Source organism: Streptomyces sp. NBC_00988 (assembly GCF_045162645.1).
Lineage (GTDB): Bacteria > Actinomycetota > Actinomycetes > Streptomycetales > Streptomycetaceae > Streptomyces.
In genome coordinates, this window is sequence record NZ_CP108730.1 from 3500001 (window position 1) to 3613185 (window position 113185).

The following is a 113185-nucleotide window of genomic DNA, read 5'->3' on the forward strand; positions in this document are numbered from 1 at the left end:
TGCCACATGCCGTAGGTGAAGTAGACGTACACGTACCCGGGCGGACCGAACATCACGCCGTTGCGGGCGGTCGGACCTCTATATGCGTGGGACGCGGGGTCGTTGCCGCCGTCGTAGGCCTCGACCTCTGTGATGCGCAGGACGATCGGGCCGTCGGGGGTCGTACGGACGACGAGGCGGCCCAGGAGGTCGGGGGCGACGTCCAGTACAGGGCGGTCGAAGAACTCTCTGGGGAGTGGCATACGGTCCGGGGGCGCGATCATGGCGTCCGAGCGTAGTCCAGGTGCCTTGTGCCAAGGGGTGGTCAAGGTTCCGTCCGCTTGCCAGGGTGTGGCGCGGAACCGGGCGCGGTCGGTTCGCGTTTGTAGGGATCAAGGGTCCATACGTAAAGGGAGAGTCATGGCGTTCAAGAAGCTGCTCGCGAGCCTGGGGGCCGGCGGGGCTTCGGTGGAGACGGTGCTGACCGAGGTCAACGTCGTTCCGGGCGGGGTCGTCCAGGGCGAGGTGCGGATCCAGGGCGGTTCCGTCGCCCAGGAGATCCAGGGGCTTTCGGTCGGGCTGCAGGCCAAGGTCGAGGTCGAGAGCGGCGACCAGGAGTACAAGCAGGACATCGAGTTCACGAAGGTGCGGCTGGGCGGCGCCTTCGAGCTGCAGGCGGGGACCGCGCACAACGTGCCGTTCGGTCTGGAGATCCCCTGGGAGACGCCGGTCACGATGATCGACGGTCAGTCGCTGCGGGGGATGCACATCGGGGTGAGCACCGAGCTGGCGATCGCTCGTGCCGTGGACTCCAGTGACCTCGACCCGGTCAACGTGCACCCGCTGCCGGCGCAGAAGGCTCTCCTGGACGCCTTCATCCGGCTGGGCTTCCGGTTCAAGAACGCGGACATGGAGCGCGGTCACATCCGGGGGACGCGGCAGAAGCTGCCGTTCTACCAGGAGATCGAGTTCCAGCCGCCGTCGCAGTACCGCGGGCTGAACCAGGTCGAGTTGAGCTTCGTGGCCGACGAGAACGCGATGGACGTCATCCTGGAGATGGACAAGAAGCCGGGCCTGTTCAGCGAGGGCAGTGACACTTTCCGGTCCTTCCAGGTCGGTCTGCACGACTTCCAGGGGACTGACTGGGCGGCGTACCTCAACCAGTGGCTGTCCGAGGTCGGCAGCAAGCGCAACTGGTTCTAGGCTCGGTGTCCACTGAAGAAACCGATCAGGAGGTACCGAGGTGACCGAGCTCAAGCGGCGGCCGCTCCCCCATGACTTCCACCCGCCCGTGCCGTCGTTCACGGTGACGAGTGCGGACGTCGAGCCGGGGGCCACGCTCAAGGACGCTCAGGTCTACGCGGCCGGCAACACCTCGCCGCAGCTGCGGTGGGAGGGCTTCCCGCCCGAGACCAAGAGTTTCGCCGTGACCTGCTACGACCCGGACGCCCCTACGGGGAGCGGATTCTGGCACTGGACGGTGTTCGACATCCCGGCCTCGGTGACCGAGCTGCCGGAGGGTGCGGGCAGCGGCAAGTTCGAGGGGCTGCCGGAAGGCGCCGTACAGGTGCGGAACGACTACGGGTCGAAGGACTTCGGCGGTGCCGCGCCGCCGCCCGGGGACGGGTCGCACCGTTATGTGTTCACGGTGTACGCCGTGGACGCGGAGAAACTCGGTCCGGACTCGGACGTCTCTCCCGCGGTCGTCGGTTTCAACCTGCGGTTCCACACGCTGGCGCGTGCCCAGCTGATCGGTGAGTACGAGGTTCCCGCCGAAGACTGACGTTCATGGAACGTTTGCCCGCCTCTGGTCTTGGAATTGATCAGGGGCGGGCAGTTTTTATTGCGTTGTCCATCTCGGCGTGCCCGGCCAGAGTTGATCCAAGCCCGCCGTGCGGTGGGCCGGTTGCACATGGGAGGTGGGCTGGATGCGGGACACGCTGGTGCTGAACGCGAGCTTCGAGCCGCTGTCGACGGTGTCGTTGAATCGAGCCGTCGTTCTGGTGCTGCAGGACAAGGCTGTCGTCGAGCAGGCCCACCCCGAACTGCGTATGCGCGGAGCCGAGGTCGATATACCGGTCCCCCGGGTGATCCGGTTGTGCAGGTATGTGAGGGTGCCGTTCCGAAGACAAGCTCCGTGGTCGAGGCGCGGTGTGCTGGTCCGGGACCGGCACAGGTGCGCGTACTGCGGCAGGCGGGCGACTACGGTCGACCACGTTGTGCCGAGGGCGCAGGGCGGTCAGGACTCCTGGCTGAACACGGTGGCTTCGTGCGCGGAGGACAACCACCGCAAGGCGGCGCGGACTCCGGAGCAGGCCGGAATGCCGTTGCTGCGGCACCCGTTCGAGCCGACGCCCGCGGACGCGATGCTGTTGGCGCTGGGGACCGAGGACTTCGATGCCCTGCCGGAGTGGCTGGTTCAGCCGGCCGCGTAGGGCATGTGAACTGAACTGGGGCCCACCTCCTAGGAGGTGGGCCCCAGTGTCGTAGAACAGGCCGGTCAGTCGATGGACGGCTTCTCGCGGCGTTGGCGGTCCGAATTGCCGCCCGAGTTGCCGGAGTTGCCTCCGTCGTTGCCCGAACCTCCGCCGAACGGGCCCACGTTGCCCATGGCGCCGGAGAGGCCCTTGAGGGCGTCGCCGATTTCGCTGGGGACGATCCAGAGCTTGTTGGCGTCACCTGCAGCGATCTTGGGCAGCATCTGGAGGTACTGGTAGGAGAGGAGCTTCTGGTCGGCGTCGCCCGCGTGGATCGCCTCGAAGACCGTGCGGACGGCCTGGGCCTCACCCTCGGCGCGGAGGGCCGCGGCCTTGGCCTCACCTTCGGCGCGCAGGATCTGGGACTGCTTCTCACCTTCGGCGGTGAGGATGGCGGCCTGGCGCGTACCTTCCGCGGTGAGGATCGCGGCGCGCTTGTCACGGTCGGCGCGCATCTGCTTCTCCATCGAGTCCTGGATGGAGGTGGGGGGCTCAATTGCCTTGAGTTCGACGCGGTTTACGCGGATGCCCCACTTGCCCGTCGCCTCGTCGAGGACTCCGCGCAGGGCCGCGTTGATCTCCTCACGGGAGGTCAGGGTCCGCTCCAGGTCCATGCCGCCGATGATGTTGCGGAGCGTGGTGACCGTGAGCTGCTCGATCGCCTGGATGTAGCTGGCCACTTCGTAGGTCGCGGCCCGCGCGTCCGTCACCTGGTAGTAGATGACCGTGTCGATGTTGACGACCAGGTTGTCCTGGGTGATCACCGGCTGCGGCGGGAACGGTACGACCTGTTCGCGCAGGTCGATGCGGTTGCGGATCGTGTCGATGAACGGGACGACGATGTTGAGTCCCGCGTTGAGTGTCCGTGTGTAGCGACCGAATCGCTCCACGATCGCGGCACTTGCCTGCGGGATGACCTGGATCGTCTTGATCAAAGCGATGAAGACCAACACCACCAGGATGATCAAGACGATGATGACCGGTTCCATCGTGCTCCCCGTACCCTTCTCCGCCTCGGCGCTTTCGGAAGATCTTATGGTTGTTGAAGATCTTGCTGGTCGAGTGTGTCAGACCGTCACGCAACTCGTGTGCTGTTCGGTTCAGTTGAGACCTGCGAGGTCATCAGTCGTGTCCTGCGAGGTCAGATGACGATCGCGGTGGCTCCCTCGATCTCCACGACGTCCACCTCCTGGCCCGGTTCGTAGGCACGGTCGGCGTCGAGTGAGCGGGCCGACCAGATCTCTCCGGCCAGCTTGATCCGGCCGCCGCCGGAGCCATCGACACGCTCCAGGACCACGGCCTGTTTGCCCTTCAAGGCATCGATGCCCGTGGCGAGTTGGGGCAGTGTCGAACGGTGTCGGGTAGCGATGGGCCGTACGACCGCGATGAGGGCGACCGAGACGACGACGAAGACGAGGACCTGGACGACGAGGTCCCCGCCGATCCCGGCGGTCGCCGCGGCGGCGACGGCGCCCACGGCGAACATGCCGAACTCCGGCATCGCGGTCACCACGAGGGGAATCCCGAGTGCTGCCGCGCCGACGAGCCACCACACCCATGCGCCGATGTCGTTCACATGGTCAATGGTAGGGCTGCGGGTCCCGTCACGGACAGGGCGCATATGTCCCTACACCCGCTTCTTACAAGGCAGTTCAGGCCATGGGGAGACCGTGCGCGGTCCAGCGGTCGCCGACCTGCTCCACGATGAGCGGGAGACCGAAGCACAACGACAGGTTGCGGGCGGTGAGTTCGAGCTCCAGCGGGCCGGCGGCGAGGACCTTGCCCTGACGGATCATCAGGACGTGGGTGAAGCCGGGGGCGATCTCCTCGACGTGGTGCGTGACCATGATCATGGAGGGAGCGATCGGGTCGCGGGCGAGACGGCCGAGGCGGCGTACGAGGTCCTCGCGGCCGCCGAGGTCGAGGCCGGCGGCGGGCTCGTCGAGGAGGAGCAGCTCGGGGTCGGTCATCAGGGCGCGGGCGATGAGGGTGCGCTTGCGCTCGCCCTCGGAGAGCGTGCCGAACTTGCGGTCCAGGTAGTCGCTCATGCCGAGGCGGTCGAGGAAGGCGCGGGCGCGCTGCTCGTCGACGTCCTCGTAGTCCTCGTTCCACCCGGCGGTCATACCGTAGGCGGCGGTCAGCACGGTCTGCAGGACGGTCTGGCGCTTGGGGAGCTTCTCGGCCATGGCGATGCCGGCGACGCCGATGCGGGGGCGCAGTTCGAAGACGTCGACCTTGCCGAGGGTCTCGCCGAGGATGGTGGCGGTGCCGCTGCTGGGGAACAGGTAGCTGGACGCGACGTTCAGGAGCGTGGTCTTGCCGGCGCCGTTCGGGCCGAGGATGACCCAGCGCTCGCCCTCCTTGACCGACCAGGAGACCTGATCCACCAGAGCCCGGCCCTCCCGGACCACGGTTACGTCCTCCAGCTCCAGAACATCGCTCATGAGCGCGCTGTCTCCCATTGCATCGTCGGCCTGTCTCGGCTGTCGCGTGCGCCGGTAGGCGCAGCCCTCGAAGAAATCTACGCCACCGGCCGGGCGGTCCATTCCATCGGTCCTGTCCTTAGGGTGGACGCCATGCTTTCGGAACCACGCTCAGGGCGCCTCGCCGCCTGGGGAAATGCCCTGTTGGCCGGACTTGTCTCGCCGGACGACGCCGTGCTCGCCATCGTGGGCGAGGACGCCGTGCACCGGGTGGAGGGACTGCCGGGCGAGTCGGCACCCGTCGGACTCACCCTCGCCCTGGGGCGGCTGCGCACCCTCGGGGCGACCGGACTGCGGGTGGCCCTGCCCACCTCGGGACACCCACTGGGCCTGAGCGGCCCGCCCGCGTTCAACGCCCGCGCCCTGGAGGCCGAGGAGGCGGTGATCTGCTACGGCGTCGCGCTCGGCCTCGTTCCCGAGGTCTACGAGGCCGGGCCCGCCGGTGACGTCCATGTCGAGGTCGTGTGGCACTGCCTGCCGGTGCGGGAGGCGCCGCCCGCCGATGTGCCCTCGCTCGGGGAGGCCGAGCGGGAGCTGGCGGAGGCGCTGCGGGACGCTACGGCGGTGTTGTCCCGGCTCGACGTCGCCGGGTCGGGGCCGGTGGCCGAGGCGGCGGTCGACGCGTACCGCGCGCGGGCGGAGCGGGGCCGGGAGGTGTTGGCGCCGGGGTATCCGCCGCGGGCGGTGCGGGTGCTGGAGCTTGCGCAGCGGGTGGGGCTGCTGGTGTCCGTGGCTTACGAGAACGGGCCCGGGGGTGCGGTGAGCGCGTCCGAGATGGGGGCGCGGGCCGAGGCGTTGCGGCCGGTGGAGCGGACGGCTCGGCGGGCGCAGGTCGCGGCGTACAACTCCGTTGTGGAGGAGCGGGAGAAGGGGGTGCGCTGAATGTTCCGTCGCGTGGGTGCCCGGTGTTGGGGTGGGCGCCGCTGGGGGCTCCGCCCCCAGACCCCCGATCGGCCCTGAAGGGGCCTCGTCCTCAAACGCCGGACGGGCTGAACAATGCGAGCCTGTGCTCCAAAAGACCTGTGGTCCAAGAAAAGGGCCCCGCGAGTCGTCGTTGACTCGTGGGGCCCCTCTTCAGTGCTGTGGGTGTCAGCCGTTGACGCCCTTGTTGCCGAACGCCGGGTTCAGCAGGCCGATGACGTTGATGCTGTCGCCGACGACGTTGACCGGGACGTGGACCGGGACCTGGACGGTGTTGCCCGAACCGACACCCGGGGACTTCACGGCCGCGCCGTCGGCACCGGCGTCGGCGAAAGCGGCACCGGCGGAGGCGCCGGCGGCGATACCGGCGACGGTGAGGGCCACGGCGGCCTTCTTGGCGATGTTCATGGGAAGCGTTCCTCCTGCGATTGCGTGACCGACCCGGCCGCGGGTCGTGCGCTGATCAACGCGGGAAAGGGCGAAAACGGCACGGACATGCGCGTTTGACTGCCCGTTCGGATCATTGGCGCGACAAACCGACCAGACGACCAGGTGACGAGCGGACCGGCCTCCCAGGGAGCGCCCTGGGAGGCCGGAGGTCACTGTCGCGGGGCGACGTGCGTCACTGGTTGACGCCCAGGTTGCCGAAGGCGGGGTTCAGGACGCCGATGACGTTCACGCTGTTGCCGACCGCGTTGACCGGGATGTGCACCGGGACCTGGACGACGTTGCCCGAGCCGACGCCGGGCGAACCGACGGCCTGGCCGTTCGCCAGACCGTCGGCGGAGGCCAGCCCGGCACCGGCGGCCACCAGCCCGCCGGCCACCATCGTCACGGCCGCTGCCTTCTTCAGGTTCTTCACTTCTGAGTCCTCCTAGCGATCACCGCGGCAGGCGCCGCGGCACGCACTGGAGAACGGTGGAGATCCACGAAGGATGCGCCATTCGGGGGACATTCCCACGACGGTATGAATCTCAGCCCGGAACGAGACGCTCCGTGTTGCCGCCGCGCCCCGCTCACCTCGGGGGATCGTCACCGCGTCAGGCCGTGGCGTACGGCGAACAGGGCGGCCTGGGTGCGGTCCGCCAGGTCGAGTTTCATCAGGATGTTCGAGACGTGGGTCTTGACCGTCTTCTCGGAGAGCACGAGGGCGCGGGCTATCTCGCGGTTGGAGCGGCCGTCGGCGATCAGGCCGAGCACCTCGCGCTCCCGCTCGGTGAGTGAACCGCCTCTCCCCTGTCCCGAGTTGGACTCCTCCTGGGACAACAGGACGCCGGCGACCTCGGGTTGGAGCAGGATGTGGCCCGCGTGCACGGAACGGATGGCGCCGGCCAGGGCGTCCGGGTCCACGTCCTTGTAGACGTAACCGGCGGCGCCCGCGCGCAGGGCCGGGATCACCGTGCGCTGTTCGGTGAAGCTGGTGACGATCAACACGCGCGCGGGGAGGTCGAGTTCGCGGAGTCTGCGCAGCGCGTCGATGCCGTCCATGCCCGGCATCTTGACGTCCATGAGGACGACGTCGGGCTTCAGCTCCTCAGTGCGGGCGACACCTTCGGCGCCGTCGGCCGCCTCGCCGACGACCTCGATGTCGTCCTGCACCTCCAAGAAGGTGCGCAGGCCCCGGCGGACGACCTGGTGGTCGTCGACGATCAGTACCTTGATTGCGTCAGCCACCGGGGACCTCCATCTCGATCGTGGTGCCCTTTCCGGGCGCCGATTGCACGGTCAGGGTGCCGCCGACGCCGTTGGTCCGGTCCCGCATGGAGACCAGGCCGAGGTGGCGTCCGGCGCGGCGGATCGACTGGGGTTCGAAGCCGGTGCCGTCGTCGGTGATCCGCAGGACCGCTCCGCAGCCGCTTCGCTCCAGGGTCACGGCGACGTGGTCCGCGCCGGAGTGCCGCAGCGCGTTGTGCAGGGCCTCCTGGGCGACGCGGAGCAGGGCCTCCTCCTGGGCGGCGGGCACGGCGCGGAAGCCGCGGCCGGTGAAGGTCACGCGCGCGGTGTGGGCGCGGTCGAGGACCTGGATCTGGGTGCGCAGGGTGGCGATCAGTCCGTCCTCGTCGAGGGCTGCGGGGCGCAACTCGACCACTGCGGCGCGCAGTTCGTCCGCGGCCTCGGCGGCGAGCGCGGCCACCTGCTGGAGTTCGCCCTTGGCGCGGGAGGGGTCGCGGTCCACGAGGGTGGCGGCGGCCTGTGCGGTGAGGCGGAGCGAGAACAGCTTCTGGGCCACCGCGTCGTGCAGTTCGTGGGCCAGGCGGGAGCGTTCCTCGGCGATGGTCAACTCACGGCTGCGCTCGTACAGGCGGGCGTTGGTGAGGGCGATGGCCGCATGCTGGGCGAGGATCGAGAGGAGTTCCTCGTCCTCCTCGGTGAAGCCGCAACTGCCGTCCCGCTTAGGGCAGTTCTTGTTGGCGAGGAAGAGCGCGCCGATGACCTCGTCGTCGTCGCGGATGGGCAGGCCCAGGAAGTCGGACATGTCGGGGTGGGCCGAGGGCCAGCCCTCGAAGCGCGGGTCCTTGCGGACGTCGGCGAGACGCTCGGCCTTGGCCTCGTGCAGCATCGCGGCGAGGATGCCGTGCTGGCGCGGGAGCGGGCCGATGGCCTTCCACTGGGCGTCGCTGACGCCGTCGACCACGAACTGGGCGAAGCCGCCGTGGTCGTCGGGCACGCCGAGGGCGGCGTACTGCGCGTCGAGCAGTTCGCGGGCGGAGGCGACGATCGTCTTGAGGACGTCGCGCACCTCCAGATGCCTGCTCATGGCCAGCAGCGCGGAACTCACCGCCGCGAGGCCGGACCGTGGACCTTGACTCATGTCCTCACGGTACCGGCGGGGTGTGACAGTGCGGATCGGGCCGGTGGCGGCCGTCTTCTGGTCCGGTGGACCTAGGGCGAAGGGCCCCGGTGGATGCGGCCCGGGCCCGACGCGGCGGGGGCGGTCCCGTTCCTACGTTGGGGGCACGCCGACGGAGGCGTAGTGGACGAGGGGACGTGTGTGTCATGCCGGTAGCGATCATCACGGGGGCGTCCAAGGGGCTGGGGCGGGCACTCGCCGAGGCCCTGGCCGTGCGGGACTGGGACCTGGTGCTCGACGCCAGGACCGAGGGGGTGCTGACCGAGGCCGCAGTGTCCGTCGCCGCGTACGGCACGCGCGTGGAGGCCGTTCCCGGGGATGTCACGGACGCCGTTCACCGGGCCGAGCTGGTGGCCGCGGCGGGGAAGCTGGGCGGCGTCGACCTCCTGGTGAGCAACGCGAGCGCGCTGGGCGCCGAGCCGCTCGTACGCCTGGAGGAGCTGACCCTGGACGGGCTGCGGCGGGCGCTGGAGGTGAATGTGGTGGCCGCCCTGGGCCTGGTCCAGGAGGCGCTGCCGCTGCTGCGGGCCTCGCGGGCGGGTGCGGTGATCGCCGTCAGCTCGGACGCGGCGGCCGAGGCGTACGAGACGTGGGGCGGCTACGGGGCGTCCAAGGCGGCCCTCGACCATCTCGCGGCCGTGCTCGCCGCCGAGGAGCCCGGGCTGCGGGTGTGGGCGGTCGACCCCGGGGACATGGGCACGGACCTGTACGCGGCGGCCGTACCGGACGACGACGATCCGCGGCCGTCGCCCACCTCCGTGGTGCCGGCCTTTCTACGACTCCTGGACGAACGTCCGGCGAGCGGGCGCTACGGTGCGCCGGCCCTCCTGGAGGAGCGATGACCGTGGCGGTGCGGGTCCCGGAGGAGCTGTCCGCGCGCGTACCCGCCGAACAGCGCGGGCCCGGGCTCGACCGGGACGCCGTACGACTGCTCGTGTCGCGGGGTACCGAGGTGTCGCATCACGCGTTCGCGGAGCTGCCGCGGCTGTTGCGGGCCGGGGATCTGTTGGTCGTGAACACGTCGCCGACGCTCGCCGCGGCGGTGGACGGGTGGATCGGGCACGCACGCGTGGTGGTGCATTTCTCCACCCGGGGCGATGACGGGCGGTGGGCGGTCGAGCTGCGCGAGCCGGACGGGAAGGGCACCACACGCGCGCGTACGGGCGGCCCGGCCGGCGTGGAGGTGCGGCTGCCCGGGGACGCGCGGCTGACCCTGGAGGAGCCGCTGAGCGGGCGGGGTGAGCGGCTGTGGTGGGCGCGGGTGTCGGACCCGGGAGCACAGGATCCTGGGGCGCCGAGGACTGAAGCCCCAGCGCCGAGAGGCTCGGGGCGAGGAGCGCCCAGGCCAGCCGCGCCCGGGATGAGTACCGCCGAGCCCGAAGTGGTGGGCCCGGACGTGCCAGGGGCACGGGTACCCGGGGCGGAGTCGCCGGACATCGAGAGGCCCGGGCCTGGGGGACCGGTGTCGAGCGTGCTCACGCTGCTTCGGAAGCACGGGCGCCCCATTCGCTACTCCTATACGGAGCGCGATCAGCCGCTCTCCGTCTATCAAACGGTGTTCTCGCTGCCCACGGAGGACGGGACGGGCAGCGCGGAAATGCCCAGTGCGGCGCGGCCCTTCACCGCGCGGCTGGTGGCGGAGCTGGTGAGTCGGGGGGTGCAGTTCGCGCCGATCACCCTGCATACCGGGGTGGCGTCGGCCGAGGTGCATGAGGCGCCGTATCCGGAGCGGTTCGCGGTGTCTGAGGTGTCGGCCCGGTTGATCAATGCCGCTCGGGCCGGGGGCGGGCGGGTGATCGCGGTCGGGACCACCGCCGTGCGGGCCGTCGAGTCGGCCACCGGGGTCGATGGGGTCGTACGCGCGTGTGCGGGGTGGACGGATCTCGTCGTGACGCCGGAACGGGGCGTGCGGGTGGTGGACGGGCTGCTGACGGGGCTGCACGAGCCGGAGGCCTCGCATCTGCTGATGCTGGAGGCGGTCGCCGGGCGGGCCGCCGTAGGCCGGAGTTATGAGGAGGCGCTGCGTGGGCTCTACCTGTGGCACGAGTTCGGGGACGTGCATCTCATCCTCCCGGAGTAGGCCGGAGTTATGAGGAGGCGCTGCGTGGGCTCTACCTGTGGCACGAGTTCGGGGACGTGCATCTCATCCTCCCGGAGGAGGCCGGAGTTATGAGGAGGCGCTGCGTGGGCTCTACCTGTGGCACGAGTTCGGGGACGTGCATCTCATCCTCCCGGAGGAGGATCCTCACGCGGCGCGTTGCTCCCGCAACTGCGAGTGAGGTTCAGGTGCGGCCGATGTGAGCCCGCACATAGGGCGCAGATCACGTACTAGCGGACATAGGAGATATAGGCGCCTCGCCTGAGCGGGACAGACGTTCCTGTCTGTCCCGTTTTGCCCTGGACCGGTCAACTACCCGGGATCGTACGTCACACCTTTGCCAGGGGTTTTTGCGGCCGCTAAGAATTGCAGCCGTCGCTCAGCGCCGTGGATCCCGTCCGCGGCGTTTGTGCCGGAAGCACCCGCGTCCCCGCCGGACGGTGAGCGACCTCCGCGCAATTCGAAGAGGTCCATCCGCCATGCCCAAGAACACGAACACTCCTGGTCATAGTCGCCTGACCAAGCTGAACAAGCTGACGAAGCAGCACAAGATCGCGCTCGCCGGTGTCGCCACGCTCGGCGCCGCCGCCCTCGCCTTCTCCGCGGTGCCCAGCGACGCGGGGACGACCACGAGCGACGCCGCGACCTCGACGAAGATCGCGTACAGCACGGAGCCCATCAAGGGCGTCAAGGCCAGCGTCACCGACCAGCTCGCCGGTGCCGGCGTGAAGACCGAGGCGATCCAGGCCAAGGCCGACGCCAAGGCGAAGGCGGCGAAGGCCAAGGCGGACGCCGCCGCGAAGAAGAAGGCCGCCGCCGAAGCCGCCGCCAAGAAGAAGGCGGAGGCCGCGCACAAGGCCAAGAAGGCCGCGAGCCGCTCCACCGAGCGCGTCAAGATCCAGCCCGTTGCCGCGACGACCTACGCGAACAACCTCAACGGCTGGATCAACCACGCCCTGGCGATCATGAAGCAGAAGGACATCCCGGGCTCGTACAACGGCCTGTACAAGAACATCATGCGGGAGTCCTCGGGCAACCCGAGCGCCATCAACGGCTGGGACGTCAACGCGGTCAACGGCACCCCGTCGATCGGCCTGCTCCAGGTGATCCAGCCGACGTTCAACGCGTACCACGTCTCCGGTACCTCGTCGAACATCTACGACCCGGTCGCCAACATCACCGCCGCCGCCAACTACGCGGCCGACCGGTACGGCTCGATCGACAACGTCAACAGCGCGTACTGAGACGCGTACTGAGGCCTCCGGCGGACCTCTGGGTCTCGGTATCGACGCCGAAGGGCGGCACCCCCACCAGGGGCGCCGCCCTTCGGCGTCGTAGTGGAAGAACTACTTGCGCATGACCTCGGGCTCGTGGCGGCGCAGGAAGCGGGCCACGAAGAAGCCGCAGATCACGCCGAGGGCGATCAGGGCGGCCATGTCCATGCCCCAGGCGCCGACGGTGTGCTCCCAGAGCGGGTCCGCGCCGTCGCCGGGCTTGGGCGGGCTGATCTTGTTGAAGTCGAGCGTGGCACCCGCGGCGCCGACCGCCCAGCGCGACGGCATCAGGTACGAGAACTGGTTGACGCCGACCGCGCCGTTCAGGGTGAACAGGCAGCCGGTGAACACGACTTGGATGATCGCGAACATGACCAGCAGCGGCATGGTCTTCTCGGCCGTCTTCACCAGCGAGGAGATGATCAGGCCGAACATCATCGCGGTGAAGCCGAGGCCCATGATCGGGATGCAGAGCTCGAACATGGTCTGACTGCCGAGGACGAGGCCCTGCTTGGGGATCTCGCGGCTGGCGAAGCCGATGACGCCGACCATCAGGCCCTGCAGCGCGGTGATCACGCCGAGGACGAACACCTTGGACATCAGGTACGCGGAACGGGACAGACCGGTCGCGCGCTCCCGTTCGTAGATGACCCGTTCCTTGATCAGCTCACGGACCGAGTTGGCCGCGCCGGCGAAGCAGGCGCCGACCGCGAGGATGAGCAGGACCGTGGTGGTCGTTCCGTTGGGGATGATCTGGCCGTTCGCCCTGGGCGGGTTGGGCAGCAGGCTGTTGCCCGAGTCGATGAGCAGGCTCACCGCGCCGAGGACGCCCGGCAGGATCACCATCAAGGCCAGGAAGCCCTTGTCGGAGGCGATCACCGCGACATAGCGGCGCACCAGCGTGACGAACTGCGACGTCCAGCCCTGCGGCTTCGGCGGCTTCATCGCCTGCATCGGCGGCATCTGTACGGACTGCGGTGCGATCGCGTCGATGTCCGCGGCGTACATCTGGTAGTGCTGCGAGCCCTTCCAGCGTCCCGCCCAGTCGTAGTCGCGGTAGTTCTCGAAGGCGGAGAAGACGTCGGCCCAGGTGTCGTAGCCGAAGAAGTTCAGCGCCTCCTCCGGAGGGCCGAAGTAGGCGACCGAGCCGCCCGGCGCCATCACCAACAGCTTGTCGCAGATCGCCAGTTCGGCCACGGAGTGGGTGACGACGAGGACCGTGCGGCCGTCGTCGGCGAGGCCGCGCAGCAGCTGCATGACATCGCGGTCCATGCCCGGGTCGAGGCCCGAGGTGGGCTCGTCCAGGAAGATCAGCGAGGGCTTGGTGAGGAGTTCCAGGGCCACCGAGACGCGCTTGCGCTGGCCGCCGGACAGGGAGGTGATCTTCTTCTCTTTGTGGATGTCGAGCTTCAGCTCGCGCAGCACCTCGTCGATACGGGCCTCGCGCTCGGCGCCGGTGGTGTCGGCGGGGAAGCGCAGCTTGGCCGCGTACTTGAGGGCCTTCTTGACGGTCAGTTCCTTGTGCAGGATGTCGTCCTGCGGGACCAGACCGATGCGCTGGCGCAGCTCGGCGAACTGCTTGTAGAGGTTCCGGTTGTCGTAGAGGACGTCGCCCTGGTTGGCGGGCCGGTAGCCGGTGAGCGCCTTGAGCAGGGTCGACTTGCCGGAGCCGGACGGGCCGATGACCGCGATCAGCGACTTCTCCGGTACGCCGAAGGAGACGTCCTTGAGGATCTGCTTGCCGCCGTCGACCTCGACGGTCAAGTGCCGGGCGGAGAAGGAGATGTCACCGGTGTCGACGAACTCTTCGAGCCGGTCCCCGACCAGGCGGAACGTCGAATGGCCGACGCCGACGATGTCGTTCGGGCCGAGCAGCGCGGAGCCGCCCTTGGTGATCGGCTGGCCGTTGACGTACGTGCCGTTGTGCGAGCCCAGGTCACGGATCTCGAAGCGGCCGTCCGGCGTCGCGTGGAACTCGGCGTGGTGGCGCGAGACTTGGAGGTCCGAGACCACCAACTCGTTCTCCAGCGCACGGCCGATGCGCATCACGCGGCCCAGCGAGAACTGGTGGAACGTGGTCGGGCTGCGGTCGCCGTAGACCGACGGCGCCCCCGCGCCGACGCCGGATCCCTGCTGCGGCGGAATGTTCGCGGCGGCCGGCGGCGGCTGATAACGCTGCTGCTCAGGCGTCTGCTGCGGCGGTGCCTGCTGCGCCCAGCCGGGGCCCGCGCCCTGTGCGGCGTACGGCTGTTGCTGCGGCTGGGCCTGCGGCGTGGCCACGGAGGCCGCGGCGCCGGACAGGCTCAGGCACGGGCCATCGGTCGCGTTGCCCAGATACACGGACGAGCCCGGGCCGATCTCCATCTGATGGATGCGCTGGCCCTGCACGAACGTGCCGTTGGTGCTGCCGTGGTCGTCGATGACCCAACTCCGGCCGCCCCAGCTGATCGTGGCGTGCCGCCAGGAGACCCTGGCGTCGTCGACCACGACGTCCCCCTGCGGATCACGTCCGAGGGTGTAGGACCTGGACGCGTCGAGCGTCCAGGTCCGTCCATTCAATTCCAGTACGAGTTCCGGCACTCCATGCCCCACTGAGTAGTCCCCCGAGTTACCCCCATCACAGGGAGTCTAGGGATGGCGAACATCGTCGGGAACTATTTCAGGCTGCACCCCCTGACCGAAAGTCGGGCCTTGTGAAGACCACGTCCGTACGCTTCCGCCGGTTCCGTTGACGGGGTTGAAACCGACCCGGAGAGTGGTAATCCACGCGAGGGGGACATGCGTGGTGTCCGCACCGCGCCGCGGATCGGGGGGTCTGCCATGAGCTCAGCGACGAGTGTCAGGACGGCGAACTACGACACGAGGGTGCCCTGGGTCGACGTCCTGCTGTCCGCGATCGCGGCGGTGAGCTGGGCGCTGATAGGCATGGCGGGCACGGCCGCGCTCGGCCTGCACCTGCTGGGCGCCGACGCGACGGGCTCACTCGGCCCGATGACAGCGGCGGTGGTGGCCCTGGGAGCGGGCGGCTCGGTCACCCCGACCGGCGACGTCTCGGCCTTCGGCCTGACCGGCGCCCAGGCGACCACAGCCGTCACGATCACCCCGCTGGGCGTGAGCCTGGTGGGCGCGCTCCTGCTGTCGTACTTCTTCCTACGGTCCTTGCGGGCGGCCGGAGTTGTGATCGCCCCGGCCGAACTCCTCGCGCGCGCGGGCTCGGTGATCGCGCTCTTCGTGGCGATGCTGGGTGGACTGGCATGGGCAGGGCACGACGTCATCACGATCGACGGAAGCAAGCTGGGCCTGGACAAACTGACGGGCGGCGGGGGTAGCGGCGGCGGGGTGAACATCCCCGGCCTCGGCGACATCGGTGACATCGGCGGGCTGCTGCCGGGCAAGATCAGCGACCTGGTCAAGGCGAAGGCGGCGGTCGGTTTCACGGTCGACACGGCACCGACGTTGCTGGGCGGCCTGGGCTGGTCGGCCGGCATCCTGCTGATCGCCCTGCTGGCATCCCGCCGTACTCCCCTCCCCCGCGGTTGGGAGGCCGTACACCGCGTCGTACGCCCGGCCGCGTCCGCGCTCGTGGCGGTACTGCTGGTCGCGGTGGCGGCGGGGCTCGCGGCGGCGGCGTACGCGGCGATCGGCGACGACCACCCGAAACGCATCGCGGGCGCCGCGCTGTTGGGTGCCCCCAACGGGGTCTGGCTGGGCATCCCGATCGGCCTCTTCGTCCCCTGGGACGGCAGGGCGACGGGTGAACTGGCGAAGCTCCTCCCCCACCCCCTCGACGACCTCCTGAGCGTGAAGTCCAACCAGCCGGTGACGTTGGGGCGACTGGCCGAACTGGACAGCCGGGTATGGCTGTTGGGAGTTGCCGCGGCGCTGATGATGCTGCTGGCGGGGGTGCTGACGGCGGTACGGACGCCCTTGGGAGCGGGCGCGGGGAGTGGCTCGGATCGTGCTGGTGCGGGGCGTCGCGGAAGTGCTCTCGGTTTCGCCGGGCGGTGTGCTGTTCGTCTGGGGGTCGTCACCGCGCTGACGTTGCCGTTGCTGGCTTGGCTGACGGACGTGTCGGTGGATGCGTCGCTGTCGGTGCTGGGGTTCGACGCGTTCGGCGCGGGGATCGAGTTGCACGGGCATCTGGGCATGGCGTTGGTGCTGGGCGCGGTGTGGGGTGCGGGAGCGGGTGGTGTCGGCGGGCTCCTCGCGTACGCGACCGGGGCTGCGGGGCGGCAGGCTTCGCGGTTGGCACGGGGTGACTTGGGGGCGCCGGGTCCGGGGTCAGGGTCGGGGTCGGATGCCTGGGCACCGGGGCAGCCGGGGTATCCGGAGCATGCGCAGCCTGCGGGGAGTGCGGGACAGACAGGGCATCCGGAGAGCGCCGGCGACCCGGGACCCTACGTGCCGAGTTCGCCCTACCGCGCGCCGAACCCCGCGACCAACCCGTATCTGCAACTACCCGATGAACTACGGCAACCGGAGGACGGTCGGCCACCACCACCGCCTGGTGGACCTTGGCCTGGCGGGAAGTCGCCGGGGCAGGGGGGCGGGGAGGGTCCTCGGGGTTCGGGATCCGGCGGTTCGGCGACTGGCGGTGCGGGGCCGGGCGGTGGGGCTCGGTCCCGTGGGCCTGGTTGGCCGCCGGACGCGGGCTCGCCTCAGGAGGGTGTGTGGCCGCCCGGCGGAGGCGTGCCTCCCTCTGGTGCCGCGCAACCGCCGGAGGGCGCGGGTACGGGCAGCAAGTCACGGCCCCGCGGACCTGTCCGGCCACCGGACGCCGGAGCAGCTACGCAGGCCGTCTGGCCGCCAAGTGCGCGGTCGCCGCAGGAAGGTGGTCGGCCGCCGGGCGGAGGCTCACGGCCCGGCAGTCCCCCTCAACCTCCGGGAAACGCGGGGCAGTTCGGGGCCGGTCCGGCGCCCGGAGCCGTAGGGCCCGGTGGGGTCGGTCCGTACTCCGGAAGCTCGCAGGCGCCCGGAGCTGTTCCGCCGGACGACGGCACTCGCCCCTACGACGGCCCGCAGTCGCCCGGCGTCCCTTCGCCGCCTGCCGACATGTACGGCGCTCCGACCATGGCCCAGTCCTACGAGCCGCCGTCCCGGCTGCCTCGGCGGCGCCCAGGGGCACGTTCGCGGGACTGGCCGGAGGACGGCTCGGACGGTGGGCAGCAACCGCCTCCTCCACCCCCGCCACCCCCTCCGGGGAAGCCCAAGGGCCGGCGGTGAGCCACGTCTAGGTCGGGGGAGCCCTCTTCGGTGCCCGGCGAACCTCGCCCGGCACCGGATGAGCCGGGGGCGACGCCGGCCGGAGTGCGGGGGGCGGCGTCCTCATGGCCAACGGCCCCGTACCCGGCGTCCCACCCATCCGGACGTATCCCTCGTATCCGGCCCCGCAGCAGTTCCCGCTCGCCCGACGACCAGCCGACTCCCGATCGGCAGCACACTCACCACGATCACATCAGCACACTTTCCGACCGCCCCTCAATCCACTCCCGACCACCCCGAGCCCACTCCTGACCACCGCCCCGCCCCTCCGTGATCGCCTCGTAAGATTCGCGCCACCGACCCGACACCCACTGTTCCGTGTCCGCTAGGCGGACCTCTGCGGCATAAGGCACTCCGTGCCGGATACGGTGGGTGCATCATGAGCGCTTCGCAGACCTCTGACGTCCCCACTCTCCTCGTCAAGATCTTCGGCAAGGACAGGCCGGGCATCACGGCCGGACTCTTCGACACCCTCGCCGCCTACTCCGTCGACGTGGTCGACATCGAGCAGGTCGTCACACGTGGCCGGATGGTGCTGTGCGCACTCGTGACCCCGCCGCCCGCCGGGCTCGAAGGGGATCTGCGGGCCACCGTGCACAGCTGGGCCGAGTCGATGAAGATGCAGGCCGAGATCATCTCCGGCCTCGGCGACAACCGGCCGCGTGGACACGGCCGTTCGCTCGTGACCGTGCTCGGCCACCCCCTCACCGCGGAGTCCACCGCCGCGATCGCCGCCCGCATCACCAAGGCCGGCGGCAACATCGACCGTATCTTCCGGCTCGCCAAGTACCCCGTGACAGCAGTGGAGTTCGCGGTGTCCGGCGTGGAGACCGAGCCCCTGCGCACCGCCCTCGTCACCCACGCGGCGACGTTCGGCGTCGACATCGCCGTCGTGGCGGCGGGGCTGCACCGGCGGGCCCAGCGGCTCGTCGTCATGGACGTCGACTCCACGCTCATCCAGGACGAGGTCATCGAACTCTTCGCCGCGCACGCCGGCTGCGAGGACGAGGTGGCCGAGGTCACCGCCGCCGCGATGCGCGGGGAGCTGGACTTCGAGCAGTCGCTGCACGCGCGCGTGGCGCTGCTGGCAGGGCTGGACGCCTCGGTCGTCGACAAGGTACGCAGCGAGGTGCGCCTGACGCCGGGGGCCCGCACCCTCATCCGTACACTCAAGCGGCTCGGCTACCAAGTCGGCGTCGTGTCGGGCGGGTTCACCCAGGTCACCGACGATCTCAAGGACCGGCTCGGGCTCGACTTCGCCCAGGCCAACACCCTGGAGATCGTCGACGGCAAGCTGACCGGCAGGGTCACCGGCGAGATCGTCGACCGCGCGGGCAAGGCACGGCTCCTGCGCCGCTTCGCCGCCGAGGCGGGCGTACCGCTCGCGCAGACCGTGGCGATCGGCGACGGCGCCAACGACCTGGACATGCTCAACGCGGCCGGCCTCGGCGTCGCCTTCAACGCGAAGCCGGTCGTACGGGAGGCCGCGCACACCGCGGTGAACGTGCCGTTCCTCGACACCGTGCTGTATCTGCTGGGCGTCACCCGCGAAGAGGTCGAGGCCGCGGACACGCACGACGAGGACTGATCCCGGACGGCTTTCCATACCGACGACTTTCCATACCTTCGGGGCCCGGCACCGCGCGCTGCCGGGCCCCTTGTCGTGCCTGGTCGGTTCCGATGGGCGTGCGCGGTCGGTTCGACTACTTGGACACGTGGAACGTGGACTACTCCGACGGCGCCCAGTAGTCGTCCAGCGTGGCCACACCCGGCTCCAGCGCCTTCCAGGAACCGGTGAAGGACAGCACGGCGAAACCGGCGGCCGCGAAACCGCGTTGCTTCAGCCATTCGCGGGCCTCGCCACTGCCCGTACCGGTCTCGGCACCGGGCTCGGCATCGGTGTCCGCTCCGGGGAGGATCTCCGCCAGCCCCTGCACGCTCGGGTTGTGGCCGACGAGGATCACGTTCCGCGCGTCGTCCGGTGTCTCGTTCAGCACCGCGATCAGCTCGCCGGGCGAGGCCTCGTAGAGCCGCTCCTCGTAGACGGTTTTCGGCCGGTGCGCGAGTTCGTGGACGGCGAGCTTCCAGGTCTCCCGGGTCCGGGCCGCGGTGGAGCAGAGGGCCAGATCGAAGGGGATGCCGGTGTCGGCCAGCCTGCTTCCGGCGGTGGCCGCGTCCAGGCGGCCCCGCTCAGCGAGCGGCCGCTCGTGATCGGTCACCTGGGGCCAGTCGGCTTTCGCATGCCGGAAGAGGACGATCCTGCGGGGTTCTGCGACGCTCATGGGATCCAGCTTCGCATGAAACAGGCCATGGGGCGCAGGTAGTTGACGGGGCGGCCGCGCGAGTGCTCCGCGGGTGCTCAGCGGGCTATGAGCTGCTGCACGCGCTCGAACAGATGGGTGATCATCGGGTCCGAGGCCGCCGCTTGCGCGTCCGTCGGGTTGAGCATCATCACGAGCAGCACGACGAACGCGAGGGCCGGCAGGGCGAGGGCCCACCACGGCAGCCTGATGTCGACGCCGCCCGTGGTCGCCGGGTGGGGCGGGGTGTGCGTAGGGGCCGACATGGATGCCTCCGCTGGTCTCCGAGTGGTCCGCGATCCGCTTCTCGCGGTCACACCTCGAAGTTACGGAACGCGCGGCCCCCAACCCATCCGGAGATCCACCCACTTGACCCTGAGCCTCACCCCCTAGGGGATGGTGGGGACAACCCCACCATCGGCCCGCGGAGGCACGTTCAAGGGCGCACGGTCACGGCGACGCGATCGTCGCGATGATGGCGATGACGATGAAGATGGCGAAGAACGAGCCGAAGACGATGAGCATCTTCCGCTGGCCGTTCTGAGGGTTCGGGTCGAGCACTGGCATACGGCCAGTCTCGCACCCTTCGTCCGCACCGGATCCGCCGGGGTGAGGTCGTGCGGGGTGAGGTCGACCGGCGCGCGGGCGGGCTCAGCGGGCCGCCTCGTCCTCCACCGTGCGGTTGCGGCCCGCGAGGACGCCCACGGCCATCTGCGGGATCATCAGGCCGGCCATGAGGGCGATCGGCAGTCCCCAGCCGCCGCTGTGCTGGTAGAGCACACCGACCAGGAGCGGCCCCGGGATGGAGATCAGATACCCGGTGCTCTGCGCGAAGGCCGACAACTGGGCGACGCCCGCACCGGTCCTGGCGCGCATCCCGACCATCGTCAGGGCCAGCGGGAAGGAGCAGTTGGCGATGCCGAGCAGGACCGCCCAGGCCCAGGCGCCGCCGGCCGGCGCGAGGTACAGGCCCGCGTAACCGGCGAGGCCGCAGACACCGAGGGCGATCACGATCGGGCCCTGCCGGGGCAGCCGGGTGGCCACGCGCGGGATGACGAAGGCCAGCGGCACACCCATCACCATGGTGACGGCCAGCAGCAGCCCGGCGGTGCCCGCGGAGACCCCCGCGTCCCGGAAGATCTGCGCCATCCATCCCATCGTGATGTACGCGGCGGTGGCCTGGAGCCCGAAGAACACGGCGAGCGCCCACGCGGTACGGCTGCGGGTGATCCGCAGCACCGGCTGCGCGTGCTCGGCGTCCCGCGCGCGGGCTCGCGTCTCCGTCGAGGTCCCGGGCGCCGGTGTCCCATCGGCGGCCTCCCGCGCGCGGGAGCGACGTTCCCCGGCTGCCTCCGGTCCGGAGGGCGCCTCCCGGTGTCGTACGAGGGCGATCCACGGCAGTACGGCCGCGGCGGCCAGGGCTGCCCACACGGCGAGGCCGGAGCGCCAACTGCCGCCCAGGGCATCGGTGATGGGCACGGTGACCGCGGCGGCGGAAGCCGTGCCGAGGGCCAGGGCCATCGAATAGAGGCCGGTCATGGAGCCGACCCGGTCCGGGAACCAGCGCTTGACGATCACCGGCATCAGGACGTTGCTGACCGCGATGCCCATGAGCGCGAGCGCGCTGCCGACCAGGAAGCCGGCCGTGCCGCCTATGTAGGGCCGTACGAGCAGGCCCGTGGTGATGAGGACCATGCCCGCGCAGACCACCGCGGCCGGGCCGAAGCGGCGGGCGAGGCGCGGGGCCATGACGCCGAAGACGGCGAAGCACAGCGGGGGTACGGAGGTGAGCAGTCCGGCGACGCTGCCGCTCATGCCGAGGCCGTCGCGGACCTCTTCGAGGAGGGCGCCGAGGCTGGTGATGGCGGGGCGGAGGTTCAGCGCGGCGAGCACGATGCCGAGGACGAGCAGACGCGTCGTCCACGCGTGCGTGGACGCTTTCCCGGGCTGCTTCCCGGTCCGCTTTCCTGTCGGCGCCGGGGCCTCGCTCGCGGCCGAGCTGCCGACGTTGCCGCTGCCGTTCGTCGTGGACTTCAGTGTCCGGGTTTCCTCGCTTGCCATGCTGCCCATCATAGAATGATGGGATGATTGGTTGTCCATCCCCGGGTGGCCCGCTCCCGCCCCGCACATGCGAAGGTGTGCCATGCCCCTGAGCCATCCCCGTCGTTCGGCGCTGTCCGAGCAGGTCATCGCCTCACTGCGGAACCAGATCACCTCGGGCGAGTGGCCGGTCGGCTCCCGGATCCCGACCGAGCCGGAGCTGGTCGAGCAGCTCGGGGTCGCCCGCAACACGGTCCGCGAGGCCGTCCGCGCGCTCGCGCACAACGGCCTGCTGGACATCCGCCAGGGCTCCGGCACGTACGTCGTGGCGACGAGCGAGCTGGCCGGCGTGATGCACCGCCGCTTCGCGGACGCCGACCCCCGGCACATCGCCGAACTGCGCTCCACGCTGGAGTCGTCGGCGGCGCAGCTGGCGGCCGAGCGGCGCACCGAGAAGGACCTCAAGCAGCTGGACGCCCTCCTCGTACGACGTGAGGAGGCCTGGGCATCGGGCGACACGGAGGCCTTCGTGACGGCCGACGCGACCCTGCACATGGCCGTGGTGGCGGCCTCCCACAACGACGTCATGACGGCGATGTACGCCGACCTGGGCGAGGTGCTGCGGGAGTGGCTGCGTGCGGACGTCGGCGAGGAGCTGACTCCGGAGACGTACATGGACCACACGCGGCTGGTGGACGCGATCCGCGCGGGTGACGCGCAGGCGGCCGCGGTGGAGGCGGCCGGCTATCCGTTCGTGTGCCGCCCGGGGAGGCTCAACTCGCCCGCTTCTGGTGGCTGACCCACACCGCGCGGACGTCCTCCCAGCAGCGGCCGGTGAGCCGTACGGTCTGCGCCGGGCCGGCGTCGGTCGCGATGCCGTCGCTGTCGATGTCCCACCAGCGGTCGCACTCGATGTGCAGGCTGACGCGGTCGGTCCGGGGGTACGGGTTGTGGCAGTACGCGATCACGTGCGAGCCGTGGACGGCGGTGCGGCAGTCGGCGCCGAACAGCTGGGGTGCGGCCGGTTTTCGGGCCTCCACGCGTGCGTGGGGCATCGCCTCGTACGCCAGGGAGATGACGAGCGCGACGGCGACGGTCACTGAGGCCAGGCTGCGGGACAGGCGCACAAGGGAAACCTCCTCGGCAGTGCTGGGGAGGGCATCGCGTGGTGAACGCGTAATCCAGAGTGCGCAGTTGTGCCCTGCCCCCGCCCGGCCACAGGGGCCGAACGGGTGACGCCCCGCTCCCCGCGCGGTGCGGGAAACGGGGCGTCGACGCCGTAGGAGAGGCCGGGCCGGGAGGTCAGGCTCCGATGGCGTGCAGGCCGCCGTCCACGTGGACGATCTCGCCGGTGGTCTTCGGGAACCAGTCGCTCAGGAGGGCGACGATGGCCTTGCCGGCCGGCTCCGGGTCGTTGAGGTCCCACTCCAGGGGGGAGCGGTTGTCCCACACGGAGGCCAGCTCGCTGAAGCCCGGGATGGACTTGGCGGCCATCGAGCCGAGCGGGCCCGCGGAGACGAGGTTGCAGCGGATGTTCTGCTTGCCCAGGTCGCGGGCGAGGTAGCGGCTGGTGGCCTCCAGGGCGGCCTTGGCCGGGCCCATCCAGTCGTACTGCGGCCACGCGAAGGACGCGTCGAAGGTGAGGCCGACGACCGAGCCGCCGTTCTGCATCAGCGGCAGGCAGGCCATGGTCAGCGACTTCAGGGAGAACGCCGAGACGTGCATCGCCGTGGCGACCGACTCGAACGGCGTGTTCAGGAAGTTGCCGCCGAGCGCGTCCGGCGGCGCGAACCCGATGGAGTGCACGACTCCGTCGAGGCCGCCCAGCTCCTCGCCCACGATGTCGGCGAGGCGCGCCAGGTGCTCGCCGTTGGTGACGTCGAGCTCGATGACCTTGGTGGGCTTGGGGAGCTTCTTGGCGATGCGCTCGGTCAGCGTGGGCCGCGGGAACGCGGTCAGGATGATCTCGGCGCCCTGCTCCTGGGCCTGCTTGGCGGCGTGGAAGGCGATGGAGGACTCCAGCAGCACACCGGAGATCAGGACGCGCTTGCCCTCAAGAATTCCGCTCATGGTGATCAGTGACCCATTCCCAGTCCGCCGTCTACGGGGATGACGGCTCCAGTGATGTACGAGGCGTCGTCCGAGGCGAGGAACCGCACCGTCGCGGCGACCTCCTCGGGCTGCGCGTAACGGCCGAGCGGCACCTGCTTGACGATGCCCTCACGCTGCTCGTCGGTGAGCACCTTGGTCATGTCGGTGTCGACGAAGCCGGGCGCGACGACGTTGAAGGTGATGTTCCGCGAGCCCAGCTCGCGGGCGAGGGAGCGTGCGAAGCCGACCAGGGCGGCCTTGGAGGCGGCGTAGTTCGACTGGCCGGGGCCGCCCATCAGGCCGACGACCGACGAGATCAGGATGACGCGGCCCTTCTTCGCGCGCAGCATGGCGCGGTTGGCGCGCTTGACGACGCGGAAGGTGCCGGTGAGGTTCGTGTCGATGACCGAGGTGAAGTCCTCCTCGGACATGCGCATCAGGAGCTGGTCCTTGGTGACGCCGGCGTTGGCGATCAGGACCTCGACCGGGCCGTGCTCGGCCTCGATCTCCTTGTAGGCCTGCTCCACCTGCTCGGTGTCGGTGATGTCGCACTTCACCGCCAGGAAGCCGGCCGGCGGCTCCCCCGAGCGGTAGGTGATGGCGACCTTGTCGCCGGCGTCGGCGAACGCACGGGCGATGGCGAGGCCGATGCCCCGGTTGCCTCCGGTGACGAGAACCGAGCGGCTCAACGGATCACCCTTTCGATAGCGGTCCTGCACGCCTGCCCGGTACACCTGGTCGACAGGCGGCTTTATCGAAAACCTATCGGTCCGCCCCGTCCGGCGGACAATCGGGCACCGACAGTGGCTTACGGGACTCGCTGTCGGGTCCCTACAGAAAGTGCCGACGCAGCGCGGAAACGTGTGGTCCCCGCACCCGCTCGCGCGACATGATCGGACCCGACAGGCCACGACAGCAGGGAGACCTCCGTGCCTCATTCCATCGACGAAGCCTTCACGGCACTTCCGCTACGCGCCCTGGCCGACGCCGCGCTGGCACGCGCGCGTGCGCTCGGCGCCGCGCACGCGGACTTCCGGTTCGAGCGGGTGCGCAGCGCGTCCTGGCGGCTGCGGGACGCCCGGCCCGCCGGTACGTCGGACACCACCGACCTCGGGTACGCGGTGCGGGTCGTGCACGGCGGCACCTGGGGGTTCGCGTCGGGCGTGGACCTGAGCCTGGACGCCGCCGCCAAGGTCGCCTCGCAGGCGGTGGCGATGGCGAAGCTCTCCGCCCAGGTGATCAAGGCGGCCGGTTCGGACGAGCGGGTCGAGCTGGCCGCCGAGCCCGTGCACGAGGAGCGGACGTGGATCTCGTCGTACGAGATCGATCCCTTCTCGGTGCCCGACGAGGAGAAGGCGGGGCTGCTGGCGGACTGGAGCGCCCGGCTGCTCGCGGCGGACGGCGTCAACCACGTGGACGCGTCGCTGCTCACGGTGCACGAGAACAAGTTCTACGCCGACACCGCCGGGACGGTGACCACCCAGCAGCGCGTCCGGCTGCACCCGCAGCTGAACGCGGTGTCGGTCGACGAGTCGAGCGGTGAGTTCGACTCCATGCGCACCATCGCGCCGCCCGTGGGGCGCGGCTGGGAGTACCTGACAGGCACCGGCTGGGACTGGGACGAGGAACTCGCCCGGATCCCCGAGCTGCTCGCGGAGAAGATGCGGGCGCCGAGCGTCGAGGCGGGCCTGTACGACCTCGTCGTCGACCCGTCCAACCTCTGGCTGACGATCCACGAGTCCATCGGCCACGCCACCGAACTGGACCGCGCGCTCGGCTACGAGGCCGCCTACGCCGGCACGTCCTTCGCCACCTTCGACAAGCTGAACAAGCTGAAGTACGGCTCCGAGCGGATGAACGTCACCGGCGACCGCACCGCCGAGCACGGCCTCGCGACCATCGGCTACGACGACGAGGGCGTCGAGGGCCAGTCCTGGGACCTCGTCAAGGACGGCACCCTGGTCGGCTACCAACTCGACCGCCGCATCGCCAAGTTGACCGGCTTCGACCGCTCGAACGGCTGCGCGTACGCCGACTCCCCCGGCCATGTCCCGGTGCAGCGCATGGCCAACGTGTCGCTCCAGCCGGACCCGGCGGGGCTGTCCACGGAGGATCTGATCGGCGGGGTCGACCGCGGGATCTACGTGGTCGGCGACCGGTCGTGGTCGATCGACATGCAGCGCTACAACTTCCAGTTCACCGGGCAGCGGTTCTTCAGGATCGAGAACGGGCGGATCACCGGGCAGCTGCGGGACGTCGCCTACCAGGCGACGACCACCGACTTCTGGGGGTCCATGGCGGCCGTCGGCGGTCCGCAGACGTACGTCCTGGGCGGCGCCTTCAACTGCGGCAAGGCCCAGCCGGGCCAGGTCGCCTCGGTGTCGCACGGTTGCCCATCCGCTCTCTTCACGGGAGTCAATATCCTCAACACGACCCAGGAGGCCGGTCGATGAGCGTCGAGTCTCGTATCTGCTGGGGGTCCGGGGGTTATCCCCCGGGAAAGCACAGTCTCAACACCACGCAGGAGGCCGGTCGATGAGTCCTCGTACGAACAAGCCGCACGAGATCGTCGAGCGTGCCCTCGAACTGTCGCGGGCCGACGGATGTGTCGTCATCGCCGACGAGCAGTCGACCGCCAACCTCCGCTGGGCGGGCAACGCGCTGACCACGAACGGCGTCACGCGCGGGCGCACGCTCACCGTCATCGCGACCGTCGACGGCAAGGAAGGCACGGCCTCGGGGGTCGTGTCCCGGTCGGCCGTCACCCCGGAGGAGCTGGAGCCGCTGGTGCGGGCCGCCGAGGCCGCCGCGCGCGGTGCCGCGCCCGCCGAGGACGCGCAGCCGCTGGTCACGGGCGTCGCGGAGTCGCCCGACTTCACGGACGCGCCCGGTGAGACCTCGTCCACCGTGTTCGCCGACTTCGCGCCGGCGCTCGGCGAATCGTTCGCACGCGCGCGTGCGGGCGGTCGCGAGCTGTACGGCTTCGCCAACCACGAGCTGGTCACCAGCTACCTGGGTACGTCGACGGGGCTGCGCCTGCGCCACGACCAGCCCAACGGCACGCTGGAGCTGAACGCCAAGTCCCCGGACCGTACGCGCTCGGCCTGGGCCGGCCGCTCGACGCGGGACTTCAAGGACGTCGACCCGGCGGCCCTGGACGCCGAGTTGGCCGTACGACTGGGCTGGGCGGAGCGGAAGATCCCGCTGCCCGCGGGCCGGTACGAGACGCTGCTGCCGCCGACCGCGGTCGCGGACCTGCTGATCTACCAGATGTGGTCGGCGTCGGGCCGGGACGCGGTCGAGGGCCGCACGGTGTTCTCCAAGCCCGGCGGCGGCACCCGCGTGGGCGAGAAGCTCACCGAGCTGCCCCTGTCGCTGCGCAGCGACCCGAACGAACCGGGCCTGGAATCCGCCCCGTTCGTGCTCGCGCACACCTCCGGGGGCGACCAGTCGGTGTTCGACAACGGGCTGCCGCTGACCGCCACCGACTGGGTGCGCGAGGGCGAGCTGCAGCACCTGCTGACCAGCCGGCACAGCGCGGGCCTGACCGGGCTGCCGGTGGCGCCGTCGATCGACAACCTGATCCTGAGCGGGGGCGAGGACCGCTCCCTGGAGGAGATGGTCGCGAACACCGAGCGCGGGCTGCTGCTGACCTGCCTCTGGTACATCCGCGAGGTCGACCCGGCGACACTGCTGCTCACCGGGCTGACCCGGGACGGCGTCTACCTCGTCGAGAACGGCGAGGTGGCGGGCGAGGTGAACAACTTCCGGTTCAACGAGTCGCCGGTGGATCTGCTGGGCCGGGCCACCGAGGCGGGGCGGACGGAGAAGACGCTGCCGCGGGAATGGAGCGACTGGTTCACCCGGGCCGCGATGCCCGCGCTGCGGGTACCGGACTTCAATATGAGCTCTGTCAGTCAGGGCGTATAACCTCGTACCTGATCCACGAGACCATCCCAAGGAGATACGAGAACCGTGACGGACATCGTCGACGAGCTGAAGTGGCGGGGCCTGTTCGCCCTGTCCACCGACGAAGATGCTTTGCGCAAGGCGCTCGCGGACGGTCCCGTCACGTTCTATTGCGGCTTCGACCCGACGGCGCCGTCGCTCCACCTGGGTCACCTGGTGCAGGTGCTCACCGTGCGCCGGCTCCAGCAGGCAGGGCACCGGCCGCTGGCGCTGGTCGGCGGGGCCACGGGCCAGATCGGCGACCCCCGCCCGACGGCGGAGCGCACGCTGAACGACCCGGAGACGGTCGCCGGCTGGGTCCAGAGGCTGCGCCGCCAGATCGAGCCGTTCCTGTCCTTCGAGGGCGAGAACGCGGCGGTCATGGTCAACAACCTCGACTGGACGGCGAACCTCTCCGCGATCGAGTTCCTCCGCGACATCGGCAAGCACTTCCGCGTCAACAAGATGCTGGCGAAGGACTCGGTCGCCAAGCGCCTGGACTCCGAACAGGGCATCAGCTACACGGAGTTCAGCTACCAGATCCTCCAGGGCATGGACTTCCTCCAGCTCTACCGGAGGTACGGCTGCACGCTCCAGCAGGGCGGCAGCGACCAGTGGGGCAACCTCACGGCGGGCCTGGACCTGATCCACCGCCTGGAGCCGGACGCCACGGTGCACGCCTACGGCACACCGCTGATGACCAAGGCCGACGGCACGAAGTTCAGCAAGTCCGAAGGCACCGCCATCTGGCTCGACCCGGAGATGACCACGCCGTACGCGTTCTACCAGTTCTGGCTGAACACGGACGACCGGGACATCTCCACGTACGCGCGCATGCTGTCCTTCAAGTCCCGCGAGGAGCTTGAGGAGTTGGAGCAGCAGACCGAGGAGCGCCCCCAGGCCCGCGCCGCCCAGCGCGCGCTGGCCGAGGAGCTGACGACGCTGGTGCACGGCGCCGAGCAGACGGCCGCCGTGACCGCCGCGTCCAAGGCCCTCTTCGGACAGGGCGAACTGACGGAGCTCGACGAGAAGACGCTGGCCGCGTCCCTCTCCGAGGTGCCGCACGTCCAGGTCGCCGAACTCGGCCCGGTCGTCGACCTGTTCGCCGAGGTCGGCCTGGTGGCGAGCAAGTCCGCGGCTCGCCGCACGGTGAAGGAGGGCGGGGCGTACGTGAACAACGTGAAGGTCGCCGCCGAGGATGCCGTGCCGGCCAAGGAAGATCTGCTGCACGGGCGGTGGCTGGTGCTGAGGCGGGGCAAGAAGAACCTGGCGGCCGTGGAGGTCACGGGCGCGTGAGTGCTTGAGCGCATGACGAGGGGGCGGTCTCCCGGTCCGGGAGGCCGCCCCCTCGTCGTACGACTGTCAGGCTCTCTGTTTGTTCTTGCCGATCGTCGCCATGTACGCCATGTCGACGACGAAGACGATGATGATCGCGGCGACGAGCTGGAACGCGTGGCGGCTCCAGTCGATGCCGCTGGTCGCGTCGACGCCGGCCGCTCGGGCGATCGCGTTGCCGACGATGGCGCCGAGAATGCCGCAGATGGTGGTCAGCCAGAGCGGACTGTGCTGCTTGCCCGGGATGATCGCCTTCGCGATCAGTCCCAGCACGAATCCCACGATGATCGCCCACAACCATCCCATGGCTGCCTCCTTGTACGGCTCGACGTGAGCATTACGCCAAGTGTGGGTCCGGTCGCCGTACGGCGCATGTCGGGTACGGCCATACGTGCTGCGGCGCAGATCGTTCGCCCAGGCCGGAGGTCCCCCGGTCTCGAAGGCGACGGAGGCGCGGCGTAACGTAGGACGTGTCGGGGCCCGGTTCCCGGATCGGGTGCAAACCGGGGTTGCGGGCCGGGGAGAGTCCGATGCGGGCGGATGGTGGAATGTGATGCGGAAGCTGCACGGCGAAGGCAACGCCCAAGTGTTCCGGATCACCGGAGCCCGGACGGGACTCGCGGAGGACATCCGTGGCCGCCAGCGCCGGTACGTCATCTCGATGTCGATCCGTACGGTGTCGGTGATCCTCGCCTGCGCGCTGTGGAACGTCGAACGGCACGTCGCGATCGTCGCGTTGGTGCTCGGTGTGCTGCTCCCCTATGTCGCCGTCGTGATCGCGAACGCCGGGCGGGAGAACGCGCCGGGGCTTCCGTCCACGTTCGTCGCCGCGCCGCTGCGGCCGATGATCGCGCCGCCGAGGCCGGACGGGACGTTCGCGGAACCCGTCCCGGAAGAGGTCGTGCCCGAGCCGGCACCCCGCGTGGGAGGCGAACCGTACGACCGGTCGTGACCATGGCGAACGCGCCAGAACCGGACGTCGGCTCCGCACCAAGCTCAAGAAAAGCTCAGATCAATCATGTTGTTCCGGTGCCGGGCGAGCGGTCACCCGTGACATACTTCGTACGCGCTCCGCATCCCCCGTCGGAGCGACGGACCGACGCCGGGCAGCTCCCCCCGTGGCTGCTCGGCGTCGCCTTTATCAGCGCATCTGTGAGACGAATTCCGTGAGTTCCCGTGAGTGACGAGACCCTGATCTGCTCCGCGAAGGGCTGCCGCGCCGACGCCGTGTGGGTCCTCGCGTGGAACAATCCGAAGATCCACACGCCGGAGCGACGCAAGACGTGGCTCGCGTGCGAGGAGCACCGCGAGCACCTGTCCCAGTTCCTCGATCTGCGGGGCTTCTTGAAGGACGTCGTCAAGTTCGAGGACTGGCAAGAGCCCGAGATCCCGTAGGGCCCGTTCGCCTACGACGGCTGCTCAGCCGCCGATCGCCGACATCGGCCGGTCCGGCTGGAGGAACGACGGGTCGTCCAGACCCGAGCCCGCCTTCTTGCCCCACATCGCCTGGCGCCAGATGCGGGCGATCTCCTCGTCCGGGGCGTCGGAGCGCAGGGCAGCGCGGAGGTCGGTCTCCTCGCGGGCGAACAGGCAGTTGCGTATCTGGCCGTCGGCGGTGAGGCGGGTGCGGTCGCAGGCCGCGCAGAACGGGCGGGTGACCGAGGCGATGACGCCCACACGGTGCGGGCCGCCGTCCACGGTCCAGCGCTCGGCGGGGGCCGAGCCGCGATCGTCGGTGCCTTCGGGGGTCAGCTCGAAGCGGGTGCGGAGGGAGGTGAGGATGTCGCCCGCGGTGACCATGCCGTCGCGTGTCCAGCCGTGCTGGGCGTCCAGGGGCATCTGCTCGATGAAGCGCAGTTCGTAGTCGTGCTCCACGGCCCAGGCCAGCAGGTCCGGGGCCTCGTCGGCGTTGAGTCCCGGCATCAGCACCGAGTTGATCTTCACCGGGGTCAGGCCCGCGTCGTGGGCGGCTTCGAGGCCCGCGAGGACGTCCTTGAGGCGGTCCCGGCGGGTGAGGGTCTTGAAGACGTCGGGGCGCAGGGTGTCCAGGGAGACGTTGACCCGGTCCAGGCCCGCCTCCTTCAGGGCGGCCGCCGTGCGCTTGAGGCCGATGCCGTTGGTCGTCAGCGACATCTGGGGGCGGGGCTCCAGGGCGGCGACCCGCTCGACGATGCCGACCAGGCCGGGGCGCAGGAGGGGCTCGCCGCCGGTGAAGCGGACCTCCTCGATACCGAGGGAGGTGACCGCGATGTCTATCAGGCGGACGATCTCGTCGTCCGTGAGGAGGTCGGGCTTCGCCAGCCACTGCAGGCCCTCCTCGGGCATGCAGTACGTACACCGGAGATTGCACCGGTCGGTCAGCGAAACCCTCAGGTCGGTGGCCACTCGGCCATAGGTGTCGATGAGCACGTGTGCCCCCTCCCTCGTTTCGGATCGCATGTTTTCCGACACCTGCGAGCCTACGCGACACCACTGACAACGAGACCGGCCCGATCCCACGAGGTACGCCACGGCCGCGTCGTAGGGATCTACGACGCGGCCGTCGACGTGGGGGGACTGAGTGGGGGGACTCAGAGGGACTGGGCGGGGCGGCTCAGTGGGCGCCGGTGCCGGTCAGGGACCGTACCTCCAGCTCCGCGAACTTGCCGGTGTCCGGCTCCTCCTTGGAGAGGATCGTGCCGAGCCAGCCCAGCAGGAAGCCGACGGGGATGGAGATGATGCCGGGGTTCTCCAGGGGGAACCAGTGGAAGTCGACGTCCGGGAACATCGACGCGGGCTTGCCCGAGACGACCGGTGAGAACAGGACGAGGCCGACCGCGGTGACCAGACCGCCGTAGATCGACCAGAGGGCCCCGGAGGTGGTGAACCGCTTCCAGAAGAGGCTGTAGAGGATCGTCGGGAGGTTGGCGGAGGCGGCGACCGCGAAGGCTAGGGCGACCAGGCCGGCGACGTTCAGGTCGCGGGCGAGGGCGCCGAGGACGATGGAGACGGCGCCGATGCCGACCGTCGCGTAGCGGGCGGCGGCCATCTCCTGCTTCTCCGTCGCCTGGCCCCGCTTGATGACGTTCGCGTAGATGTCGTGGGCGAACGAGGAGGACGAGGCCAGGGTCAGACCGGCGACGACCGCGAGGATCGTGGCGAAGGCGACCGCCGAGATGGTGGCCAGGAGGATGGCGCCCCAGTTGGAGTCGACTCCGCCCAGATGCAGTGCCAGGAGGGGGGCGGCCGTGTTGCCCGCCTTGTTGGAGGCGATGATCTCGTCGGGTTTGATCAGCGCGGCGGCGCCGAAACCGAGGGCCAGAGTCATCAGGTAGAAGGCGCCGATCAGGCCGATGGCCCAGATGACCGACTTACGGGCGGCCTTGGCGGTGGGCACCGTGTAGAAGCGGATCAGGATGTGCGGCAGGCCGGCGGTGCCGAGGACCAGGGCGAGGCCCAGGGAGATGAAGTCCAGCTTGGTGGTGCCGGTGGCGCCGTACTTGAGGCCGGGGTTCAGGAAGGCGGAGCCCTTGCCGCTGTTGGAGGCGGCCTTGCCCAGCAGGTCGGAGACGTTGAAGTTGAACTTCAGCAGCACCAGGAAGGTCAGCAGCAGGGCGCCGGCGATGAGCAGGCAGGCCTTGACCATCTGGACCCAGGTGGTGCCCTTCATGCCGCCGATGGTGACGTACACGATCATCAGGACGCCGACCAGGGCGACGATGCCGATCTTGCCCGCGTCGGTGGTGATGCCGAGGAGCAGGGAGACCAGGACGCCCGCGCCGGCCATCTGGGCCAGCAGGTAGAAGATCGACACCACGATGGTGGAGGTGCCGGCGGCGGTACGGACCGGGCGCTGGCGCATGCGGTACGCGAGGACGTCGCCCATGGTGTAGCGGCCCGAGTTGCGCAACGGTTCGGCCACCAGGAGCAGGGCGACCAGCCAGGCGACCAGGAAGCCGATGGAGTACAGGAAGCCGTCGTAGCCGAAGAGGGCGATCGCGCCCGCGATGCCGAGGAAGGACGCGGCGGACATGTAGTCGCCGGAGACGGCGAGGCCGTTCTGGAAGGCGGTGAACTGGCGGCCGCCCGCGTAGAAGTCGGCGGCGCTCTTGGTCTGGCGGCCCGCCCATACGGTGATGACGAGCGTGGCGGCGACGAAGATCGCGAACAGGGTGATGATCAGCGGCCGGTGCTGGCTCGCCTCGCCTGCGGCCAGGGTGATCGCGGGGCTCATGCGCCGCCCTCCATCCGGGACTTGATCGCCGCGCCCTTGGGGTCGAGCTTCGCGGCGGAGTACCGCGCGTACCACCAGGCGATGAGGAACGTGGTGAGGAACTGGGCGAGGCCCAGGACCAGGGCGACGTTGATGTTGCCGACGACCTTGGTGTCCATGAAGTCGTCCGCGTAGTTGCACAGCAGCACGTACAGCAGGTACCAGACGATGAAGGCGACGGTCACCGGGAAGGCGAAGGAGCGGTGGGCGTGGCGCAGTTCGGCGAACTCCGCGCTCTCCTGGACCTGTTCGAACTCCTCGGTACTGGGGAGTTGGTGTTCGGCTTTCGAGGGGGGTGGTGTCTCGGTGGCCACGGTGTCTCCTCGCGTTACGGACCTGCGGGTTCTGGTCTGGCTCGGCGCTTCCTGCCCAAGGGCACGGCGCCGCGCGTCGACCGGTTCAACTCCTTTGACTTCTTTCGGTAGTCGTCTTTGGGAAATCATTGCTGGCCAGCCACCGCGGGAGATAACTTCAGGTCTGCACCACTAGTCATGTACCTGATGTTCCTGCCCGAGCGCGCCACCACGTCTCGGGCCGTTTCGTTTCCGGATGATGTGGAGATCCCATGGCTCATCTGCGCCCCAGACGCCGGCTCGCCCTCGCCGTACCGGTCGTCCTGTCGCTGACCGCCTCGCTCGGTTTCCTCCCGTCGGCGGCCTCGGCGGTCCCGATCGCGGAGACCACCGCGCAGGCCACTGACGCACCGAACCTTGCGTATGTGGTCAACACCCGGCTGGACCACCACACGATCAACTCGGTCAAGAAAGCGATCAACGCGGCCGGCGGCACCATCGTGGTGACGTACGAGAAGATCGGTGTGATCGTCGTCCACTCGGCGAACCCCGACTTCGGCGCGCAGATCCGTGCGGTGCGCGGGGTCCAGTCGGCCGGTGCCACGCGCACCGCGCCGCTGAGCCTCGCCTCGACGACTGACGAGGGCGCGGTGCAGTACCTCTCCAAGGACCAGGCCGCGAAGACGGCGAAGGCCTCGGCCGCCGCCGGAGACAGCGAGCCGCTCGAAGCCGACCAGTGGGATCTGCCCGCGATCGGCGCCGACAAGGCCGCGAAGATCAACCCGGGAAGCAAGAGCGTGACGGTCGCCGTCATCGACGTCGGCGTCGACGACACCCACCCGGACATCGCCCCGAACTTCTCCGCCTCGCAGTCCGCCAACTGTGTGGGCGGCAAGGCGGACACCACGTACGGCTCCTGGCGTCCCGTGGACTCCGCCCACTACCACGGCACGCATGTCGCGGGTGAGATCGCCGCCGCCCGCAACGGCATCGGCGTGGCGGGCGTCGCGCCGGGCGTGAAGGTCGCCGGGATCACGGTGGCCGAGCCGGACTCGACCCAGCTGTTCTACCCGGAGAGCGTGGTCTGCGCGTTCGTGTTCGCCGCGGACCACGGCGTGGAGATCACCAACAACAGCTACTACGTTGATCCCTGGCTGTACAACTGCATGGACGACCCCGATCAACGTGCCATTGTCGATGCGGTCAACAGGGCCCAGTTGTACGCGCAGAGCAAGGGCACGCTCAATGTCGCCGCGGCGGGCAACTCCAACGACGACCTCGACTCCGACGCCCTGGTCGACGACTCCAGCCCCGACGACTCGACCGCGACGACCCGGACGGTCGACCCGCACGAGTGCTTCGACGTGCCGACCCAGTTGCCCGGTGTCGTCACGGTGAGCTCCGTCGGCGTCAAGAAGGCCAAGTCGTACTTCTCCAGCTACGGCCAGGGCGTCATCGACGTGTCGGCGCCGGGCGGGGATGCCCTGCAGATCCCGGACACCCCGTCGAAGAACGGCCGCATCCTGTCCACGCTGCCGAACAACTCGTACGGCTACCTCCAGGGCACCTCGATGGCGACCCCGCACGTCGCCGCCGTGGCCGCGCTGCTCAAGTCGACCCACCCGCACGCCTCTCCGGCCCAGTTGCAGGCGCTACTGAAGGCCGAGGCGGACAATCCGGGCTGCCCGACCGCCCCGTACGACACCAACGGCGACGGCGTCGCGGACGCGACCTGCGTGGGCGGCAAGCGCGTCAACGGCTTCTACGGGTTCGGCATCGTCAACGCGCTGCGAGCGGTGAAGTAGAAGTAACCGACACCTCACCTGTTCACGGGCCGGGCGGATCTCCGCCCGGCCCGTTCGTGTCCGTACGGCCATCCACATCTGCATCCACATTGCATATATTGATCGAATCAATACTGCATAGTTCAATCATGACTGGTATCAAGATGGCATGGGCTGCCCTGGGTGGCGATCCCACTCTGGTCTCGCGCGTCTCGACCGTCACGCGTCCGGGTGCGCTCGAAGCACGGCTTCCCGTACGGGAGTTGGCGCGGGCCTGCGTGGGAGCGTGCGCGCTGGCCGCCGCGGAACTGGGGGCGCGGCGGGCCGGACTCGCGGAGGTGCCCGGGGTGCGGGTGGACGACGGGGCCGTCGCGACGGCGTTCGTCAGCGAGCGGCATCTGTTGATCGACGGGCGGACGCCGGTCAGCTTCGCGCCACTGTCGCGGTTCTGGCGGACGGCCGATGGGTGGGTCCGCACCCACGCGAACTATCCGCACCACCGGGCGCGGCTGCTGGACGCGTTGAAGCTGCCGGGAGACGCGACGGTGGAGGACGTGGCCGAGGTTCTCGCCGAGCGGTCCGCACCGGAGGTGGAGGAGACCGTCTACGGCGCCGGGGGCCTCGCGGTCGCGCTGCGGACGGCGGAGGAGTGGGCCGCGCACGCGCAGGGGGTCGCGGTGGCCCGGCGGCCGCTCGTCGAGCGCGAGCGGCTCGGCACCGCACACGCGCGCGTGCTCCCGCCGCTCGACGGCAACCCGTTGCTGCCCGCCGCCGGGTTGCGCGTGCTCGACCTGACCAGAGTGATCGCGGGCCCGATCGCCACGCGGACGCTCGCGTTGCTGGGCGCGGACGTACTGCGGGTGGACGCCCCGCGGTTGCCCGAGGATCCGGACGCGCACGCGGACACCGGTTTCGGGAAGCGGTCGGCCCGGCTGGACCTCGGCCTGACGGCCGACCGGCGGGCCTTCGAGGAGTTGCTCGCGCGGGCGGACGTGGTCGTCACCGGGTACCGGCCGGGTGCCCTGGACCGGTTCGGGCTCTCCCCCGAGGCACTGGCCGACCGTAGGCCCGGGGTGATCGTGGCGCAGTTGTCGGCGTGGGGCGCGTACGGGCCGTGGGGTGACCGGCGCGGGTTCGACAGCCTGGTGCAGGTCGCCACCGGCGTCGCGGCGATCGAGGGGTCACCGGGGCAGCCCGGTGCGCTGCCCGCGCAGGCTCTGGACCACGGGACCGGGTATCTGCTGGCGGGCGCGGTACTGCGGGCGTTGACCGAACAGTCGGAGCAGGGCCACAGCATCGCCCTGCGGCTGGCGCTCGCGCGGACTGCGGCCTGGTTGACGGCGGACGGGAGCGAGCGGGGAGGGGGCGCGGCCGGCGGGGCGGTTACTGGAACGGCCCGCGGCAGCGAACAGGGCCTGCCGGCACACCGACAGCGGGGCCGGGCTGCGGACGAGCACGGCGGGACGGTGTTCGTCAGCGGCACGGCGGCACAGGGGCAACTCCGGGCGGCCGACGAGCACGGCGGGGCGGTGGACGAGCGCGGTGGGACCGCGTGTGCGAGCGGACCGGCGGCACAGGGGCCCGACGGGACGGCGTACGAGCGAGGCCGGGCGGCGCACGAACACGGCGGAACCGCGGACGAGAAGCACGGGACGGCGTACAACCGGCCCGATGCCTGGCTGGTCGAGACGGACAGCGGTATCGGTCGGCTGCGGCATGCCCTGTCGCCGGTGTCGTTCGTCGGTGGGCCCTCGAACTGGGCGCGGCCGCCGGGGTGTTGGGGCATGGACCCGGCCCGTTGGGCTTGATGCGGGGGCCGACCGGAAACGTACCTATGAGCGGAATGCCGTTCCGCCGGTTGTTCTGTTGCACTTGCCCGGTTATCTGGCGGCTGGTGAAGATCTTGGGGTGACCTTGATACGACCGACTGTCGAAGTGGCCGGCACGAGCGGCTCCGGGCGGCGCCCCGGTACGCGTCGGGCCGTCGCCGTACTGGCCCTGGTGGTGCTCGCCGCGCTGATACCCCTGCTGGGCCCGTCCGCCGCGCTGCATGACACCGGGGAGGCCGCCGCGCCCGGTGTCGGCGGCATCGCGCTGCTGCGGGCGGTGCTGTTCGGTGCCCTGTGCGTCCCCCTGGGCGAGCTGTTCGTGAACCGGCTCGCGCGTACCGTGCCCGGCGCTCCCCCGAACGGCCCCCGCAGCTGGGCCCTGTACGCGGCCGGTGCCGGCTTCGTCGCCGCCCTGGGGCTCGCGTCGGTCGTGGCGACGGGCAACCTGGTGCCGCACAGCCTCGCCCAGATCGACGTCGGCGGCCTCTACCAGTCCCGGGACGGCAAGTTGGCGCTCCTGGAGGTCAACGCGTTCGCCGTGGCGGCCCTGTGCGCCCGGTCACGCAGGCCCGGCCTCCAGGTGTGGCCCCTGGCCGCCGTGGTCGTCGCGGAGGCGCTGCGCGTACACCCGGCGAGCGAGCACAGTCCCCTGGTCGGCTCCGAACTGACCCTGGTGCACCTGACGTGCGCGGCGCTGTGGGTGGGCGGTCTGCTGCACGTGCTGCGGACGTTGCGGCAGTGGCGCGGCACCGAGGCGGGGGCCGCGTTGTTGGGGCTCTACGCGCGCGTGGCGGCCGTACTGCTCGCCGCGATCACTGCCACGGGCGTGTGGAGTTCGCTGCGCCGGATGCCGGCCGGCACGATCCTGGACCAGCTGACGACGACGGCGTACGGGCGCACCCTGCTCGCCAAGGTGATCCTGGTGGCCGCCGTCGCCGTCCTCGCGTTGTGGGCGCGGTCCCGGCTGCGGCGGGCCACCGATCCGCTGGCCGCCTGCTCACCCGCGCGGGCGGAGGTCGTCGCCCTGGGGGTGGTGGTCATGGTCTCCGGACTGTTGACGGCCTTGCCGGTGCCGATCCGCTGGCATTGATCAACCCGTCGCTCAACCCGACCCTCAACCAGTCACTCGACCAGTCAATGTCTGGCATCAATAGTTGATCAACCGTTGGTGACCAGGACCTTCAGGGCCGTGCGCTCGTCCATCGCCTTGTAGCCGTCGGGTACGCCCTCCAGGCCGACCGTCAGGTCGAAGACGGGTGAGGGGTCGATGGTGCCGTCCAGGATGTCGGGCAGCAGCTCCGGGATGTACGTGCGGACCGGCGCGACCCCGCCGCGCAGCGCGATGTTCCGGTCGAACATGACCCCGAGGTCGAGGCCGGTGCCGCTGCCGTGCGGCACTCCGACGAAGCCGATCGCGCCGCCGTCACGCGCGATGCCGACGGCCGTCCGCATGGACTGCTCGGTGCCGACGGCCTCGACGACGGCGTGTGCGCCCTGGCCGCGGGTGAGTTCACGGACGGCCGCGACGGCGTCCTCACCGCGTGCGGCGACGACGTCGGTGGCACCGAAGCGGCGGGCGATGTCCGTGCGCACCTCGTGGCGGCCGAGCGCGATGATCCGCTCGGCGCCGAGGCGCTTGGCGGCGAGCACGGCGCACAGGCCGACCGCTCCGTCGCCCACGACGGCGACGGTGGCGCCCTTGCGGACGCCCGCGCCGAGAGCGGCGTGGTGGCCGGTGCCCATGACGTCCGACAGGGTCAGCAGCGCGGACAGCAGGTGGTCGTCGGAGGCCGCCTCCTTGGGCAGCCGTACGAGGGTGCCGTCGGCGAAGGGCACGCGTACCGCCTCGCCCTGGCCGCCGTCGTAACCCACGGCGCCCCAGAAGCCGCCATGCACGCAGGAGGTGGTGAGGCCCTCGCGGCAGTAGTCACAGACGCCGTCGGACCACACGAAGGGCGCGACCACGAGGTCGCCGGTCCTGACACCGTTCACCTCGGAGCCGGTCTCCTCCACGATCCCGAGGAACTCGTGCCCGATGCGCTGCCCCGGCTGCCGGGCCGACTCGCCGCGGTACGCCCACAGGTCGCTGCCGCAGATGCAGGCGCGCAGCACCCGGACCACGGCGTCGGTGGGCAGTTGCACCAAAGGCTCGGGTACGTCCTCCACGCGCATGTCGAACGGGGCGTGGATGGTGGTGGCGCGCATGGCGAGGGTCCTTCTCGTCGCGGGTGTGCGGGTGCGGTGCGCTCAGGGGGTGGTCGAGCGCACTTCACGGTACGCCGCCGCCGGTGCGCGGCGCTCGGCGAGGGTGCCGAGCACGCCCTGGACCAGCAGGAACTGTGCGGCGACGTACGTCAGCATGATCCAGAAGTCGGGCCTGGGCGGCTGCGGCCAGTCGGCGACCCCGGTCGCGATGAGGGTGTCGGAGACCATGAAGAGCGCCCCGCCGAGCCCGGCGACGAGCCCGAGCCGGATGACCGCGGCGCAGGCCACCGCCGTCAGCAGGGCGCTGTAACCGGCCACGGGGACGCGCAGGTCCGCCGGGAGGTCCGGCCACAGCAGCGTGACGGTGACGGCCAGCGCGGCGGCATACCCGAGAGCGAGCAGGCCGGCACGCGCGCGTGGAGCACTGTTCAAGCCGCCGTACGTCCTGAAGAGGGCGAGGTAGCAGAGGTGGCCCGCTGCGAAGCAGGCCATGCCGGCGAGGAAGGCGGGGTCGGCGTCGGAGAGCAGCAGGGTGTCGCCTCCCCAGCCGAAGAGGAGCGCGGCGACGAGGAGCCGGGGTGCGCCGCGCAGGGCCGCGCACGCGGCGAGGAGCGGCATCAGGAGGGGCTTGGTGACGGTGTGGGCAGGGTCGTAGCCGACGGCGAGCGCGAGCAGGTCCACGAGGGCGGCCAGCCCGAAGACGGTCAGGAGCGCGCGGGAGACGGCCGGATGTGCGGTACGTGGGTTCACGCGGCCGCGGTCTCCTCGGCGGCCGGGACACCCTGCTCCGGGACGGGCACCGGCTGCCAGCCCGGTCCCCGGAACACGCGTCCCGCGCGCTCGCGCCAACTGGTCGCCGCCTTCAGGTCCTTGGCGATGGCGACGTACTCATGGGTGGCCACCTTGATCGGGTTGAACGTATTGATGTTCTTGGTCAACCCGTAGACGGGCCTCTCAACCTCGGGCACGAAGGACCCGAAGAGCCGGTCCCAGAGGATGAGGATGCCGCCGAAGTTGCGGTCCAGATAGCCGCCCTGGGAGGCATGGTGGACCCGGTGGTGGGACGGGGTATTGAAGACGAATTCGAACGAGCGGGGCATCCGGTCGATCCGCTCGGTGTGGATCCAGAACTGGTAGACGAGGTTCACCGAGGAGCAGAACGCGAGCGCGGCGGGATGCACGCCCAGGGCGATGAGGGGGACGTAGAACGGCCATACCGTGAGGGTCGTCCAGGGCTGGCGCAGGGCCGTGGTGAGGTTGAACCTGCGGCTGGAGTGGTGGACGACGTGGCAGGCCCACAGGATGCGGATGACGTGGTGGCCGCGGTGGGACCAGTAGTAGAAGAAGTCCTGTCCGAGCAGCATCAGCGGGATCGTCCACCACAGGACGGGCACGCGCAGCGGGGTGAGTTCGTAGATCGCCGTGTAGATCGCGACGATCGGGATCTTCCAGAAGAAGTCGAAGACGAGACTCCCGAGCCCCATGCCGACGCTCGTGACGGCGTCCTTCGTCTCGTAGCCCGCCGCGTCGTCGTCGGGGTGGACGCGCACGCTGATCATCTCGATCACGGTGAGCAGCACGAAGGCGGGTATCGACCAGAGCACGGCATCGGGCAGGTTCGGCATGGGTGAACCGTAGGACCGCGGATCGGCCGCGACTAGACGTTGTTACCCACAAGTATTACCTGGGGTACGCGCTTGCTTGTTGGCGATCTCCGCCAACAGGTCACCCAACCGGTCACGCTCCCGCCGCCCCCAACAGCGTCCCCGCCACATACGTCACCGCCATCGCCAGCACTCCCCCGGCCACGTTCCGTACGATCGCCAGCTTCGGGTCGGCCGCGCCGAGGCGGGCGCTGGTCCAGCCGGTGAAGACGAGGGCCGCCAGGGACGAGACGACGGTGACACCGAGACGCCAGTCGGCCGGGGGCAGGACGATCGCCAGGAGGGGCAGCAGGGCGCCGACCGTGAAGGACAGGAAGCTCGCCCAGGCCGCGTGCCAGGGGTTGGTGAGGTCGTCGGGGTCGATGCCGAGCTCCACGCTGGCGTGGGCGCGCAGGGCGTCGCGTTCCGTGAGCTGGACGGCCGCTTCCCTGGCCACGTCGCGGGTCAGGCCACGGTCCTGGAGGAGTTCGGTCAACTCCTCCAGTTCGGCCTCCGGTTGCTCCTTCAGCTCGCGCTTCTCCAGGGCCAGCGCGGCCTTCTCCGAGTCGCGCTGCGTCGATACGGACACGTACTCCCCCGCCGCCATCGACATGGAGCCGGCGAGGAGACCCGCGAGGCCGGCCGTCAGCAGCGCCGAGCGGTCGGACGTGGCACCGGCCACGCCGACGACGAGTCCGGCGGTCGACAGGATGCCGTCGTTCGCGCCGAGGACCGCGGCCCGCAGCCAGTTCAGCCGGGAGCCGAGGCTGCCGCCGTGGGCCTCGGAGTGGGACTCGCCGTTGGTTTCAGTCACCCCCGGAGGATTCCACCCCCGGTGTCACCACACCCGTACCGACGCTCCCCGCGCGAACACAGGGCTCGTCGCGCCCGCCGGTGGTTCGGCGAGCGGCTCGTCGATCTCGCTCACCAGGGGGCCGACCTTCGCCGCGATCGGGTCCAGGGTGTCGAGGTCGAAGCCGTAGACGCGGGCCGCGTTGCCGCCGACCATGGCGGCGACCTCGTCGCGCGGCACGCGTGCGTAGGCGAAGCGCAGGCCCTCCCTGGAGTACGGGTACGTCCCCTCGTCGTGCGGGTAGTCGCTCCCCCACATGATCTTCTCGATGCCGATGCGCTCACGCAGGGGCACCTCATGGGGGCGCATGAAACTGGCGCCTACGAAGCAGTTGTCGCGCCATACCTCCGAGGGACCCTTGCCCATCGAAGTGGCAAGCCCCGCGCCGAACTTGGACTCCGCGGTCGATGCCGTCGATGCCTTTGTGGCCGCCGCGACCAGGCGCCCGTGGTAGTAGTCCAGCATGTCGAGCACCCCGGGTATCCAGCCGGAGCCCTGCTCGGTCAGGACCAGCTTCAGGTCCGGATGACGGCGGAAGGCACCGCCGAAGATCAGGTGCCACAGGGCGCGGTGCGAGAACCAGGTCGTCTCGACCATGTACACCGCGCGGGCGGCCGGTTCGTCGCCCAGGGGCGGGGACGCCGAGCCCGCGTGGTGGTTGACGGGGACGCCGAGTTCCGCGCAGACGGCCCAGATCGGGTCGTACGTCGACGAGTACAGCTCGGGCAGCCCCGAGCCCGGCGGGGTGCCGGGCAGCAGCAGGCCGCCCCTGAGGCCCGTCCCGACCGCCCACCGGATCTCCTGGACGGCCTCCTGGACGTCGTTGAGGAGGATCTGGAAGACCCCCGCCCGCCGGCCCGGCGCGGCGGCGCAGAAGTCCGCCAGCCAGCGGTTGTGGGCGCGCAGGCCGGCCCAGCGGCGCCGGAACTCCTCTGGCGTGGGCGCGGGTGCCATCAGGGAGCCGGACGGGAAGAACGGCGGGATGGTGTTCGGGAAGACGACCTCCGCGACGATCCCGTCCTCCTCCAGTTCCGCGATCCGCCGCTCGGAGTTCCAGTTCTTGTCGGCCGTGTCGGCGACCAGGTCCTCGTACGGGTTGACGTACGTCGCCGCCCACGCGTCGAACTCGTCGTGGTACCGCTTCTCCAAGTAGGGCCGGTAGTCCAGGAGATCGGCGCCCGCGTGGCAGTCCGCGGAGATGACCGTGTACCGGTCCGCACCGTCGGAACCCACGGCGTCCATGGAGCCCGTGGAGGTCATGGCGTCGCCCCCAGGACCGGGAAGTCGTGGTCGGTCAGCCAGTGCCGCCCCACCTCGCGCGAGCGCGCCCAGGACGCCGTCACGGCCTCCTGGTCGTCCTGCTGGCCGAGTTCGGCGGGGGTGGGGCCGATCCGGCGGGCCAGCGGCGTCAGCGCCGCCACGTCGAAGCCGAAGGCGTCCGCCGCCGCGAGGCCCAGCATGCGGCGGGTCTCGTCCACCGGAATGTCGTGGAAGGTGCGCTTCAGCCAGGCGCGCGTGTCGGGCCAGGTGCCCTCGGGGTGCGGGAAGTCGCTGCCCCAGAGGATGTTGTCGACGCCGATCTCATAACGCTGGGCCAGTTCACGGCGCTTGGTGTTGGTGGCGCAGATGAAGACCTGCCGGTCGAGGTACTCGCTCGGTGGCCGTTTCAGTTCCGCGAAGGGTGACAGCTTCTTGCCGCCGTGGGCGCCCAGGTAGAGGCGGTCCATGAACCAGAGCTGGTTCGGCAGCCACCAGCAACCCGACTCCGCCACACCGAACTTGAGGCCCGGGTGACGCTCGAAGACCCCGGACCAGAGCAGGAACCAGAGCGGCCGGGCGGGCCACCAGGTCACCTCGCTCACGTAGATGCCCAGATGGTCGCCGTACTCGTGGCGGGGAGCGGCCCCGGAGTGCGTGAGCACAGGCATCCCGCACTCGGCGGCGGCCGCCCACACCGGGTCGTAACGGCGGTCGTGGTAGGGCTCCTTGTCGACCCACATGGAGGGGATCATCAGGGCGCCGAGGCCCGACTCCTTGGCGCGGTGGATCTCCGCGACGACCTTCTCCGTAGGAGCCGTTATCGGCAACAGGGCGACCCCGCAGTGCCGTTCGGGGTTCTCGGAGACGAAGTCGGCGAGCCAGCGGTTGTGCGCCTGCGCGCCCGCCATGCCCAACTCCGGGTCCTGGTCGCCGGAGAGGCCGAGACCGACGCCGAAGGGCGCGGCCGTCTGGCTGTCCACGGCGTCGGCGTCCGGGAAGACGACCTCGGCGGCCACCCCGTCCCCGTCCAGCTCCTTGAGGCGCTGCGCGGTGTCCCAACCCCCGCGCAGGCCCTCCTCGTTGTCCTGGAACCACTTCGTCGCGAACGCCTCGTTGCGGATGCCGAGCCGGGTCATCTCCTCGCGGCGCCGGTCGCGTCCGGCGAGGAACTCGTCGAAGTCCCGGTGGAACCGGGCGTCCAGATAGGGCCGGTACTCCTCGGTGGGCAGCCCGGCGTGGCAGTCGGAGGAGATGATCAGGTACGGCTCCTGGTCGGTCACAACAGCCCCCTCAGTCCAGGATGAAGCTCTCTAGGTACGACGGGTTCGCGCGGTCGAGCATCGAGCCCGCCCGTGCCCGGATCTGGGCGTCGCTGTGCTCGCTCTCGGGCAGCAGCCAGAAGCGGTCCGCGCGGATGCCGTCCACGACGAGGTCGGCGACCTCCTCGACGGGCGTGAAGGCGACCTCCTTGCCCGCCTCTCTCATCGCGGTCTCCCACTGGTCGAGGCTGCGATAAGGGGTTCTACGGGGGCGCTCTTTCGCGTACCGGTCGGGCCGGTTGCGGTGCGACTCCCACAGTCCCGTGCGCAGCATGTGCGGCCCCGGGAAGAGCACCGAGGCGCCCACGCGCGCGTGCTCAGCCTTCAAGTGGGCGTACAGGGACTCGGTCATCGTCACGACGGCCGCCTTGGTGACGGCGTACACGGAGGCGGTTGGCAGCGGGGCGATACCGCCGTCCCCGGAGGACGTGTTGACGACATGACCGGGTTGACCCGACTTGATCATCCTCGGTACGAACGCCTGGATGCCGTGGAAGACGCCCCACACGTTGACGGCGAACGCCCACTGCCAGTCGTTCGGTTCGTGCTCCCACATCCGGCCCTCGGCGCCCGAGCCGACCCCGGCGTTGTTGCACAGGACGTGGACGGCGCCGTACGTCTCGTAGGCCGACTCGGCGAGATCCAGGACCTGTTGGCGTACGCCGACGTCGACCACGCGTGCGTGCACGTCGGCGCCGTCGGCACGCAGATCGGAGACGGCCTTGTCGAGGGCACCCTCCTCGACGTCGGCGAGGACCACCTTGAGCCCGTCGGCGGCGAACCGCCGTGCCATCGCGAGCCCGATCCCGCTCGCGGCCCCGGTGACGACGGCGACCTGCCCCTCCCTCAACTCCATCAGACGCTCCCCTCCGGCGGTCCGTCGTGGATCTGCTGCGGGTCGTCGTAGCGCTGGTGGATGTACGGCAACAGAGCCTGTGCGTCGACCCGTTCGACGACCTTGCCGCGCTGGTCGCTGGTCTTCTCACCGATGGTGATGTCGACGAGGGTGCGGACGGGGAGGTCGGCGACCGGGTCGTACATGGACTCGCGCAGGACGACGTCCCCGGTGACGCGTTCCAGGCGGCGGACCTTCTCGTTGCGCAGGCAGTGCACGAGTACGGGGTCGGCGTCGAAGCCCGAACCGTCCACCGCGGGAAGGAACTTGAAGTAGAAATCGGTCTTCTGAGTCGGCCCGGGGAGGGGCAGTTCCTCGCTGATCGCGCCGCGGACTTCCACGAACGCGATGCCGTGCCGGGCGAGGGACGCGTGCACGACGAGGCCCACGCGCTCGACGGTCACCTCGCCGAGTTTCTTGGGCTCCCCGAAGACCTCGCGGCCGCCGATGAGGGCCCGTTCGTGGGTCATCGGCATCACCAGGGGGTACCAGCCCTCGACGCCGTCGTGCGCGGCGGCGACCGCGAACGAGCCCGCGCCCAGGGGGTATCCGGCCAGCTCGACCTTGCTGATGTTCACCCGGACCAGGGGCCGTCCGGTGGGCTTGAGCGGCGGCGGGAGGACCGCCGCGACCGCGTCCGGGTCGCTCTCCCAGACGGCCACCACACCGGTGGACCAGATGTCGGGGAGCTTGGAGCTCGCCGCGCGTGCGGCGGCGATCTCCGCCTCGGTCCGTGCGCCGTACCGTACGCGTGCCATACGCCGTACCGCCCTTCGTAGGCCGTCATCCGTCAGGCGGGCAGCACGCTTGCACCGGGCGGGCAAAAGGTCCATAGCCACGCGCACGTGCATTCGGCGGACCCGAACGGGCGGGCGGGGCGGGCGACCTGAGGGACAGGACTGTCAGTGGCGGCCCGTATCCTCAGTGACCATGCTCGAAGACCACTCGCCGACAGTGTCCGCAGCCACTCCGTGGCCGGCCGCATATCCCCAGGGGTATGCGGTAGTTGACGTGGAGACCACCGGCCTGGCCCGGGACGACCGGATAATCTCCGCGGCCGTCTACCGTCTGGACGCGCTCGGCGAGGTCGAGGACCACTGGTACACGATGGTCAACCCGCAGCGCGATCCCGGCCCCGTGTGGATCCACGGTCTGACGAGTGACGTCCTGGAGGGCGCGCCCCTCTTCAAGGACATCGCCGAGGAGTTCGCGACCCGCCTGGAGGGCCGGGTGCTGGTCGCGCACAACGCGGTCTTCGACTGGCAGATGATCGCGCGGGAGTACGCGCGCGTGCAGATCGAGCCCCCGGTCCGTCAGCGGCTGTGCACCATCGCCCTGTCGAAGGAGCTGAGCCTGCCGCTGCCCAATCACAAACTGGAGTCCCTGGCAGCGCACTTCGGCGTCGTCCAGCAGCGCGCGCACCACGCGCTGGACGACGCGCGCGTGCTCGCCGAGGCCTTCCGTCCGAGCCTGCGCGCGGCGGCCCAGGGCGGCGTACGCCTGCCGCTGCACGAGTGCCGACCGCTGACCGAGTGGGCCCAGCCCGCACCCCGGATCGGGCAGCAGGCAGGGGGCTACGGCGGCTTCGGGGCGGGCAGTTGGCGTCCCGCGCGCAAGCGGCCCGCGTGCCCCTACCCGAACCCGGGGCGCTTCGAGGACGGCAGGCCGCTCAAGCAGGGGATGCGGATCGCGTTCTCCGGGGACACGTCCATCGAGCGCGAGCTGCTGGAGGACCGGGCCGTGGAGGCCGGCCTGCATGTCGCGACGAGCCTGTCCCGGCTGACCAGCCTCCTCGTCACGAACGACCCGGACTCGGGCACCTCGAAGGTGGTCAAGGCCAAGCAGTTCGGCACGCCAGTGGTGGACGAGGCGGCGTTCGGGCAGCTGCTGCGGGACGTCGAGGCGGCGGACTGAGCTCGCCGCGCGCAACCGCATGCCCTGCGGCCGTTCGCCTCGGCCACACGGACCTACCGCGCCGCACGGACCGTACGGACGGGTGATTGTCGTACGACTCGCCCCGCGCCCGCTCGCCCGTGCCGGGCGGACGGCCCACCCTGTGGCGCATGGCGAGATGTGAAGTGTGCGGCAATGACTACGGCATGAGTTTCGAGGTGCACGCGCAGGGCGCGGTGCACGTCTTCGACTGCTTCTCCTGCGCGATCCACCGCATGGCCCCGATCTGCGAGCACTGCCGGGTGCAGATCATCGGCCAGGGCGTGGAGGTCGAGGGCCACTGGTTCTGCGGCGGCCACTGCGCGCGGGCGGAGGGGACGGTGGGGATCATCGACAAGGTGTGAGCCGCCGGCCTTCCGGAAGCCGCGGCCCGTACCCCTTCCGGTACCCCCCTGAATGCGCCCCACGACCGAGTTGTACGGTCGTGGGGTGTACCGCTTCCTGATGTCCCGGCAGTGGGTGATCCTCGCGTTGATCACCCTTCTCCTGATCCCGACGATGATCAGGCTGGGCATCTGGCAGATGCACCGCTACGAGATGCGCAGCGCCCGCAACCAGCTGGTCACGAACGCGCTGCACGCCAAGCCGGTCCCCGTGGAGACGATCAGCGCCCCCGGGCACGCGGTCACCCGTACGGAGAAGTACCGCACCGTGACCGCGACCGGCACCTTCGAGACTTCTAAAGAAGTCGTCGTCCGGCGCCGTACCAATGACGACGACGAGGTCGGTTTCCACGTCCTCACCCCGTTCGTGTTGACGGACGGCAAGGTCGTGTTGATCAACCGTGGATGGATCCCGGCGACCGGGGCGCAGACCGCGTTCCCGAAGATTCCCGCACCGCCGGCCGGCAAGACCACCATCACGGGGCGTCTGATGGCCGACGAGACGACCGCGGCGAGCGGCATCAAGGACATCAAGGGCCTGCCCGACCGGCAGATCATGTTGATCAACAGTGAGGAGCAGGCGCGGCGCCTGCACGCCACGGTGCTCGGCGGCTATGTCGAGCAGACCGCGCCGGAGGCGAAGGGCGACACACCGGAGCAGATCTCCGACCCGGGCAAGGAAGACGCCCCGCTGAACTACGCGTACATGATCCAGTGGTGGCTGTTCGCGGCGGCCGTCCCGGTCGGCTACGTCGTCCTCGCCCGCCGCGAGGCCCGCGACCGCCGGGAGGCGGCGGCGAAGGAGGAGCAGGCGGCGGAGGCCGAGCCCGCCACCGTGTGAGCCGGGCTTCTCTTCACCCGCCCGGCCCCGAACCCTGATTGCCTCACCGACAGGCAGGGAACCCGCACCCCGTGCACCCACGTATCGAGGACTACGCCCTCATCGGCGACGAACAGACCGCGGCCCTGGTCGGCATGGACGGCTCGGTCGACTGGCTGTGCCTGCCACGCTTCGACTCGGCCGCCTGCTTCGCCAGAATGCTCGGCGACGAGGACAACGGCCACTGGCGCATCGCCCCGAAGGGCGCCGACCGCTGCACCCGCCGCGCCTACCGCCCCGACACCCTGGTCCTGGACACGGAGTGGGAGACCGACGAGGGCACGATCCGCGTCACCGACCTGATGCCCCAGCGCCACCGCGCGCCCGACGTCGTACGCATCGTGGAGGGCATCAGCGGCAAGGTCACCGTCCACAGCAGGATCCGCCTGCGCTTCGACTACGGCGCGGTCGTGCCGTGGATGCGCAGGTCCGACGGGCACCATGTGGCCATCGCGGGACCCGACTCGGTGTGGCTGCGCAGCGAGCCCGAGGTGCGCACCTGGGGCGAGGACTTCAGCACCCTCTCGGAGTTCACCGTCGAGGCCGGCCAGAAGGTCGCCTTCGTCCTCACCTGGCATCCCTCGCACGAGCCCCGTCCGCCGCTCGTCGACCCGTACAAGTCGCTGCGGCACAGCGTCGCGGACTGGGAGCGCTGGACGGCCCGCTGCCGCTACGACGGCCCCTACAGGGACGCGGTCGTACGCTCCCTGATCACCCTCAAGGCCCTCACGTACCGCCCGACCGGTGGCATCGTCGCCGCGGCCACCACGTCACTTCCCGAAGAGATGGGCGGCGTACGCAACTGGGACTACCGCTACTGCTGGCTGCGCGATTCGAGCCTCACCCTGGGCGCCCTGGTCGCCGCGGGCTACCACAAGGAGGCCGAGGCCTGGCGCGACTGGTTGCTCCGCGCGGTCGCCGGCGATCCCGCGGACCTGCAGATCATGTACGGCGTGGCGGGCGAACGACGGCTCCCCGAATTCGAACTGCCGCACCTTTCGGGCTTCGCCGGTTCGGCCCCCGTCCGGATCGGCAACGGCGCCGTCAACCAGCTCCAACTCGACGTCTACGGCGAGGTCCTGGACTCCCTGTGGCTGGCCCGCCGCGCGGGCCTGTCGCCCAAGCCGCACATGTGGTCGCTCCAGGCCGTCCTCCTGGAGTGGCTGCGCACGCAGTGGCGACAGCCGGACGAGGGCCTGTGGGAGGTGCGCGGCGGGCGCCGGCACTTCGTGCACTCCAAGGTCATGGTGTGGGTGGCCGCCGACCGCGCCGTGCGCACCCTGGAGGAGTACGCCGACCTGCCCGGCGACCTGGAGGGCTGGCGCGAACTCCGCGACGAGGTGCACAGGGACGTGTGCGAGAAGGGCTACGACCCGGAACGCAACACCTTCACGCAGTACTACGGCTCGCAGGAACTCGACGCCGCCCTGCTGCTCATCCCCCGCTTCGGCTTCCTGCCCCCCGACGACCCCCGCGTCGTCGGCACGGTCGACGCGGTCCGCGAGGCCCTGGGCCACGACGGCTTCGTACGCCGCTACGACACCACCGCCGACACCCCCGTCGACGGACTCCCCGGCGCCGAGGGCGCCTTCCTGGCGTGCTCCTTCTGGCTCGTGGACGCACTCCAGATGACGGGTCGCAAGAAGGACGCCCGGGTCCTGTTCGAGCGTCTGGTGGGCCTCGCGAACGACGTGGGGCTGCTCTCGGAGGAGTACGACCCGGTGGCCGGCCGTCAGCTGGGCAACTTCCCGCAGGCGTTCAGCCACATCGGCCTGGTGAACACCGCCCTCGCCCTGTTCGGGGACGAGAAGGCAGGATAGGGGCCATGGATCTTGGACTGAAGGACCGGGTGTACGTCGTCACCGGGGCCACCCGCGGGCTGGGCAACGCCTCCGCGCGTGAGCTGGTGGCCGACGGCGCGAAGGTGGTCGTGACCGGGCGGGACGAGAAGCGCGCTGCCGACGCGGCGGCCGAACTGGGGCCGAACGCGGTCGGCGTGGCCGTCGACAACGCCGACGCGGAGGCGCCGGCCCGGCTGATCGCCGCCGCGCGCGAGCACTTCGGGGGCTTCGACGGCATCCTCGTGAGCGTCGGTGGTCCGCCGCCCGGGTTCGTCGCCGACACCAGCGACGAGCAGTGGCAGTCGTCGTTCGAGTCGGTGTTCCTGGGCGCGGTGCGGCTCGCGCGCGCGGCGGCCGAGGAGTTGGGGGCGGGCGGTGTCATCGGGTTCGTGCTCTCCGGGTCGGTGCACGAGCCGATCCCCGGGCTGACGATCTCGAACGCGCTGCGGCCCGGTCTGGCCGGTTTCGCCAAGTCCCTCGCGGACGAGCTGGGCCCGCGCGGCATCCGCGTCGTGGGGCTCCTGCCGGCCCGCATCGACACGGACCGCGTGCGCGAACTGGACGGCCTGTCCGCGGACCCGGTGGCCACGCGTGCGGCCAACGAGTCGCGGATTCCGCTGCGGCGGTACGGGGCGGCCGACGAGTTCGGGCGCGTCGCCGCGTTCCTGCTGTCGCCGGCCGCGTCCTACCTGACGGGGGTCATGGTGCCGGTCGACGGCGGGATGCGGCACGGGTTCTGACACCCCGTCAACTCAATCCCCCCGCTCAACCCGTCACATCAACCTGTTCAACCTGTCAACTCACCCGCTCCGCGCGGTGCTTGACGCCCGTCAGGCGGACCTCCGTAGGCAGCGTCTCCAGGCCCGCCGAATCGCGGGCGTGGGCAAGGGCGTTGGCCGTCAGGTGGTCGAGGGCGACTCCGGGGTCCACGTGCGGTTCCAGACTGAGCTGGACGCGGGCCTCGGGTGCCGTGCGGGTGCCGGCGAGCCGCACGTGCGCGTGGGCCACGCCGTCCAGGGCGCCCGCGTCGGTGGCGAGGACGCCCTCCAGGGCGCGGCCCCGCAGCAGCGCGCCCTCGCCGTCGCCGGTGCTGACGGCGACCTCGGTGAGCCTGCGCCGCCGCAGCACCGCGACGAGCCACCACAGGGCCAGCAGGACAAGAACGGCGAGCACGGCGAGGACCGTCGGCCACCACCAGCCGTCGCCCCGCCAGCGCGTGCGCCGGGCGTCGCTCAGCAGGACGTCGTGACGCCCGTCGTAGATCCACCAGGAGGGCGGCTTCACGCCGAGGCCGACGGCCAGTACGGAGCCGCCGAACACGAGCAGTACGAGGCCCACGACACCGATCACCGCGCGGTTGACGATCCTGAGCATCGGCCTCATCCCTTCCGGCCGGAACGGCCGACGTGTACCGACAGCGCGGGCGGCCGGGCGAGTCCGAGCCCGGTGATCGCGTCGCCGAGCACGGCGTCCAAGTCGGCCCGTACGTCGTCGAGTTCACGGAAATGCGACACCGCGCGGACGTCGGCCCTGGTCCGGCTCGTCCGTACGCGGACCGACTGCACGCCCGAGACCTCCATGGCCCGGTCGCGCAGCACCATCGCGGCGGCGGCGCGTTGCAGACCGGCCCGGACGTCGGCGTGGGTGCGGCGCATCGGCAGCACCTGGCGCAGGCCGGGTGTCACCGCGAGCACGATCAGCCAGAGGCCGAGGGCGGCGGCGATGCCGGCGCCGACGAGCACCCAGGTGTCGTCCAGGGGCCGTTGAGCGAGTTGCCGGGCCAGTTCCCGGCGCCAGTGCGCGGCGGGCCGCTCCGCGCGCACGGCGGTGACGTCGTAGAGCAGGGCGCCCGCGCCGACGAGCAGCAGGACGGCGACGACGCCCGCGGGGACGCGGCGCGCCGACCAGAAGCGGCCGCCCTTGCCGTCCCCGTCATGGACGACGGGGACGGGATCGTAGTCGGACGCGGCGGTGTACCCGCCGTGTCCGGGATCGGTCTCCTTCTCGATGACCGGTAGTCGTTGGGTCGTGCCGTCGGAGCCCTGGGGCTCGCTCATCGCGTCCTCCCCTGTGCCGCGCCATGTGCCGGATGCAGCCGTTCCACTTGGACGGCGACCTCGGGCACCTCCATGCCCACCAACGCGCGTACCCGCTGAACCACCTGTCGACGCACCTGAAAACAGCGCTCGCCGATGTCGCAGGGATAGTCGAGTTCGAGATGCACGCGCACGCGTACCGTTTCGTGGTGTACGACGACGGTGGCATGCGGGGATGCGGCGTCGGGGTGCAGTGGTCCGAGCGCTTCACGCGCGGCCTGTGCGGCGATCTTCGCCACGACCCGGTCGGCGATGCGGGTGGCGCCCCGCTCGCCGGGCGCGACGACCGCATGGGGTCTGCCGCGCTCGTCGACCGCGCCGTCCCGGCCGCTCACGGGCGTCATCGCCGCCGGTCGTCACGCGAGCGGAAGAAGTCGCCGAGTTCCAGGTCCCCCTCCAGGAACCGGCCGACGACGAACCCGATGGCGCCCAGGGCCGCCACCAGCAGGAACGCCCCGAACCCGCCGAAGTATCCGGCGAAGCCCAGTGCCATTCCGGCGATCATGCCGACCACGGCCCTGCTCATCCTGCGCTCCTCAGCTCGTTCGTCGGCCCGCTCGTTGACTCGTTCGTCGGCTCGGTCACTGGAGCCTGGGCTCCGGTTCGTCGTCCTCTTCGTCCGGCAGCTTCACGTCGCTGACCGCGATGTTGACCTCGACGACTTCGAGGCCGGTCATCCGTTCCACGGCCGCGATGACGTTCTCGCGTACGGCGCGGGCCACGTCCGCGATCGACACCCCGTAGTCGACGACGATCTCAAGGTCGAGCGCGGTCTGTACCTCGCCGACCTCGGCCTTCACACCCCGGGACACCGATTTCGTGCCGCCGGGCACCCGGTCGCGCACGGCCCCGAAGGTGCGGGACAGCCCGCTGCCCATGGCGTGCACGCCCAGGACGTCCCGGGCGGCCAGCCCGGCGATCTTCTCCACCACGCCGTCGGCGATCGTGGTCCGCCCCCGGGACGCGGGGTCGCCGCCGCCGCGTTTGGTGGGGGGTTTACGGGTCTGTACGGACTCCCGCTCACCGTCGGGGTCCTGTGTCCGGTTCCGCTCCGTCATGTCGGTCATCGCCGTACATCCCTTTCGGTCGTCGTCCTTCGACCACGGTAGTTGCGGTTGCTCGGTCCCGCGCTGGACATGCGGCAGGCTGGAGGAATGACGGCGGACGCATGGACGCGAGCGGTACGGCATCAACTGCGGCTCGGCAGGCTGCTGCCCCTGGGTGATCGGCGGGACGGCGCGTGGATCGCCGAGCGGGCGGCCGAGGCCGTACTCCGGGTCGCGGCGGCGCATGTAGGGGGCGTGCGGCTGGGCGCGCTGCGGATCGGGCTCGCCGATCCGGCGGACGCGTACGAGCCCGTCGTACCGCCTCCGCCGGGTGCGCTGCCGCCCGGGCCGCTGCGGATCACGGCCGACTTCGCCTCCGTGGCGACCGAGCCTCTGCCGGACGCGGCGTCCCGGCTGCGTACGGCCCTGGCGACGGCCGCGGCGGAACGGCTCGGCCTGGTGGTGGCGGAGGTTGATCTACAGGTGACGGCCCTGCTGGACCATATGGACGGCATGGACCACATGGACGATGTCGACCGTGTGGACGATGCGGATCACGCTCCCGCCGCCGACGTTGACCATGTTGATGACATTGATCGTGTGGACGATGTTGACCATGTTGACGGCGACGGCGAGTCCCTCGTCGCCGCGACCGCGCTCGCCGTCCCGGGAGTGGCCCAGCTGACCGGTGCGCTGGGCGGGCTCGGCCGGGCGGTGCACATCGAGGAGGTCGCGGGTGATGGGGCGCTACCGCGTCTGCACGCGCGCGTGGAACTCGCGGTGCGCGCGGACCGCCGGGCCCTGGATGTGGCCCGGGAGGTCCGCGCGGGGGTAGGCGAGGCGCTGCCTGGTCACCCGACCGTGGCCGTACTCGTCACCAAGGTGGACTGACGGCAAGGTGGGCTGGCTGACGGCTTATTCGCCGACGCCGGCCAGGTCCCGCAGGCGTCGTGCCTGTGCGGCGCGCTCGGCGGCACGCTGGTCGTCGTAGGCGCGGCCCTGGACGCCCTGGAGCAGCGCCTTGGTCTCGATGAGGGCGTCGCGCGGGGCGGCCAGCAGTGCGGTCGCCAGGTCGCGTACGGCGTCCTCGACCTGGTCGGCGGGCACGGCGATGTTCGCGAGGCCGATGCTGACGGCTTCCTCGGCCAGGACGGACCGCCCGGTCGCGCAGATCTCCAGCGCGCGGGCGTAACCGACGAGGCCCACCAGGGGATGTGTGCCGGTCAGGTCTGGCACCAGTCCGAGGCTGGTCTCGCGCATGGCGAACTGCACATCGTCGGCGACGACGCGCAGGTCACAGGCGAGGGCGAGTTGGAACCCCGCCCCGATGGCATGCCCCTGGACGGCGGCGATGGACACGATGTCGCTGCGTCGCCACCAGGTGAAGCCCGCCTGGTACTCGGCGATGGTCCCGTCCAGCACGGCGTCGTCACTGTGCGCGAGGTCGATGAACGACGGTTCCCCGTCGAAGCCCTCGGGCGTGAACGCCTGCCGGTCGAGTCCGGCCGAGAAGGACTTGCCCTCGGCACGCAGCACCACGACACGGACGGAGCCCGGCAGCAACCGCCCGGCCTCCGCCAACGCCCGCCAGAGAGCAGGACTTTGAGCGTTGCGCTTGGCCGGGTTGGTCAGCGTCACCGTGGCGATCGCGTCGTCAACGGTGAGCCGTACGCCGTCCTTGTCGAGTACGGGACCGAGGTCCTTGTCGTCCTGTTCGGGCGAAGCCATGGGGCGCCTCCGATGTGTGCGGTCAGCAGAGCAGAGCTAAGTGACTGCACAGTAACCACCCGGTCGGTCAGTCGTCCGACCGGGTGGCCACCATCGAAGCCGATGAGCCACCCGGGGTCAGGCCGAAGCCTTCTTGCCCCGGGTCGCCCCGCCACGCCCACGAAGCGTGACACCCGACTCACTGAGCATCCGGTGGACGAAGCCATACGAGCGGCCGGTCTCCTCGGCCAGCGCTCGGATGCTCGCACCGGAGTCGTACTTCTTCTTCAGGTCTGCCGCGAGCTTGTCGCGCGCGGCGCCGGTTACCCGGCTGCCCTTCTTCAGAGTCTCGGCCACCCGTGCCTCCTCATGGGAAGTGCGCTCTTGGTCTCCTCATGATCACCCCTCCAAGCGTTCATGGCCACCCATTCGGCAAGGTCCGTAAGACAAGGTTTTGACGACAGGAGTGCGTCCCCACAAGTGGAATGTGGAATTCCTGAGGGTCGTGTCCGTACGGCCGAACGAGTTGTTCCGTGAAGTACCTGGTCAGAGACGCAGGACGGCCGAGCCCTTGTCGATAAAGGGCTCGGCCGGGAAATCGGTGTACGACACACCTCGGTACGAGGAGATCTCACACAGATGGTGGATCACCGGTGGGCCGAATGATCCATACGCCGTGGATCAAGCATTCGGTCAAGCGGCGCTGACCGTCAGGCGAGCGCGACGAGATCCGCGTAGTCGGCACCCCACAGGTCCTCGACGCCGTCCGGCAGCAGGATGATGCGCTCCGGCTGGAGCGCCTCCACGGCGCCCTCGTCGTGGGTGACGAGAACGACGGCGCCCTTGTAGGTGCGCAGTGCGCCGAGGATCTCCTCGCGGCTGGCGGGGTCCAGGTTGTTCGTCGGCTCATCCAGGAGGAGGACGTTCGCGGACGACACCACCAGGGTGGCGAGCGCGAGGCGGGTCTTCTCGCCGCCGGAGAGAACACCGGCGGGCTTGTCGACGTCGTCTCCGGAGAACAGGAACGAGCCGAGGGTCTTGCGGACCTCGACCAGGTCCAGGTCGGGGGCGGCGGAGCGCATGTTCTCCAGGACCGTGCGCTCCGGGTCGAGGGTCTCGTGCTCCTGCGCGTAGTAGCCGAGCTTGAGGCCGTGGCCCTCGATGACCTCGCCGGTGTCCGGCTTCTCGGCACCGCCGAGGAGCTTCAGGAGGGTCGTCTTGCCGGCGCCGTTCAGGCCGAGGATGACGACGCGCGAACCCTTGTCGATGGCCAGGTCGACGTCGGTGAAGATCTCCAGGGAGCCGTACGACTTCGACAGGCCCTCCGCCATGAGCGGGGTCTTGCCGCAGGGCGAGGGCTCCGGGAAGCGCAGCTTGGCGACCTTGTCGGAGACGCGCACCGCGTCCAGCCCGGCGAGGAGCCGGTCGGCGCGCTTGGCCATGTTCTGCGCGGCGACCGTCTTGGTGGCCTTGGCGCGCATCTTGTCGGCCTGCGAGTGCAGGGCGGCGGCCTTCTTCTCGGCGTTCTGCCGCTCGCGCTTGCGGCGCTTCTCGTCGGCCTCGCGCTGCTGCTGGTAGAGCTTCCAGCCCATGTTGTAGTAATCGATCTGGGAACGGTTGGCGTCCAGATAGAACACCTTGTTGACGACGGTCTCGACGAGGTCGGTGTCGTGGGAGATCACGATGAAGCCGCCGCGGTACGTCTTCAGGTAGTCGCGCAGCCAGACGATCGAGTCGGCGTCGAGGTGGTTCGTGGGCTCGTCGAGCAGGAGCGTGTCCGCGTCGGAGAACAGGATGCGGGCCAGCTCGATACGGCGGCGCTGACCGCCCGAGAGCGTATGCAGCGGCTGGCCGAGCACGCGGTCCGGGAGGTTCAGCGCGGCGGCGATGGTGGCGGCCTCGGCCTCGGCGGAGTACCCGCCCTTGGTGAGGAACTCCGTCTCCTGGCGCTCGTACTGGCGCATGGCCTTGTCGCGGGTGGCGCCGCTGCCGTTGGCGATGCGCTGTTCGTTCTCGCGCATCTTGCGGATCAGGGTGTCCAGGCCGCGCGCGGAGAGGATGCGGTCGCTGGCGAGCACGTCCAGGTCGCCGGTGCGGGGGTCCTGGGGGAGGTAGCCGACCTCGCCGGAGCGGGTGACGGTGCCGCCCGCGGGCTGGCCCTCGCCGGCCAGGACCTTGGTCAGGGTGGTCTTGCCGGCGCCGTTGCGCCCGACCAGACCGATGCGGTCGCCCTTGGCGACACGGAAGGTGGCGGACTCGATGAGGACGCGGGCACCGGCGCGCAGCTCGATACCGGAGGCGGAGATCACGGTCAGACTCCAGAGCGGGGTCGTAGGCGGAAGGGGCGGCTGAGGACGTTCCCGCCGTCTAATGCGCGAGGAGAATGGCCATGGGCCAAGTCTAACGGGGCCGTGCAAGCGCTTTTCCTGTGCGCGGCGGGTCATCGCCCTGGGGCGGACGGTCCGGGGTGATCCGGTACAGGTCGTCCACAGCCATGAGCTGCGCGGTCCGGGGCGGTGCCGGGAGATGAGCACCCCTACGCGCGTGACGTACGGCACGCGCGTGCGTGCGGGCCCGATGGGCGGGGCCGGCGTCGTCCCCCGTTCGGCCCCTCGTCCGGCGCCCCGCCGGGAAGGGCGGGCGAGGATGACGCCATGCAGTTCGACGACGACGCGAATCTGGACACCTCCGAGGTGCAGGACGTGCGCGGCAGCCGGATTCCCGGTGGCCGGGCGACCGTGGGCGGTGGCCTCGCGGGGCTGATCGCGCTGCTGCTCGGGCTCTTCTTCGGTGTCGGTCCGGACAACCTGGGGTTGTCGTCGGGCAGCGACTCACCGGCGGCGACCGCGTCCTCGCTGGCCCAGGTGCAGTCGACCTGCCGGACCGGGCAGGACGCGAACGCCAAGGAGGACTGCCGCATCGTGGCGGTGGTCAACAGCGTGCAGGACTTCTGGACGCAGGAGTTCCGGCGGCGCAGCGGTACGTACACGCGGTCGCCGACGGTCTTCTTCAGCGGGCAGGTCGCCACCGCGTGCGGGACGGCGACCTCGGCGGTGGGGCCGTTCTACTGCCCCGGCGACCGGAAGGTCTATCTGGACCTGGGGTTCTTCGACGAGCTGCGGACCAAGTTCGGCTCCAGTGGCGGGCCGTTCGCGCAGGCGTATGTCGTGGCGCACGAGTACGGGCACCACGTACAGGACCTGATGGGCACGCTCGGCAGGTCGCAGGACGGGCGGACCGGCGCGAACAGCAACGCGGTGAAGGTGGAGCTGCAGGCGGACTGCTACGCCGGGGTCTGGGCGCATCACGCGACCACCACGAAGGACGAGTCGACCGGACGGCCGTTGATCACCAGCCTCACGGACGCCGACATCCGGGACGGACTGGACGCGGCGGCGGCCGTGGGCGACGACCGGATCCAGGAGCGGTTCCAGGGCCGGGTGACGCCGGAGAGCTGGACCCACGGGTCGGCGGCGCAGCGGCAGCAGTGGTTCTACACGGGCTACCGGACCGGGGACATGGCGCAGTGCAACACCTTCCGCTGACGGCCTCGGGGGGCGTTCTCGCGGGGCGTTGTCAGTGGCGGGTGCAAGACTCGTCGAAAGCCATCGAAGCAGCGGAAACGCTGAGGAACCCGACAACAACCGAGAACAGCTGAGAACACCAGGCGCACAAGGAAGTGATCGGCATGGCAGGCGAGAACAGCGGGCGTTCCGGCATCCACCCGTCCATCTACCCGTCCCTGCTGTACGCGGACGCGAAGGCGGCGATCCGGCAGCTCACGGAGGCCTTCGGCTTCACCGAACTCGCGGTGTACGAGGGCGAGAACGGCTCGGTGATGCACGCGGAGCTGGTGCAGGGCAACGGCGCGGTGATGCTCGGCTCCAAGGGCCGCGGCGGCCGTTTCGACGAGGCGATGAAGAGCGCGGGTCCCGCCGGGGTGTACATCGTCGTGGACGACGTCGACGCCCATCACCGGCGGGCCGTGGAGCACGGCGCGGAGATCCTGATGCCCCCGACGGACCAGGAGTACGGCTCGCGGGACTACATGGCCCGGGACGCCGAGGGCAACATCTGGAGCTTCGGTACGTACGCTCCGGAGCTGCCGGAGAGACCGAAGACAGGGGCCTGACCCCGCCTAGCTTCCCCCCGTGTGCACCTGGAAGGCCGCCCGGCGTACGGCCTTGGCGAGGGCCGGGTCCGGGTGGGCGGCGGCGAGCGCGACCAGGACCTGCACAGTGCGCGGGTGCCCTACGGCGCGGACCTCGTCGAGGAGCATCGGGACGGTCGGCTGGATGGCGGACTCCAGGTGCCGCACCAGCAGCGGGGCCTCCCCGTGGTCGGCGACGGCGGCGGCGCTGTCGACCCACAACCAGGTGGCCTCCTCGCGGGTGAGGACCTCGTGGGCGTCCTCCGGGTCGATCCCGTCGTGCTCGGCGAGCCACAGCAGGGCGTACGGCCGCAGTGTCGCCTCGTCGGCGACGGCGCGGACGTCGGGCTCGGCCGGGGCGCCGACGACGCGCAGCGCCTCGAAGGCGAGGCCGCGGAGCAGGGCGTCCTCGCCGCGGGCGGCGTCGATCAGCTGGCCGACGGCAGTGCCCACGGTGCGGGCGGCGAGCCAGGCGCGGTACTCGGCGCGGGCGGCGTTCGGGCGCAGCTGGGAGCAGCCGCGGAGCATGTCCTCGGCGGACTGCTCGATGTTCCCGGCGGGGCTCTGCGCGGCCACGCAGATCTGCTCCAGCTTGACCCAGACCGCCCAGCTGCCGAGCGGGGTGAGGGTGGCCTGGGCGTCGCCGTAGGTGAGGGCGCCGACGGAGGCGAGGGCGTGCAGGGCCCAGTCGAGAAGGGGGTCGAGGGGAGTGTCGATGGAGGCGTCGGCGGCCGGGGGCTGCCGGACGGGTTCGGGCTGGGGGCCGTAGGGGATCTCGCAGCGCTCGGTGCGCAGTTCGGTGACCCGTTGGCCGAGGAGGTCGAGGAGCTGTTCGACGGGGACGGGGCCGGCGGACAGCTGGAGGAAGGAGAGCACCTGAGGCATGGCCGAGACGACCTCGGCGACGGCTGAGGGCTCGTGCTCCCGGGGTTCCGGGTGGGCGAGCGACCAGGCGTCGAAGAGGGCGACCCAGCCGCGCAGTACGGCGCTGTCGTCGCGGTCCCAGGCACGCAGCCGCCAGCCGGGGCGGGCCTCGTCGCCGTGCACCTCGACGAGGCCGGCGAGGCGGGCGGTGTCCCAGTCGGCGCGGACCTGAGCCGGGGTCAGGCCCAGATCATCGGCCGCGAGTTCGGCGGTCGAGTCGGAGAGGGTGCCCTTGCCGTCGGGGCTCGCGCTGTCACGGCCGGGGCGTAGTGCGGCGTCGGCCCAGTGGGCGACGCGGGCGGCTCCGGCCAGGCCGGAGCGAGCCATTCTGGCCAGTTCCGCGGGGGCCGGTGTGCCCTCCGGAGGGCGGGGTGCGGGGCGGCGCGAGCGCCGCTGGTTCATCGCTCGGGGGGCGGCGGCCAGGGGTCGCGGGCGGACGAGTCGAAGCCTGGAGTCGCGCGGGATACGGGACGTCACGGGTGCAGTCTTCCGGTTGACGGTCCGAAAACCCAAACGGAATGTCACGGCGGGCGACGGGGAGGGCCAAGGCACGGGGTCCCGCGGGCAGCTGGGGACCGGGATCAAGCCAGTGGTACAGGGCTAAACGGAAGGTCGGCGGGGTGTGGCGAGGGTGGGAGTCCGGGGTGGTGAAGGGGGGCGTCCGGTACGGGCCGGTGGATCACGTCAGCGGGCTGCGGATCACGTCAGCAGTGCGCGGATCACATCAGCGGTGTCAGGAAGCGGCGCAGGATCTCCTCGTATCCGGCCGGGTCGGCGTTCCACATCGCGCTGTGCGGGGCGTGGGCGACCGGCTGGAGGGTGATCAGGTCGGGGCGCTGCGCGGCGAAGCGGCGGGAGAGGGTCCAGGGGGCCACCGTGTCGTCCGGGCCGTGGAAGATCAGGGTCGGGACCCTGAGCCGGGCCGGATCGGCGGCCTCGGCGATGCGGTCGCCGTGCAGACCGGTGCGGCCCTGGGCGGCGCGGACCGCCAGCGGCAGCAGCGCGCCCGGGGTGTGCCGGGCGGTGGCGAGGGCGCGCAGCGTCGTCTCCCAGTCGAGCACCGGCGAGTCCAGCACGAGGCCGGAGACCCGGTCGCGCATCGCGGAGTGGGCGGCGGCGCGCAGCGCCATGGTGGCGCCGGTGGACCAGCCGTACAGGACGACGTGCTCGGCGCCGTAGCGCACGGCGTAGCGGATCGCCGCGTCCAGGTCGCGCCACTCGGTCTCGCCGAGGTGGCCCAGGCCGTCGGGGTTGCGGGGTGCGCCCAGGTCGCCGCGGTAGGCGAGAGCGAGCACCGGGAAGCTGTTGCGGTGCAGGAACTCCATGACGTTGAGGCAGAGTTCGCGGGTCGCGGCCAGCCCGTGCACCGCGATCACCCAGGTGCTCCGCGCCCCGGGTACGAACCACGCGGGCAGGGAGCCGAGTTCGCCGGGGATGTCGATGTCGGCGTGGTCCAGGCCGAGGGCGGCGCTCGGGTTGCCGACGTGGACGTTCGGGGTGAGCCACACCTTGTCGCCGGGGCGCAGAGTGCCGTGGGTGACACGTTCCAGGCGGCGTACGACGGCGTCGGCGGAGGGCGACGCCGAGTCGACGACAGGGCCGACGACCGCATGGGAGCCGTCGCCGGCGAGGCCATAGGTGCCGGGGCGCAGCGAGGCCAGGTCCCGGGTGAGCGCGATCTGCCCGGCGGCGGTGGAGTGCACCGTGAGCCGGGGTTCGGTCGGCAGGGGACGCCCGGGCGGCGCCTTCAACGCGGCGTCACTGGCGAACCGGCCGACGGCGACGCCGGCCGCACCGGCCACGAGGGCCGCGGAGACGGCCGCGGCCGTCGCTTTGACTGTGCGCACGGGTCCAGTGTCCCGGGGGAGACGGCTACCGGCCAGCCGGAGGGGGCGGGGGTGTTGAGCGGGGGGTGTGTCGGGGCGGGGTGTTTCGGTGGCGGTGGGAGGGGCGGTGTCGGTGGGGCGGGTGCTACTGGGGGGCCGGGCGGAGGTGTGCGGAGGCCGGGATGTCTAGGTGGGCGGCAGGGACAGAACGGGTGAGCGCGGGGGCCGCTCGGAGTGCCGGGCGCAGGTATCCGCGGGCCGAGATGTCCCGGTGATCCTCGCCACGTGCTCTCCCCTCCCCCTCACTTCCACCGACCTCCCCCTCACCCCGCCGCGCGCCCCCGCTGCCCATACCCCCGCAACCGCTCCCCCGCCTCCGCCACCTGTTCCCCCGTCAGCAGCGTCGGCGACAGCCCCGGCACCGATGACGCCGTCAGCCACAGCCGGCACATCCACTCCAGCTGGGCCGTGCGGTCGAAGGCCTGGTCCAGGGAGTCGCCGTAGGCGATCGTGCCGTGGTTCTGGAGGAGGCAGGCGGAGCGGTCCGCCAGTGCCTGGAGCATGTTCTCGGCCAACTCCTCCGTGCCGTATGTCGCATACGGGGCAACCCGGACCGGGCCCCCGAGCGCGCCGGACATGTAGTGGACCGAGGGGAGTTCGGGGACGAGGGTCGAGACGGCCGTCGCGTGGACGGCGTGGGTGTGGACGACGGCGTGGGCGTCAGTGCTGCGGTAGACGGCGAGATGCATGGGGAGTTCGCTCGTCGGGAGCAGGGTGCCGAGGACCTGCCGGCCGTCGAGGTCGACGCCGACCGTGTCGGCGGGTGCGAGGCGGTCGTAGGGGACGCCCGACGGTGTGACCAGGACCGTGTCGCCGACGCGCACCGAGACGTTTCCGGAGGTGCCGACGACGAGGCCGTCGGAGACCGTCCGGCGGGCGGTCGTGACGAGCGCGCCCCAGGCGTGCGCCTCCTCGGCGCGCACACTCCTCCTCCGCGCCTCCCCCACAACTCCCGCGCTCTCCCGGGCGCCCCGCCCGTCCCACTGGTCCCGCCGTTGCTCAGCCATGCCGCGATCCTGTCAGCCGGTGCCCCAACGCACGTTCGGGCGAAGGCACTTTAGGCCGGAAGCCTCGCATCCGAAAGATGACATATGGGCGTTAATCGCCCACTCCGGCCGCTTGGCCGGAGACCGACCGGCGTTGACGGATCTTCCAATAACCTCTGGGAGATTTGTCGTGCACGCCGCCATTCCCGGGGGAAACATGGCCCGTGATCGCAAACCGTCCCTGACCCGCGTCCGCACCCGCACCCGCACCGGCATCCGCCTCCGCCCCCACCCCCGCGCCCGCCTCGCCGCGGCCGCCGTCGCCGCGCTCACCGTCGGCGCGACCACCCTCGCGCTCGCCGAGATCCCGGCCGCCGCCGCAGGCATCGCCGCGAGCGCGACGAAGGGCCACGACGTCTCCTCGCACCAGAAGAACGTCAACTGGCCGAGCGCGAAGGCGAAGGGCGCCACGTTCGTCTACGTCAAGGCGACCGAGTCGACGACCTACCGCAACCCGTACTTCAGCCAGCAGTACGACGGCGCCCGCAAGGCCGGCATCATCCGCGGCGCGTACCACTTCGCCCTGCCGGACAGGTCGTCGGGCGCGAGCCAGGCCGCGTACTTCGTGGCGCACGGCGGCGACTGGAAGGCGGACGGCTGGACGCTGCCGCCCGCGCTGGACATCGAATACAACCCGTACGACAAGAAGCACGGCTGCTACGGCCTGAGCAAGGCCAAGATGGTCAGCTGGATCAAGGCCTTCAGCGCCGAGGTGAACCGGGAGACCGGCCGCCGTCCGGTGATCTACACGACCACCCTGTGGTGGAAGACCTGCACGGGCGACAACAGCTCCCTGGCCTCGACACACGCGCTGTGGATCGCCCGCCACGCGTCGGCGGACGCGGGCTCGCTGCCCGCCGGATGGTCGTACTGGACCTTCTGGCAGTACGACAACAGCGGGAGCCTGCCGGGTGACCAGAATCTCTTCAACGGGACGGTGAGCCAGCTGCGGAAGTTCGCCCGCGGATACTAGGCAATCCGGACACCACCGATACCCCCTCAGTTCATCTTCCGTTCACCCAGATTGCCTACGGTCAACGCGCCGATGACTTCGAACGATTGCCTGGGTAAATGGAAAGCTTCTCGCTGATCCTCGCGATTGTGGTGATCACCGCACTCGCGTTCGATTTCACGAACGGTTTCCACGACACGGCCAACGCGATGGCCACCACCATCTCGACCGGTGCGCTCAAGCCCAAGGTCGCGGTGGCCATGTCGGCCACCCTCAACCTGGTGGGCGCTTTTCTGTCCGTGGAGGTCGCCAACACGATCTCCAAGGGGCTCGTCGATGAGAGCGGCATCCGTCCCGAGGTCATTTTCGCCGCCCTCGTCGGCGCGATCCTCTGGAACCTGGTGACCTGGCTCGTCGGCCTGCCGTCCAGTTCCTCGCACGCCCTGATGGGCGGTCTGATCGGCGCCACCATCGCCTCGGCCGGCACCGGCGCGGTCCACGGCGACGTCCTGGTCACCAAGGTCCTGCTCCCGGCGGTCGCCGCCCCGGTCGTCGCGGGCATCGCGGCGATGCTCGCCACCCGCTTCTCCTACGCCCTGAGCCGCAACGCGGGCGGCAAGGCCGCCGACAAGGGCTTCCGCGTCGGCCAGATCGCCTCCGCCGGACTGGTCTCGCTGGCCCACGGCACGAACGACGCGCAGAAGACGATGGGCATCATCACCCTCGCCCTGATCGCCGGCGGCTCCATCGCCCCCGACTCGGACCCGCCCACCTGGGTCATCCTCTCCGCGGGCCTCGCCATCGCGATGGGCACCTACATCGGCGGCTGGCGCATCATCCGCACGATGGGCAAGGGCCTGACCGACCTCCAGCCGCAGCAGGGCTTCGCCGCCCAGACCAGCGCGGCCGCGGTCATCCTGGCCTCGTCGCACATCGGCTTCTCGCTCTCCACCACGCACGCCGTCTCCGGCTCGGTGATGGGCGCGGGCCTCGGCCGCAAGGGCGGTGTCGTCCGCTGGTCGACCGCCACCCGGATGTTCGTCGCCTGGGGTCTGACGCTGCCGGCCGCCGCGCTGGTCGGCGCGCTCGCCGAGTCCGTGACCGACCTCGGCGACTGGGGCACCGCGCTGGTGGCCGTCTTCCTGGTCGCCTCCAGCACCGGCATCTGGCTGCTCTCCCGCCGCCAGGTCGTCGACGCCTCGAACGTCAACGAGGTCGACGAACCGGCCGGCGTGGTGACCACCGCGATCGCCGCCGTGACCCCGCCGCCCCCGTCGGTAGCCCTCTCTGAGGGTCTGACGGCGACGATCCCCTCGCCGCCCGTGAACCCGGCCCCCATCGTGCAGTCCGACCCGGCGACACCGCCGGCCGCCGCCGTCTGAGCCCCGCGCCCCGGACACGAAGGAACGAATCAGCATGCACATCGACTGGGCAGCCCTCGGCTCCGTCTTCGGCGTCAGCCTCGTCGCCACCGTCTCCCTGGTGGCCGTCTTCACCCTCGGCATCGTCGGCCTCTCCCGCCGCGAACGCGCCACCGCCCAGGGCGACTCCGCGCCTCTCGCCCTGACCGGCGCGTACGCCTGCTTCGCGGCCTGCGCGGCGGCGGTGGCGTACGGGATCTATCTGATCGTGGCCTGACCGGCCGCCAGTTGAACGGAACGTGGGGTGCGGGACGGATCGCCGTCCCGCACCCCACGTCCGCGTGACCCCTCCGCCCCCTCGCGTGTGGGCATCAGCACACTCCGTCCCCGCAGGTCAACAGCAAGTTGACGGCCCTTCCAACAGCATGGTGGACTGCCGGAGCCATATACGGCGGCAGGAGAGGAAGCCGGTGCGAATCCGGCGCGGTCCCGCCACTGTCACCGGGGTAGACACCCCCGGGAGCCAGGAACTCTCACCGCCGGTCTCGTCGAACCAGGGCGTGGACACCCTGAGTGAGGACATATCGCCATGCTCGGCTGCCGTTCGAGGTCCCGTACCCACGCAGTGCCCGCCCCAGCGATCGGCTGAGCCGATGCGTGCCGATCGCGTCTTCGCGTACGGCGCCGCCGCCGGCCTCCTCGGCGACCACCTGCTCGGCGATCCCCGCCGCGGGCATCCGGTCGCCGCCTTCGGCCGTGCCGCCGGCGCCGTGGAACGCCTGCTGTGGCGCGACCACCGGGGCTGGGGCGCCCTGCACACCGCCGTGTGCGTGGGTGGCACCATCACCCTCGCCGCCGCGGCCACTTCGGCCCTACGACCGTCCCGTACGGCCTCTGCCGCCCTCACCGCCGCCGCCACCTGGGCCGTCGTCGGCGGGACCTCCCTCGCGCGCGAGGCCGGGGTCGTCGGGCGGGCGCTGGAGGCCGGGGACATCGACGCCGCACGGGCGCGCCTGCCGCACCTCTGCGGGCGGGACCCGCAGGCCCTCGACGCCGACGGGATCGCCCGGGCCGTCGTCGAGTCCGTCGCCGAGAACACCTCCGACGCTGTCGTCGGCGCCCTGGTCTGGGGCGGCATCGCGGGCGTCCCGGGCCTGCTCGGGTTCCGGGCCGTGAACACGCTCGACGCCATGGTCGGCCACAAGTCGGCCAAGTACCGCCGCTACGGCTGGGCTTCGGCCCGCCTCGACGACGTCGCCGGCTGGCCGGGCGCCCGCCTCACCGCCGCCCTCGCGACCGTCGCGGGCGGCGACCCGCGCGGAGCCGCCCGCGCCTGGCGCACCGACGCCCGCAAACACCCCAGCCCCAACGCCGGCCCCGTGGAGGCCTCCTTCGCGGGCGCCCTCGGCGTGCGCCTCGGCGGGACGCTCTCCTACGGCGGCCGGGTCGAGCACCGGCCCGTGCTCAACGGAGACGGTCGCCCCGTCGCCGTACCGGACATCGCGCGTGCCGTACGGCTGTCCCGGCGGGTCGGTCTGCTCGCGCTCGGGGTCAGTGTCGCCGGGCGGTTGCTCGTGAAGGGACGGAAGTCATGAGCGGCGGCGGGCTGTTGGTGGCCGGCACCACCTCGGACGCCGGCAAGAGTGTCGTGACCGCCGGGATCTGCCGGTGGCTGGTGCGGCAGGGCGTGAAGGTCGCGCCGTTCAAGGCACAGAACATGTCGCTGAACTCGTTCGTGACGCGCGAGGGCGCCGAGATCGGGCGGGCGCAGGCCATGCAGGCGCAGGCGTGCCGGATCGAGCCGACCGCGCTGATGAATCCCGTGCTGCTGAAGCCGGGCAGCGACCGCACCAGCCAAGTCGTGCTGATGGGCAGGCCCGTTGGCGAGATGAGTGCCCGTGGCTATCACGGCGGGCGGCAAGAGGCCCTGCTCGGCACGGTGTTGGACTGTCTCGCCGAGTTGCGGGGCACGTATGACGCGGTGATCTGTGAGGGGGCCGGTTCGCCCGCCGAGATCAATCTGCGGCGGACCGACATCGTGAACATGGGCATCGCGCGCAATGCCCGACTGCCCGTGCTCGTGGTCGGCGACATCGACCGCGGGGGCGTCTTCGCCTCCTTCTTCGGGACCGTCGCGCTGCTCAGCCCCGAGGACCAGGCGTTCGTCGCCGGGTTCCTCGTCAACAAGTTCCGCGGCGATGTGTCGCTGCTGGAACCGGGGTTGGAGATGCTGCTCGGCCTCACCGGGCGGCGGACGTACGGCGTGCTGCCGTTCCGGCACGGGCTCGGGATCGACGAGGAGGACGGGCTGCGCATCTCGTCGCGCGGCACCGTGCGCGAGTCGAACACCGCGCCGCCGGTCGGCGAGGACGTGCTGCGGGTCGCCGTCTGCGCGATCCCCCTCATGTCCAACTTCACCGACGTGGACGCGCTGGCCGCCGAACCGGGCGTCGTGGTGCGGTTCGTGGACCGGCCGGAGGAGTTGGCCGACGCGGACCTCGTCGTGATTCCGGGGACCCGGGGGACGGTGAAGGCGCTGGAGTGGCTGCGGGAGCGCGGCCTCGCCGACGCCCTCGTCCGCAGGGCCGCCGAGCAGCGGCCGACTCTCGGTATCTGCGGTGGCTTTCAGATCCTCGGCGAGCACATCGACGACGAGGTCGAGAGCCGGCAGGGCTCGGTCGACGGGCTCGGCGTCCTGCCGCTGCGCGTGCGGTTCGCGCGCGAGAAGACCCTCACCCGGCCGGTGGGCGAAGCCCTCGGCGAGCCGGTCGAGGGATACGAGATCCATCACGGGGTGGCCCAACTCACCGGCGGGGATGCCTTCTTGGACGGGTGCCGGGTCGGTCAGACCTGGGGTACCCACTGGCACGGCTCGCTGGAGTCGGACGGGTTCCGGCGGGCGTTCCTGCGCGAGGTCGCGGCCGCCGCGGGCCGCCGGTTCGTGCCGGCGCCCGACACCTCGTTCGCCGCGCTGCGCGAGGAGCAGCTCGACCGGCTCGGCGACCTCATCGAACAGCACGCGGACACGGACGCGCTCTGGCGACTCATCGAGTCCGGCGCGCCGCAAGGACTGCCTTTCATTCCACCGGGAGCGCCCGCATGAGCACAGTGTTGTTGTTGTCGACCGCCGACACGGATCTGCTGGCGGCCCGGGCCTCCGGCGCCGGGTACCGGATCGGCAACCCGAACCGGGTGGACGTGGCAGCCGAGTTGCCCGCGCTCGTCGCTGGCGCGGACGTCGCCGTCGTACGACTGCTCGGCGGCAAGCGCGCCTGGGAGGACGGACTCGCCGCGCTGAAGGCGTCCGGGATTCCGACCGTGCTGCTCGGCGGAGAGACCGTCCCCGACGCCGAGTTGATGGCCGAGTCGTCCGTACCGGCTGGTGTGGTCGCCGAGGCGCTCAGGTATCTCGTCGAGGGCGGGCCGGAGAACCTCGCCGAACTCGCCCGGTTCCTCTCGGACACGGTGCTGCTCACGGGCGAGGGCTTCGAAGAGCCGCAGAAGATGGCCGAGTTCGGTGTCCACGGCGAGCGCGCCTTCGTCGAGGGCCGGCCGACGGTCGGCGTGCTCTTCTACCGGGCGCATCACCTCAGTGGCAACACGGCCTTCGTGGACACCCTCTGCGACCAGATCGAGGCGAAGGGCGCCAACGCCCTTGCCGTGTACTGCGGTTCGCTGCGCGGCGCCGACTCCGGGCTGTACGAGATCCTCGGCAACGCCGACGCACTCATCGCCACCGTCCTCGCCGCCGGCGGCACCCACGCCTCGCAGGCCTCGGCCGGCGGCGACGAGGAGGCGTGGGACATCGGCGCGCTCGCCGACCTCAACGTCCCTGTGCTGCAAGGCCTTTGCCTTACGTCGTCCAGGGCGACCTGGGACGAGTCCTCCGCCGCCCTCTCCCCCATGGACGCCGCGATGCAGGTCGCGATCCCGGAGTTCGACGGCCGCCTCATCACCGTCCCGTTCTCCTTCAAGGAGCAGGGTCCGGACGACGTCCCGGTCTACGTCGCCGACCCCGAGCGGGCCGCCCGCGTCGCCGGAATCGCCGTACGGCACGCGAAGTTGAAGCACAAGCCGAACGCCGAGAAGAAGCTCGCGGTCGTCTTCACCGCCTATCCGACGAAGCACTCGCGGGTCGGCAACGCGGTCGGTCTGGACACGCCCGCCTCGGCGATCCGGGTGCTCGATGCCCTGCGGGACGCCGGGTACGGGGTCGATGAACACCCGGACAACGGGGACGAGTTGATCCATCGGCTCATCAACGCCGGTGGCCATGACGTGGAGTGGCTGACCGAGGAGCAACTGGCCGCCGCGCCCGCGCGCGTGCCGCTCGCCGACTACCAGGCCTGGTTCGACAAGCTCGAACCGGACCTCAGGCAGGGCATGTTGGACGCGTGGGGCGAGCCGCCCGGCAATCTCTACGTCGACGGCGACGACATCGTGCTCGCCTCCCTGCAGTTCGGGAACGTCGTCGTGATGATCCAGCCGCCGCGCGGCTTCGGGGAGAACCCGATCGCGATCTACCACGACCCCGACATGCCGCCGTCGCACCACTACATGGCCGCGTACCGGTGGCTGGACAACAGCTTCGGTGCCGACGCGATCATCCACATGGGCAAGCACGGCACCATGGAATGGCTGCCCGGCAAGGGACTTGGGCTCAGCAGTGGCTGCGCGCCCGACGCCGTACTCGGTGAACTCCCCCTGATCTACCCGTTCATCGTCAACGACCCCGGAGAGGGGACCCAGGCCAAGCGGCGCGGCCACGCCACGGTCGTCGACCACCTGGTGCCGCCGATGGCGCGTGCCGACACGTACGGCGACCTGGCCAAGCTGGAGCAACTCCTCGACGAGTACGCGCTCGTGTCCGACCTGGACCCGACGAAGGCGCCGGCCGTGCGCGCGCAGATCTGGACGCTGGTGAAGGCGGCCGAGCTGCACCACGACCTGCATGTGGACGACCAGCCGGACGACGCGGCGTTCGACGAGTTCGTGATGCACATCGACGGCTATCTGTGCGAGATCAAGGACGTGCAGATCCGCGACGGGCTGCACATCCTCGGCGGCGGACCGGTCGGCGAGGCACGTGTGAACCTCGTGCTCGCCGTGCTGCGCGCCTCGCAGGTGTGGGGCGGGCAGGCGAACGCGCTGCCGGGTCTGCGGGCCGCGCTGGCACAGCACTTCGGCCTGGTCGAGAAGGAGTTGCTGGCCGAGCCGGGTGCGCCGGTGAAGGTGCCGGTGGAGCTGAGCGAGCTGGTCGACGGGCCCGCCCGTTCCGCCGCCGACGCGATCGATCTGCTGGAGCAGCTGTGCCGCCGGTTCGCCGAGGGCATGGAGTCCCAGGAGTGGGAGGTAACGACCGTACCGGCCCTCGTCCGTGAGGTGATCGGCGCCGAACTCCCGGACGCCGTGGCCGTGTTGGAGTTCGCCTGCGTCGAGGTCGTGCCCCGCCTCTCCCGCACCACCGACGAGATCGACCACATCCTGCTCGCGCTCGACGGCGGTTACGTCCCGGCGGGTCCGTCCGGCTCCCCGACCCGTGGTCTGGTCAACGTCCTCCCGACCGGCCGGAACTTCTACTCGGTCGACCCCAAAGCGATCCCGTCCAGGCTGAGTTGGGAGGTCGGGCAGGCGCTGGCCGACTCGCTCGTGCAGCGCTATCTCCAGGACAACGGCGAGTTCCCCACGTCCGTCGGCCTCACGGTGTGGGGTACGTCGGCGATGCGCACCCAGGGCGACGACATCGCCGAGATCCTCGCGCTGCTGGGCTGCCGTCCCGTCTGGGACGACGCGTCGCGCCGGGTGACCGGCTTCGAGATCGTGCCCGTCACGGAGTTGGGCCGGCCGCGCATCGACGTCACGGTACGGATCTCCGGGTTCTTCCGGGACGCGTTCCCGCACGTCGTCGGGCTGATCGACGACGCGGTACGGGCGGTGGCCGAGCTGGAGGAGCCCCCCGAGTCCAACTACGTCCGCAAGCACGCCGACGAGGACACCGCCGAACACGGCGACCGCCGCCGGGCCACGGCCCGCATCTTCGGCTCCAAGCCGGGGGCGTACGGCGCGGGGCTGCTGCCGCTGATCGACGCGCGGAACTGGCGCAGCGACGCGGACCTCGCCGAGGTGTACGCCGTGTGGGGCGGTTACGCGTACGGGCGTGGGCTCGACGGGCGGGCGGCGCGCGGGGACATGGAGACCGCGTTCAAGCGAATTGCCGTGGCGGCCAAGAACGTTGACACCCGCGAGCACGATCTCGTCGACGCCGACGACTACTTCCAGTACCACGGCGGCATGGTCGCCATGGTCCGCCACCTGACCGGCACCTCTCCCGAGGCCTACGTCGGCGACTCCGCCACCCCGGACCAGGTGAAGACCCGCACGCTGGGCGAGGAGACGCACCGCGTCTTCCGTGCCCGCGTGGTCAACCCCCGCTGGATGGCGGCAATGCGGCGGCACGGCTACAAGGGTGCCTTCGAGATGGCGGCGACCGTCGACTACCTCTTCGGGTACGACGCGACGGCCGGGGTCGTCGACGACTGGATGTACGAGAAGCTCAGCGCGGAGTACGTCTTCGACCCGGAGAACCGGGACTTCATGAAGAAGTCCAACCCGTGGGCGCTGCGCGGAATCACCGAGCGGCTGCTCGAAGCGGCCGAGCGCGGACTGTGGGCCGAGCCGGACGCGGACACGCTGGAACGACTGCGGGCCACCTACCTGGAGCTCGAAGGCGACCTGGAGGGCGACGACAAGTGACAACTCCCTTTCCGTTCACGGCCGTTGTCGGCCAGGACGATCTGCGGCTCGCGTTGCTGCTGAACGCCGTGTCGCCGGCGGTCGGCGGTGTGCTGGTGCGCGGCGAGAAGGGCACCGCCAAGTCGACGGCCGTGCGCGCGCTTTCGGCGCTTTTGCCGGAGGTCGCCGTCGTGCCCGGCTGCCGCTTCTCCTGCGATCCCGCAGCGCCCGACCCGGCCTGCCCGGACGGGCCGCACGAGACCGGGCCCGGGGCCCAACGCCCCGCGCGCATGGTCGAGTTGCCGGTCGGTGCCTCCGAGGACCGGCTCGTCGGCGCGCTCGACATCGAGCGCGCGCTCTCCGAGGGCGTCAAGGCCTTCGAGCCGGGTCTGCTGGCCGACGCGCACCGGGGCATCCTCTACGTCGACGAGGTCAACCTCCTCCACGACCACCTGGTCGACCTGCTGTTGGACGCGGCAGCGATGGGCGCGTCGTACGTCGAACGCGAAGGCGTCTCCGTCCGGCACGCCGCCCGTTTCCTGCTCGTCGGCACGATGAACCCCGAAGAGGGCGAACTGCGACCGCAGTTGCTCGACCGCTTCGGCCTGACCGTGGAGGTCGCGGCCTCCCGGGAGCCCGACCAGCGGGTCGAGGTGGTCCGGCGCAGGCTCGCCTACGACGACGATCCCGCCGGGTTCACCGTGCGCTGGGCGGACGAGGAGTCCGCCGTACGCCAACGGATCGTGGCCGCGCGGGAGTTGCTGCCCTCTGTGCGGCTCGGGGACGGGGCGTTGCGGCAGATCGCGGCGACCTGTGCCGCCTTCGAGGTGGACGGCATGCGGGCCGACATCGTGATGGCCCGTACGGCGACCGCGCTGGCCGCGTGGGCCGGGCGGACCGATGTGCTCGCCGAGGACGTACGGCAGGCCGCGTTGCTCGCGCTACCGCACCGGCGGCGGCGAAATCCCTTTGACGCGCCGGGACTTGACGAGAACAAGCTCGACGAGACGTTGGAGGAGTTCGCGGAGCCGGAGCCCGACGATGATCCGGATCCGGACGGTGGTCCTGACGGGTCCGGTGGGGGTGGCGGACAGCCACCCGAGTCGGATTCCGACGGGCCTCAGGACGGGGACGCCGGGGCGCAGCCCGAGGCCGGCGAAGGCGGGGAGCCGCAGCCTTCGGGCGCGGGCTCGGGTGAGCAGCAGCCCGTGCGGGCCTCCGAGCCCTTCCGTACCAAGGTGTTGAGCGTGCCGGGTCTCGGCGAGGGTGCCGCCGGGCGGCGGTCGCGGGCGCGGACCGAGCACGGGCGGACCACCGGGGCCCGGCGGCCCCAAGGGGCGCTCACCAAGCTGCACTTGGCGGCGACCATCCAGGCGGCCGCTCCGCATCAGCTGGCGCGCGGGCGGTCCGGTCGTGGGCTGGTCGTGCGCCGGGACGATCTGCGACAGGCGACGCGGGAGGGGCGTGAGGGCAACCTCGTGCTGTTCGTCGTGGACGCGTCCGGGTCGATGGCGGCGCGGCAGCGGATGAGCGCGGTGAAGGGGGCCGTGCTGTCCTTGCTGCTCGACGCCTATCAACGGCGGGACAAGGTGGGGCTCGTGACCTTCCGGGGGTCCGCCGCGGATGTCGCCCTGCCGCCGACTTCCTCCGTGGACGCCGCCGCCGTACGGCTGGAGTCGTTGCCGACGGGTGGGCGGACGCCGCTTGCCGCAGGGCTGCTCAAGGCGCGTGACGTGCTGCGGGTGGAGCGGTTGCGGGATCCGGCCCGTCGGGCGTTGGTGGTCGTAGTGACCGATGGGCGGGCCACCGGTGGGCCCGAGCCGGTCGCGCTGGCCGGGCGGGCGGCGCGGTTGTTCGCCGCCGACGGGGTCGCTTCCGTGGTCGTGGACTGCGAGTCGGGGCCCGTACGGCTGGGGCTGGCCGGTCAGTTGGCCGGTGAACTGGAGGGTACGGCGGTGACGCTGGACGAGTTGCGGGCCGACTCGATCGCCGGGCTGGTCAAGGACGTTCAGAGGAGGGCCGCTTAATGCCGCAGGGGCAGCCAAGTGTCGTACCGGATGACGGACTGACGACTCGTCAGCGGCGGAATCGGCCGCTTGTCGTCGTGCATACGGGAGTTGGGAAAGGTAAGTCGACCGCTGCTTTCGGGCTCGCCCTGCGTGCCTGGAATCAGGGGTGGCCGATCGGGGTGTTCCAGTTCGTCAAGTCGGCGAAGTGGAAGGTCGGCGAGGAGAACGCCCTTCGGGTGCTGGGGGCTTCCGGCGAGGGCGGGTCCGTCGACTGGCACAAGATGGGCGAGGGGTGGTCGTGGGTCCAGCGCGACTCCCAGATGGACAACGAGGAGAAGGCGCGGGAAGGGTGGGAGCAGGTCAAGCGGGATCTCGCTGCCGAGACCTACAAGCTCTACGTGCTGGACGAGTTCGCCTACCCGATGCACTGGGGGTGGGTCGATGTCGATGAGGTCGTCTCCGTGCTGCGGGATCGGCCGGGCACGCAGCATGTTGTGATCACCGGGCGGAACGCGCCCGAGAAGCTCGTCGAGTACGCCGACCTCGTCACCGACATGTCCAAGGTCAAGCACCCCATGGACGCCGGTCAGAAGGGTCAGCGGGGTATCGAGTGGTGAAGCTGTCGTGACTTCCTCGTCCTCCCTGTTCTCCGTTCCTCGGTTGGTCATTGCCGCGCCGTCTTCCGGCAGCGGTAAGACCACCGTTGCCACGGGGTTGATGGCCGCGTTCGCCTCGCGGGGGCTTGCCGTGTCTCCGCACAAGGTCGGGCCGGACTACATCGATCCCGGGTATCACGCGCTCGCCACCGGGCGGGTGGGGCGGAACCTCGACGCGTATCTGTGTGGGCCGGAGTTGGTCGGGCCGCTCTTCGCGCACGGTGCTCGCGGGTGTGATCTCGCTGTTGTCGAGGGTGTGATGGGGATGTTCGACGGGGCTGTGGGGGAAGGGGAGTTGGCGTCCACGGCGCATGTGGCGAAGTTGCTGCGGGCGCCGGTTGTTCTTGTCGTCGACGCGTCTTCGCAGTCTCGGTCTGTTGCCGCGTTGGTGCATGGGTTTGCTTCCTGGGATCCGGAAGTTCGGGTTGGGGGCGTGATCCTGAACAAGGTGGCGTCTGACCGGCATGAGGCGTTGTTGCGGGAGGCGTTGGATTCGGCGGGGGTGCCTGTGCTGGGGGTGTTGCGGCGGGCTCCTCAGGTGGACACGCCTTCTCGGCATCTGGGGTTGGTGCCGGTTGCTGAGCGGCAGGCTGCGGCGGTGGACGCTGTTGCGGCTATGGGGGCGCAGGTGGTCGCCGGGTGTGATCTGGAGGGGTTGTTTGCGCTGGCGCGTAGTGCCGGTGCGTTGTCGTGTGCGGCTTGGGATGCGGGTGAGGCCCTGGTTTCTTCGCCCCCGCCGCCCCTACCCGTCCCATCACTGGGGGCTGCGCCCCCAGACCCCCATCGGCCTGAACGGCCTCGTCCTCAAACGCCGGACGGGCTGAGAATTGCCGTTGCCGGCGGAGCGGCCTTCACCTTCTCCTACGCCGAGCACGCCGAACTGCTCACAGCCGCCGGTGCCGAGGTCGTCGCATTCGACCCCCTGCGCGATGAGCAACTCCCGGACGGGACGCACGGGTTGGTGATCGGGGGCGGGTTTCCCGAGGTGTACGCCGCGGAGTTGTCGGCGAACGAGCCGTTGCGCAAGGCCGTCGGCGCGCTCGCCCACAGTGGCGCGCCGGTTGCCGCCGAGTGTGCCGGACTGCTGTATCTGTGCCGGGAGTTGGACGGGATGCCCATGTGCGGGGTGCTCGATGCGTCCGCGCGGATGAGCGAGCGGCTGACTCTGGGGTATCGGGATGCCGTCGCGTTGAGCGACAGTGTGCTGGCCGTGGCCGGGACGCGGATGCGGGGGCACGAGTTTCATCGGACCGTCGTCGAGCCCGGCTCGGGGGCGGCTCCCGCCTGGGGGGTTCGCGCCCCTGAGCGGCGGGTCGAAGGTTTCGTACAGCAGGGTGTGCACGCGAGTTATCTGCACACGCACTGGGCGGCCGAGCCCGGTGTGGCCCGTCGGTTCGTGGAGAGGTGCCGGACGTCATGAGCAGCAGCAGGTTGATCGGAGTCGGGGTGGGTCCCGGGGATCCGGAGCTGGTGACCGTCAAGGGTGTCAATGCTCTGCGGGCCGCCGATGTCGTGGTCGTGCCGGTCATGGACAGCGGTGAGCGGGGGCGGGCCGAGGCCACCGTTCTGCACTACGTGCCCGAGGAGAAGGTTCTGCGGGTCGTGTTCGCCCTCAACGAGCGGACCGACCGGGCTCGGCGCGAGGCCGCCTGGGATGCCGCGGGGGCCACCGTCGCCGGGCTGCTCGGCGCGAACAGCATCGTCGCGTTCGCCACCATCGGGGACCCGAACGTCTACTCCACCTTCACCTATCTCGCCCTGACCATCGGGGAGTTGGTGCCGGGGGTCGTTGTGGAGACCGTGCCCGGGATCACCGCCATGCAGGATCTCGCCGCGCGGTCCGGGGCCGTACTCACGGAAGGGACCGAGCCGCTCACGCTCGTGCCCGTGACCGCCGGGGCTGCCGTGCTCAAGGACGCGCTCGCCGGGCCGGGGACGGTCGTGGCGTACAAGTTCGGGCGGCAGGCGGCGGAGGTCGCCGAGGCGCTCAGGGAGACCGGGCGGATCGGGGACGCGGTGTGGGGGTCGGCGCTCGGGCTGCCCGAGGAGTCGATCAGGCCCGCCGCCGAGCTGGACGGGGAGCCGTTGCCGTACCTCTCCACGCTCATCGCGCCCGCGCGGCGCGAGGGCGGGCGGGGCGGGAAATTGTGACCGGTCGTAGATCAGGCCGCCGCGAGGCCCACCACCAGCCAGATGAACGCCGCTCCCGCGACCGTGCACAGCAGGGTCGCGGGTGCGGGGTGTTCGTGGTGGGCCTCGGGGAGGATCTCGGCGGCGGCGAGGTAGAGGAGCACGCCGCCGAAGAAGCCGAGATAGCCGCCGAGCAGGGCCTCCGGGATGGTGAGGAAGGCCGTCGAGGCGGCGCCTGCCACCGGGGCCGCCGCGTCCGCGACCAGCATCGCGATCGCCTTGCGGCGGGCGTTGCCGTACAGGCTCGTGATCGTGTACGTGTTGAAGCCGTCCGCGAAGTCGTGGGCGATGACCGCGAGCGCGACCGCCGTGCCCATTCCGCCGCCCACCTGGAAGGCGGCGCCGATCGCGACCCCGTCCATGAAGCTGTGGCCGACCATCGCGGACGCGGCCGTGAGGCCCACCTCGGGCGCGCGGCCGTTGTTCTCCTCGGCCCCGTGCGAGGCCTGGCGGGCGGCGAGCAGGCGTTCGACCAGATGGGCCACGAGGAAGCCGGCCACGAAGAGCAGCAGGGCGGCCGGTACGCCGAAGACCTCGCGGCCCGCCGCGTGCAGCGCCTCCGGCAGCAGGTCGAGGCCGACCACGCCCAGCATCAGGCCGCCGGCCAGGCCCAGGACGAGATGACGGCGGTCGGTCACGCGCTGTGCCGTCCAGCCGCCGGCCAGCGTCATCAGGAACGCGCCGAGCGCGACGAAGACCGCCATAGTCCCCTTGCTATCCGATCAACCCCTGTTCGCGCACATCCTGGACCACTCCACCCCCACGTGTACTGACGTTCCCGTTCTGTTTGTCCCGCTTGAGAGGATCCGACCCCATGGCCGATGCCGTTGCCGATACCCCCACCGGCAAGGTGACCTTCGTCGGTGCCGGCCCCGGCGCCGCCGACCTGCTGACGTTCCGTGCCGCGCGCGCCATCGCCGAGGCCGACGTCGTGATCTGGGCGGCCAGCCTGGTGCAGGCCGAGGTCCTCGACCACGCGCGCGTGGGTGCCGAGATCCTGGACTCGGCGACGATGTCCCTGGAGGACGTCGTCGCCGTCTACGAGCGGGCCCGGAGCGAGGGGCTGCGCGTCGCCCGTATCCACTCCGGCGACCCTGCCCTGTGGGGCGGTACTCAGGAGCAGGTCGACCGGTGTGCCGCGATCGGGATCGCGACCGAGATCGTCCCGGGGGTCTCGGCGTTCTCCGCCGTCGCCGCCCTCGCGCAGCGCGAGCTGACGATCCCCGAGGTCGCGCAGTCCGTCGTCCTCACCCGGCTCGGCGGCGGCAAGACGCCGATGCCGCCCGGGGAGGAGGTGCGGGAGTTCGCGCGCCACGGTACGACCATGGCGATCTTCCTGTCGGCCGCGCGCAGCGGGCAGTTGGTGCGGGAACTGTTGGAGGGCGGCTATCCGACGGAGACGCCCGTCGTCGTCGCCTACCAGGCGACCTGGCCCGAGGAACTGATCGTGAAGTGCACGATCGCCACGCTGGAGGAGACGGTCAAGGAGCACAAGCTCTGGAAGCACACCCTCTTCCTGGTCGGTCCGGCCCTCGACGCCCACGGCACCCGCTCGCACCTCTACCACCCGGGCCATTTCCACGGCTACCGCAAGGCCGACCCGGAGGCCCGCCGGGCCCTGCGCTCGCGGGGTGCCAGCACGTGATCACGGTCGTGGGGACGGGGACGGGGACGGGGGCGGTAGTCGCGGAGGACGTGCTCTACGGCGCCCGGCTCGTCGTCGGCGGGCGGCGCCATCTCGCCGCCGTCGCGGTCCCCGAGGACGCCGAACAGGTCGTCCTCGGTCCGCTCGCGCCCGCCCTCGACACCATCCAGGCCTACGTCGAAAAGGGCGAGCCGGTCGTCGTGCTGGCCTCGGGGGACCCCGGGTTCTTCGGGATCGTACGGGCGCTGGCGGAACGGTTCTCCAGCGACGCCCTCGACGTACGCCCCGGCGTCTCCTCCGTCGCCACCGCCTTCGCCCGCGCCGGGCTGACCTGGGACGACGCGGTCGTCGTCAGCGCGCACGGCCGTGACCTCCGTACGGCGGTCAACGCGTGCCGCGCGCATCCCAAAGTCGCCGTGCTGACCGGACCGGGGGCCGGACCCGCCGAGCTGGGCGCCGCGCTCACCCACCGGACCGGCGGGCGCGTCCTCGTCGTCGCGTCCGCGCTGGGCTCCGGGGAGGAACAGGTCGAGCGGGTCACGCCCGCCGAGGCCGCCGCCCGGGACTGGGGTACGGCGGTGAGCGTGGTGCTGTGTCTGGACGAGTCGCGGGTGCTCGGTGCCGTGCGGACGGTCGCCGGTGCTGCCGTCGGACCGGCCCAATGGGCGCTGGACGAGCGGGAGTTCGAGCACCGGGACTCGATGATCACCAAGTTCGAGGTACGGGCGCTGGCGCTGGCCCGGCTCGGGCCCCGGCTCGGCGACCTGGTCTGGGACGTCGGCTCGGGCTCCGGGTCCGTGGCCGTCGAGTGCGCGCGGCTCGGCGCCGCCGTCACCGCCGTCGAGAAGACCCGGGACGGTGTCGAGCGGATCCGCGCCAACGCCGAGGCGCACGGCGTCGACGTCCACACCGTGCACGGGGCGGCGCCGACCGTGCTGTCCGACCTCGACGACCCCGACGCCGTGTTCGTCGGCGGGGGCGGGCGCGAACTGCCCGCCATCGTCACCGCGTGCGCGCGGCGGGCCCGGCGGACCGTGGTCGTCGCGATGGCCGCGCTGGACCGGGTACCGGCCGTGCGGGAGGCTCTCTCGGCGGCCGGACTCACGGTCGACGGGGTGCTGTTGCAGTCGTCCCGGCTCGCGCCGCTGCCGGGTGATGTGACCCGGCTCGCGGCCACCAATCCCGTTTTTCTGCTGTGGGGGGTCCGAACCCAGGACCGAACCGAGGTCCGAACCCCCATGTTTCCAGAAGGAGTTGCTCTGTGATCGGCCTCATTTCCGCCACCGCGGCGGGCGCGGCTGCGCGCGACCGGCTGGCCGCCGCGTGGCCGGACCGTACGCGCGTGTACGAGGGTCCCGTCGGGGACGCCGTCCGGGCCGCGTTCGCGGAGTGCGAGCAGCTCGTGTGTTTCCTCGCCACGGGAGCCGTCGTACGGCTGATCGCCCCGCTGCTGGGCGACAAACGGACCGACCCGGGGGTCGTGACCGTCGACGAGGGCGGCCGGTTCGCCGTGTCGCTGGTCGGCGGACATGGCGGCGGGGCCAATGAACTCGCCGCGGAAGTGGGCGAGTTGCTCGCCGCGCAGCCGGTGGTGACGACGGCCACGGACGCGGTGGGTGTCCCCGGCCTCGACACGCTCGGGTTCCCCGTGGAGGGCGACGTCGCCGGGGTCACGCGGGCCCTGCTGGACGGCGAACCGGTCACCCTGGACTCCGAGTTGGCGTGGCCGCTGCCGCCGTTGAAGGTGTCGTCCCATGGTGCCCACGTCATTCGCGTCACCGATCGCGCCGTCGAACCCGGTGAGCGGGAGGTCGTGCTGCGGCCGCCGTCCCTCGTCGTCGGCGTCGGCGCCTCCAAGGGCGCACCCGTGAACGAGGTGCTCGCGTTGGTCTACGACGCTCTGCGCGAGGCGGAACTGTCCGTCGGTAACATCGCCGAACTCGCCACCGTGGACGCCAAGGCCGACGAGCCCGGCATCGTCCAGGCGGCTCAGCGCCTGAGTGTGCCGCTGGTGACCTACTCCGCCGAGGAGTTGGCCGCCGTAGAGGTGCCCAATCCGTCGGACGCGCCGCTCGCGGCCGTGGGCACGCCGTCTGTCGCGGAGGCCGCCGCGCTCGTCGGCGGGGGCGAACTCCTCGTCCCCAAGCGGAAGTCGGAGCGCGCCGACGGGCAAGCGGCGATGGCGACCTGTGCTGTCGTACGGCGTCTCGCGCGCGGGCGGCTCGCGGTGGTCGGGCTCGGGCCCGGCGCCCGGGATCTGCTCACCCCGCGTGCCAAGGCCGAACTCCGGCGCGCCGCCGTGCTGGTGGGGCTCGACCAGTACGTCGACCAGATCCGCGATCTGCTGCGGCCCGGGACGCTGGTCCTGGAGTCGGGGCTCGGTGCCGAGGAGGAGCGGGCGCGTACCGCCGTCGCCGAGGCGCGCAAGGGGCAGGCCGTCGCGCTGATCGGCAGCGGGGACGCCGGGGTGTACGCGATGGCCTCGCCCGCGCTCGCGGAGGCGTCCGACGACATCGACGTGGTCGGAGTCCCGGGCGTGACCGCCGCGTTGGCCGCCTCGGCGATCCTCGGGGCGCCGCTCGGCCACGACCACGTGTCCATCAGCCTCTCCGATCTGCACACGCCGTGGGAGGTCATCGAACGGCGGGTGCGGGCCGCGGCCGAGGCGGACATCGTGGTGACGTTCTACAACCCCCGCAGCCGGGGCCGGGATTGGCAGCTCCCCAAGGCCCTCTCCATCCTCTCCGAGCACCGGGAACCGACGACGCCGGTCGGTGTCGTACGGAACGCGTCACGGCCCGACGAGTCCAGCCGGCTGACGACAATGGCCGCGCTGGATCCGGCGTGGGTCGACATGATGACGGTGGTGACCGTGGGCAACACGGCCACCCGGGACATCGCGGGGCGCATGGTGACGCCGCGCGGGTACCGCTGGCAGGCGTCGCAGGCAGGGCAGGCAGCGCAGGAGGTGGCGAAGTGAGTTCTGTGGACCGTGCGGACCGCGTGGTTCATCCGATCGAGGTGGAGTCCTACCGGCGGATGCGCGCCCGGCTGGACACCTCGCACCTCCCACCACTGACCCGTGCGGTCGTGGAACGGGTCGTCCACTCCGCGGCCGATCTGGAGTACGCGTCCGATCTCGTCCTGGACGAGGGCGAGTTGGCGAAGGCGCACAGCGCGCTGCACGCCGGGGCGCCGGTCGTCGTGGACGTGCGGATGGTCGCGGCCGGGATCACCCGGCGCGAGACCGTGTGCCGGCTCCGGGACGCCAGGTCCGGGCCGGGGCTGACCCGTTCGGCACACGCGATCCGGCTCGCGTACGAGGAGGTCGGGCCCGGTGCCCTCTGGGTGATCGGCAATGCGCCGACCGCTCTGGAGGAGTTGCTGACGCTGGACGCCTCCCCCGCGCTCGTCATCGGGCTGCCCGTCGGTTTCGTCGGCGCGGTCGAGTCCAAGGCCGCGTTGCGCGAGAGCGGGCTGCCCGCGGTGAGCAACGTGTCCGAGAAGGGCGGTTCGGCGGTGGCCGCGGCTGCGCTGAACGCCCTGCTGTATCAGCCTGTTTCACATATCGAGGAGAAATCGTGACCACCCCGCCGCCCGCCCTGCTCATCGCCGGACACGGCACCCGGGACGAGGCCGGAGCCGAGGCGTTCCGGTCGTTCGTACGGGAGTTGGGCCGCCGTCACCCCGAACTGCCCGTCGCGGGCGGGTTCATCGAGCTGTCGCCGCCGCCGTTGGGCGACGCGGTGACCGAGCTGGTGGAGCGGGGGGTGCGCCGGTTCGCCGCCGTACCGCTGATGCTGGTGTCCGCCGGGCATGCCAAGGGGGACATCCCGGCGGCGCTGGCCCGGGAGAAGGAACGGCACGAGGGGATCTCGTACACGTACGGGCGTCCGCTGGGCCCGCATCCCTCGCTGCTGAAGGTGCTGGAGCGGCGGCTCGACGAGGCGCTCGGCGAGTCGGCGCGGACGCCCGCCGACCGGGCCGACGTGACCGTGCTGCTCGTGGGGCGCGGGTCGACGGACCCGGACGCCAACGCCGAGGTGCACAAGGCGGCGCGGCTGTTGTGGGAGGGGCGCGGATACGCGGGCGTGGAACCGGCGTTCGTGTCGCTCGCCGCGCCGGACGTGCCGAGCGGTCTGGACCGGTGCGTGAAGCTGGGCGCCCGGCGGATCGTCGTCCTGCCGTACTTCCTGTTCACCGGCATCCTGCCGGAGCGGGTGCGGCAGCAGACGGAGGGCTGGGCGGCGGCGCACCCGGAGATCAACGTGCTGTCCGCCGAAGTCATAGGCCCGGAGCCGGAGTTGCTGGACCTGGTGATGGAGCGGTACCGGGAGGCGGTCAAGGGCGATCTGCGGATGAACTGCGACTCGTGCGTGTACCGCATCGCGCTGCCGGGCTTCGAGGACAAGGTGGGGCAGCCGCAACAGCCGCACTTCCACCCGGACGACGACGGTCACGACCACGACGGTCACCACCACGGGAACCACCATCACGGTGGGCACGCCCATGCACACTGACAGAGCCCACGACCACGATCCGACGGACAGAGCGCACGATCTCCGCCATCACGGTGACGCCGAAGTCCGGGACGACGGCGCCCAGTTGATCGACCTCGCCGTCAACGTCCGCACGGACACGCCCCCGGCGTGGCTGCGCGAGCGGATAGCGGGTTCGCTGACCGGGCTCGCCGCCTATCCGGACGGGCGGGCCGCTCGGGCCGCGGTCGCGGCGCGGCACGGGCTGCCGGTGGAACGGGTGCTGCTGACCGCGGGCGCCGCCGAGGCCTTCGTGCTGCTCGCCCGCGCGCTGAAGGTCCGTCAGCCGGTGGTCGTGCACCCGCAGTTCACGGAGCCGGAGGCGGCGCTGCGGGACGCGGGGCACTCGGTGGGGCGGGTGCTGCTGCGGGAGACGGACGGTTTCCGGCTGGATCCGGGGGCGGTGCGGGCGGTGCCCGAGGACGCGGACCTGGTGCTGATCGGCAACCCGACGAACCCGACGTCCGTCCTGCACCCCGCTGCGGTGATCGCCGAACTCGCCCGCCCCGGGCGGACGTTGGTGGTCGACGAGGCGTTCATGGACGCGGTGCCGGGTGAACGGGAGTCGCTGGCGGGGCGGACCGACATCCCCGGCCTGGTGGTCCTCCGCAGCCTCACCAAGACCTGGGGTCTGGCGGGACTGCGGATCGGCTACGTCCTTGCCGCCCCCGAGACGATCGCGGAACTGGAGCGGGCCCAGCCGTTGTGGCCGGTGTCCACGCCGGCCCTCGCCGCGGCGGAGGCCTGTATGGAGCCGCAGGCCCTCGCCGAAGCCGCTCACGCCGCCCACCGCGTCACCGCCGACCGCGCCCATCTCGTCGCCGGACTGGCCGAGTTCGCCCCCGACGGCCTCCGCGTCATGGAACCCGCCGAGGGCCCGTTCGTCCTCGTCCGCGTCCCGAATGCCGTGGCCGTACGCCGGCACCTCCGCGACCTCGGCTTCGCCGTCCGCCGCGGTGACACGTTCCCGGGGTTGGACGAGGAGTGGCTACGGCTCGCGGTGCGGGACCGGCCGACAGTGAACCGGTTCTTGCAGGCACTGGACCAGGCGGTGACGTTGGCGGGGCGGTGAGGTCGACGGGACGGTGAGGTTGGCTCGGCCTCTGCCCTTCGCCCACCCACCAAGCCTTTCCCACCCGCCCGACTCGGTGGGCTGAAAGGTCACCGCCCAAGCTTTCCCGCCCACCCGCCCACCCGCCCGTTTGCTGTCTTTCAAGCTGAGCCTCTAAACGCCCGAGACGGGTGGGTGGGTGGGAAAGCAGTTCCTCAGCCCCGGCGCCGGCGCGCTGTCAGTACCGCTCCCCCGCCGAGCGCCAACAACAACACCGCCCCGCCCGCGATGTACGGCGTCATCGAGCTACCCCCCGTCTCGGCCAACCCCGCCTCCGCCGGAGCGCCCTGCGGCTTCACATCGGGGGCGGGGTCGGCAGGCGGCGCCGAGGCAACCTCGGGTGCCTCACACGTCGCCTGCGCCAACGTCAACGTCCCCTCGACGTCGGCGACGTTCAGCTTCAACGGGTTGACGGACACCTTGAGTTCGAGCGCGGTCGCGGCGGCCGTACGGGACGTGGTCGACGTCTTGGACAGATCGAGGCGGACCGAACCGACCCCCGGCACCTGAACATCCGTAGGACCACTGGCGGTCACCGTGATCCGCTTGCCGAGCACCGTCACCGCCCCCGGCAGATGCGACGTGACGACGGGCGTCTTCCCCGCCTCGCACGTCGCCTTCGACGTGACTGCGTCGATCTCGATGAGCGACAGCAGCGGCAAGCCGGGAACGTGGAGCCGCGCGTGGGCGAGGTTCGTGTACCCCTCGGCCTTCGTCGCGGACACCGTCGCCTTCGCCGTGGCGACATCCGCACTGAGCACACTGAAGGGCTGCCCGCCGTTCACCCCGTCCACCTGGGCGGTGAGCGCGGTCTTTTCGGCACTCTGCGGCGCCTGGACCTCGTTGAGGGAGACCGCGAGCGGGACGTCCACGGTCTTGTTGAGGAGGGACACGTCGAGCCCGGTGCGGAGCACGACGGCGCTCGCGCGACCCTGGTCAACGGTCGCGTGGGCGGACCCCGTGCCGGCCAGCGCCACGGGACCGGCGGCGAGGGCGGTAGCCGTGGCCACGGTGGCCCAACGGCGTGCGGGCATGCGGAAGTTGGTGCCGTTCAAGGTGTGGGACCCCCAGAAGAGACATGCTTGGGACCCGGTAAGAATTACCCACGATGAGTGAACCGTCAGCGATCCCGCGTCACTTCACCCCATCGTGGGTTTTCCGTGAACGTATTCGAATCGCCTGGCGACTATTCGACCACCAGCCCGTTCAGCACCACCCGCCGCGGCGACGCCAGCACGCGCACATCGGCGCGCGGGTCCGCCTCGTAGACGACGAAGTCCGCCGGCGCACCCTCATCGAGCCCGGGCCGCCCGAGCCACCGCCGCGCACCCCACGCGGTCGCCGACAGCGCCTCTACGGCGGGGATGCCGGCGGTGACGAGTTCGGCGACCTCGGCGGCCACCAGGCCGTGCGCGAGGGAACCCCCGGCGTCCGTGCCGACGTAGACCGGGACGCCGGCGTCGTAGGCGGCGCGGACGGTGTCGTAGCGCCGCTCGTACAGTCGCCGCATGTGAGCCGACCAGCGCGGGAACCTGGCGTCGCCGCCCTCCGCGAGCTTCGGGAAGGTCGCGATGTTCACGAGGGTCGGGACGATCGCGACGCCCCGTGAGGCGAACAGCGGGACGAGGTCCTCGGTGAGGCCGGTCGCGTGCTCGATGCAGTCGATGCCCGCCTCGACCAGGTCGCGCAACGCGTCCTCCGCGAAGCAGTGCGCGGTGACGCGCGCGCCGAGCCGGTGGGCCTCGGCGATGGCCGCCTCCACCGCTTCGCGCGGCCAGCAGGCCGACAGGTCGCCGAGGTCGCGGTCGATCCAGTCGCCGACCAACTTGACCCAGCCGTCGCCGCGTTGGGCCTCCTGGGCGACGTACGCGACGAGCTCGTCGGGCTCGATCTCGTGGGCGAAGTCGCGGATGTAGCGGCGGGTGCGGGCGATGTGCTTGCCCGCGCGGATGATCTTCGGGAGGTCTTCGCGGTCGTCGATCCAGCGGGTGTCGGAGGGTGAGCCGGCGTCACGCAGCAGGAGGGTGCCGGCATCGCGGTCGGTGAGGGCCTGCGTCTCGGCGGTCTCCGCGTCCACGGGGCCGTGGGTGCCGAGGCCTACGTGACAGTGGGCGTCGACGAGGCCGGGGAGGGCCCAGCCGTCGACCGTCCGGATGTCGTCGGCGTCGAGGGGACGGTCGTAGGAGATGCGGCCGTCGATCACCCAGAGTTCGTCGCGGATGTCCTCCGGTCCCACAAGGACCCGGCCCTTTACGTGCAGCACGGCTTGATCGCTCATGGGACGCACGATAGTTCGTCGGGTGCGGGTCCGTGGGGGCTGGTCGCGACGACGCGGCGGAGCCGCACACCGACACAGCCCCGCGCCTCTTAAGGGGCGCCTTCCTCGTCCTGTACCTCAGCCATCGCGGGGTCCAGGAGCCTCGACAAGAAGTGGCGGGTGCGTTCGTGTGCGGGGTTGGCGATGACCCGGTCCGGAGTGCCCTCCTCGACGATCAACCCCGCGTCCATGAAGACGACCCTGTCGGCCACTTCGCGTGCGAACGTCATCTCGTGGGTGACGACCATCATGGTCATGCCCTCGTTCGCCAGCATCCGCATGACCGCCAGTACGTCCCCCACCAACTCCGGGTCGAGTGCCGAGGTCGGTTCGTCGAAGAGCATGACCTCGGGGCCCATCGCCAACGCCCGGGCGATCGCGACGCGTTGCTGCTGCCCGCCGGAGAGAGAAGCGGGGTAGGCGGCGGCCTTCTCGGACAGGCCCACGCGGCGCAGGTTCTCGGCGGCGACCTTCGACGCCTCCGCCTTGTCCCTTCGCAGGACCCGGCGTTGGGGCAGGGTGAGGTTCTCGGTGACGGTCAGGTGCGGGAAGAGGTTGAACTGCTGGAAGACCATGCCGATACGGCGGCGTACGGCGTCGATGTCGACATCGGGGTCGGTGACTTCGGTGCCGCCGACGAACACCCGTCCCTGGGTGGGTTCTTCGAGCAGGTTCACGCAGCGCAGGAGGGTCGACTTGCCGGAGCCGGAGGGGCCGATGACGCAGACAACCTCGCCCTGGCCGATCTCCAGGTCGATGCCGCGCAGTACCTCGTTGGTGCCGAACGACTTGTGCAGGCCGCGTACTTGGATCTCCGGAGTGCCCGTGACTGGACTGCGGTTCACCGGACCGCCTCCCCCGTCTTCGTCTCCATGCGGCGGACCACGAAGCTCAGCGGGATCGTGACCAGCAGGTAGCACAGGCCTGCCACCAGGATCGGGGTGGAGTTGGCGGTCGTACTGGCCAAGTCCCGTCCGTATTTGGAGAGTTCGCGTTCCTCCAGGGTGACGCCGAGGAACAGGACCAGGGAGGAGTCCTTGAAGAGGAGGACGAGTTCGTTGGTGAGCGGCGGGAGGATGATGCGGAAGGCCTGCGGGACGATGATCGACACCATGGCCCGCGCCTGCGAGAAGCCGAGCGAACGGGCCGCCTCCAACTGCCCTTTGGGCACCGCCTGGATGCCCGCGCGGATCGTCTCCGCCATGTACGCGGCCGACACCAGGCCCAGCGCGAGGGCGACCTTGCCGTACGTACCGCCGACGATCTCCGTGCCCGGGAAGGCGAGGGGCACGGCGACGCCGACGAAGATGAAGATCAGCAGGGCGGGCAGGCCGCGGAAGATCTCGATGTAGATCCCGGCGAGCCAGCGGTAGGGCCCCACGGATGACAGCCGCATCAGCGCGACGACCATGCCGAGGACGAGTCCGAAGACGAAGCCTGACAGGGTGTAGAGCACGGTGTTCTTGAGCGCGAGGGTGATGACGTCCGGGAACATCTGCTTGGCGATGCTCCACTGCGCGAACTGGTTCTTCAGACGGCCCCAGTCGGCGGTGACCGCGAAGACGATCACGACGGCGGCGAAGACGGCGTACTGCACGCCTTGGGACAGCCTGCCTCTCTGACGCCTGCTCAGGCCCTGTTTCCGGGGCTGGAGTTGGGGTTCCGCGGTGTCGCCGCTCATGAGGCCGACGGAGAGGCGGTGGCCGAGGCGTCGTAGGGGCCGATCCACTTCTCGTAGAGCTTCTTGTACGTGCCGTCGGCCTTCGCGTCCTTGATGGCCTTGTTGATGGCGGCGAGGAGTTTCGTGTTGCCCTTCTTGACCGTGAAGCCGTACTGCTCACCGGTGTTGAGGTTGTCGACGACCTTGAAGGCGTCGGCGTTGGCCTTGGTCTTGAGCCAGCCCTGGACGACCGGGTAGTCGATGATGACGGCCTGGACCTGGCCGGTGCGCAGGCCGTTGAGGACGGCATCCGAGGACTCGAAGGAGACGGGGTCGAAGCCCTTGCTCTTCGCGTAGTCCTCGCCGGTGGTCTGCGCCTGGGCGCCGAGCTTCTTGCCCTTGGTCTTCACGTCGGCGAGGGAAGTGATCCCGCTCTTCTTGTCGACGAGGACGGCCTGGGTGGCGTCGAAGTAGGGGTCGGAGAAGTCGACGTTCTTCTTGCGCTCGGCGGTGATGGTCATGCCGGCGGCGGCCAGGTCGCACTCGTCGGCGTTGAGGAAGGCGCCGGTCTTGAAGTTCTCGAAGGGGGTGTCGAGGATCGTCTGCTTCACGCCGAGGTTCTTGGCGACCAGGTCGATGAGGGAAACGTCGAAGCCCTGCACCTTGCCGTCGATCTCGGACTGGAAGGGCGGGTAGGGCAGGTGCGTGCAGGTGGTGAGCTGGCCGGCCTTGACGAGTTCGACGCCACCGGCGGCGGTCTTCGAACCGCTGCCGCCGCTGTCGCTGGAGGTACAGCCGGCCACGAGGACGAGGGCGGCCGTCGCGGTGGTGGCGGCCAGGGTGCGGGCCCGGCGGCCGAGGAGCGTGTTCACGGAGGCCTCCTGTGACGGAACTATGGGTTCCGATTATTGGAAGGAGTCCGGTGGGCCGCTCACCCGGACCGGTGACCAGGGGGCCGTACGGGCTAAGAAGTCGCCGGTCGGAGGGGTGCGGAGGGCAGTCAGGAGTGCCGGTTACCCTCGTTCCCATCGACTCCCGCGAGTGAAAGAGCACCGCCGTGACGCACCCCTTCCTCGACCTGGCCCCGCTGAGCGCCGCGCACTTCGCCTCGATCGAGGACCGGGTGGCCCGACTGCTCGGTACCGAGCAGGATGTCGTGATCATGCAGGGCGAGGCGTTGCTGCCGCTGGAGGGCGCGATCCGTTCGACGGCGGGGCCGGGCACGCTCGCGCTGAACGTCATCACCGGCCCGTACGGGCAGACCTTCGGGAACTGGCTGCGGGACTGCGGCGCCGAGGTGATCGACCTCGCCGTCCCGTTCCACACGGCGGTGACCGCCGACCAGATCCGGGAGGCCTTCGCCGAGCACCCCGAGATCGACCTCGTGTCCCTCGTCCACGCGGAGGCGGCGACCGGCAACACCAACCCGGTCGCGGAGATCGGCGAGATCGTGCGCGCGCACGGTGCGATCTTCTACCTCGACGCGGTGGCCTCCATCGGCGCGGAGCCGGTGCTGCCGGACGCGTGGGGTGTCGACCTGTGCGTGATCGGCGCGCAGAAGGCGATGGGCGGCCCTGCGGGGGTGTCGGCGGTGTCGGTGAGCGCACGGGCATGGGCCCGTATGACGGCCAACCCCGCGGCCCCGCGCCGCTCGTACCTCTCCCTCCTCGACTGGAAGGACCGCTGGACCGACGCCGGCCGCAAGGCGCTGCCGCACGCACCGGCCCAGTTGGAGATGCTCGCGCTGGAGGCGTGCGTGGAGCGCATCGAGTCGGAGGGCCTGGATGTGCTGATGCGCCGCCACGCGACCGCGGCGGCGGCGACACGAGCGGGCGCGCTCGCCCTGGGCGGCGGCCTCGAACCGTACGTCCACGACGCCGCCGAGGCCGCCCCGGTCGCTACGACGCTCAGGACACCGCCGGGTGTCGTGGCCTCGGAGCTGGTGGCAAGGGCCCTGTCCTCGGACCCGACCCTGCCGCTCGCCGCCGGCGGGGGCGCCCTGGCGAAGGAGATGATCCGGGTCAACCACTACGGGGTGGACGCGACGGTGGGGGCGGTACAGAGCTCCATCGCAGCGGTGGGCGCGGCGCTGGCGGAGCGGGGGGTGCCGGTGGATCTGGAGGGAGCACGGTCCGCCATCGAGAACACGTGGCGGTAGTCGTGGGCCGGGGTGGCTGCCGGGGGCTCCACCCCCAGACCCCCGATCGGCCCTGAAGGGGCCTCGTCCTCGAACGCCGGACAGGCTGAGTCATGCCGGCCTGCGCTGGAAAAGCGTCGGACCTGATGCACCGGACCTGCGTCAAAGGGCACCGGACTCGATTCAACAGGCACCAGCGCGGAACCCCATGCCATGCTCCCCCGCATGACCACTGACACGCCCCAGACCCTCCCCGACGGCCGCACCGTCCCCGCCATGACCGGCGCCGAGCGGCCCATGCTCGAAAGCTGGCTCGGGTTTCATCGCGCCACGCTGGAGTTGAAGTGCGCCGGGCTCGACGACGCACAGGTACGCCTCGCGGCGGCCGCGCCCTCCTCGTTGACGTTACTCGGCCTGGTCCAGCACCTCGCCGAGGTCGAACGCACCTGGTTCCAGCGGGTGTTCGGGCTCGACGTGCCGGCGGTGTACGGCAGCGAGGACGGGTATGCCCTCGAACCCGGGCGCGGGATGGACGAGGCGCTGGCCGTGTGGCGGCGGGAGATCTCGTACGGGCAGGAGCACTGCGCGGGGCTCGCGCTGGACGATCTCGGGCGGATTCCCGACGGGCCGATGGCCGGGGTCGAGGTCAGTCTGCGGTGGGTGCTGATTCATCTGGTCGAGGAGTACGCGCGGCACAACGGGCACGCGGACATCCTGCGGGAAAGCATCGACGGCGTCATCGGCGCCTAATTCTGATGTAATTCCCGGGAATTTTATCGCCTTCTTTACGGGCAGCTTCCCATATTCTTCTGCCCGATTTCCGGGCACCCAAACGCAAATAATTCGCGTAGATCTCGTGAGGGTTACACCCTTGTGACCCGTTACACAGGGCGCCCATTTTATCCCTTATCCATGGGTCAAACTGGTGCATAGCCTGCACCTTCGCACGCGTGATAACACAGCATCGCCTCAGGGGTAACCCCATCCCTCCATGCAATTTCGAATTTCCCTCGGTAAATTCAATTCGCATGACTGCCACCCAAGCAGACCTGCACATCGACCGCCCCACGGTGGCCGACGGCGCCGCGTTGTGGCGTATTGCCAAGGACTCGAACGCCCTCGACCTGAACTCGTCGTACAGCTATCTGCTGTGGTGCCGGGACTTCTCCGGTACCTCGGCCGTCGTGCGGGACGAGCGCGGGGAGCCGGTCGGCTTCGTCACCGGGTATGTGCCGCCGGACCGGCCTGGCACCCTGCTCGTGTGGCAGGTGGCCGTCGACGCCGCGCAGCGCGGTCGCGGGCTGGCCGCACGGCTGCTCGACGGACTGACCGAGCGGGTCGCGGGCGACTACGGGGTGACCGCGATCGAGACCACGATCACGCCCGGCAACACCGCGTCCGAGCGCCTCTTCACGTCGTACGCCGAACGCCACGGCGCCGCCGTCGAGCGCACGGTCCTCTTCGAGGCCGGTGACTTCCCGGACGGACCGCACGACCCCGAAGTGCTGTACCGCATCGGCCCGTTGAGCCTCTGACCACCCGGCCCGTCGAGTCTCTGACGACCCCCGGCCGGTTCCCCAGTCCTCCCGCCGCACCCCCTCACCCCCCACCCCGAGGAGCGATCCGCGTGACCATCACCCAGCCCGATCTCAGCGTCTTCGAGACCCTGGAGTCCGAGGTCCGCAGCTACTGCCGCGGCTGGCCCACCGTCTTCGACCGGGCCCGGGGCAGCCGTATGTACGACGAGGACGGCCACGCCTACCTCGACTTCTTCGCGGGCGCCGGCTCGCTCAACTACGGGCACAACAACCCTGTCCTGAAACGGGCGTTGATCGACTACCTGGAACGCGACGGCGTCACGCACGGGCTCGACATGTCGACCACTGCCAAGCGCGCGTTCCTGCAGACCTTCCAGGACCTGGTGCTACGGCCGCGCGACCTGCCGTACAAGGTGATGTTCCCGGGCCCGACCGGCACCAACGCCGTTGAGTCCGCGCTGAAGTTGGCGCGGAAGGTGAAGGGGCGCGAGGCGATCGTGTCGTTCACCAACGCGTTCCACGGGATGTCGCTCGGCTCGCTCGCCGTGACCGGCAACGCCTTCAAGCGGGCCGGTGCCGGTATTCCGCTGGTGCACGGGACGCCGATGCCGTTCGACAACTACTTCGACGGCAAGGTCCCCGACTTCCTGTGGTTCGAGCGGCTGTTGGAGGACCAGGGCTCCGGCCTGAACAAGCCCGCCGCCGTGATCGTCGAGACCGTGCAGGGCGAGGGCGGCATCAACGCCGCCCGCCCCGAATGGCTGCGCGCGCTGGCCGAGTTGTGCGAGCGCCAGGACATGCTTCTCATCGTCGACGACATCCAGATGGGCTGCGGCCGCACCGGCGCGTTCTTCTCCTTCGAGGAGGCGGGGATCGTGCCCGACATCGTCACTGTCTCCAAGTCCATCAGCGGCTACGGCCTTCCGATGTCCCTGTGCCTGTTCAAGCCGGAGCTGGACATCTGGGAGCCGGGCGAGCACAACGGCACGTTCCGCGGCAACAACCCGGCGTTCGTCACCGCCACCGCCGCCCTGGAGACGTACTGGGCGGACGGTTCCGCGATGGAGAAGCAGACCCGGGCCCGCGGTGAGCAGGTCGAGCAGGGGCTGATCTCCATCACCGAGGAGAACCTCGCCGACATCAAGGAGTACCGGGGCCGCGGGCTGGTCTGGGGCATCGAGTTCAAGGACCCCGAGCGCGCCGGGCGGATCTGCGCCCGCGCCTTCGAACTCGGGCTGCTCGTCGAGACGTCGGGCCCGCAGGGCGAGGTCGTGAAACTCCTCCCCGCCCTGACCATCACCCCCGAGGAGCTGGACGAGGGGCTGAGCATCCTCGCCCGCGCCGTACGGGAAACCGTCTGACCACTCCCTCTCACCAGTATCTGACACCACGTCAAGGAGGCGTCACCACACCGTGATTGTTCGTTCGTTCAAGGAACTCGAAGGCACCGAACGGCACATCAAGGCCGCGTCCGGCACCTGGGAGAGCAAGCGCATCGTCCTCGCCAAGGAGCGGGTCGGTTTCTCGGTGCACGAGACCGTCCTCTACGCGGGTACCGAGACGTCGATGTGGTACGCGAACCACATCGAGGCCGTCGTCTGCGTCGAGGGCCACGCCGAGCTCACCGACGACGAGACCGGGCAGACGTACACGATCACGCCCGGGACCATGTACCTCCTCGACGGCCACGAGCGGCACACGATGCGGATCAAGGAGGACTTCCGCTGCGTCTGTGTCTTCAACCCGCCCGTCACTGGACGGGAGGACCACGACGAGAACGGCGTCTACCCGCTGCTGACCGAACCCGAGGAGGTGTGACGAGCATGACCACCGTCACCAGCGTCACCGACCTGTACCCCAGCCGCGGCACTACCGAGGTGTCCGTCCCGCGCAAGGACCCCGTCGTCTGGGGCTCCCCCGACACCCCGGGCCCGATCCCGACGGCCGACCTCCAGGCCTTCGAGCGCGACGGCTTCCTCTCCATGCGGGAACTCCTCCCCGACGGCGAAGTCGACGTCTACCGGCGGGAGTTGGAGCGTCTGGTCACGGACCCGGCGATCCGGGCCGACGAGCGGTCCATCGTCGAGTCGAAGTCCAAGGAGATCCGGTCCGTCTTCGAGGTGCACCGGATCAGCGAGGTGTTCGCGCGGCTGGTGCGCGACGAGCGGGTCGTCGGGCGGGCGCGGCAGATCCTCGGCTCGGACGTGTACGTCCACCAGTCCCGGATCAACGTGAAGCCCGGCTTCGGGGCGAGCGGCTTCTACTGGCACTCGGACTTCGAGACCTGGCACGCCGAGGACGGGCTGCCGAACATGCGCACCGTGTCCGTGTCGATCGCGCTCACCGAGAACCACGACACCAACGGCGGGCTCATGATCATGCCGGGCTCGCACCGGACGTTCCTCGGCTGCGCGGGCGCGACCCCCGAGGACAACTACCGCCAGTCGCTCCGGATGCAGGACGCGGGCACCCCGTCCGACGAGGCGCTGACCGGCATGGCCTCCGAGTACGGCATCAAGTTGTTCACGGGCAGGGCCGGTTCGGCGACCTGGTTCGACTGCAACTGCATGCACGGCTCCGGCGACAACATCACGCCGTTCCCGCGCAGCAACGTCTTCATCGTGTTCAACAGCGTGGAGAACAAGGCGGTTGAGCCGTTCGCGGCACCGGTACGACGGCCCGAGTTCATCGGCGCCAGGGACTTCACCCCGGTGAGGTGACGGCGAGGCGTTTCGCCGCAAGGGCACCCCGGTCACGGCGACCGGGGTGCCCTTCGCCATGTGTGTCAGCCGGCCAGGACGTCGAGCAACCGGTCCACGTCCTCAGCGGTGTTGTAGAGGTGGAAGGCGGCCCGCAAGTTCCCCGCCCGGTTGGAGACTTCGACCCCCGCCGCGCTCAACTCCCCCTGCCGACGGCCGAGTCCGGGCACGGAGACGATCGGTGACCCGGGGGACGCCACCGGTTCATGCCCGAGGGTGCCGAGCCCCACGCGGAAGCGGTCGGCAAGGTTCAGATCATGCGCGCGTACGGCGTCGACGCCCAACTCCTCCAGCAGCGCGAGGGAGTGGCGGGCGCCGGCGTAGGAGAAGAGGGCCGGGCTCTCGTCGAACCGGCGGGCGGAGTGGGCGAGTTCGGCGACCGGGCCGTAGCAACTGTCCCAGGGTGCCTCGCCCGCGACCCAGCCGGCGAAGATCGGGTTGAGGCCGCCGAGGTCCTCCGGGGTGACCAGGAACGCGACCCCGCGTGGGCAGAAGAGCCACTTGAAGCCGACGGCGGCGACGTAGTCGTAGGCGTCCGCGTCGAGGTCGAACCAGCCGGCGGCCTGCGACGCGTCGATGTACGTACGCGCCCCGTGTTCGTGTGCCGCCGCCCGGAGCGCGGGCAGGTCGGCGATGCGGCCGTCGGCGGACTGGGCGGCGCTGACCGCGACGAGTGCGGTGCCGGGGCGTACCGACTCGGCGATCCGCTCCAGCGGGACGGCGCGCACCTTGAGGTCGGCGCGCATGTGGAAGGGGTTCACCACGGAGCTGAAGTCGGCCTCGGCGGTGAGGACTTCGGCGCCGGCCGGTAGTGCGGAGGCGATCAGTCCGCTGTAGACGGCGACCGAGGCCCCGGCCGCGACCCGGTCGACCGGCACGCGGGTCAGCCGGGCGAAGGCGGCGCGGGAGGCCTCGACGTCGTCGAACATGTCGGTCGGTGTACCGACCGCGGCCGCCTCGATGGCGGTGTGCATCGCCGTGACCGTGCGGGTCGGGAGCAGGCCGGTGCTCGCGGTGTTGAGGTAGGTGTTCTTCGGGGCGAACTCGGCGCGGACGAGGCTCTCGAAGGTCTCCATGCCACCACTCTGCGGTGCCGAGAAGCCCTCGTCCATTGCGATTTTTTACGTGGATCCGCTAAGGAACGCTTATAGGTCACCGAGTGGTCGATCCTGACCTGGGCCTTTTCAGGCCTGCGGCACCGCGCACCCGTCGGGCCCGCACGCCTCCGCACCGCCGTCCGCGCTGCTGTCGATCAGCTTCAGCGGGGAGTGCTCGCCCCACGCCTGGGTCAGCGCCTGGGCGAAGACCTCGGCGGGCTGGGCGCCGGAGACGCCGTACTTGCGGTCGAGGACGAAGAAGGGGACGCCGTTCGCGCCCAGCTCGGCGGCCTCGCGCTCGTCGGCGCGGACGTCGTCGGCGTACGCGGTCGGGTCGGCCAGCACCTTGCGGGCGTCCTCGGCGTCGAGCCCGGCACCGACGGCGAGCTCGACGAGCCGCTCGTCGTCGCCGAACACGGAGCGCTCCTCGGCGAAGTTCGCCTTGTACAGCGCCTGGATCAGCTCGTCCTGGCGGCCCTCAGCCTTGGCGAAGTGGAGGAGGCGGTGCATGTCGAAGGTGTTGCCGTGGTCGCGGTCGCGGGTGCGGTAGTCGAGCCCCTCGGCGGTGGCCTGCGCGCCCAGGTTGTCCTCGCCGGCCTGCGCCTGCGCCTCGCTCATGCCGTACTTCTTGGTGAGCATCTTGAGCACGGGCTGGGTGTCGCCCTTGGCGCGCCCCGGGTCCAGTTCGAAGGACCGGTGCACGACCTCGACGCCGTCGCGGTGCGGGAACGCGTCGAGCGCCTTCTCGAAGCGGGCCTTGCCCACATAGCACCAGGGGCAGGCGATGTCCGACCAGATCTCGACGCGCATTCTTCGGCTCTTTCCAGGACGTACGGAGTGAACAGAGACTCCCTCTGTCTCCCCCGTGAACGTTCAAGCAGCTCGCTTCATTCCCCCGCCACGACCAGCCGCATCCCCAGGTGATGACCGCCGTCGGCCGCCTCGGCGACCCACCCCTGCCGGACGTAGAACGCCTGCGCCCGCTCGTTGTCGACATGCACATCGAGTACGGCGGTCCGCCGGCCGTCGGCCCGCCACTGCTCGACACAGGCCGCGTGCAGGGCCGTACCGAGGCCGGAGCGCCACCGCTCGGGGTCGACGTGGAACTGGAACAGCGCGACCGTGTCCGCCGGGTCGCCCTCCTGGGTGCGGAAGGAGGCGATGGCGACGATACGGCCGTCCTCGACGACGCACAGCACATGGGCGTCGGGCCGCTCGATGACGCCCTGCCAGGCGGCGAGCCAGTCCCGCCCGTCCTCCGGGACGCCGTCGGGGTAGTACGTCGCCCGGGCCCGCGCGTGCAGCGCGGCGACGCTCTCCGCCTCCGCGGGCAGGGCCGTGCGGATCACCCGGGTTCCACCGACTCGGTCACTGATCATGCAAACGATGACGTGACCTCGGCCGCTCCGGTTCCCAGGCGGCTGAACTGGGCCCGGTAGGCGCTCGGCGTCAGCCCGGTGCGGCGGACGAGGTGGCCACGCAGGGAGTCCGCCGTGCCCAGGCCACAGGCGCGGGCCACCTGGTCCATGGGGAGGGCGGTGGTCTCCAGGAGTTCCCTGGCCCGCTCGATGCGCTGGTGGAGCAGCCACTGCAGGGGGCTTACGCCGCTCTCCGCGTGGAAGCGGCGGGTGAGGGTGCGGACGCTGACGCCCGCGTGCCGGGCCAGGTCGGTGAGGGTGAGGGGCTTGTCGAGGTTGCGCATGGCCCAGCCGCGGGTGTCCGCGCAGGCGACACCGCGCTCGGGCGGCAGCGGGGTCTGCGTGAACTGGGTCTGCCCGCCCGGCCGTACGGGTGCGACGAGGGCGAGCCGGGCGACCTCGTTGGCGACAGCGGCGCCGTAGTCGGTGCGGATGATGTGCAGGCAGAGGTCGATGCCGGCGGCGTATCCGGACGCGGTCAGGAACTGGCCGTCCTGGACGTAGAGGACGTCACCGGTGAGGTCGACCTCCGGATAGCGCCTGCGCATCTCCTCGGCCTGGTTCCAGTAGGTCGTGGCCCGGCGGCCGTCCAGGAGGCCCGCCTCGGCCAGGGCGAACGCGCCGCTGCAGATGGAGGCGATGCGCTTGCCCGCGGCGGCGGCCTCGCGGAGGACGCTCACCGTGCGCGGGTCGGGTGTGTACCGGTGGCCCGTGCCGACGACGAGGACCATGTCCGCGTCCCGCACGACATCGAGGCCCTGCCGTACGTGCAGGTCGAGGCCGCCCGTGGTGGGGACGGGACCCGGTTCCGGGGCGCAGATGACCGTCTCGTAGCCCGGCTCCCCGTCGATCTCGACCCGGTCGAACAGCAGCTCCGGGATGGCCAGGTTGAACATCGAGACGGGGGTCGCCGCGACGACGGCGACCCGACGGGGACGGCTGGGGCGGCCGGGGCGGCCGGGCTGGGTCATGGCCAGAACCTCCGGGTGTATGGCATTCCGGCCACTACTGTACGGCGTCACACATCCGCAGCATGGACGCATGACAACGCCCACGCCGACGTCCGCCACCCAACTCACGCCCGACACCGGCGATTTGAAGGTTCCCTCCCCCACACTCACCCTCACCGCCGCCCTCCTCGGCTTCGCGCTCATCACCCTCGACGCGTCCGTGGTGAACGTGGCGCTGCCGTCGATCGGGACCGCGCTGGGCGGCGGGATGTCGGGACTGCAGTGGGTGGTCGACGCGTACACGCTGTCCTTCGCCGCACTGATGCTGTCCACCGGCGCCTTCGCGGACCGGGCCGGGGCGAGCCGCGCGTACGCGATCGGCATCACGGTCTTCACCCTCGCCTCGGCGGCCTGCGGCCTGGCCCCGAACCTGCCCGCGCTGATCGGCGCCCGCGTGCTCCAGGGCGTGGCGGCGGCCGTCGTCCTCCCCGCCTCCCTGTCCCTCGTACGACAGGCCTACGCCGAACCCGCCAAGAGGGCGCGGGCGGTGGCGACTTGGGCCGCGGGCGGCTCGGTGGCTGTCGCCCTGGGCCCGGTAGCCGGCGGCGCGCTGACCACGGTCTGGGACTGGCGGGGCATCTTCTTCATCAACCTGCCGCTGGGCGCGACGGCGTTGATACTGCTGCTCCGGGCACCCCGCTCGGAACGCCGCCCCGCGCCCCTGGACCTCCCCGGCCAGCTGACGGCGGTGATCGCCCTCACGGCGGCGACGTTCGCGGTGATCGAGCGCGGGGGCACAGGACTTGCGGCCGCACTCGTCGCGATCCTCGCGGGCGCGGCCTTCATCCGCATCGAACTGTGCCAGTCGCACCCGGTGGTGCCGCTCTCCCTGTTCCGCAGCCGTACGGTGTCGGTGGCGGTCGCGACGGGCGCGGCGTGCAGCGTCGCCTTCTTCGGCCTGACCTTCCTCTTCGCGCTCTTCTTCCAACAGGTGCAGGGCCGTTCGGCGTTGTACGCCGGGCTGATGTTCCTGCCGATGACCGGTCTGATCCCGGTGACGAACATCGTGGCGGGCAAACTGACGGCCCGCTACGGCGCCCGCCTGCCGATGTCCGTAGGGCAGGTCCTGGCCGCGCTGGGCGCGCTCGTCCTGCTGTACGTCGACGCGGGCACGCCCCCGCTCCTGGTGGCCGTACTCCTCGTACCGATGGCCCTCGGCTGCGCCCTGACGGTCCCGCCGTTGACCGCGGTGATGATGGACGCGGTGGCCGCCGAACGGGCGGGGCTGGCGGCCGGTGTGCTCAACTCCGCGCGTCAGGTGGCCGGTGGCCTGGGCATCGCCGTGTTCGGGGCGCTGGTCTCCGACGGGTTCACGGCGGGCCTGCGGGAGAGCCTCGCGATCAGCGCGGCCCTCTTCGCGGTGACGGCCTTCCTCAGCTTCCGTCTCTCAGGTCGTTCGGCCAACTGGGCCTGAACTCAAGGTGGTCGTACGTCACGACACACCCCTCTCCCATCGGCGACTGCGTCATGAACCCGACGAGCGCGGCGTCCGTCTCCTTCTCGTCGCCGAGGGTGAAGAGCCGGATGAATATCCAACGCTTGCCGTCACGGGAGGCGTGGAAGGCGAAGGCACGACCTGTGCGGCTCACCCGTAGCCATACCGAACTGCCGTCCACGGTGAAGGAGTTGGCGTCGTCCGAGTGTCCCCGGGTGACCACCGTGCAGACGGTCGGCACATCGGGCGAGTACTCCAGGCAGAGCTTGGCCCAGGCCCGCTCACCGACGTGGACATAGAGCACCCCGGCGTCGAAGGACCCCGCGAACCCGACGGTGACGCGGGCGATGAGCTGGAAGTCCCCGTGTGGCGCCCCGAGAAGACGGGGCGCGTCGGAGGCGGGGTCCAACCCTTCCCCGGTGGGCGGCACGAACCGGTCCTGCCGGGGCCCGGCCCACCCGCTGAGCACACCGTCGTCGTACGACCAATGCCCGTCGGGCCCATAAGTACGGAGGGAAAAGGGCAGTTGGGAGAGTTCCAAGTCCATCGACTAATCATCTCAGGCCAGGGGCAATGCCGTTAGGGGCGCGGGGCTGTGTCGATGTGCGGCTCCGCCGCGTGAGTGCGACCAGCCACATCGGACCGGCACTCCGAATTCCACCGCACCCCAACGGCGCTACCGCTCCAGGTGCCCGTCATAACGTCGGGGCAGCCCCAGCGGATTGTCGTCCCGAAGCTCCAACGGCAGCAATGCTTCAGGCGTGTTCTGATAAGCAACAGGCCGCAGCCACCGCTCAATAGCCGTACCACCAACAGAAGTCGAGGTGGACGTCGTAGCGGGGTAAGGCCCCCCGTGATGCTGCGCGGGCGCGACCGCGACACCCGTAGGCCACGCATTCACCAACACCCGCCCGGCCAACGGCGTGAGTTCGGCGAGGAGTTCCGCCCCACGCCCCTCCCCGGCCGCTTCCTCCGCCGACAGATGAACCGTCGCCGTGAGATTCCCCGGCAGCCGCGACAACACGGCCTGCGCCTGCGCGTCATCGTCGTAGCGGGCCACCACGGTGACCGGGCCGAAGCACTCTTCGAGGAGCAGGTCGTACGCCCCCTCGGACGCCAGCTTCTCCGCCGGCACCGTCAGGAACCCGGGGCTCACCGTGTGCTCGCTGCCCGCGCCCGGCGTCACCGGGGACTCCACCTCGGGCAACCCGGCCCGCTCGGTGACGCCCGCGAGGAAGTTGTCGCGCATCCGGTGGTCCAGCAGCACCCCGGAGTCCGTGTCGCTGACGGCGTCGGTGAGGGACTTGACCAGCCCGTCCCCGGCGGAGCCGGACGGCACGAGCACGAGGCCCGGCTTCACACAGAACTGGCCGACGCCCAGGGTCATCGAACCGGCGAGCCCCGTACCGATCGCCTCGGCCCGCTCGGCCGCGGCCGCCTCGGTGACAACTACCGGGTTCAGGGAGCCCAGTTCGCCATGGAACGGGATCGGGACCGGGCGTGCCGCCGCCGCGTCGAAGAGGGCACGACCGCCGCGTACGGAACCGGTGAACCCGGCCGCCGAGACCAGCGGGTGCTTGACGAGCTCGACGCCCGCCTCGAAGCCGTGGACCAGGCCGAGGACGCCGGCCGGGATGCCCTGCTCGGCGGCGGCCCGGCGCAGCACGCTCGCGACCAGCTCGGACAGGCCGGGGTGGTCGGGGTGGGCCTTGACGACGACCGGGCAGCCGGCGGCCAGCGCGCTCGCGGTGTCGCCGCCGGGGACCGAGAAGGCGAAGGGGAAGTTGGAGGCCGAGTAGACGGCGACGACGCCCAGCGGCACCTTGTAGCGGCGCAGGTCCGGGATCGGCGGGGTCGCGGTGTCGTCGGGGTGGTTGATGACCACGTCGAGGAAGGCGCCCTCGTCGACGATGTCCGCGAAGGCCCTCAACTGGTAGCAGGTGCGCGCCAGTTCGCCGTTGAGCCGGACCGGTCCGAGCGCGGTCTCCGCGTCGGCGACCTCGATCAACTGGTTCTTGGCCGCTTCGAGCTGGTCGGCGGCACCGCGCAGGAAGGCGGCGCGGACCGTACGGTCGGCGAGCGAACCCCGTGCCGCGTGCGCGGCACGGACGGCGGTGTCCACCTCCTGGGCTGTGGCCTCCACCGCAACCTGTTCACGCTGCTTCCCGGTTCGGGGGTCGACACTCCAGACTGGTGCTGCTGCCACCGCGGGTCCCTCCACACATGTAATGCCGCAGTTCTGGGTCATTCACCAGGGTCGTTCGATATGCTGAACGCTGTCTCTGATGATGAATATGCTCTCGGAGACTATTTCCCGTCGAACGAAGGGGTCAAGGGCGATGTCGGCAGGCGAGACAGGCGGCGGGGCACAGGTCAAGTCCGCGGTGCGGACGGTGGAGCTGCTCGAATACTTCGCCGGCCGGCCCGGTATGCACTCCCTCGCGTCGGTCCAGGAGGCCGTCGGATATCCCAAGTCCAGTCTGTACATGCTGCTGCGCACGTTGGTGGAGCTGGGCTGGGTGGAGACGGACGCGACGGGCACGCGGTACGGCATCGGCGTACGGGCACTCCTGGTGGGCACGTCGTACATCGACGGCGACGAGGTCGTGGCAGCCGCCCGTCCGACGCTGGACCGCCTCTCCGACGACACCACGGAGACCATCCACCTCGCCCGCCTCGACGGCACGAACGTGGTCTACCTGGCCACCCGCCAGTCGCAGCACTATCTACGGCCCTTCACCCGCGTCGGCCGCCGGCTCCCCGCGCACTCGACCTCGCTGGGCAAGGCGCTGCTGAGCACGTACTCCGACGAGCAGGTCCGCAAGATGCTCCCGGAGACGCTGCCCGCGCTCACCGAGCACACGATCACCGACCGCGAGAAGCTCATCGAGGAACTCCACCAGGTCCGGGACCAGGGCTTCGCCGTGGACCGCGAGGAGAACACGCTGGGCCTGCGCTGCTTCGGCGTCGCGATCCCGTACCGCACCCCCGCGCGGGACGCGATCAGCTGCTCGGTGCCGGTGGCCCGGCTGACGCCCGCGCACGAACAGATGGTGAAGGACGCCCTGTTCGACGCCCGTGACCGACTGACCCTCGCCACCCGGAGGCTCTGAACCATGCAGGTAGCACTCCGTCCCGTCCACGACAGTGATCTGCCGGTCTTCTTCCGGCAGATGAACGACCCCGAGTCCGTCCGGATGGCCGCCTTCACCGCGAAGGACCCGGCCGACAGGGACGCCTTCGACGCCCACTGGAAGCGCATCCGCGCCTTGCCCGGCGTCCTGAACCGCACGGTCCTCGCCGACGGCGACGTCGTGGGCAGCGCCGCGGTCTACGGCGAGCCGGGCGAGCGCGAGGTGACGTACTGGATCGACCGCACCTACTGGGGCAAGGGCATCGCGACGGCCGCGCTGCGCGACCTGCTCGCCGAGGAGCCCGAACGCCCGCTGTACGCGCGCGTGGCGGCCGACAACGCGGGCTCGCGGCGGGTGCTGGAGAAGTGCGGGTTCCGCGTCACCGGGCACGACCGGGGGTTCGCGAACGCGCGGGGCGAGGAGATCGACGAGCTGTTGCTGACGCTGGGCTCATGAACGCTCGACGAGCGGGTTCATGAGCACTCGATGAGAAAAGCCGTGTAAGGGAACGATTCGTTCCCGTCCGGTCGTCTTCGGAGCGGAATGAACAAGACGATCAGGCGCACCTCCGTCTTCGTACTGCTCCTCGTTCTCGCCCTCCTGGTGCGGGCGACCTGGGTGCAGTTCTACGACGGCCAGGCACTCGCGGACGACAAGGACAACCGGCGGAACGCGATCGAGACGTACGCGGACCCGCTCGGGAACATCATCGTGGCCGGGAACGCGATCACCGGCTCGGCACGGACGGGGAGCGACAGCGACCTCGCGTACAAACGCACGTACACGGACGGCGAGCTCTACGCGGCGGTGACGGGCTATGCCTCGCAGAGCTATGCACCGACGCAGTTGGAGGGGATCTACGCCGATCTCCTCGACGGCACGGACAGCAGCCTGAAGACCGCCATGGACACGGTCACCGGCGAGCGGGCCGCCCCGGGCAACGTGGTCACGACGATCGACCCGGATGTGCAGAAGGCGGCGTACGACGCGCTCGGCGACAAGAAGGGCGCGGCCGTCGCGATCGATCCGACGACCGGCAAGATCCTCGCCGTCGTCTCGACCCCGTCCTACGACCCCTCGGCGCTGACCGACGCCGACACCGCCGCGTCGGCATGGAAGCAGCTCACCGCGGACTCCGACAAGCCGCTGACCAACCGCGCGCTGCGCCAGCCGCTGCCCCCGGGTTCGACGTTCAAGCTGGTCGTGGCGGCTGCCGCCCTTGAGGACGGGCTGTACTCCTCGGTGGACGAGAAGACGACGAGCCCCTCGCCGTACACCCTGCCGGGCACGGTCACGAAGCTGACGAACGAGAGCTCCTCCGCGCCCTGCACGAACGCCTCGATCCGGGTCGCGCTCCAGTACTCGTGCAACACCGTGTTCGCGAAGATGGCCGTCGACCTGGGCCAGGACAAGGTCAAGGCGATGGCCGAGAAGTTCGGCTTCAACGACGACAAGCTGGACATCCCGGTGCGGGCGTACCCGAGCGTGTACCCGTCGAACATGAACAAGTCGTCCACGGCCCTGACCGGCATCGGCCAGTACGACGTGACCGCCACCCCGCTCCAGATGGCCATGGTGTCCGCAGCCATAGCCAACAACGGCAAGCTGGTCTCCCCACACATGGTGTCCGAGACCACCGACAGCGGCGGCGATGTGGTCCACAACTACGACGACGCTACGACGACGAAGCAGATCGTCAGCTCGCGCACGGCCCAGCAACTCCAGTCGGCGATGCAGACGGTCATCACGGACGGCACCGGCACGAACGCCGAGATCGCGGGCGTCACCGTGGGCGGCAAGACGGGTACGGCCCAGCACGGCGAGAACAACGACCAGTCGCCGTACGCCTGGTTCACCGCGTACGGCAAGTCCGACTCGACGGGCAAGCAGGTCGCGGTGGCGGTACTGGTGGAGCAGTCGGACGCGGCGAGGTCGGAGATCAGCGGCAACGGCCTGGCGGCCCCGGTGGCCAAGGCCATGATGAAAGCGGCCTTGCAGTAACGCGGTTAAGGGCCGCGAGGAACTGCGCGACCAGCCGCGACAAACCGTCAGCCGATCGCGCAGCAACCCTTACTTCACACCGAGAATCTGCTCAACGGGGTCAATAGCGAAGTACACCAGGAAGAGCGCCGACACCGCCCACAGCAACCAGTTGACCTCCTTCGCCTTACCAAGCACCGCCTTGATCACGACGTAGGAAATGAACCCAGCACCGATACCGTCAGTGATCGAGTACGTGAACGGCATCGCGGCGATGGTCAGGAACGCCGGTATCGCGATCTCGTACTTGTCCCAGTCGATGTGCTTGACGTGGGTCATCATCAGGAACCCGACGGCGATCAGCGCGGGCGCGGCGGCCTGGAGCGGCACGATCGTGAGCAACGGCGTCAGGAACAACGCCAGCCCGAACAACCCCCCGGTGATCAGGTTCGAGAACCCGGTACGCGACCCCTCACCGACCCCGGACGCCGACTCGATGTACGCGGTGTTGGAGGACGCGGACCCGAGCCCGCCGGCGACGGCAGCCGCACCGTCGATGAACAGGACGCGCCCGATGTTCGGCACCTGACCCTCCTCGTCCAGGAGACCGGCCTCCGCGCTGATACCGACGATCGTGCCCATGGCGTCGAAGAAGTCGGACAGGATCAGCGTGAAGATCAGCAGGACGACAGTGATCGCGCTGGTCTCACCGAACGCGCCGAACAGGCTGAAGTGGCCGATGAGTCCGAAGTCGGGCGCGGCCACGATCTTGTCCGGCACCTTGGGGGTCATCAGGCCCCAACTCTTGATGTCGGCAACGGAGTTGATGATGATCGCGAGGACAGTCATCGTGACGATGCTGATCAGGATCGCGCCCTTCACCTTGCGGGCGAACAGCGCGATGGTCAGCAGGACGCCGAGACAGAAGACGAGAACGGGCCAGCCGGTGAGATGACCGACGGCACCGAGCTGCACGGGGACCGTGGTCTCGGCGACGTCCGGTATACGACTGACGAAGCCGGCGTCGACGAAGCCGATGAACGCGATGAACAGACCGATGCCGACGCCGATGGCCTGCTTGAGCTGTTGCGGGATCGCGTTCATGATCGCCTCGCGCAGCCCGGTGAGGACCAGCACGCAGATCAGGACGCCCTCGATGACGACGAGACCCATCGCGTCGGGCCAGCTCATCAGCGGCGCCAACTGGAAGGCGACGACGGCGTTGAGGCCGAGACCCGCGGCGATCGCGAGCGGCAGGTTGCCGCCGACGCCCATGATGACCGTCATCACACAGGCCACCAGGGCGGTGGCGGTGACCAGTTGGCCGGTGTCGAGCGTGTGCCCGAACTTGTCCTTGGCGCTGCCCAGGATGATCGGGTTCAGGACGAGGATGTAGGCCATCGTGAAGAACGTGGCGAAGCCGCCGCGTATCTCACGGCCGAAGGTGGATCCCCGTTCGGAGATCTTGAAGAACCGGTCGACACCGTTCGTCGCCGGTGGTTCGGCACTTGGCCGGTCGGCCACCTTCTGTGACTCGGACATGCGGGTACTCCTCGTGGCTTCAATGATCGGTGCGCGGATGCTGGCTGGATTGTTCCCGCGTTGAACCTGTTTCAGGTTTTCCCCGTGTTACGGAATCGAGGTCGGCCCGCCAGTCTGCGGTCGGCCTGCCAGACGCTGTTCGAAGGTCCGTACCAGATCGGCCAGTTGATCACTGCTACGCTTCCGGATCTCGTCGGGATCATCCCCGAACAAACACGTGTCATCTACATGACACTCACAAACCGCAGCGAGGAGAGGTCCGCCGTGGGCACAGTCGTCGACGACGCCGCCTCCGAGGAGTTCCACGCCTTCTTCGAACGCCACTACGCCGAACTGTCCCGCCTCGCCCACCTGTTGACCGGTGAGGCGGACGCCGCCGACGATCTCGCGGCCGACGCGCTGCTCGCGCTCTGGCACCGCTGGGACCGGGTGCGCGCCGCCGACCATCCCGCGGCCTACGCCCGAGGGGTCGTCGCCAATCTGGCCCGCACCCGGATCCGCAGCGCGGTGCGTGAGCGGCGGCGGGTCGCCCTGTTCTGGTCGCAGCGCGAGGAGAAGACCGAGAACCCGGACGTGGCCGGCGTGGTCGACGTCCAAGAGGCCCTGCGCAGGCTGCCGTTCCGCAAGCGGGCCTGTGTCGTGCTGCGGCACGCGTTCGACCTGTCGGAGAAGGACACCGCGCTCGCCCTCGGTGTTTCCGTCGGTACGGTTAAGAGCCAGACGTCGAAGGGCATGGCGGAGTTGCAGCGGTTGCTCGGTCCGCAGAGCCCTCCGCTGCGGATGCACGCGGCGCTGGCACGCGGCGGCGAGACCGGAGGGAGGACCCGATGAGGCACCAGGACGTGCACGACGACGAGTTGATCGCCCGGCTGCACGAGGCGGCCGAGGGACACGAACCCGACCGCTCCCGCATCCTGGCGCGGCTCGAACGCAGCATGGCCGCGCAGTCCCGCCCCGACCACCGGGCCACCCGGCCGCCCGTGTTCGGCTGGGTGCGGGTGGTCAGCGCCACGGCCGCGGTGGCGAGCGTCCTCGCGATCGGCGGCTACGCGGTGGCGTCCGCGGTGAAGAGCAACTCCCCCGCCGAGCAGACGGTCTCCGTCTCACCGACGCCGACCCCCACGCCGTCGCCGGACGCGACGAGCCGTACCCCGGTCAAACCGGTTGCCCCGAGCCCGAGTTCGGGTTCCGGCGACACCTCGCACGACTCTCCCAGGGCGAGCGCCTCCCCCACCAAGTCCGCAACCACGTCACCCTCCGCGCCGGTACTGCCGCCCGCGTCAGGTACCCAGGACGGCCCACTCTGGTCGGACGGTTCGATCGACCCGGGCAGCAACGACTTCTGGGCGCAGAGCGACGTCACCCTGAAGACCACCAAGCAACTCACCGCACTCACCGTCCAGTTGAAGGTCAAGCAGACCGGCGGGGTCACCTCGTCGGGCGCCTGGCGCTCGCTGCCCGAGCAGGACTTCACGCAGACGGTGACGGAGCAGGACGGCTTCCTGGTCTACACGTGGGTGCTCAAGGAGGGCCGTACGGTCGCGGTCGGGGACTGGGTCTTCGCCGGGCAGTACAACCATGCGCGCGGCGGCCGGGACGCCAAGGACGACAGCTACTCGGCGGCGGGCACGGCGACCGGCCAACAGCTCGCGGTGAAGGGCGACTTCGCGGCGCAGAAGTCGTAGACAGAAATCTCAAGCAGGCGGCAACCCTTTCTCCGCCGGTGACGACCAAGAGGCGCAAGGTACCTCTCGCACGGAGTCACACGGAGCAAGTCGCTTGAGCACGCACAAGAAGCACCTCACCCGCAGGCGGGTACTCGGGGCCTCCGCGATCGGTGTCGCCGCGACCGGCGCGGCCGTCGCGGGCGGCACCGGCCTCCTCTCCTCCGCCTCCGCCGCCGCGTTCGGCTACACCGACGACGGCTCCAACTACGTGATCACCACGGGCAGTTCACTCGTCCTCAAGGTCTCCAAGTCGACGGGTGACATCACGTCCCTGGCCTACAAGGGCAAGGAGTACGAGGGCTACGGCGGCATGCACTCGCACGTCGAGTCCGGGCTAGGCGCCTCCACGGTCACGATCAGGCAGTCGGGGTCGACGATCCTGGTGAAGGTCGCGCACGGGGCGATCACCCAGTGGTACGCGGCCCGCAGCGGCGAGAACAACGTCTACCTGTGGACGAACAAGGCGGACGCGTCCTTCACCGCGACGCGTTACATCGTGCGCGTGAAGCCGGGGCTGTTCCCCAACTCCGCTTCGGACGCGTGGGATTCGACCACCGACACGATCATCGAGGCCGGCGACGTCTGGAAGCACCCCGACGGCACGACCCGCTCGAAGCACTACTCGGGCAAGCGGACCATCGACTACGACCACGTCGGCTTCACGACGGGCTCGGTCGGCCTGTGGGTCGTCCGCTCCAACCACGAGAAGGCGTCCGGCGGCCCGTTCTACCGCTCCCTGCTGCGCCACTCGAACGAGGGCGGGGCCGGGCTGTACGAGATCCTGCACTACAACGAGGCCCAGACGGAGCCCGAACGCTTCGGCCTACAGGGCCCGTTCGTGGTCGCCTTCACGGACGGCGGCACCCCGTCCCCCTCCCTCTTCGCGGCGAACCTCGACACTTCCTGGGCGGACTCGCTCGGCATCACGGGCTGGGTCGGCAAGGCGGGACGGGGGAAGGTGGCGGGCGTCGGCCTGAAGGGCATGGATGCCAACTACCCCTACACGGTGGCCTTTTCGAACGCCGACGCACAGTACTGGGCGAAGGCTACGGCCGGCACCGGCGCGTTCTCCTGCAAGGGGATGCTTCCAGGGACGTACACCCTGACCGTCTTCAAGGGCGAACTAGCCGTGCACACAGGGCAGGTGACGGTCACGGCAGGCGGTACGACTTCACTCCACACCCTGACCCTCACCGGCGACCCGTCCGCCGCGTCGACCGTCTGGCGACTCGGCAACTGGGACGGCACACCAGGCGAGTTCAAGAACGCCGACCTGATGACGTACGCCCACCCCTCCGACACCCGCGCGGCGAAGTGGACCGGCAACGTCACGATCGGCAGCGGAAACGAGGCCGCGTCCTTCCCGGCGTACATCTGGAAGGACGTCAACAACGGGGTACTTGTGTACTTCAAGCTCACTGCGGCGCAGGCCACCGCAGCGCACACGCTGCGGATCGGAGTGACGACGGCGTACATCAACGCCCGCCCCCAAGTCACCGTGAACGACTGGGTTTCGTCGATCCCCACTCCACCCACCCAACCCTCGACGCGCGATCTCACCACGGGTTCGTACCGCGGAAACAACCACACGTTCGTTTTCAACGTCCCTTCCAGTGCGTGGAGTTCGGATGCGACGCAGTACAACGTCCTGAAGATCAACGTCGTCAGTGGTTCGACGGGGTCGGGCTTCCTCAGCCCGGGAACGTCGTTCGACTGCATAGACCTGCTGACCTGAGCCCCCCTCGGTCAGCAGAGCAACGCCCCTGCCGGTGACGACCGGTGGGGGCGTTGCGTTGTCCCTGGATCTCAGGGACTCGTACGCCGCGGTGTCCGGACGCGCAGAGCCTGGACGGACCAGTCGAAGACGGGGGCGAGACTTTCCGGGGCCGCCCAGCCGTTGACCACCGCGAGCAGCTGGAGATATCGCTCCCTGCGGGGGTCGTTGACACTCTCCAGCCGAGTCGCCAGCCGGTGGCGGAGTTCGATGCCGTCGGGACGGCCGAGGAGGTGCGCGTAATGCGCGGTGAACGCCGCGACGAACGGATCGGCCTGAGGTGAGGCCGGGTCGATGCCGGCAGTCAGGGCCGGCTCGGCCTGGTCGCGGACGGCCGCGGCGATGTCGCGGCGCGGGACCGTCGTATCGCCCCGGACCTGCTCAGCCGCCTGGTCCTCGGCCATCCGCCGAACGGAGGCGCGGAAGCCCGGGTCCAGGGACAGTTCGGCCAACTCCACCCACGCCTGGACCTGTTCGGCCTCCGGGTTGTCGGGCAGTTCGGGGGTCATGGAGCGCATGACCCCGGCGAATGCGGGGACGGCGTCGTCGAGACCGCCGAATGCGGCGTCGAGGAAATCGCCGATCAGACGTCGGCGTTCGTCCTCGGAGAGCTGGGCCAGCCGGTGCATGAGTTCCGTCTCCTCAGGTGTGGACCCGCGCTCGGCCACCGCCCTCAGCACCGCATGCCGCAGGCGCAGGACGCGGATCTGCACGGCCAGCGCCTCGGCGTGCGACGCGGCGACCTCGGGCAGCGAGAGCTCCCGGTCCACGACCTGGCGGATCGTGGAGAGGTCAAGTCCCAGCTCGCGCAAGGTCCTTACGAGGTCCAGGCGTGCGACAGCGTCGATGCCGTACAGGCGGTAGCCGGCCGGGCTGCGGTCCGTCGGCGCCACGATCCCGCGATCGGAGTAGAACCGAACGGTCTTGACCGTGAGCCCGGTCCGCCGAGCCAGTTCACCGATCGAGTAGAGCGTGTCGCCGTCCATGCACCCACCTTTGCGTCTCCCTCTACGGGAGACGCAAGCGCCTTCGCCCGCCGACGGCCACCTCAAGGTCCGCAAGGACTACTGCCGGGTGCTGGCGACCGTCGAGTCCGCCTACCTTGAACGCGGTCGAGACGTTCTGGGGCTTGTCGAGGATCTCCGGGAGATGAGGTTTTGGTCAGGGCATCACTGCGATGAGCCCAAGCCGGTGTCATCGGTCATCGTGGGCCACTGCCGAGCGACCTCGGGCGGCCCAGGGACAGCCCAGCATGGACCACGCAGGACCAATCCCGAACACCTTCATACGGTACGTCTGGACCCCATCCGACGGCAGTCAGCCACGGCGGTGGGAGGCAGACCGATCAGATGCGCGAATGCCTCGCTGCGCCCCGGCTGCCCTCAGCCACGCTATTCCCGCTGTCGCCAAGAGCAGGCCCGCGGCGGCCGACCGTGATTACGCGAAAGCCATCAGCTTGGGAAGCTGGGGGCATTTGGCGGCGGGGTGGGTGCTGACCTGGTCGGACGGATAGGGCGCGGCCTCGATGGGCCGGTCCGCTTTCACCGTGATTCCCCGATGTTCCCCGCTGGATCTGGTGCGCTTGTGGTGCGGTGTTTGCCCATAGCAGCGGCAGGCTGGCGGGTTTGACCGAGGTAGGCCGCGTGCTGCCGTCGCCCGGCGACGGCCGGTGTGAAGATCGCTCTTTCGGCTGTGAGGCTCCGCAAGTAGTGTCCAGGCTGTGTCTATCTGATCGGGGGGACATGTCGGGAGAGTTGTTCGCCTTGGCAGGTGTGCTTGTGGGCGCGGCTGCGTCGTACGTGGGCGGAGCGTTGACAGAGAGATCACGATGGCGACGCCAGCTCTCGACCCGATGGGACGAGCGTCGTTTGGAGGCTTACCTTCGGTATGCCGATTCCATCAAGAGATTCACGTCGGTGGCTGGCCGCCTGGCAGCGGGCAAAGGGCTCTTTGACCTTCCCCAACCCTTGACGGGAGACGTTGGTTTGGAGCGCCTGGCCGACGCCGAGTTGGAGCGTGGGTACGCGTTCGAGGCTGTTCTTCTCATGGGGGACGCTGGGACCATTTCGGCGGCGCGGACGCTGCAACGCCACGCATGGGTGCTGGAGCAGTTCGTTCGTGACATGCGCTCGGGTACGGCAGAGGACTGGACGCGGGCGTTCAGGCAGTTCCAGGAGAAGCGCGACGAGTACTACATCGCTGCGCGTGAAAGCCTGGGTGTGCAGGCAGCGTTTCGGTTGCGCGCCGAAGATCCGGTCATCCTTGGACAGGACCCCAGGCAGATGTAACGCAACAGAGGCACAGGTGATCTGTCGACGGCGCGCGCTTTTGTCGATGACGGGCATGATCCCCCAGCACGCTTTCCAACTGTGGTGGTGGGGTCGCGGGGTACGTGCGGGGGCGTTCACCAAGGTTCATGGGCGGTCGGTCGCCGGTGCGGAGACGACTTCGGGTCTCGCCTGAATGGCCGTGAACGGTGCTGAATGAGACGGAAAGTGAGACGGCGTACTCGTCCCGGACGTCACCAGTGCGGGCAATCCCGGCTGGACAGTTCGCGGTGTGGGTAGGGTCCATCGGGCATGACGTCGTGCAGCCAGTCGGTGAGCCATTGGGCCAGTGACTGTTCCAGTGGGGCGAGGGCGTGTGGGAGACAGCAGAGGTTGGGATCCCAGTCCCACATCTGCCCGTCTGCGGTGCGGAAGTCGATCAGCGTCCACATGGCGCAGCCGCGGTTCATGAGAGGCACGATCCCCGGCGGGAGTGGGTAGTCGGGGTCGGCGGCGAAGTCGTCGTAGGCCATGGCGGTGTCCGCGCGGTCGCCGTACCACTTGCCTGTGTCGGTGAGGGACAGCACTTTCGACGGGCCGAAGCCGCCGTTGGCGACTTCGAGGTACATCCGTTTCAACAGTTCGGGCATTGGGTGGGCCACGATTCGCTCGAACGTGGTGACGTCCTCGGCGGACGCGGGACCGGGGAGCCCCCGGCCGGCCACGCGTGCACGGGTAGCCAGGATCAGTTCGTCGTCGGTCACATCGTGATCCTCGGTGACGCTGTTCGGGTTGTCGAGATCGTCAACACAGCAGTGCGCGCTCTGAGATTGGGAAGCTGCGAGCATCTGTGGGAGGTTCGGCCGCTGATCTGAGCGAACGGTCACTGTGA

Annotated in this window: 109 protein-coding genes, 1 pseudogene and 1 riboswitch (1 of these 111 running past the window's edge); of the genes and pseudogenes, 56 read left to right on the top strand and 54 right to left on the bottom strand. The window is 70.3% G+C overall.

Features of this window, described 5'->3' with window-relative positions:
- Positions 1–263, bottom strand: partial view of a DNA-3-methyladenine glycosylase gene (locus OG496_RS15880; RefSeq protein ID WP_405971309.1) — the 5' end (the start) only. Its footprint begins 379 nt before the window's first position; 263 of the gene's 642 nt are visible here — the first part of the coding sequence; it begins with the start codon at positions 261–263; its stop codon lies off the left edge, out of view.
- A gap of 136 nt (positions 264–399) precedes the next feature.
- Here OG496_RS15880 and OG496_RS15885 point away from each other — a divergent pair, with 136 nt between their 5' ends.
- The 3 genes from OG496_RS15885 (at position 400) to OG496_RS15895 (ending at position 2414) form a co-directional block, all read left to right on the top strand.
- Positions 400–1182 carry a sporulation protein gene (locus OG496_RS15885; protein ID WP_366494394.1) on the top strand — a complete coding sequence of 261 codons (783 nt, stop codon included), beginning with the start codon at positions 400–402 and terminating at the stop codon, positions 1180–1182.
- A gap of 40 nt (positions 1183–1222) precedes the next feature.
- The gene (locus OG496_RS15890) at positions 1223–1762 is read left to right on the top strand and encodes a YbhB/YbcL family Raf kinase inhibitor-like protein (protein WP_405971310.1); all 540 of its coding nucleotides are present in this window, start codon (positions 1223–1225) and stop codon (positions 1760–1762) included.
- 145 nt (positions 1763–1907) lie between these two features.
- Entirely contained in the window at positions 1908–2414 is a 507-nt protein-coding gene (locus tag OG496_RS15895) for an HNH endonuclease (RefSeq protein ID WP_266874676.1), read from the top strand.
- 65 nt (positions 2415–2479) lie between these two features.
- Here OG496_RS15895 and OG496_RS15900 read toward each other — a convergent pair whose 3' ends face one another.
- From OG496_RS15900 to OG496_RS15910, 3 genes are all read right to left on the bottom strand, one after another.
- On the bottom strand, positions 2480–3445 hold the full coding sequence (locus OG496_RS15900; RefSeq protein ID WP_329246953.1) for an SPFH domain-containing protein: 966 nt from the start codon (positions 3443–3445) through the stop codon (positions 2480–2482).
- Positions 3446–3597: 152 nt separating this feature from the next.
- Positions 3598–4032 (bottom strand): NfeD family protein, encoded by a 435-nt coding sequence (locus OG496_RS15905; RefSeq protein WP_405971311.1) that lies wholly within the window; start codon positions 4030–4032, stop codon positions 3598–3600.
- Between the two features lie 76 nt (positions 4033–4108).
- A complete protein-coding gene (locus OG496_RS15910; protein WP_033286427.1) occupies positions 4109–4900 on the bottom strand; it encodes an ABC transporter ATP-binding protein in 792 nt (263 codons plus the stop codon).
- 132 nt (positions 4901–5032) lie between these two features.
- Here OG496_RS15910 and OG496_RS15915 point away from each other — a divergent pair, with 132 nt between their 5' ends.
- Complete coding sequence (locus tag OG496_RS15915; RefSeq protein ID WP_318015465.1) at positions 5033–5821, top strand: hypothetical protein; 789 nt, start codon at positions 5033–5035, stop codon at positions 5819–5821.
- A 207-nt stretch (positions 5822–6028) separates the two neighbouring features.
- On the opposite strand, the gene OG496_RS15920 is transcribed toward OG496_RS15915, so the two are convergent.
- From OG496_RS15920 to OG496_RS15935, 4 genes are all read right to left on the bottom strand, one after another.
- Positions 6029–6268 carry a chaplin gene (locus tag OG496_RS15920; protein WP_366494390.1) on the bottom strand — a complete coding sequence of 80 codons (240 nt, stop codon included), beginning with the start codon at positions 6266–6268 and terminating at the stop codon, positions 6029–6031.
- A gap of 214 nt (positions 6269–6482) precedes the next feature.
- Positions 6483–6722, bottom strand: coding sequence for a chaplin ChpE (chpE, locus tag OG496_RS15925; RefSeq protein ID WP_366494389.1), 240 nt, complete (start codon positions 6720–6722; stop codon positions 6483–6485).
- Positions 6723–6892: 170 nt separating this feature from the next.
- The gene (locus OG496_RS15930) at positions 6893–7534 is read right to left on the bottom strand and encodes a response regulator transcription factor (RefSeq protein ID WP_366494388.1); all 642 of its coding nucleotides are present in this window, start codon (positions 7532–7534) and stop codon (positions 6893–6895) included.
- Positions 7527–8672 carry a GAF domain-containing sensor histidine kinase gene (locus tag OG496_RS15935; protein ID WP_405971312.1) on the bottom strand — a complete coding sequence of 382 codons (1146 nt, stop codon included), beginning with the start codon at positions 8670–8672 and terminating at the stop codon, positions 7527–7529. The genes OG496_RS15930 and OG496_RS15935 overlap by 8 nt, the downstream gene beginning before the upstream one ends.
- A 185-nt stretch (positions 8673–8857) precedes the next feature.
- Here OG496_RS15935 and OG496_RS15940 point away from each other — a divergent pair, with 185 nt between their 5' ends.
- From OG496_RS15940 to OG496_RS15950, 3 genes are all read left to right on the top strand, one after another.
- Positions 8858–9553, top strand: a complete 696-nt coding sequence (locus OG496_RS15940; protein WP_405971313.1) for an SDR family NAD(P)-dependent oxidoreductase — start codon at positions 8858–8860, stop codon at positions 9551–9553.
- Positions 9550–10791, top strand: coding sequence for an S-adenosylmethionine:tRNA ribosyltransferase-isomerase (locus OG496_RS15945; RefSeq protein ID WP_405971314.1), 1242 nt, complete (start codon positions 9550–9552; stop codon positions 10789–10791). The genes OG496_RS15940 and OG496_RS15945 overlap by 4 nt, the downstream gene beginning before the upstream one ends.
- A 497-nt stretch (positions 10792–11288) precedes the next feature.
- Positions 11289–12053, top strand: a complete 765-nt coding sequence (locus tag OG496_RS15950; RefSeq protein WP_405971315.1) for a transglycosylase SLT domain-containing protein — start codon at positions 11289–11291, stop codon at positions 12051–12053.
- A gap of 102 nt (positions 12054–12155) precedes the next feature.
- On the opposite strand, the gene OG496_RS15955 is transcribed toward OG496_RS15950, so the two are convergent.
- A complete protein-coding gene (locus tag OG496_RS15955; RefSeq protein ID WP_366494383.1) occupies positions 12156–14663 on the bottom strand; it encodes an FHA domain-containing protein in 2508 nt (835 codons plus the stop codon).
- Between the two features lie 240 nt (positions 14664–14903).
- Between OG496_RS15955 and OG496_RS15960 the strand changes: the two are divergent.
- Positions 14904–16808 (top strand): annotated as a pseudogene (locus tag OG496_RS15960) (streptophobe family protein); the annotation flags it as partial.
- Between the two features lie 916 nt (positions 16809–17724).
- Positions 17725–18933, top strand: a complete 1209-nt coding sequence (gene serB, locus OG496_RS15965) for a phosphoserine phosphatase SerB (RefSeq protein ID WP_366494381.1) — start codon at positions 17725–17727, stop codon at positions 18931–18933.
- A gap of 139 nt (positions 18934–19072) precedes the next feature.
- Here serB and OG496_RS15970 read toward each other — a convergent pair whose 3' ends face one another.
- The 4 genes from OG496_RS15970 to OG496_RS15985 all read right to left on the bottom strand — a co-directional run bounded on the left by OG496_RS15970 (position 19073) and on the right by OG496_RS15985 (position 21706).
- Positions 19073–19627, bottom strand: coding sequence for a SixA phosphatase family protein (locus tag OG496_RS15970; RefSeq protein ID WP_405971316.1), 555 nt, complete (start codon positions 19625–19627; stop codon positions 19073–19075).
- Between the two features lie 77 nt (positions 19628–19704).
- Positions 19705–19911 carry a hypothetical protein gene (locus tag OG496_RS15975; protein WP_366494379.1) on the bottom strand — a complete coding sequence of 69 codons (207 nt, stop codon included), beginning with the start codon at positions 19909–19911 and terminating at the stop codon, positions 19705–19707.
- A gap of 184 nt (positions 19912–20095) precedes the next feature.
- On the bottom strand, positions 20096–20212 hold the full coding sequence (locus tag OG496_RS15980; protein ID WP_019060691.1) for an SGM_5486 family transporter-associated protein: 117 nt from the start codon (positions 20210–20212) through the stop codon (positions 20096–20098).
- Between the two features lie 84 nt (positions 20213–20296).
- Positions 20297–21706 (bottom strand): CynX/NimT family MFS transporter, encoded by a 1410-nt coding sequence (locus OG496_RS15985; protein WP_405971317.1) that lies wholly within the window; start codon positions 21704–21706, stop codon positions 20297–20299.
- 82 nt (positions 21707–21788) lie between these two features.
- Between OG496_RS15985 and OG496_RS15990 the strand changes: the two genes are divergently transcribed.
- Positions 21789–22484: a FadR/GntR family transcriptional regulator gene (locus OG496_RS15990; protein ID WP_405971318.1), complete on the top strand. Its 696-nt coding sequence runs from the start codon at positions 21789–21791 to the stop codon at positions 22482–22484.
- On the opposite strand, the gene OG496_RS15995 is transcribed toward OG496_RS15990, so the two are convergent.
- The 3 genes from OG496_RS15995 to fabG form a co-directional block, all read right to left on the bottom strand.
- Positions 22459–22812 (bottom strand): hypothetical protein, encoded by a 354-nt coding sequence (locus tag OG496_RS15995; RefSeq protein WP_327405077.1) that lies wholly within the window; start codon positions 22810–22812, stop codon positions 22459–22461. The two genes, OG496_RS15990 and OG496_RS15995, sit on opposite strands and share 26 nt — an antisense overlap.
- A 175-nt stretch (positions 22813–22987) precedes the next feature.
- Entirely contained in the window at positions 22988–23755 is a 768-nt protein-coding gene (fabI, locus tag OG496_RS16000) for an enoyl-ACP reductase FabI (RefSeq protein WP_405971319.1), read from the bottom strand.
- A gap of 5 nt (positions 23756–23760) precedes the next feature.
- Complete coding sequence (gene fabG, locus OG496_RS16005) at positions 23761–24465, bottom strand: 3-oxoacyl-[acyl-carrier-protein] reductase (RefSeq protein ID WP_366494374.1); 705 nt, start codon at positions 24463–24465, stop codon at positions 23761–23763.
- 240 nt (positions 24466–24705) lie between these two features.
- Here fabG and OG496_RS16010 point away from each other — a divergent pair, with 240 nt between their 5' ends.
- The 3 genes from OG496_RS16010 (at position 24706) to tyrS (ending at position 29020) form a co-directional block, all read left to right on the top strand.
- A complete protein-coding gene (locus OG496_RS16010) occupies positions 24706–26229 on the top strand; it encodes a TldD/PmbA family protein (RefSeq protein ID WP_366494373.1) in 1524 nt (507 codons plus the stop codon).
- A gap of 82 nt (positions 26230–26311) precedes the next feature.
- Entirely contained in the window at positions 26312–27706 is a 1395-nt protein-coding gene (locus OG496_RS16015; protein ID WP_366494372.1) for a metallopeptidase TldD-related protein, read from the top strand.
- Between the two features lie 45 nt (positions 27707–27751).
- Positions 27752–29020 carry a tyrosine--tRNA ligase gene (gene tyrS / locus OG496_RS16020; RefSeq protein WP_405971320.1) on the top strand — a complete coding sequence of 423 codons (1269 nt, stop codon included), beginning with the start codon at positions 27752–27754 and terminating at the stop codon, positions 29018–29020.
- Positions 29021–29086: 66 nt separating this feature from the next.
- Here the strand turns inward: tyrS and OG496_RS16025 are convergent, their stop codons facing one another.
- The gene (locus OG496_RS16025) at positions 29087–29365 is read right to left on the bottom strand and encodes a GlsB/YeaQ/YmgE family stress response membrane protein (protein ID WP_033286407.1); all 279 of its coding nucleotides are present in this window, start codon (positions 29363–29365) and stop codon (positions 29087–29089) included.
- Positions 29366–29612: 247 nt separating this feature from the next.
- Between OG496_RS16025 and OG496_RS16030 the strand changes: the two genes are divergently transcribed.
- Entirely contained in the window at positions 29613–30011 is a 399-nt protein-coding gene (locus tag OG496_RS16030; protein ID WP_405971321.1) for a DUF3099 domain-containing protein, read from the top strand.
- A gap of 224 nt (positions 30012–30235) precedes the next feature.
- On the top strand, positions 30236–30454 hold the full coding sequence (locus OG496_RS16035) for a hypothetical protein (RefSeq protein WP_405971322.1): 219 nt from the start codon (positions 30236–30238) through the stop codon (positions 30452–30454).
- A gap of 24 nt (positions 30455–30478) precedes the next feature.
- On the opposite strand, the gene moaA is transcribed toward OG496_RS16035, so the two are convergent.
- From moaA to OG496_RS16050, 3 genes are all read right to left on the bottom strand, one after another.
- Complete coding sequence (gene moaA / locus OG496_RS16040; RefSeq protein WP_405971323.1) at positions 30479–31468, bottom strand: GTP 3',8-cyclase MoaA; 990 nt, start codon at positions 31466–31468, stop codon at positions 30479–30481.
- Between the two features lie 184 nt (positions 31469–31652).
- Positions 31653–33272 carry a cation acetate symporter gene (locus tag OG496_RS16045; protein WP_366494367.1) on the bottom strand — a complete coding sequence of 540 codons (1620 nt, stop codon included), beginning with the start codon at positions 33270–33272 and terminating at the stop codon, positions 31653–31655.
- Positions 33269–33625 carry a DUF485 domain-containing protein gene (locus OG496_RS16050; protein WP_366494365.1) on the bottom strand — a complete coding sequence of 119 codons (357 nt, stop codon included), beginning with the start codon at positions 33623–33625 and terminating at the stop codon, positions 33269–33271. The genes OG496_RS16045 and OG496_RS16050 overlap by 4 nt, the downstream gene beginning before the upstream one ends.
- Positions 33626–33876: 251 nt before the next feature.
- Here OG496_RS16050 and OG496_RS16055 point away from each other — a divergent pair, with 251 nt between their 5' ends.
- The 3 genes from OG496_RS16055 (at position 33877) to OG496_RS16065 (ending at position 38307) form a co-directional block, all read left to right on the top strand.
- Entirely contained in the window at positions 33877–35409 is a 1533-nt protein-coding gene (locus tag OG496_RS16055; RefSeq protein ID WP_399396694.1) for a S8 family serine peptidase, read from the top strand.
- 128 nt (positions 35410–35537) lie between these two features.
- The gene (locus OG496_RS16060; RefSeq protein WP_405971324.1) at positions 35538–37196 is read left to right on the top strand and encodes a CoA transferase; all 1659 of its coding nucleotides are present in this window, start codon (positions 35538–35540) and stop codon (positions 37194–37196) included.
- Between the two features lie 100 nt (positions 37197–37296).
- Positions 37297–38307, top strand: coding sequence for a CopD family protein (locus tag OG496_RS16065; protein WP_405971325.1), 1011 nt, complete (start codon positions 37297–37299; stop codon positions 38305–38307).
- A gap of 68 nt (positions 38308–38375) precedes the next feature.
- Here OG496_RS16065 and OG496_RS16070 read toward each other — a convergent pair whose 3' ends face one another.
- The 8 genes from OG496_RS16070 to OG496_RS16105 all read right to left on the bottom strand — a co-directional run bounded on the left by OG496_RS16070 (position 38376) and on the right by OG496_RS16105 (position 46150).
- Positions 38376–39422, bottom strand: a complete 1047-nt coding sequence (locus OG496_RS16070) for a zinc-dependent alcohol dehydrogenase family protein (RefSeq protein ID WP_405971326.1) — start codon at positions 39420–39422, stop codon at positions 38376–38378.
- Positions 39423–39464: 42 nt separating this feature from the next.
- Entirely contained in the window at positions 39465–40172 is a 708-nt protein-coding gene (locus tag OG496_RS16075) for a lysoplasmalogenase (RefSeq protein ID WP_405971327.1), read from the bottom strand.
- A complete protein-coding gene (locus OG496_RS16080; protein ID WP_405971328.1) occupies positions 40169–41047 on the bottom strand; it encodes a sterol desaturase family protein in 879 nt (292 codons plus the stop codon). Before OG496_RS16080 ends, OG496_RS16075 begins: the two co-directional genes overlap by 4 nt.
- A gap of 112 nt (positions 41048–41159) precedes the next feature.
- Entirely contained in the window at positions 41160–41879 is a 720-nt protein-coding gene (locus OG496_RS16085; protein WP_366494357.1) for a VIT family protein, read from the bottom strand.
- A 24-nt stretch (positions 41880–41903) separates the two neighbouring features.
- On the bottom strand, positions 41904–43178 hold the full coding sequence (locus OG496_RS16090) for an amidohydrolase family protein (protein WP_405971329.1): 1275 nt from the start codon (positions 43176–43178) through the stop codon (positions 41904–41906).
- Entirely contained in the window at positions 43175–44458 is a 1284-nt protein-coding gene (locus OG496_RS16095) for an amidohydrolase family protein (protein WP_405971330.1), read from the bottom strand. Before OG496_RS16095 ends, OG496_RS16090 begins: the two co-directional genes overlap by 4 nt.
- A gap of 10 nt (positions 44459–44468) precedes the next feature.
- Positions 44469–45353, bottom strand: coding sequence for an SDR family NAD(P)-dependent oxidoreductase (locus OG496_RS16100; RefSeq protein WP_405971331.1), 885 nt, complete (start codon positions 45351–45353; stop codon positions 44469–44471).
- Complete coding sequence (locus OG496_RS16105; protein ID WP_405971332.1) at positions 45353–46150, bottom strand: acetoacetate decarboxylase family protein; 798 nt, start codon at positions 46148–46150, stop codon at positions 45353–45355. The genes OG496_RS16100 and OG496_RS16105 overlap by 1 nt, the downstream gene beginning before the upstream one ends.
- A 172-nt stretch (positions 46151–46322) precedes the next feature.
- Here OG496_RS16105 and OG496_RS16110 point away from each other — a divergent pair, with 172 nt between their 5' ends.
- From OG496_RS16110 to OG496_RS16130, 5 genes are all read left to right on the top strand, one after another.
- On the top strand, positions 46323–47306 hold the full coding sequence (locus OG496_RS16110) for a DEDDh family exonuclease (RefSeq protein WP_405971333.1): 984 nt from the start codon (positions 46323–46325) through the stop codon (positions 47304–47306).
- Positions 47307–47455: 149 nt separating this feature from the next.
- A complete protein-coding gene (locus OG496_RS16115) occupies positions 47456–47689 on the top strand; it encodes a hypothetical protein (protein ID WP_366494351.1) in 234 nt (77 codons plus the stop codon).
- Positions 47690–47774: 85 nt separating this feature from the next.
- Complete coding sequence (locus OG496_RS16120; protein WP_366494350.1) at positions 47775–48569, top strand: SURF1 family protein; 795 nt, start codon at positions 47775–47777, stop codon at positions 48567–48569.
- A gap of 71 nt (positions 48570–48640) precedes the next feature.
- A complete protein-coding gene (locus OG496_RS16125; protein WP_405971334.1) occupies positions 48641–50428 on the top strand; it encodes a glycoside hydrolase family 15 protein in 1788 nt (595 codons plus the stop codon).
- A gap of 5 nt (positions 50429–50433) precedes the next feature.
- Complete coding sequence (locus OG496_RS16130; RefSeq protein WP_405971335.1) at positions 50434–51189, top strand: SDR family oxidoreductase; 756 nt, start codon at positions 50434–50436, stop codon at positions 51187–51189.
- A 55-nt stretch (positions 51190–51244) separates the two neighbouring features.
- On the opposite strand, the gene amaP is transcribed toward OG496_RS16130, so the two are convergent.
- The 5 genes from amaP to OG496_RS16155 are packed head-to-tail and all read right to left on the bottom strand — an operon-like array spanning position 51245 to position 53612.
- Positions 51245–51823 (bottom strand): alkaline shock response membrane anchor protein AmaP, encoded by a 579-nt coding sequence (gene amaP / locus OG496_RS16135; protein WP_366494346.1) that lies wholly within the window; start codon positions 51821–51823, stop codon positions 51245–51247.
- Between the two features lie 5 nt (positions 51824–51828).
- Complete coding sequence (locus tag OG496_RS16140) at positions 51829–52506, bottom strand: DUF6286 domain-containing protein (RefSeq protein ID WP_405971336.1); 678 nt, start codon at positions 52504–52506, stop codon at positions 51829–51831.
- Positions 52503–52889 carry an Asp23/Gls24 family envelope stress response protein gene (locus OG496_RS16145; protein ID WP_366494344.1) on the bottom strand — a complete coding sequence of 129 codons (387 nt, stop codon included), beginning with the start codon at positions 52887–52889 and terminating at the stop codon, positions 52503–52505. The genes OG496_RS16140 and OG496_RS16145 overlap by 4 nt, the downstream gene beginning before the upstream one ends.
- Entirely contained in the window at positions 52886–53071 is a 186-nt protein-coding gene (locus tag OG496_RS16150) for a hypothetical protein (RefSeq protein WP_019060657.1), read from the bottom strand. The genes OG496_RS16145 and OG496_RS16150 overlap by 4 nt, the downstream gene beginning before the upstream one ends.
- 55 nt (positions 53072–53126) lie before the next feature.
- A complete protein-coding gene (locus tag OG496_RS16155) occupies positions 53127–53612 on the bottom strand; it encodes an Asp23/Gls24 family envelope stress response protein (protein WP_033286381.1) in 486 nt (161 codons plus the stop codon).
- Positions 53613–53699: 87 nt separating this feature from the next.
- Between OG496_RS16155 and OG496_RS16160 the strand changes: the two genes are divergently transcribed.
- Complete coding sequence (locus tag OG496_RS16160; protein WP_405971337.1) at positions 53700–54482, top strand: nucleopolyhedrovirus P10 family protein; 783 nt, start codon at positions 53700–53702, stop codon at positions 54480–54482.
- A 24-nt stretch (positions 54483–54506) separates the two neighbouring features.
- On the opposite strand, the gene OG496_RS16165 is transcribed toward OG496_RS16160, so the two are convergent.
- From OG496_RS16165 to OG496_RS16175, 3 genes are all read right to left on the bottom strand, one after another.
- Positions 54507–55319: an enoyl-CoA hydratase/isomerase family protein gene (locus OG496_RS16165; RefSeq protein ID WP_405971338.1), complete on the bottom strand. Its 813-nt coding sequence runs from the start codon at positions 55317–55319 to the stop codon at positions 54507–54509.
- 117 nt (positions 55320–55436) lie between these two features.
- Positions 55437–55655 carry a helix-turn-helix domain-containing protein gene (locus tag OG496_RS16170; protein WP_019060653.1) on the bottom strand — a complete coding sequence of 73 codons (219 nt, stop codon included), beginning with the start codon at positions 55653–55655 and terminating at the stop codon, positions 55437–55439.
- 353 nt (positions 55656–56008) lie between these two features.
- Positions 56009–57607 (bottom strand): ABC-F family ATP-binding cassette domain-containing protein, encoded by a 1599-nt coding sequence (locus tag OG496_RS16175; RefSeq protein WP_266767336.1) that lies wholly within the window; start codon positions 57605–57607, stop codon positions 56009–56011.
- Positions 57608–57952: 345 nt separating this feature from the next.
- Between OG496_RS16175 and OG496_RS16180 the strand changes: the two genes are divergently transcribed.
- Both OG496_RS16180 and OG496_RS16185 read left to right on the top strand, forming a co-directional pair.
- The gene (locus OG496_RS16180) at positions 57953–58843 is read left to right on the top strand and encodes a neutral zinc metallopeptidase (protein WP_405971339.1); all 891 of its coding nucleotides are present in this window, start codon (positions 57953–57955) and stop codon (positions 58841–58843) included.
- Positions 58844–58986: 143 nt separating this feature from the next.
- Positions 58987–59430, top strand: a complete 444-nt coding sequence (locus OG496_RS16185) for a VOC family protein (protein ID WP_399396668.1) — start codon at positions 58987–58989, stop codon at positions 59428–59430.
- A gap of 6 nt (positions 59431–59436) precedes the next feature.
- Here OG496_RS16185 and OG496_RS16190 read toward each other — a convergent pair whose 3' ends face one another.
- The 3 genes from OG496_RS16190 to OG496_RS16200 all read right to left on the bottom strand — a co-directional run bounded on the left by OG496_RS16190 (position 59437) and on the right by OG496_RS16200 (position 63265).
- Positions 59437–60849: a hypothetical protein gene (locus OG496_RS16190; protein WP_405971340.1), complete on the bottom strand. Its 1413-nt coding sequence runs from the start codon at positions 60847–60849 to the stop codon at positions 59437–59439.
- Between the two features lie 242 nt (positions 60850–61091).
- Positions 61092–62219, bottom strand: a complete 1128-nt coding sequence (locus tag OG496_RS16195; RefSeq protein WP_405971341.1) for an alpha/beta hydrolase family protein — start codon at positions 62217–62219, stop codon at positions 61092–61094.
- Between the two features lie 302 nt (positions 62220–62521).
- Positions 62522–63265: a class II aldolase/adducin family protein gene (locus OG496_RS16200; protein ID WP_405971342.1), complete on the bottom strand. Its 744-nt coding sequence runs from the start codon at positions 63263–63265 to the stop codon at positions 62522–62524.
- Between the two features lie 196 nt (positions 63266–63461).
- On the opposite strand from OG496_RS16200, the gene OG496_RS16205 reads away from it, so the two are divergent.
- The 10 genes from OG496_RS16205 to cobI all read left to right on the top strand — a co-directional run bounded on the left by OG496_RS16205 (position 63462) and on the right by cobI (position 77165).
- Positions 63462–64277 (top strand): lysozyme, encoded by an 816-nt coding sequence (locus OG496_RS16205; protein ID WP_405971343.1) that lies wholly within the window; start codon positions 63462–63464, stop codon positions 64275–64277.
- Positions 64278–64375: 98 nt separating this feature from the next.
- Positions 64376–65638 carry an inorganic phosphate transporter gene (locus OG496_RS16210; RefSeq protein ID WP_366494336.1) on the top strand — a complete coding sequence of 421 codons (1263 nt, stop codon included), beginning with the start codon at positions 64376–64378 and terminating at the stop codon, positions 65636–65638.
- A gap of 34 nt (positions 65639–65672) precedes the next feature.
- Positions 65673–65894, top strand: a complete 222-nt coding sequence (locus tag OG496_RS16215; protein ID WP_033287090.1) for a hypothetical protein — start codon at positions 65673–65675, stop codon at positions 65892–65894.
- Positions 65895–66028: 134 nt separating this feature from the next.
- Positions 66029–66171: riboswitch (cobalamin riboswitch) on the top strand.
- Positions 66172–66270: 99 nt separating this feature from the next.
- Entirely contained in the window at positions 66271–67212 is a 942-nt protein-coding gene (locus OG496_RS16220; protein WP_405971344.1) for a cobalamin biosynthesis protein, read from the top strand.
- Positions 67209–68720, top strand: coding sequence for a cobyric acid synthase (locus tag OG496_RS16225; RefSeq protein ID WP_366494333.1), 1512 nt, complete (start codon positions 67209–67211; stop codon positions 68718–68720). The genes OG496_RS16220 and OG496_RS16225 overlap by 4 nt, the downstream gene beginning before the upstream one ends.
- On the top strand, positions 68717–72370 hold the full coding sequence (gene cobN / locus OG496_RS16230; protein ID WP_405971345.1) for a cobaltochelatase subunit CobN: 3654 nt from the start codon (positions 68717–68719) through the stop codon (positions 72368–72370). Before OG496_RS16225 ends, cobN begins: the two co-directional genes overlap by 4 nt.
- On the top strand, positions 72367–74376 hold the full coding sequence (locus OG496_RS16235; protein WP_366494331.1) for a putative cobaltochelatase: 2010 nt from the start codon (positions 72367–72369) through the stop codon (positions 74374–74376). Before cobN ends, OG496_RS16235 begins: the two co-directional genes overlap by 4 nt.
- The gene (gene cobO, locus OG496_RS16240; RefSeq protein WP_033287085.1) at positions 74376–74975 is read left to right on the top strand and encodes a cob(I)yrinic acid a,c-diamide adenosyltransferase; all 600 of its coding nucleotides are present in this window, start codon (positions 74376–74378) and stop codon (positions 74973–74975) included. The genes OG496_RS16235 and cobO overlap by 1 nt, the downstream gene beginning before the upstream one ends.
- A 7-nt stretch (positions 74976–74982) precedes the next feature.
- Complete coding sequence (locus OG496_RS16245; RefSeq protein WP_405971346.1) at positions 74983–76434, top strand: cobyrinate a,c-diamide synthase; 1452 nt, start codon at positions 74983–74985, stop codon at positions 76432–76434.
- Entirely contained in the window at positions 76419–77165 is a 747-nt protein-coding gene (gene cobI, locus OG496_RS16250) for a precorrin-2 C(20)-methyltransferase (RefSeq protein WP_366494329.1), read from the top strand. The genes OG496_RS16245 and cobI overlap by 16 nt, the downstream gene beginning before the upstream one ends.
- Positions 77166–77176: 11 nt before the next feature.
- On the opposite strand, the gene OG496_RS16255 is transcribed toward cobI, so the two are convergent.
- On the bottom strand, positions 77177–77908 hold the full coding sequence (locus OG496_RS16255) for a ZIP family metal transporter (RefSeq protein ID WP_266767361.1): 732 nt from the start codon (positions 77906–77908) through the stop codon (positions 77177–77179).
- A gap of 110 nt (positions 77909–78018) precedes the next feature.
- Here OG496_RS16255 and cobM point away from each other — a divergent pair, with 110 nt between their 5' ends.
- From cobM to cobC, 6 genes are read left to right on the top strand one after another with little or no spacing between them, the layout of a single operon-like run.
- On the top strand, positions 78019–78849 hold the full coding sequence (gene cobM, locus OG496_RS16260; RefSeq protein WP_405971347.1) for a precorrin-4 C(11)-methyltransferase: 831 nt from the start codon (positions 78019–78021) through the stop codon (positions 78847–78849).
- Positions 78846–80114 (top strand): precorrin-6y C5,15-methyltransferase (decarboxylating) subunit CbiE, encoded by a 1269-nt coding sequence (gene cbiE, locus OG496_RS16265; protein WP_405971348.1) that lies wholly within the window; start codon positions 78846–78848, stop codon positions 80112–80114. The genes cobM and cbiE overlap by 4 nt, the downstream gene beginning before the upstream one ends.
- Positions 80111–81829, top strand: a complete 1719-nt coding sequence (cobJ, locus tag OG496_RS16270) for a precorrin-3B C(17)-methyltransferase (protein ID WP_405971349.1) — start codon at positions 80111–80113, stop codon at positions 81827–81829. Before cbiE ends, cobJ begins: the two co-directional genes overlap by 4 nt.
- Positions 81826–82434, top strand: a complete 609-nt coding sequence (locus tag OG496_RS16275) for a precorrin-8X methylmutase (protein ID WP_405971350.1) — start codon at positions 81826–81828, stop codon at positions 82432–82434. The genes cobJ and OG496_RS16275 overlap by 4 nt, the downstream gene beginning before the upstream one ends.
- Positions 82431–83369, top strand: a complete 939-nt coding sequence (locus tag OG496_RS16280; protein WP_366494325.1) for a sirohydrochlorin chelatase — start codon at positions 82431–82433, stop codon at positions 83367–83369. Before OG496_RS16275 ends, OG496_RS16280 begins: the two co-directional genes overlap by 4 nt.
- On the top strand, positions 83359–84459 hold the full coding sequence (gene cobC, locus OG496_RS16285) for an Rv2231c family pyridoxal phosphate-dependent protein CobC (RefSeq protein WP_405971351.1): 1101 nt from the start codon (positions 83359–83361) through the stop codon (positions 84457–84459). Before OG496_RS16280 ends, cobC begins: the two co-directional genes overlap by 11 nt.
- A gap of 194 nt (positions 84460–84653) precedes the next feature.
- Here cobC and OG496_RS16290 read toward each other — a convergent pair whose 3' ends face one another.
- The 5 genes from OG496_RS16290 to OG496_RS16310 all read right to left on the bottom strand — a co-directional run bounded on the left by OG496_RS16290 (position 84654) and on the right by OG496_RS16310 (position 89347).
- Positions 84654–85553, bottom strand: coding sequence for an SCO1860 family LAETG-anchored protein (locus OG496_RS16290; RefSeq protein WP_405971352.1), 900 nt, complete (start codon positions 85551–85553; stop codon positions 84654–84656).
- A 131-nt stretch (positions 85554–85684) separates the two neighbouring features.
- Positions 85685–86776, bottom strand: a complete 1092-nt coding sequence (locus OG496_RS16295; RefSeq protein ID WP_405971353.1) for an amidohydrolase family protein — start codon at positions 86774–86776, stop codon at positions 85685–85687.
- Between the two features lie 89 nt (positions 86777–86865).
- Positions 86866–87660, bottom strand: coding sequence for an amino acid ABC transporter ATP-binding protein (locus OG496_RS16300; protein ID WP_405971354.1), 795 nt, complete (start codon positions 87658–87660; stop codon positions 86866–86868).
- Complete coding sequence (locus OG496_RS16305; protein WP_405971355.1) at positions 87657–88496, bottom strand: amino acid ABC transporter permease; 840 nt, start codon at positions 88494–88496, stop codon at positions 87657–87659. The genes OG496_RS16300 and OG496_RS16305 overlap by 4 nt, the downstream gene beginning before the upstream one ends.
- Positions 88493–89347, bottom strand: a complete 855-nt coding sequence (locus OG496_RS16310; protein WP_405971356.1) for a transporter substrate-binding domain-containing protein — start codon at positions 89345–89347, stop codon at positions 88493–88495. The genes OG496_RS16305 and OG496_RS16310 overlap by 4 nt, the downstream gene beginning before the upstream one ends.
- Positions 89348–89532: 185 nt before the next feature.
- Between OG496_RS16310 and OG496_RS16315 the strand changes: the two genes are divergently transcribed.
- The 6 genes from OG496_RS16315 to thpD all read left to right on the top strand — a co-directional run bounded on the left by OG496_RS16315 (position 89533) and on the right by thpD (position 94870).
- The gene (locus OG496_RS16315; protein ID WP_405971357.1) at positions 89533–90633 is read left to right on the top strand and encodes a pyridoxal-phosphate-dependent aminotransferase family protein; all 1101 of its coding nucleotides are present in this window, start codon (positions 89533–89535) and stop codon (positions 90631–90633) included.
- Between the two features lie 204 nt (positions 90634–90837).
- Positions 90838–91362: a DinB family protein gene (locus OG496_RS16320; RefSeq protein WP_405971358.1), complete on the top strand. Its 525-nt coding sequence runs from the start codon at positions 90838–90840 to the stop codon at positions 91360–91362.
- A gap of 278 nt (positions 91363–91640) precedes the next feature.
- Positions 91641–92147: a diaminobutyrate acetyltransferase gene (gene ectA, locus OG496_RS16325; RefSeq protein ID WP_405971359.1), complete on the top strand. Its 507-nt coding sequence runs from the start codon at positions 91641–91643 to the stop codon at positions 92145–92147.
- A gap of 92 nt (positions 92148–92239) precedes the next feature.
- Complete coding sequence (ectB, locus tag OG496_RS16330; protein WP_366494314.1) at positions 92240–93511, top strand: diaminobutyrate--2-oxoglutarate transaminase; 1272 nt, start codon at positions 92240–92242, stop codon at positions 93509–93511.
- Positions 93512–93563: 52 nt separating this feature from the next.
- Positions 93564–93968, top strand: coding sequence for an ectoine synthase (locus OG496_RS16335; protein WP_405971360.1), 405 nt, complete (start codon positions 93564–93566; stop codon positions 93966–93968).
- A gap of 5 nt (positions 93969–93973) precedes the next feature.
- Positions 93974–94870 carry an ectoine hydroxylase gene (gene thpD, locus OG496_RS16340; RefSeq protein WP_399396633.1) on the top strand — a complete coding sequence of 299 codons (897 nt, stop codon included), beginning with the start codon at positions 93974–93976 and terminating at the stop codon, positions 94868–94870.
- 65 nt (positions 94871–94935) lie between these two features.
- On the opposite strand, the gene OG496_RS16345 is transcribed toward thpD, so the two are convergent.
- The 4 genes from OG496_RS16345 to OG496_RS16360 all read right to left on the bottom strand — a co-directional run bounded on the left by OG496_RS16345 (position 94936) and on the right by OG496_RS16360 (position 98395).
- On the bottom strand, positions 94936–95985 hold the full coding sequence (locus OG496_RS16345) for an aminotransferase class V-fold PLP-dependent enzyme (RefSeq protein WP_405971361.1): 1050 nt from the start codon (positions 95983–95985) through the stop codon (positions 94936–94938).
- A gap of 108 nt (positions 95986–96093) precedes the next feature.
- On the bottom strand, positions 96094–96816 hold the full coding sequence (locus OG496_RS16350; RefSeq protein WP_405971362.1) for a DsbA family oxidoreductase: 723 nt from the start codon (positions 96814–96816) through the stop codon (positions 96094–96096).
- Positions 96817–96893: 77 nt separating this feature from the next.
- Complete coding sequence (locus OG496_RS16355) at positions 96894–97385, bottom strand: GNAT family N-acetyltransferase (protein WP_399396629.1); 492 nt, start codon at positions 97383–97385, stop codon at positions 96894–96896.
- On the bottom strand, positions 97382–98395 hold the full coding sequence (locus OG496_RS16360) for a GlxA family transcriptional regulator (protein WP_405971363.1): 1014 nt from the start codon (positions 98393–98395) through the stop codon (positions 97382–97384). Before OG496_RS16360 ends, OG496_RS16355 begins: the two co-directional genes overlap by 4 nt.
- 70 nt (positions 98396–98465) lie before the next feature.
- Between OG496_RS16360 and OG496_RS16365 the strand changes: the two genes are divergently transcribed.
- A complete protein-coding gene (locus tag OG496_RS16365; RefSeq protein WP_405971364.1) occupies positions 98466–99848 on the top strand; it encodes an MFS transporter in 1383 nt (460 codons plus the stop codon).
- Here the strand turns inward: OG496_RS16365 and OG496_RS16370 are convergent.
- Complete coding sequence (locus OG496_RS16370; protein WP_405971365.1) at positions 99808–100416, bottom strand: DUF1349 domain-containing protein; 609 nt, start codon at positions 100414–100416, stop codon at positions 99808–99810. The two genes, OG496_RS16365 and OG496_RS16370, sit on opposite strands and share 41 nt — an antisense overlap.
- Positions 100417–100545: 129 nt before the next feature.
- A complete protein-coding gene (locus tag OG496_RS16375) occupies positions 100546–102075 on the bottom strand; it encodes an aldehyde dehydrogenase (NADP(+)) (protein WP_405971366.1) in 1530 nt (509 codons plus the stop codon).
- Between the two features lie 133 nt (positions 102076–102208).
- On the opposite strand from OG496_RS16375, the gene OG496_RS16380 reads away from it, so the two are divergent.
- From OG496_RS16380 to OG496_RS16390, 3 genes are all read left to right on the top strand, one after another.
- Complete coding sequence (locus OG496_RS16380) at positions 102209–102982, top strand: IclR family transcriptional regulator (protein ID WP_366494305.1); 774 nt, start codon at positions 102209–102211, stop codon at positions 102980–102982.
- A gap of 3 nt (positions 102983–102985) precedes the next feature.
- Positions 102986–103459 (top strand): GNAT family N-acetyltransferase, encoded by a 474-nt coding sequence (locus OG496_RS16385; protein ID WP_366494304.1) that lies wholly within the window; start codon positions 102986–102988, stop codon positions 103457–103459.
- A gap of 87 nt (positions 103460–103546) precedes the next feature.
- A complete protein-coding gene (locus OG496_RS16390) occupies positions 103547–105004 on the top strand; it encodes a peptidoglycan D,D-transpeptidase FtsI family protein (protein WP_405971367.1) in 1458 nt (485 codons plus the stop codon).
- 69 nt (positions 105005–105073) lie between these two features.
- Here the strand turns inward: OG496_RS16390 and OG496_RS16395 are convergent, their stop codons facing one another.
- The gene (locus OG496_RS16395; RefSeq protein ID WP_405971368.1) at positions 105074–106525 is read right to left on the bottom strand and encodes an NCS2 family permease; all 1452 of its coding nucleotides are present in this window, start codon (positions 106523–106525) and stop codon (positions 105074–105076) included.
- A 264-nt stretch (positions 106526–106789) separates the two neighbouring features.
- Between OG496_RS16395 and OG496_RS16400 the strand changes: the two genes are divergently transcribed.
- The 3 genes from OG496_RS16400 to OG496_RS16410 all read left to right on the top strand — a co-directional run bounded on the left by OG496_RS16400 (position 106790) and on the right by OG496_RS16410 (position 109987).
- A complete protein-coding gene (locus tag OG496_RS16400; protein ID WP_328684118.1) occupies positions 106790–107356 on the top strand; it encodes a SigE family RNA polymerase sigma factor in 567 nt (188 codons plus the stop codon).
- Complete coding sequence (locus OG496_RS16405) at positions 107353–108210, top strand: hypothetical protein (RefSeq protein ID WP_405971369.1); 858 nt, start codon at positions 107353–107355, stop codon at positions 108208–108210. Before OG496_RS16400 ends, OG496_RS16405 begins: the two co-directional genes overlap by 4 nt.
- 94 nt (positions 108211–108304) lie before the next feature.
- Positions 108305–109987 (top strand): rhamnogalacturonan lyase B N-terminal domain-containing protein, encoded by a 1683-nt coding sequence (locus OG496_RS16410; protein WP_405971370.1) that lies wholly within the window; start codon positions 108305–108307, stop codon positions 109985–109987.
- A 71-nt stretch (positions 109988–110058) separates the two neighbouring features.
- On the opposite strand, the gene OG496_RS16415 is transcribed toward OG496_RS16410, so the two are convergent.
- Positions 110059–111012, bottom strand: a complete 954-nt coding sequence (locus OG496_RS16415; protein WP_405971371.1) for a MerR family transcriptional regulator — start codon at positions 111010–111012, stop codon at positions 110059–110061.
- A gap of 930 nt (positions 111013–111942) precedes the next feature.
- Here OG496_RS16415 and OG496_RS16420 point away from each other — a divergent pair.
- Positions 111943–112314: a hypothetical protein gene (locus OG496_RS16420; protein WP_405863277.1), complete on the top strand. Its 372-nt coding sequence runs from the start codon at positions 111943–111945 to the stop codon at positions 112312–112314.
- Positions 112315–112547: 233 nt separating this feature from the next.
- Here OG496_RS16420 and OG496_RS16425 read toward each other — a convergent pair whose 3' ends face one another.
- Positions 112548–113057 (bottom strand): SMI1/KNR4 family protein, encoded by a 510-nt coding sequence (locus OG496_RS16425; protein ID WP_405971372.1) that lies wholly within the window; start codon positions 113055–113057, stop codon positions 112548–112550.
- Positions 113058–113185 lie beyond the last annotated feature (128 nt).

Excerpts from the sequence above, each read along its gene's own strand:
- OG496_RS15885 (WP_366494394.1), top strand. The coding sequence starts at position 400 with ATGGCGTTCAAGAAGCTGCTCGCGAGCCTGGGGGCCGGCGGGGCTTCG.
- OG496_RS15895 (WP_266874676.1), top strand. The coding sequence starts at position 1,908 with ATGCGGGACACGCTGGTGCTGAACGCGAGCTTCGAGCCGCTGTCGACG.
- OG496_RS15900 (WP_329246953.1), bottom strand. The coding sequence starts at position 3,445 with ATGGAACCGGTCATCATCGTCTTGATCATCCTGGTGGTGTTGGTCTTC.
- OG496_RS15910 (WP_033286427.1), bottom strand. The coding sequence starts at position 4,900 with ATGAGCGATGTTCTGGAGCTGGAGGACGTAACCGTGGTCCGGGAGGGC.
- OG496_RS15915 (WP_318015465.1), top strand. The coding sequence starts at position 5,033 with ATGCTTTCGGAACCACGCTCAGGGCGCCTCGCCGCCTGGGGAAATGCC.
- OG496_RS15920 (WP_366494390.1), bottom strand. The coding sequence starts at position 6,268 with ATGAACATCGCCAAGAAGGCCGCCGTGGCCCTCACCGTCGCCGGTATC.
- OG496_RS15935 (WP_405971312.1), bottom strand. The coding sequence starts at position 8,672 with ATGAGTCAAGGTCCACGGTCCGGCCTCGCGGCGGTGAGTTCCGCGCTG.
- OG496_RS15940 (WP_405971313.1), top strand. The coding sequence starts at position 8,858 with ATGCCGGTAGCGATCATCACGGGGGCGTCCAAGGGGCTGGGGCGGGCA.
- OG496_RS15945 (WP_405971314.1), top strand. The coding sequence starts at position 9,550 with ATGACCGTGGCGGTGCGGGTCCCGGAGGAGCTGTCCGCGCGCGTACCC.
- OG496_RS15950 (WP_405971315.1), top strand. The coding sequence starts at position 11,289 with ATGCCCAAGAACACGAACACTCCTGGTCATAGTCGCCTGACCAAGCTG.
- serB (WP_366494381.1), top strand. The coding sequence starts at position 17,725 with ATGAGCGCTTCGCAGACCTCTGACGTCCCCACTCTCCTCGTCAAGATC.
- OG496_RS15970 (WP_405971316.1), bottom strand. The coding sequence starts at position 19,627 with ATGAGCGTCGCAGAACCCCGCAGGATCGTCCTCTTCCGGCATGCGAAA.
- OG496_RS15975 (WP_366494379.1), bottom strand. The coding sequence starts at position 19,911 with ATGTCGGCCCCTACGCACACCCCGCCCCACCCGGCGACCACGGGCGGC.
- OG496_RS15980 (WP_019060691.1), bottom strand. The coding sequence starts at position 20,212 with ATGCCAGTGCTCGACCCGAACCCTCAGAACGGCCAGCGGAAGATGCTC.
- OG496_RS15985 (WP_405971317.1), bottom strand. The coding sequence starts at position 21,706 with ATGGCAAGCGAGGAAACCCGGACACTGAAGTCCACGACGAACGGCAGC.
- OG496_RS15990 (WP_405971318.1), top strand. The coding sequence starts at position 21,789 with ATGCCCCTGAGCCATCCCCGTCGTTCGGCGCTGTCCGAGCAGGTCATC.
- fabI (WP_405971319.1), bottom strand. The coding sequence starts at position 23,755 with ATGAGCGGAATTCTTGAGGGCAAGCGCGTCCTGATCTCCGGTGTGCTG.
- OG496_RS16015 (WP_366494372.1), top strand. The coding sequence starts at position 26,312 with ATGAGTCCTCGTACGAACAAGCCGCACGAGATCGTCGAGCGTGCCCTC.
- OG496_RS16025 (WP_033286407.1), bottom strand. The coding sequence starts at position 29,365 with ATGGGATGGTTGTGGGCGATCATCGTGGGATTCGTGCTGGGACTGATC.
- OG496_RS16030 (WP_405971321.1), top strand. The coding sequence starts at position 29,613 with ATGCGGAAGCTGCACGGCGAAGGCAACGCCCAAGTGTTCCGGATCACC.
- OG496_RS16045 (WP_366494367.1), bottom strand. The coding sequence starts at position 33,272 with ATGAGCCCCGCGATCACCCTGGCCGCAGGCGAGGCGAGCCAGCACCGG.
- OG496_RS16055 (WP_399396694.1), top strand. The coding sequence starts at position 33,877 with ATGGCTCATCTGCGCCCCAGACGCCGGCTCGCCCTCGCCGTACCGGTC.
- OG496_RS16060 (WP_405971324.1), top strand. The coding sequence starts at position 35,538 with ATGACTGGTATCAAGATGGCATGGGCTGCCCTGGGTGGCGATCCCACT.
- OG496_RS16070 (WP_405971326.1), bottom strand. The coding sequence starts at position 39,422 with ATGCGCGCCACCACCATCCACGCCCCGTTCGACATGCGCGTGGAGGAC.
- OG496_RS16080 (WP_405971328.1), bottom strand. The coding sequence starts at position 41,047 with ATGCCGAACCTGCCCGATGCCGTGCTCTGGTCGATACCCGCCTTCGTG.
- OG496_RS16090 (WP_405971329.1), bottom strand. The coding sequence starts at position 43,178 with ATGACCTCCACGGGCTCCATGGACGCCGTGGGTTCCGACGGTGCGGAC.
- OG496_RS16100 (WP_405971331.1), bottom strand. The coding sequence starts at position 45,353 with ATGGAGTTGAGGGAGGGGCAGGTCGCCGTCGTCACCGGGGCCGCGAGC.
- OG496_RS16105 (WP_405971332.1), bottom strand. The coding sequence starts at position 46,150 with ATGGCACGCGTACGGTACGGCGCACGGACCGAGGCGGAGATCGCCGCC.
- OG496_RS16110 (WP_405971333.1), top strand. The coding sequence starts at position 46,323 with ATGCTCGAAGACCACTCGCCGACAGTGTCCGCAGCCACTCCGTGGCCG.
- OG496_RS16115 (WP_366494351.1), top strand. The coding sequence starts at position 47,456 with ATGGCGAGATGTGAAGTGTGCGGCAATGACTACGGCATGAGTTTCGAG.
- OG496_RS16130 (WP_405971335.1), top strand. The coding sequence starts at position 50,434 with ATGGATCTTGGACTGAAGGACCGGGTGTACGTCGTCACCGGGGCCACC.
- amaP (WP_366494346.1), bottom strand. The coding sequence starts at position 51,823 with ATGCTCAGGATCGTCAACCGCGCGGTGATCGGTGTCGTGGGCCTCGTA.
- OG496_RS16140 (WP_405971336.1), bottom strand. The coding sequence starts at position 52,506 with ATGAGCGAGCCCCAGGGCTCCGACGGCACGACCCAACGACTACCGGTC.
- OG496_RS16145 (WP_366494344.1), bottom strand. The coding sequence starts at position 52,889 with ATGACGCCCGTGAGCGGCCGGGACGGCGCGGTCGACGAGCGCGGCAGA.
- OG496_RS16150 (WP_019060657.1), bottom strand. The coding sequence starts at position 53,071 with ATGAGCAGGGCCGTGGTCGGCATGATCGCCGGAATGGCACTGGGCTTC.
- OG496_RS16155 (WP_033286381.1), bottom strand. The coding sequence starts at position 53,612 with ATGACCGACATGACGGAGCGGAACCGGACACAGGACCCCGACGGTGAG.
- OG496_RS16160 (WP_405971337.1), top strand. The coding sequence starts at position 53,700 with ATGACGGCGGACGCATGGACGCGAGCGGTACGGCATCAACTGCGGCTC.
- OG496_RS16165 (WP_405971338.1), bottom strand. The coding sequence starts at position 55,319 with ATGGCTTCGCCCGAACAGGACGACAAGGACCTCGGTCCCGTACTCGAC.
- OG496_RS16180 (WP_405971339.1), top strand. The coding sequence starts at position 57,953 with ATGCAGTTCGACGACGACGCGAATCTGGACACCTCCGAGGTGCAGGAC.
- OG496_RS16185 (WP_399396668.1), top strand. The coding sequence starts at position 58,987 with ATGGCAGGCGAGAACAGCGGGCGTTCCGGCATCCACCCGTCCATCTAC.
- OG496_RS16200 (WP_405971342.1), bottom strand. The coding sequence starts at position 63,265 with ATGGCTGAGCAACGGCGGGACCAGTGGGACGGGCGGGGCGCCCGGGAG.
- OG496_RS16205 (WP_405971343.1), top strand. The coding sequence starts at position 63,462 with ATGGCCCGTGATCGCAAACCGTCCCTGACCCGCGTCCGCACCCGCACC.
- OG496_RS16210 (WP_366494336.1), top strand. The coding sequence starts at position 64,376 with ATGGAAAGCTTCTCGCTGATCCTCGCGATTGTGGTGATCACCGCACTC.
- OG496_RS16215 (WP_033287090.1), top strand. The coding sequence starts at position 65,673 with ATGCACATCGACTGGGCAGCCCTCGGCTCCGTCTTCGGCGTCAGCCTC.
- OG496_RS16220 (WP_405971344.1), top strand. The coding sequence starts at position 66,271 with ATGCGTGCCGATCGCGTCTTCGCGTACGGCGCCGCCGCCGGCCTCCTC.
- OG496_RS16225 (WP_366494333.1), top strand. The coding sequence starts at position 67,209 with ATGAGCGGCGGCGGGCTGTTGGTGGCCGGCACCACCTCGGACGCCGGC.
- cobN (WP_405971345.1), top strand. The coding sequence starts at position 68,717 with ATGAGCACAGTGTTGTTGTTGTCGACCGCCGACACGGATCTGCTGGCG.
- cobO (WP_033287085.1), top strand. The coding sequence starts at position 74,376 with ATGCCGCAGGGGCAGCCAAGTGTCGTACCGGATGACGGACTGACGACT.
- OG496_RS16255 (WP_266767361.1), bottom strand. The coding sequence starts at position 77,908 with ATGGCGGTCTTCGTCGCGCTCGGCGCGTTCCTGATGACGCTGGCCGGC.
- cobM (WP_405971347.1), top strand. The coding sequence starts at position 78,019 with ATGGCCGATGCCGTTGCCGATACCCCCACCGGCAAGGTGACCTTCGTC.
- cobC (WP_405971351.1), top strand. The coding sequence starts at position 83,359 with ATGCACACTGACAGAGCCCACGACCACGATCCGACGGACAGAGCGCAC.
- OG496_RS16295 (WP_405971353.1), bottom strand. The coding sequence starts at position 86,776 with ATGAGCGATCAAGCCGTGCTGCACGTAAAGGGCCGGGTCCTTGTGGGA.
- OG496_RS16305 (WP_405971355.1), bottom strand. The coding sequence starts at position 88,496 with ATGAGCGGCGACACCGCGGAACCCCAACTCCAGCCCCGGAAACAGGGC.
- OG496_RS16320 (WP_405971358.1), top strand. The coding sequence starts at position 90,838 with ATGACCACTGACACGCCCCAGACCCTCCCCGACGGCCGCACCGTCCCC.
- ectA (WP_405971359.1), top strand. The coding sequence starts at position 91,641 with ATGACTGCCACCCAAGCAGACCTGCACATCGACCGCCCCACGGTGGCC.
- thpD (WP_399396633.1), top strand. The coding sequence starts at position 93,974 with ATGACCACCGTCACCAGCGTCACCGACCTGTACCCCAGCCGCGGCACT.
- OG496_RS16345 (WP_405971361.1), bottom strand. The coding sequence starts at position 95,985 with ATGGAGACCTTCGAGAGCCTCGTCCGCGCCGAGTTCGCCCCGAAGAAC.
- OG496_RS16350 (WP_405971362.1), bottom strand. The coding sequence starts at position 96,816 with ATGCGCGTCGAGATCTGGTCGGACATCGCCTGCCCCTGGTGCTATGTG.
- OG496_RS16355 (WP_399396629.1), bottom strand. The coding sequence starts at position 97,385 with ATGATCAGTGACCGAGTCGGTGGAACCCGGGTGATCCGCACGGCCCTG.
- OG496_RS16360 (WP_405971363.1), bottom strand. The coding sequence starts at position 98,395 with ATGACCCAGCCCGGCCGCCCCGGCCGCCCCAGCCGTCCCCGTCGGGTC.
- OG496_RS16365 (WP_405971364.1), top strand. The coding sequence starts at position 98,466 with ATGACAACGCCCACGCCGACGTCCGCCACCCAACTCACGCCCGACACC.
- OG496_RS16370 (WP_405971365.1), bottom strand. The coding sequence starts at position 100,416 with ATGGACTTGGAACTCTCCCAACTGCCCTTTTCCCTCCGTACTTATGGG.
- OG496_RS16380 (WP_366494305.1), top strand. The coding sequence starts at position 102,209 with ATGTCGGCAGGCGAGACAGGCGGCGGGGCACAGGTCAAGTCCGCGGTG.
- OG496_RS16385 (WP_366494304.1), top strand. The coding sequence starts at position 102,986 with ATGCAGGTAGCACTCCGTCCCGTCCACGACAGTGATCTGCCGGTCTTC.
- OG496_RS16390 (WP_405971367.1), top strand. The coding sequence starts at position 103,547 with ATGAACAAGACGATCAGGCGCACCTCCGTCTTCGTACTGCTCCTCGTT.
- OG496_RS16395 (WP_405971368.1), bottom strand. The coding sequence starts at position 106,525 with ATGTCCGAGTCACAGAAGGTGGCCGACCGGCCAAGTGCCGAACCACCG.
- OG496_RS16405 (WP_405971369.1), top strand. The coding sequence starts at position 107,353 with ATGAGGCACCAGGACGTGCACGACGACGAGTTGATCGCCCGGCTGCAC.
- OG496_RS16415 (WP_405971371.1), bottom strand. The coding sequence starts at position 111,012 with ATGGACGGCGACACGCTCTACTCGATCGGTGAACTGGCTCGGCGGACC.